Genomic DNA, 111,822 nt, shown 5'->3' with positions numbered 1-111,822 from the left:
CGTCGAAGCTGATTTCGATGACTTCTTCTTCTACGACGTCTTCATCACCGGTGGCGATGACGTAGGCCTGAGCATGCTCGCCATCATGGCCAGTTGCGTCCATAGCGTAAATTGCAGAGCCAGCCCAATTAGCGAAAAGGAAGATCAAGAAGGTGCCGCAAACGCCGCCCACGATCTTAACAAGGGTCATAGTGTTGAACATATCGCGTTCCGTTCATATAGGTTCGTCGCGCGCTTACTACCCGCTTCCCATGATTCATTTCAAGGTGTAACACCGTCCGCAAGCAAGGTTAGCGCAAAACAATTTGGCAACAGGGCAAGAAAATGACCTCTCGCATCGCATTTCAGGGGGAGCCGGGCTCCTATTCCCACCAAGCTTGTGCAGAGGCGCGCCCTGATTACGAGCCGCTTCCCTGCCCGACTTTTGAAGATGCGATGGAGGCTGTGCGCTCCGGCGCGGCTGATCTCGGGATGATCGCCGTCGAGAATTCGACCTACGGTCGTGTGCAAGACGTCTATCACCTGCTGCCTGATTCCGGTCTCCATATCATCGATGAAACCTTCGTCCGCGTGCATGTGAACCTACTCGGGTTGCCCGGCACCAAAATCGAAGACATCAAGGACGTCCGCGCGATGTCCGTTCTTCTCGGACAGGCCCGCGGTTTCGTAAAAGAGCATGGTCTGCGCACCTTCAATTGGTCCGATAACGCCGCCGCTGCGCGGTCGGTGAAGGAAGAGGGCAACGAATCTATCGGTGCTTTCGCTTCTGAGCTGGCTGGCGAGATTTTCGGATTGGACGTCCTCGCCCGTCACATCGAGGATCACAAACTCAACACGACCCGCTTTCTGATTATGTCCCGCGAACCGGACCATAGCCGTCGTGCAGAGAAGATGGTCACTGCCTTCATGTTCCGCGTCCGCAACATTCCCGCTGCGCTATACAAGGCGATGGGTGGCTTTGCGACAAATGGCGTCAACATGACCAAGCTCGAAAGCTACATGGTCGACGGCGTTTTCACTGCAACGCAGTTCTATGCGGATATCGAGGGGCACCCGGACGACCCGAATGTGCGTCTTGCGCTCGACGAATTGCGCTATTTCACCGAGATGGTCGAAATCCTCGGCGTCTATCCGGCTGACCCGCGTCGGAACTGATCAGACTTTAACCGAGTCAGCATACTGATCGCTCACCTGCTGGCAGTATGTCGCGACCCGTTTTTCGAATCGTTTTTGTAACGTGCCTTTGGCGAATTTCACCGACTGGACGAGAATCCGCGCGGTGAGGCTCTTCGGACGCACGTCATATCCAAAGGTCAGGCGCGTTCTACGGGGTGACAGGGGAACGAGCTCCGCAGTCATTTCCATATTCAGACCACCGGACACCGCGAGACCTTTGAGGACGTTCGGCGCATCCATTTCCGTAATCTCGGCCGTCATATCCCGCACTTTACCCCGAAACGGAACTTTGAGGACCCAAGAGGCGCCCACACCGCGCGCCTGAGCGGGCGATTTGCGAGTTAATTCAACGCCACGCCGCATTGCCTGACGTTCAAACGCATCGAAATCCGTGATCTGCGCGAAAACGTACTCAGCCGGAGCTTCAATATCTTTGCGAGTCGAAAACTTCATGCTTGGGCCACTCTTCGGTTCACGTTTCAGTATCTTTTTCGGTTATGCGCGGTGATCTTCAAGCCATTTGCGCATCAGGAAATGCGCAAGGGCGCCTTTTCTCGGCGCAGACACTTCAGGATGCTCGCCTGCAAAAATTTGCATCATTTCTTCTCGACTCACCCACCGCGCCTCTTCGATCTCGGTCGGGTCAATGATGATCTCTCGGGTCAGGGCCTTTGCCCGGAACCCGAGCATGAGAGACGCCGGAAACGGCCATGGCTGAGAGGCGACATACTCGACCTCGCCGACCCTGACGCCAGCCTCTTCGAACACTTCCCTACGGACAGCGGCCTCAAGCGGCTCCCCCGGTTCGACAAACCCCGCAAGGATCGAGAAAAATCCGGTCGGCCATTCCGCGTTCCGCCCGACGAGGACATCATTCCCGTGTGTCACAAGCATAATGACAACCGGATCGGTGCGTGGGAAATGTTGACCTCCGCACGCTCCGCAATCCCGCCGCCAGCCACCCTCTGACATCTGGCTTTGCGCTCCGCAGCGCGCGCAGAAGCCGTGATTCCGGTGCCACTCTAACAGCCCCCGCGCCGTGGCGGCGATCTCAGCCTCAAGCGGGGAAAGCGTCGTCATTACCGCGCGAAGGTCATGGAATGCGTGGTCTGGCAGTCCATCACAGTGCACGGCAGCTGTCGACCAGGATGACAGTGCCTCTGCCTCATCGCCCAACGGCTCCAAAGCACTCACATCATGCGCGAGAACCGGAGCGCCGTCAGGCAAAAGACCCAAAAAGATAGAGTCGTCAGCGATTTCAGGCGGCGCCGAGCCAAACTGCAAATCACCGTGTTCAGAGACAGGAACGCGCCCGCGCCACAGGGGAAGCCAACGCGCGGAAGTGTCCGCCGCGAGGGTCTCTGTCTTGGTACGTAGATGCGCCGCCCTGTTCAGTGTTCCGGCTCCGAGAGCCACCGCTTCGTTTTTCATGGGAGCAGTTAGGCAGAGTTCTCTGCGAAGCCAACAGTGCTTCTCGACCTCTGAGCAACGCGACGCCCCGAGTTGTTGCCAATCTGCGACAAGGTTTCGCGACACGGAACAGCATCGCGCCGCGATCCCAGATATTCTGCGTTTGGAATTGAACTACATGAAAACCTTGTTCATTTTAGCGCCAAATCCATCGCGCGACGTGGACGATACCGCACAAGATACAACGGGGCCCGTTTTGACATCGCTTCACAAATTTTCGGAACAGGCACGTAACAACGAAGCGCACCTACGCGTGTTGGAAACGACGGACCTCCACGTCCACATTTTTCCGTATGACTACTATGCCGACCAACCCGTGAACGCCTTTGGATTGGCGCGCACGGCCTCGCTGATCGAAACAGCACGTTCCGAGGCGCGCAACTCCGTGCTTTATGACAACGGAGACTTCCTTCAAGGCAATCCCATGGGCGACTATATCGCCTATGAACGCGGCATGAGTAATTCGCTCGAACACCCTATGATCACCGCGATGAACACGATCGGCTTTGATGCTGGAACCCTCGGCAACCATGAGTTCAACTATGGCATGGAGTTCCTGCTAAATACCGTCGCTGGTGCGAATTTCCCGATCGTCTGCTCAAATGCGATTGTCGACAAGCAAGAGAACCCTCTCGACGACGCAACGCTCCTGCCCCCCTATGTTCTCATCGATCAAGAGATAATCGACGGAACCGGCGCGACGCAGACGCTCAAGATCGGGTTGATCGGGTTCCTGCCGCCGCAAATTATGATGTGGGACCGTAAAATCCTCGAAGGAAAGGTCGTCGCACGCGACATTATCGAGACTGCCCGCGCCTACGTTCCCGAAATGAAAGCGAAGGGCGCAGACCTCATTATTGCCCTCAACCACTCTGGTATCGGGCCAACAGAACACACCACAGGCATGGAAAACGCGGCGGTCCCGCTTGCGGGCATTGACGGGATCGACGTCGTGCTCACCGGTCACACACATGGTGTGTTCCCCTCGCCGGACTTCGAGGGTCGCGACGGGATCGACGCAGAAAATGGGCTGATTCACGGAAAGCCGGCGACTATGGCAGGGCACTGGGGTTCCCACCTCGGGGTCATTGATCTCCTGCTCGAAAAAGACGGAGAGAGTTGGCGCGTGCAGGAGGCCTCCGTCGAGGCACGCCCTATCAGCCAGACTAACCCTGATCACTCCATCACACCCCTCGTGAAGAGTGTAACCAACGTCCTCGACTCCGTGCGGGACGTCCACGAGGAAACGCTCGCCTATGTACGGCGGCCAGTCGGAAAGACGTCCGCGCCTCTTCATTCCTACTTCGCCTTGGTCGCCGACGATCCCTCTGTGCAGATCGTTGCCAATGCGCAAATTCTGTATGTGCAAGAGATGATGCAGGGCACAGAGCACGAGGGCCTTCCGATCCTTTCCTCTGCGGCTCCGTTCAAATCCGGCGGGCTCGGTGGTCGGCTCCATTACACGGACGTGCCAGCGGGCGATATCGCGATCAAGAACGTCGCCGACCTCTACCTCTATCCGAACACCATCCGCGCACTTCGGATCAACGGCGCGCAACTCAAAGGCTGGCTTGAGCGGTCAGCGGGGCTCTTCAACCAGATTCCGTCGGGCGCGACCGACGCCCTGCTGCTCAATCCGATCTTTCCCTCCTATGATTTCGACGTGGTCGATGGAGTGACCTACCGGATCGATGTGACCCAGCCGTCCCGCTTCGGACGATATGGAGAGCTTTTGGACCCATCCGCTACGCGCATTATCGATCTCTGCCATGACGGCATTCCCGTGACGGACGACATGGAGTTCATCATCGCGACAAACAACTATCGTGCTGGTGGCGGCGGCCAGTTTCCCGGCGCGGACGGGACGACTGTTGTCTTCGAAGGCCCCGATACAAACCGCGACATCCTCGTGCGCTACATCATTGAGCAAGGCACGATCAATCCGACGGCAGACAATAACTGGTCACTTGCACCGATTGGCGACACCACCGTCCTGTTCCAGACAGGACCTGGCGCGAAGAAACACATCTCACAACTCGAAGGTCTCACTCTCGAAGAGGCTGGAGAAACGTCGGACGGGTTCACACTCTATAGGCTTCATCTCTGACCCGGAGCGCACAAGTTTCGCGCAAGTGAGTCGAAGCGGGGCGCCACACTCCTGCATCCTCGCGTCGCACGATTTCAATTTGTTTACCAATTGGGCAAATTTGAATTATGTGCTCAATTTTTGACCGACCACAAAAATCGTATACAACATTGTAAAACGGGCACTCGCGGGGCGCCCTTCTCACGGTCATTCTATCAAAGAACGAAACAGGGGAGCTTCATGTTCAACAAATCCATTACAACTTTCGCCGCCTTCGCACTGACCGCTACCGCGGCCTATGCCGAGACTGCGATGCCGTTCGCCCTCGACTGGAAATTCGAAGGCCCGGCCGCCCCGTATTTTACCGCCGTTGAAAAAGGCTATTTCGCGGATCAAGACCTCGCCGTCGAAATCTCCGCAGGCCAAGGTTCGCTCGACGCGATCCCGAAAGTAGCCACGGGCGCTTTCCCGGTCGGCATGGCTGACATCAACTCTCTGGTGAAATTCCTTGACCAGAACCCGGGCGCACCTGTCATCGGCATGATGATGGTCTACGATGCTCCGGCATTTGCAGTCGTTGGCCGCAAATCGCTTGGCATTGAGGCTCCGAAAGACCTCGAAGGCAAAGTCCTCGGCGCTCCGCCGCCGGATGGCGCATGGGCACAGTTCCCGATCTTCGCCGCCGAGAACGATCTCGACATGGAAGCGATCACCGTCGAGCCGGTCGGCTTCCCGACCCGTGAACCGATGCTCGCAGAAGGCAAAGTCGATGCTGTCACCGGCTTCAACTTCTCGTCTTATCTGAACCTCGTGCGCCTTGGCGTGCCGGAGGACGACATCTCCACCATCATGATGTCCGACTATGGCGTGAACCTCTACGGCAACGCTCTGATCGTGAACTCCGACTTTGCAGCGGAAAACCCTGATGCAGTCAAAGGCTTCGTGTCCGCAGTTCTTTCCGGCTGGAAAGACGCAGTCGCCGACCCGAAAGCCGCTGTGGAATACATGATCAAGTATAACCCGGCTTCTGACCTCGATCTGGAAACCCGTCGCCTTCAGCTCGCCATCGATGGCAACGTCTATACTGACTACGTCGCCGAAAACGGCATGGGGGGCATCGACGAAGAGCGTTTCGTCGGCTCCCTCGAGCAGCTGAAAATGGTCTACGAATTCAACGCAGACCCTGACGCAAGCCTCTACTTCACCGAAGACTACCTGCCGGCCGCTGACGCGCGCATGCTGAAGTAATCGACTGAAAAGATTGCGAGCGGGCGCGGGACCTACACAGGCTCGCGCCCGTTTTCATGCGGGCGAAAGGCGAAGACATGGCAAACCTCATTGATATCAAAGGCGTAACCCACGCCTACAAAACAGAAAACGGACCCTTGCCCGTTCTCGACAACCTCAACATTTCCGTTCCCGAGGGCGACTTCTGTGCTGTCGTCGGCCCGTCGGGCTGCGGAAAATCCACGCTGACGAAACTGGTCGCGGGTCTCATGAAACCTGACGAGGGCGAAGTCTGGCTCCACGGCGAGAAAGTGACCTCTCCCCGCTCGACGGTCGGAATGGCCTTCCAGAACCCTGTCATGCTCGAATGGCGCACGATCCTGCAAAACGTGCTTTTGCCGCTCGAAATTGTCCCGAACAAAATGACGAAGGCCCAGAAAGAAGAGCGCGGTCGCGAACTTCTCGCGCTCGTGGGTCTCGAGGGGTTTGAGGACAAACGCCCGTCCGAGTTGTCCGGCGGGATGCGCCAGCGGGCCTCCTTGTGCCGCGCCATCGTTCACAAGCCTGACGTACTCATCATGGACGAACCGTTCGGCGCGCTCGATGCCTTCACCCGAGAAGACCTCTGGCAGACCATGCACGCCCTTCGTGCAGAAGAACCGTTCACAGGCGTCCTGATCACACACGACCTACGTGAAAGCGTCTATCTCGCCGACGAGGTGATCGTGCTCTCCGGTCGCCCCGCAACCACGCAGCATGTCGAGAACGTGAAACTTGGCGGTCGCACGGACCTCGAAGTCATCTACACGCCCGAAGCCACCGATATCCTGCATCGCCTGCGCCATCAGATCGAAATCGCCCAAGGCCGCGCACCGGATGAGGAGGCCGCGTGATGAAACACTGGAAAAAAATCGCTACGCCAACCATCGCGATCATCATCTTCCTCGCGTTCTGGGAATTCATCGTCTGGGTAAACCAGTGGCCGAACTACAAAATGGCGTCCCCGTCCGACCTTCTTCCGGCCTACACGAAATACTGGAATCTGTTCCTCATATACGGCTGGCAAACGCTCTGGCGCACGGTCGTGGGCCTGTTGGTTGCTGTGATCTTCGGCACGCTTCTCGGGATGGTCATGGGCTTTTCGCGGACGATGCGCGATGCGCTCTATCCGCTGCTTGTCGGCTTCAACGCAATCCCGAAAGCCACTGTTGTTCCGGTGCTCGCCCTGATCCTGATCGGTCAACACAACCTGAATACGGTGTTGATCGCGTTCATGATCTCGTTCTTCCCGATCTCTGTGGCGGTCTCCATCGGTCTCTCGACGCTTGAGCCAGAGTATCGCGACATTTTGCGCTCTCTTGGGGCGTCGAAATGGACGATCTTCTGGAAAATCGCCCTCCCCAAAACGCTTCCGGAGTTCTTCGGTGCACTGAAGGTTGCCGTAACGCTCGCCTTCATCGGGACCAACCTCATGGAGATTGTAGAGCCGCACGGTCGCGGTCTCGGACACCTGTTCGATAGCGGCAAGATCAACGCCGATTATCCGCTGATGTTTGCCGTTCTGATCGCTTTGGCGTTCCTCGGCATCTTTCTCTACTACATCGTCGTTGGGCTTGAGAAAATCTTCGCAGGCTGGGCGGAACGTCCGCAGGGGTAAAGCGCACTCAAAAGTTTCGAGCAGAGTGAAGGGGTGCCCAAGCGGTGCCCCTTCATCTTTTCCGGCACACACCCACCGAAAACACACGGCACTGCGCCCTCTTGCGAATCCGGCATATGACCACTATGTAACGGCTTGAGAGGTTGGCGCGGGCGAGCGCCTCGCCAACCCGGTCAGGTCCGGAAGGAAGCAGCCGTAACGAGCCCCGCTTGGGTCGTTGTCCAGCCTCTCACCTCATCCCCCTTAAATGTCACACTCGAACACTCGGCCCCTTTCGGCCTTGTTCTTATGCCTTTGCGCGGCAATATAGATGAAACTTTCGCAGCGCGTGGCAACATGATCCCGAACCTGACCGACCTGGGCTGGTCCCAGTTTTTCAACGGCCAACTCGATCTCGTAGAGACCGAAACCCTGACCCCCGTTCGCCTTTCCGAAGTGCGCCGCCGCTCTGTCGTGGCGCTGAATGCGAATTTGGACCGGATCGAGATTGCTCTGACGGGCGATCACGTCGCAACTGACATGGCCGTAGGTGATTTCGCGCTGACGGACGGTGAGCGCATCATTCGCGTCTTGGACCGAAAGACCGTCATTTCGCGCAAGGCTGCCGGTCTCGCCGCACAGGCGCAACTCATCGCCGCCAATATCGATACGCTGTTCATCACCACGTCCTGCAATCAGGACTTTAACGAGGCCCGCCTCGAACGCTATCTCGCCATCGCGATTGAGGCCGAGGCCACTCCGGTGATCGTCATCACCAAGGCGGACAAACCCGAGGACATGGCCGCAGAGGCCTATGAGGCCCGCGCGAAAGATCTCTACGACGGGGCCGAAGTCCTCCTGATCAACGCAAAGTCGCCGGACGACATCGCACGGCTCGAAAGCTACTGCGGATTGGGGCAGACCATCGCGCTCGTCGGGTCCTCCGGTGTCGGCAAATCGACCATCGCGCGCGGCCTCACGGGTGAGGACATCGAAGTCGGGGACATTCGTGAGGACGACGCGAAAGGGCGTCACACCACCACGTCCCGCTCCATGCACCGCATGCACGCGGGTGGCTGGCTCATCGACACGCCTGGCATGCGCGAACTCGCTCTGCATGATGCGTCTGAAGGCATCGCGACACTTTTCGAGGACATCACGGACCTCGCCACGATGTGCAAGTTTTCCGACTGTCAGCACCGCTCCGAACCCGGCTGTGCCATCACAGCGGCGATTAAGGCCGGTGATCTCGACGAAGAGCGGTTGGAGCGCTGGCGCAAGCTTATGGAAGAAGACGCACGTAATTCCGAGAGCATCGCAGAGGCGCGGGAACGCGGGCGGAAATTCTCGAAAATGGTGAAATCCGTGAAGAAGGTCAAAAGCGCCAAGCGCGACCAGTAAGACCAGCAAACTCAGAACTGCGAATGAGGTTGCGGGGACAGGCCCCCGCCCTTACTTTAACTCGCAAAGCAGGGGAGCACCTACATGACCGACACCAACACCGGCTACAAGGTTCTGGCGCGCAAATACCGCCCGGAGACTTTCGCCGATCTGATCGGTCAGGACTCCATGGTCCGCACGCTCAAGAACGCCTTTGCTGCCGACCGGATCGCGCAGGCGTTCATCATGACGGGTATTCGCGGGACCGGCAAAACCACGACCGCGCGCATCATCGCCAAAGGCATGAACTGTATCGGACCGGACGGAAACGGCGGACCGACGACCGAACCGTGTGGTGAGTGCGAACACTGCGTCGCCATCACAGAGGGCCGGCACGTCGACGTGATGGAAATGGACGCTGCATCCCGCACGGGTGTGAATGACATCCGCGAGATCATCGATTCCGTCCACTACCGCGCGGCCTCTGCCCGCTACAAAATCTACATCATCGACGAGGTGCACATGCTCTCGACGTCGGCCTTCAACGCGCTGTTGAAGACCCTCGAAGAGCCGCCCGCCCACGTCAAATTCATCTTCGCAACGACCGAAATCCGCAAAGTGCCGGTTACAGTTCTGAGCCGGTGTCAGCGTTTTGACCTCCGCCGGATTGAGCCAGAGGTGATGATGAACCACCTGTCGTCGATTGCAGGGAAAGAAGGCTCTGAGGTTGCTCAGGATGCCCTTGCGCTCATCACACGCGCGGCGGAAGGCTCCGTTCGCGATGCGCTCTCGCTCCTTGATCAGGCGATTTCCCATGGTGCTGGCGAAACGACCGTCGATCAGGTCCGCGCGATGCTCGGCCTTGCAGATCGCGGGCGCGTACTCGACCTGTTTGATATGATCATGGCAGGAAATGCGGCTGGCGCGCTCGAAGAACTCGGCGGACAATACGCCGATGGGGCCGACCCTCTCGCCGTTTTGCGCGACCTTGCGGAAATCACGCATTGGGTCTCCGTTATCAAAATTACACCAGCCGCCGCCGAAGACCCGACCATTGGTCCGGATGAGCGCGCCCGCGGTTTGGACATGTCTGTTCGTTTGCCGATGCGGGTGCTGTCGCGCATGTGGCAGATGCTCTTGAAGGCAATCGAAGAGGTTTCTTCCGCGCCGAACGCCATGATGGCCTCCGAGATGGCGGTCATCCGTTTGACGCATGTCGCCGACCTGCCACTGCCCGAAGATCTCGTGCGCAAGCTCAACGAACAGAACCCGCCGCCGCGTCCGCCGTCCGGACCTGCGGGTGGTGGCGCTCCGGCTGGAAACGGTGAGAGTGTCTCTGCGCAGGGCGGCCAGATGCCCTCCTCGCGCGGTCCGGTTCATGCCCCGACAATGTCCGCTGGAGGTGCAGCCGCGGCCCCCGCCCAAGCACCTGATGTGGCCCTTGCCCGCTTCACGTCATTCGAGAGTCTTGTCGATCTTGTCGGTGAACACCGCGACATGAAGCTCAAGATCGACATGGAAACCCATATGCGCATCGCCGCTTACAAACCGGGTTTCATCGAATTCGAGCCAGCTGGTGACGCGCCTGCGGACCTCGCGCAGCGCCTGCAAAGCCGCCTCCACGCCTTCACCGGCCATCGCTGGGGCGTGACGATTGCGAAGGCGCCCAAGGGCACAACGACAATCCGCGAGGTCAAAGACGCGGCTCAGCGCGCTCTGGAAGAAGAAGCCAAACAGCACCCGATGGTTGCGAAGGTATTCGAACTCTTCCCAGGTGCGAAAATTGCAGAAATCCGGACACCCGAAGCCATCGCCGCTGCCGCAGCAACGGATGCGCTTCAGGAAGTCGAAGATGAATGGGATCCGTTCGAAGAGAACTGATCCATCCCCGAATACACTCTAGGAGACCCACAATGTTCAAAGGCCTCGGTGGTCTCGGCGATATGGCCGGGATGATGAAAAAAGCGCAGCAGATGCAGCAAGACATGGCTGACCTGCAGGAAAAGCTCGAAACGATGACTGTGACCGGTGAGTCCGGCGCGGGCCTCGTGAAAGCGACAGCGACGGCAAAAGGCCAGCTGACTGGCCTCGACATCGATCCGTCGATCTTCCAGCCGTCCGAGAAGGAAGTTGTGGAAGACCTGATCCTCGCCGCGATTAAAGATGCGCAAGCGAAAGCCTCTGAGAAAGCCGAAAGCGAAATGAAGGCTCTGACCGAAGGGCTCGGCCTTCCGGCAGACTTCAAAATGCCGTTCTGAGGCAACGCGTGAGCGGTCGGCAAGAGATAGAAGATCTGATTGATCTCATGGCGCGGTTGCCGGGGCTTGGGCCCCGCTCCGCGCGGCGCGCCGTTCTGCACCTCATCAAAAAACGTGGCCGCCTGATGCATCCACTGGCGACCGCCATGCAACAAGTGGCCGACAATGCGCGTGAATGCGTCCGCTGCGGAAATATCGGCACGGGCGACCTCTGCGATATTTGCGCGGATGATCGTCGGGCGTCCGGCGAGATTTGCGTCGTTGAAGACGTGTCCGATCTCTGGGCCATGGAACGCGCGCAGGTGTTCAAAGGCCGCTACCACGTCTTGGGCGGGACGCTCTCTGCGCTCGACGGGATTGGACCAGAGGATCTGCGTATCCCTGCCTTAGTTCAGCGGGTTCGCGACGAGGATATTCGCGAAGTTATTCTTGCACTCAGTGCGACCGTGGACGGTCAGACGACAGCCCATTACATCTCTGACGAATTGGGCGAGCGCTGCACAGTGAGTTCCCTCGCGCAGGGTGTGCCGGTCGGCGGAGAACTCGATTACCTCGACGACGGGACGATCACCGCAGCACTCACGGCGCGCAAACGTCTATGAATCGAAAACGCCCTCCAACCGGGTGCCGGGGGGCGTTTCCTATCAAGAGTGCTCTGTTTGGCCGTCAGACGACCTTAGACATAGCCGCAAAACTCTTGATAAAGGGTCCAGCCATGCGCGGGTCTTTGATCATAGCGGAGTAATCCCCAACGACGAACTTCAGCTTACCGGTGGTGTAGGCCACGCCGAGCGTCATCATGTTCGGCGGTTTCTTCATCCATGTATCCCAATTGGCGGCTGGCATACGGATATCCCAGTTGAGTTCCTGCCCGTCATAATCGCCGGAGGAGACGGCTTGACCGTTTTCGACCACGAGAACGCCTTTCGGAGTGTCATCTCCGGCGAACCCGTAGGCGATGGTCGAGCTGAACCCGATCTCCGCCAGAGCACCGCTCAATGCAGGATCGGCATTCCACTCTTTCGCGAAACCGGCCATCCATTCTGATGAGAAAAGTTCACTCATTTCTTCTTCCTTTCAAATTCCATGCCCCGTGCAGGACACGGATCAAGAGACTTTGACCTGCAGGCGCTCTTTGCCGTCGGGGTCCATCACGTGGACAGCGCAGGCGAGGCATGGGTCGAAACTATGGATCGTGCGCAAAATCTCGAGCGGCTGATCCGGATTTTCCATGACGTGGTTGTCCTGAAGCGCGGCTTCGTAAGCGCCAGACTGGCCTTTTTCGTCGCGCGGACCGGCGTTCCATGTGGACGGCACCACGGCCTGATAGTTGGCAATCTTGCCATCTTCGATGACGATCCAGTGGCCGAGGCCGCCGCGCGGGGCTTCCATATACCCAACGCCTTGCGCCTTCTTCGGCCAGCTAGACGGTTCCCAAAGCGTCTCGTTGAACGTCTTGGTATCACCCGCTTTGATGTTCGCGATAAGGGCGTCGTACCAACCCTGCATCGCATCCACGATGACCTTGGTTTCAAGCGTCCGCGCCGCGACCCGACCGAGCGTCGAGAACAGCCCCTCAACCGGAAGGTCAAGCGTCCGAAGCGAACTATCGACGAGCTCCTTCGTCTGCTCATGACCCGAGGCATACATCATCAAGACGCGGGACAACGGGCCGACTTCGACAGCATGCCCTTTCCAACGCGGGGATTTGATCCAGCTATAGGCGCCCTCAACATCGAGATGTGTGTAAGGCGGCTGCGGACCTGTGTAGTTCAGGGCCGTTTCACCGTCATAGGGGTGAAGCCCTTTGTCTTTCCCGCCTTCATAGTCATACCAAGAGTGCGCCACGTACTCTTCAATCTGGTCCGGCGCATTCAGGTCGATGTCGTGGATGGTCGAGAGATCACGATCGAGGATCACGCCTGCCGGAACGAGATTAGTCGAAGCATCGCCATACCCTGCGGCGGGGAATTCACCGTAGGACATGAAGTTGCCGAGACCCTCACCTTTGAACGCCCAGTCTTTGTAGAAAGACCCGATGGCCAAAGTATCCGGCACGTAGACATTTTCGACAAAATCGCGTGCCATTTTGATAATATCAGCGACTTTTTGCAGCTTTTCAGCGTTAATTGCGCTATCCGAATTCAGATCAATCGGCGAAGGAACGCCGCCGACGACAAAGTTCGGGTGCGGGTTTTTACCGCCAAAGATCGCGTGCAGCTTGGCAATTTCGCGCTGCCATTTGAGCGCTTCGAGATAGTGCGCGACGGCCATGAGGTTGGCTTCGGGTGGCAGTTTGTAACCCGGATGGCCCCAGTAGCCATTCGCGAAAATCCCGATCTGTCCGGTTTCGACAAAGCCCTTCAATTGTGCCTTAACATCGGCGAAATATCCGGGCGAGGACATCGGATGTTTGGAGATCGACTGCGCCAGTTCCGAAGTTGCTTTCGGATCAGCATCAAGCGCGGAAACCACATCCACCCAATCTAGCGCATGCAGGTGGTAGAAGTGCATCACGTGGTCATGCACAAACTGTGCTGCGATCATCAGGTTCCGAATGATCTGCGCGTTCTGCGGAATTTCATAGTTCAGCGCATTCTCAACAGACCGAATAGAGGCCATGCCGTGCACCAATGTGCAAACCCCGCAAATCCGCTGCGCGAAGGCCCAAGCGTCGCGTGGGTCGCGGCCCTTCAGGATAACTTCGATCCCGCGCACAGAAGTCCCGGAGGAGTAGGCGGAGGCGATTTTGTCGCCGTCCATCTGCGCCTCGATGCGCAAATGCCCTTCGATCCGTGTGATAGGATCGACAACGATACGTTCGCTCATACCTTATCTCCCTCGACTGTCTCTTTTTTCGGAAGGTGTGCTGCAATGATGGCGGCGAGGCTTTCGACTGGAATAGAGTCGCCTGCTTTGACTTTGCCGACTTCGAAATTCATCCGGCAGGATCCGCAGGACACGACGAGCTCTTCGGCACCAGCGGCTTCGATCTCGCCCATTTTCACACGGTAGCCAACGCGTTTGAGTTTGTCGGCAGACGGCAACAGGAAGTTCGCTGCACCGCCGCCGCAGCAGAAGTTATACTGACGGTTGGATTCAGTTTCGTGCAGGTCATATCCGCAGGCCTTGAGAATCTCGCGCGGCTCATCAAACACGCCGCCCCAACGACCAACCTTGCACGGATCATGCAGCGCAATCGGTTTCGGGTGGCTTTTCTTTTCGAGCTTCAGACGACCATCCATCACGGCACGCCCGAAGTATTCGGACACGGTCATCACCTCGAAATTGACAGGACGCCCCATGGCCTCCGCCGCGCCGAAACGTAGCGCCGGATAGGAGTGACCGCATTCCGGCACGATTACGGTTTTCACGCCAAGTGCTTCGATGGCTTCGGTGCTGTGCTTGGTCAGCTTTTTCTTGGTCGCGTCATACCCAGACAACGACCCGAAGTTCGCCCCCTCATATGCGTCTGTCGCGAGAGTGTAGTCCACGCCCATATGATGCAGAGTCTCAATGGCCCCACCCGTCGCGTCTGCGAAGAGGTGAATATCGAGGCCGGACGTCATAAGAAGAACATCCGCGCCCTTCTTATTCAGCGGGATCTCGAAACCGAGCTTCTGTTGAATGTCCTGAATGCGGAACATGAACAGGTCTTCGTCGGCCCCAAAGATCGTGCCATCGGCCTCCTGACCATCCCGCATGTAACGCAATTCGGCAGGAGCCAGACCCGCCGCCGCCATCGCGGAGCGGTTCAGCGACACAAGATCGCCGATGTTGATCGCGGACGGGCAAACCATATTGCAGCGCCCGCACATTGTGCAGCTGTCATAGACAAGCTCCACCTGGTTCCGCAGGTCTTCCACTGTGATATCCGGTGTGAATGGCTTGAGCAGCCAGCTCAGCGGGCTCAGTTCGCGTTTGTAGACCTTCTTCAGCAGATCGAGTTTGTGGATCGGCGTGTATTTCGGGTCTTCGGTTCCGATGAAGAACTGGCAAGCCTGCGCACACGCGCCGCAGTGGAGGCATGCATCAAGCTGCACCGCGACGTTATTGTCGATGCCTTTGAGGAAGACCTCCTTGGCGCGTTCGACACGTTCCTCGTCAGTCATTTCAGGGGCAGGGTCGGCCAATTCGCCGATACTCGCCGCCATGCCGTAGAACATGGCAAAGGCTTCCTCGCGTTCTTGTTTGGTGATGACTTCGGTCATGCTTCAACCCCCCGACGCCAGAATTTCACTCCCAGAATATAGCGGGACGGGAGCACGGTTATGACATGGAACAATTTCGAGAACGGGAACCACACGAGCAGCAGCGCGACGGACAGGAAGTGCAGCGCGAGCAGTGTTTCGTAGGGCAGGACCCCGATGTGGGTGAAGGTCGCGAAGCCTGTCGCAAACGGCAGGATCGTGACGATCACGCTCGAATAATCGTTAAAGTTAGAGATGTAGCGCAGCATCGGGTTCGTCATCCGGCGCACGAGCAGGATCACGAGAATGCCGAGCGAAACGGCGGCAACCGGAAGGACGACGGAGTTCGGAAGTGCGGGCCAGCCAAAGCCGACGAGACCTTTGAAGAACATCACATGGACCTGGAAGAAGAACACCGTCAACACGAAGCCAACGTGCCAAATCCAGCCAAGCAAGTATTGGAAGCCAACGCGCTTTGCGAAGACTTTCGGGAGCAAGAAGCGCGAGAACATCGTTTTCACGCCAGCGCCAGCCAGACCCTTTTTACGGTCCTTCGAAAGAGGTCTTGAGCGCAGCATCAAAAGCAGCCCCAAGGTGCGCCAGAGCATCCCGATGACAAAGATCACAGCAGCCCACTGTAGCGCAGGGCCACGCGCGAATTCGAGCAATGTCATTGGCTCTCCTCCTCGGCTTTTGTTGGGGTGAACGCTTTCGCGGGTGCGGCTTTGATTTTCTTCTGCTGGCTGCGGGCGGCTGCACCAGCCGCAGCGCCAACGCCGACGCCGACAGCACCGGCCAAAGCAACGGTTCCGGCATCGAGATGCGTGGCCGTGGACAGCGGGTTGTAGAAGCTACCCGCATCCCAGAAGTTCGGCTCGGAACAGCCGAGGCACCCGTGACCGGCTTCGATTGGGAAACTCGTGCCCTCGTTCCATTTGAGAACAGCGCAGGCGTTGTAGGTCGTCGGGCCTTTGCAACCGAGTTTGTAGAGGCACCAGCCTTTTTTGGCGCCCTCATCATCAAAGCTTTCTGCAAACTGTCCGCGTTCATAGAATGGGCGGCGATAGCAGCGGTCGTGGATATTCTGACCGTAAAAAACTTTGGGCCGGTTCAGGTGATCAAGCTCCGGCAACTCACCGAAGGCGAGGTAATGCGCGAGAACGGATGTCATAACGGCGGGGATCGGCGGACAGCCCGGAACATTGACGATGGGCTTGTCCTTAATCACGTCAGAAACGGCGACCGCATCGGTCGGGTTCGGGTTCGCATAAGGAATGCCACCAAATGCGGAGCAGGTGCCCATACAAACGATCGCGGCCGCGCCCTCGGCGACGTGTTTGAGCGTGTCGATGTTACTCTCACCCGCCGTGGTGGAATAGCCCATGTTGCCGGTCGGCACAGAGCCGTCGACGATCACGAGGTAGTTGCCCCAATTCTCTTCCATCGCGATCTTGCGGGCTTCTTCGGCCTGATGGCCGGAGGCGGCCATGATCGTGTGGTGGTAGTCGAGCGAGATGGTCTCGAAGATCATGCTCTCAATCGACGGCGTATTGGATCGCAAGATCGACTCAGAGCAGCCCGTGCATTCCTGGAAGGAGAGCCAGATGACCGACGGTCGCCGTTGACTTTCTAGGGCGTTCGCAATGTGCGGCACCATGGTTGGCGGCAGGGCGAGCAATGAAGCAGTGGTCGCGCAATATTTGAGGAAGGCCCGCCGCGAGACACCTCGCGCCTGTAGTCGATCCCCTAAGGTTAAATCGGTTTTTGTCATAGGGCCTCCTCCTCGCTGGAAAGTTCCAATCTGGCTTCGAGACGGGTCAGTGCGGCGCGCATGTCGGACGGGTGCGCGACCAGTATTTCGGGAATTCGGGTGACCTCGATGTAACGGGCGAGGGTCATTTCCTCGGAGGCGCGATGGATCACGCGCCAGACACCGGCAAAGCTCGTTTCAATGACCTCAGAAGGTCCGCCCGCGTCGATCTCCGCGTGCACTTCGCCCGTGCCGAGTGCGGCTTCGAATTCTTCGGTTTCCGCCTTGGTCATCGGGATTCCGCTCAGATCAATCGTCGTGGGTTCTCCGGTCTCTGCGAGATGACGCAGGGCATGGCGAATTTCGTTGAGGAGCAGGATGACGTTGCCCGTTTCGGGTTTCGGCATGAAGTCTTTGAGTGTCAGATCGGTCATTGCGCGGCCTCCACACATTCCGCGTTCCAGCGGCTCAGAACGTCGTGCGCCATCTGGATCGCCGTGGGCATGGCGGCCTCAACCGCGGGGCTGAGTTCCAATCCCCATCCAACATGCGCTGGCTCAATCGCGACCAAGGCGCGACGGGCGGGCAAGTCTCCCGTCATCCGCGCCATGTCCAAAAGGTCTGTCAGGCCGACTTCATGCACGGTGAGCTTTCCGGAGCGGACAAAGTCGTCCATCTCTTTGCCTTCAAGGACCCGAACGCTGCCCACCGTCGCATTCAGTCGCGCCGCATCGAACACAATCAAAGCATCTGCTGCGCCAATCTCATCGGCGAGGGTGAAGGAGAGCGTTCCTGCGTCGAGCAGGCTGACGCCTAGCAGTTCGCCGTAGGCTTCTTGAAACCGTTTGATCGCCTGCGGACCCACCGCCTCGTCCGTCAAAAGTGAGTTTCCAACACCCATGACGAGCACGTTCAGATGGCCCAAATGCTTTGCCGTGTCCAAGTTCGCCTCCCAGACTTTCGCAAATATTACATTCTGAGAATATTTTAATCCGAGGTCCGAAAACTTTGCGCTAGGACAAACGTGGTCATGTCTTGCACAAAGAACCCTGAGAACCCAGCCTTAATCGCTCAGAACATTGAAACTAAATAATAAAATAGAGATTCAGATCGACATGGCGCCTCTCGGCCCGCCCAAAAACCGAAAACTCGCCTACCAACCAAACACCAACACCGGAAACCAACTTTCCTAATGCGCATGACGCAAAATCTCATGCGCAAAGCCTATAAATTTAGTCAGAGTCGGCGCTCGGAGGCCGCGGCGGCTCCCGCCCGATGAGGTCCGCAAACAGATGATCGACCTGCGTTTCGCCCTGCTTGACCATGTCCAGCGCGTGCAGCGCATCGAGGATTTGGCGGGCGTCTGCCTCTGTCATCACCTCACGCGCAATCCCGAGATGCACCGTGACCCAATCACCAATCTGAACCTCTGATAAGAACGTCGTATCCACGCAGTGCAGCTCGCCATCCTTTTCACAGGTTGCGGTGTTTATGCCGTCACGCGAGACGACTTTCATTGGATAGGCGAGGCACATCGATCAATCCCCGTGAAGTAGTGACTTGCCTTGCGTCTTACTCCGACGCGCCTTCACCCTCCTTGAGCCGCATCAAAGTGGATAAAAAAGACCCCCGCCCGATTTCTCCGGCAGGGGTCTCAAATTGCGGTCCTGATGGAACGAGAGAGGATCAATCCTCGTCTTCGTCGTCCCCGTTATCAGGCAGGTTGAAGAAGCTGTCCGCATCCGGAACGCTCTCGTCTTTTTCTTCTTCGTCATCCGAACCGGAGAGGGAGAAGGCTTCGAGACCGGAGATCGCCGTCGGGATTTTCGGCTCTGCTTCGGCAGCCAGAGAATCCTCGGTGGAGAGGAGCTTGCGGCGCTCGTCGTCGGTCATGCCGGCTTCGCGGTTCTTCGCGGCTTTTTGAACGGCTGCGTCGAGTTCGGACTGCTTACACAGGCCGAGAGCAACCGGATCGATCGGCTGCATGTTTGCGATGTTCCAGTGCGTGCGCTCGCGGATCGACTGGATCGTCGGCTTCGTGGTGCCCACGAGTTTCGCGATCTGGCCGTCGGTCAGCTCCGGGTGGAACTTCACGAGCCACAGGATCGAGTTCGGACGATCCTGACGCTTGGACAGCGGAGTGTAACGCGGGCCGCGACGCTTTTCTTCGCCGGTCGCAGCAGCGTTGAATTTGAGTTTCAGACGGTGAAGCGGGTTGTCCTCACCAGCTTTGATCTCATCTGCCGTCAGCTGGTTGTTCGCAATGGGGTCAAACCCGCGCACACCGCCAGCAACATCACCGTCAGCGATGCCTTGAACTTCAAGCTCGTGCAGGCCGCAGAAATCGGCGATCTGTTTGAAGCTCAACGTGGTGTTATCAACCAGCCAGACGGCGGTGGCTTTTGCCATGATCGGTTTTGCCATGGGTCACACTCCTTAAAATTCGGCTCTTCCCCGGATACAACTTCTCCGTCGCCTGAAAGGGCTATCCCCGTCTGGGAATGGTTCTCGTTGTCGGGGAACTTGAGGGTTGTATAGTGCCGAAAAGCAAAAGAGGGAAGAGAAAATGCGTAAACGGATCGTGACTGCTTTGACGTGCGCCATGTCCATTTCGACCAGCGCTGCTTGGGCAGATGGCGAGCCGGCGGGCGATTTTGACTACTATGTCCTCGCTCTCTCATGGTCCCCGACGTGGTGTGCGCTAGAAGGTGACGCACGCAATTCTCCGCAATGTGACCGCCCTCTCGGCTGGGTGCTCCACGGCCTGTGGCCGCAGTATGAAACCGGCTGGCCCGCCTATTGCCATACCTCTCAGACGGACCCGTCAAAGCGCCAAACCGCTGCGATGGAAGACATTATGGGGACAGATGGCGCCGCGTGGTATCAGTGGAAGAAACACGGTCGGTGCTCGGGACTTCCTGCGCAGGAATACCTCGACACCGCGCGAGACGCATATGACTCCGTTACACGTCCGCTGGTCTTTCGGAACCTGACACAGGATGTGAAGCTGCCGGCCTCCATCGTCGAAGAGGCATTTCTCAAAGAAAATGAGGGGCTTGATCCAGACGAGATCACTGTCACCTGCAAGGACTATCGCATTCAGGAAGTGCGCATCTGCCTGACGCGCGACTTGGAGCCGCGTGAATGCGGAGCGGACGTGATCAGAGATTGCACGCTAGACGACGCCCTTTTTGAGGCGATTGATCCCTAAGACCTTAGACCTTCAAGACGATCTTCCCGATATGCGCGTTGGTCTCCAGATAGGCATGCGCTTTGGCCGCATCCTCCAAGGCAAACTCACTATCCATGATCGGGCCGACTTGACCGGATTCGATGAGGGGCCAGACGCGCGCCAGAAGGGCCTCCGCAATCTTGGCCTTCGACGCGTCCGATTGCGGTCGGAGCGTCGAACCCGTCACCGTCAGGCGTCGCATCATGATCTGCGCGAAATTCAGCTCAGCCTTGGAGCCTTGCAGGAACGCGATGTTCACGAGACGACCCTCCATCGCCAAAGCACGAATGTTGCGCGGGATGTAATCGCCACCAACCATATCGAGAATGAGATTCGCGCCACCCTCGCCTTTAAGGACTTCCACAAAATCCTCTTCGCGATAATTGATCGCGCGTTCTGCCCCGAGCTTCAGACAGGCGTCGCACTTCTCCGCGCTGCCTGCAGTCGCAAACACGCGGGCGCCGAACGAGCGCGCCAACTGAATGGCAGTCGTGCCGATACCCGAGGAACCACCGTGAACAAGAAAACGCTCACCGGCCTCAAGACCGCCACGATCAAACACATTGGTCCATACAGTGAAGAACGTTTCCGGCAGACAGGCAGCCTCTTTTAGCGACAACCCCATCGGAATCGGCAAAGCATGAGCCGCAGGCGTCGCGACATATTCCGCATAGCCACCACCCGGCAGCAAAGCACAGACCTCATCACCGACAACCCAGTCAGACACAGCGGCACCAACAGCAACCACTTCACCGGACGCTTCCAGCCCCGGTAAATCGGACGCATCTGGCGGCGGATTGTAGAGACCAGCACGCTGTAGCGCGTCGGGTCGGTTCACACCCGCATAAGCTACTTTGATCACGATCTCATCGGCTTTGGGTTGCGGCACAGGGCGCGTGCAGGGTTTCAGAACTTCCGGACCGCCGGGCGTCGAAATCTCAATCGCGCGCATCTCTGTTGGGAGGCTCATGATGTTGTCTCTTCGGACTGCGTTCCCGGCACATCGTCACGGAGCGCGCCCGCGGGCGCTTTCACCATCGAAAGAACCGCATTTGGCAAGGCAAACATCGCGGAGAGCGCCTTGTTCTCGCGCACCGTCGCTTTGGCTTTTTCGATCTGCATAACATCGTCAATCCGGCGATCAAGGAACGCTTTGGTGTCAACAAAGCCTTCGCTATCGTCACCGAGCCAGAACAGAACCGTGGACGCAAACACGCCGGAGAGCGTCGCGCGTTTTGTGTACCAGTTTACATCATCAGATGTGTCTCCGAGCGCCGTCCATATCGCGTCTGCCGTTTCCCAAACGAGGCGCGTGCCCTCAGCAGCCGTGTGCGGCAGAGAGAAAAGCGACATGCCGCGACGGACCACTTCGCGATCCACGCTCTGCAAACGAAGCCAGACAGCATAGGCGATCCGGTCCCGAAACCGCATCTCGGAAAGGTCTGTCTCGGAAAGGGTTTTGACCATCTCGCGATCGCCGCGCTTGTGATAGGCAGCCGCCAGATCGAGCGACCCACGCGGCGCGGCAACTCGCGCCAAACCTTCGGAAACATCCGAATCAGCGACAGCCGCCTTGAAAGTTTCAGGCCCCCAACCGTCGAAAACCACGTGAATCAGGGCGGCATCGAGCAGCTTTTCGAGCGTCGGATCAGGATAAGCGGTGGTTGGCATCTCTTTGTCCTCTTTCGGGTCTCGGGGCATAGTAGACAAGGTAGCTTGGCTTTGCTATATGGCCACTTCCTGCAATCTCTTGCAAATCTAACTTAGGAAGGTGGTGACACCACATGCAGGTTAGCGTTCGTGATAACAACGTCGATCAGGCACTCCGTGCTCTGAAGAAAAAACTTCAACGTGAAGGCGTTTTCCGTGAAATGAAGCTCAAGCAACATTTCGAGAAGCCGTCCGTGAAGAAAGCGCGCGAGAAGGCCGAGGCCGTCCGTCGTGCTCGCAAGCTGGCTCGTAAAAAAGCTCAGCGCGAAGGTATGCTCTAAGAGCGACGTTTCGAGCGGTCCCTCACGGGACAAAGAAAATACAACCCCCGGAAGCTCAGGCCTCCGGGGGTTTGTTTTTGGAATTCAGATTTTATTTGGTGCGTGGAGTTATCCCTTACGGCGCGGTGTCGCGTCGCCGCCCTTTTGCGGAGGCTTGCCGCCTTTGCGGTGCGGCTTTTTCGCGAATTTCCCACCAGGCTTGCCTGGCTTGTCGTATTTCGCTTTTGGCTTTCCACCCTCTGCACCGTGGCGCGGTTTGCGCGGCTTTGCTGGTGCGTGCGTCGCGTCGTCCCGCTCTTTGCGGGGCTTCTTCTCGTAGGGTTTCTTCTCGTAAGGCTTTTTACCGGCCGGCTTCTTGTCGAACGACGGCTTCTCGCGCTCTTCCAGATATTCCGCCGACGACGTATTGCCGCGCGGCTTGTCAAAATTCCGCTTACCCTTCGGACCGGATTTCTGCGGACGACCCGCAGGGCTACGGCGCTCTTTGGAGAATGCCGGTGCGCCCTCAAGCGCGGTCACTGTGATGTCGTCCTCAAGAACACCGCCGTTGCCGATCCGGTCAATGAACCCGCCGGCTGCAGACTCCTGCAATTCCACGAAGGTCTCCGTGTCCTCCATGCGAATCTTACCGATCTGGGCCTTTTCCAACCCGCCAGCACGGCACAGCAGCGGCAAAAGCCAGCGCGGTTCCGCATTCTGCTGACGCCCGACGGACAGGGACACCCATTTCGACGGACCGAACGCAGCACGCGGATCTTGTGGGCGCTGAGCGGTGTGGGCGTTCAGTTCCTCGGGGGCGGAAAGGCCCGCACGGTACAGACGCAGACAGGCAGCAGCGATTTGCTCCGCACTGTAGGTTTCGAGCATCTTGGCCGCGAACGCCTTTTCACCGTCGGTGATTTCTTCCTGCCACGCCGGGTCGTCCATCAGACGTTTTTCGTCGAGCTCCAGAATGTCTTCAGCCGTCGGTGCATAGGTCCATTCTGCTTCAATCTTCGCCCAGCGCAGAAGGCGCATCGCCTTTTTCGAGATGTTGTCCGGCGCGATAAGCGCGGAAATCCCTTTGCGACCTGCACGACCCGTCCGGCCGGATCGGTGCAACAGACCTTCGGTGTTGGTCGGCAGATCCGCGTGGATCACGAGGTCAAGTTTGGGCAGGTCGATCCCGCGCGCAGCGACGTCGGTCGCAACGCAGACACGCGCACGACCATCACGAAGCGCTTGGAGCGCGTGGGAGCGTTCGTCCTGAGACAGCTCACCGGAGAGGCTGACGACAGAGAAGCCGCGGTTGGAGAAACGCGCGGTCAGACGTGCAACAGCGGCACGGGTGTTCGCAAACACGATCGCGGTTTCCGCATCGTGGTAGCGCAGCATGTTGATGATCGCGTGCTCGGAGTCACGCGGCGCGCACTGGATCACCTGATAGGAGATGTCGGTGTGCTGAGCCTTTTCGGAAATCGTGGAAATCCGGACGGCGTCGCGCTGATAGGTTTGAGCAATCTGCGCGATAGATTTCGACACCGTCGCAGAGAAGAGCAGCGTGCGGCGCTCTTCCGGTGCTTCGCCGAGCATGAATTCGAGATCTTCGCGGAAGCCGAGATCGAGCATCTCGTCCGCTTCATCGAGAACAATCGCACGGATCGCGGTCAGATCGAGAGCCCCACGCGTGATGTGGTCGCGCAGACGACCGGGCGTCCCGACAACGATATGCGCACCGCGTTCGAGGGCACGGCGTTCGTTGCGGGCATCCATCCCGCCAATACAGGTCGCGATGCGCGCGCCTGCTTTGCCGTAGAGCCAGCCCAACTCGCGAGCGACCTGCATCGCGAGTTCCCGCGTCGGCGCAATGACGAGCGACAGCGGTGCCTCGGCCCGGTCGAAATGCTCTGCCTCACCCAACAGTGTCGGCGCGATCGCGAGGCCGAAGCCCACGGTCTTGCCGGACCCTGTCTGCGCAGACACGAGCAAATCCGCGTCCACGAGTTCGGGCGCGGTGACAGCGGTCTGCACATCGGTCAGAGTTTCATATCCACGCTCGGCGAGCGCGTCGGAGAGGGGCTTTAGCATCACGGGAATCCAATCAGGGGGCGCCAACGGGCGCTCAAGTTGCCCCCTTTAACGGGTTTGATGCGTTATGTCTAATGAAAGCGGAAAGAGTCAGAATCTGTGACAATCGCGAGACGATTAAGCGCTTTCGACGGCTTTTAGCGCCTCATATTCCTCATCCGTGAACACACGCGCTTTGGAGAGGAAGCATTTTCCGCGGCCTGTATCGAGGGAGAAGCCGGCCCCGTGGCCTTTGCCTGCGTCGAGGATCATCTGGCTGTTTCGCCAGATCTCGAACAGGGATTCGGAAATGTAGACCGGCGCGCCTTCGATCTCGCCCAGCTTCACGTCACGTGAGCCGATCATGTAGTCGCCATCTTTGAAACACATCGGAGAGGAGCCATCACAGCAGCCGCCCGATTGAACAAAAATGACCGGACCATGATCGGCGACGATCTCGGCCAAGAGCTCTTTTGCTGCTTCGGTGGCGATCACGCGGTCGATGGTCATGGTCCGGCCTTTCGATAAGGGCTGCGGGATCTGTGACTGCAGAAGAGGGGGAGGAGGCACAGATCCCGCAGGGGGACAAGGAGGACTTAGAAGAAGCCCAACTTGTTCGGGTTGTAGCTCATCAAGATGTTCTTGGTCTGCTGGTAGTGGTCCAGCATCATCTTGTGAGTTTCGCGACCGATACCGGACTGCTTGTAACCGCCAAAGGCAGCGTGAGCCGGGTAAGCGTGGTAGTTGTTCACCCACACACGGCCTGCTTCGATGGCGCGACCAAAGCGGTAGCAGCGGTTTGCGTCACGGGACCAGACACCGGCGCCGAGGCCGTACATGGTGTCGTTTGCGATCTCGAGAGCTTCGGCTTCGTCTTTGAAGGTCGTGACGGACACAACCGGGCCAAAGATTTCTTCCTGGAAGACGCGCATCTTGTTGTGACCTTTGAGGATGGTCGGCTTGATGTAGAAGCCGTTCTCAAGGTCGCCGCCGAGATGCTCTTCGTCACCGCCGGTGAGCACTTCTGCGCCTTCGTCACGACCGATCTGCAGGTAGGACATGATTTTGTCATGCTGTTCCTGAGAAGCCTGAGCGCCAACCATGGTTGCCATGTCACGCGGGTCGCCACGAACGATGGCTTCAACGCGGGCAATCGCACGCTTGATGAACTCATCGTAGATGTCTTCCTGGATCAGAGCACGCGACGGGCAGGTGCAAACCTCACCTTGGTTGAAGGCGAAGAGCACGAAGCCTTCGACTGCTTTGTCGAGGAATGCATCGTCTTCAGCCATCACGTCGGAGAAGAAGATGTTCGGGGACTTGCCGCCGAGCTCGAGCGTCACCGGAATGAGGTTCTCGGTGGCGTATTGCATGATCATGCGGCCGGTTTGGGTCGAGCCGGTGAATGCGATTTTCGCGATGCGCGAGGACCGTGCGAGCGGCGCGCCCACTTCGGCACCGTAGCCGTTCACGATGTTCAGAACACCTGCGGGCAGAAGGTCTGCGATGTGCTCCATCATCACCATGATTGCAGCAGGGGTCTGCTCGGCCGGTTTCAGGACAACACAGTTACCTGCAGCCAGAGCCGGTGCGAGTTTCCAAGCCGCCATGAGAACGGAGAAGTTCCACGGAATGATCTGGCCCACAACGCCGAGCGGCTCGTGGAAGTGGTAAGCAACGGTGTCCGCATCGATTTCGGACATGGTGCCTTCTTGACCACGCAGAACGCCTGCGAAGTAGCGGAAGTGGTCGGAGGACAGCGGAATGTCAGCAGCCATCGTTTCACGGATCGGCTTACCGTTGTCCCAGGTCTCTGCGGTTGCGATGTGCTCGAGGTTCTCGTCGATGCGGTCTGCGATTTTCAGCAGGATGTTGGAGCGCTCGGCAGCAGAGGTTGCACCCCAAGCCGCTTTCGCAGCGTGTGCAGCGTCCAGTGCGAGTTCGATGTCGGCAGCGTCGGAACGGGCGACTTCGCAAACTTTCTCACCGGTGATCGGCGTGATGTTGTCAAAGTAGCGGCCGTTTACCGGCGGGGTCGGTTTGCCGCCAATAAAGTTGTCGTAGCGCTGCTTGAATGGCGAGGCGTATTTCGCCTGTGCGTCAGCTTGAACGTTCATGTATTTCCTCCTCGGTTGGCCTGACGCTCCTCGACGTCAGTGTATGCAAAGAGGATGAACGTTGTTCCCTGCCTGCGTCACCCCCGAGAACAAACGCCGCACCGCGGCAATGTCTCAGGGGTGAGACAGATGTGTCTCAGTTTTCTCCGTACTCCCCGATTCCGAGGCGTTTCATACGGCGATAGAGGGTTGCGCGACCAATTCCGAGCTCTCTGGCAGCCGCAGACATGTTGCCGCCAGCCCGTGCAATCGCCCGCTTGAGGGCCGCACGCTCCGCACGTTCGAGAGCCGATTCTGTCGAGTCGCGGCCAAGGATGTCGGAGGCCGGCATCGGGTCAAAGGACACAGTCGGCCCAAGCCCGTAGGCACGGCGCGCAGCACGGGTTGCCCCGATCACCAGATCGTCCTGATCCACCGCCAAAAGCACCGCGCCCTCCGGGCGATCTTCGGGCGCTGTGATGATGCGTGCCTTCGGAAAAGCCGCGCGGAAAGTATCAATCTCGATCTGTTTCGCGGTCTGCGCCACGACACCCTGAATCAGGCGCGCGTAGGCCTCAGTCTGATCTGCGCGGCAGGACGAGACATCGAGCGCCGCAATCAACTTGCCATCCGGCCCGAAAATCGGCGCATCCATACAGGACATGAGCGTATTGCGTGGCAAGAAGTGCTCGTCGCGATGAATGGTGACCTGACGTTCTTCCGCGAGACAGGTTCCAATGCCGTTGGTGCCCTCTTGCTCCTCGGACCAAACCGCACCGCTACAGAGACCCCAGCTCTGGAATGTATCCGTGTCGGCATCTTTCGAGCGCTGGTCGAGAACGACACCGTCGCGGTCGGTCATCAAGACCGAACACCCGGTGTTTCCGACCATCTGGAACAGTTGATCGAGTTTCGGCGATGCGAGTTCCATGAACGAGCCAAGCCGTTCGCGGCGGGCGCGAATTTCCACGTCGGAAAAGCGCCGCACCGAATGTGATTTAAACGGGTCGAGCCCATGTTTTTTGAGCGAACGTCTCCAGCTCGCTGTAAGGCGAGTTCCTACTGTCCCCGATTCGACAGCTGAAATGACGTGATCTGCGTGTGTTATGCGTGACATGTTTGCCGCCTCCTCCCAAAGTCGGACCAGAAAAACCTAGCACAGCATCGGTCGGCACCCAAACTACGACCTTTGTCGCAATGCGCAATGCGTTAGACGGGCAGAGCCGTGGTTTTGAAGACGGTGCGCATCGCAAACGACGATTGCATCGTCTGAACTCCAGGCAACCTCACGAGCTGGCGATGCAGCTCCGCAAAGTGGTCCGTGTCCGCCGCGACGACCTTGAGAATATAGTCAGCTTTCCCCGCCATGAGATGACATTCGAGCACGTCCGGCACCTTCCGCACGGCCTTCTCGAAGGCCGCGAGAATTTCATCAGCCTGACTGGTCAGCGTGACTTCAACGAAAACCGTCGAACGACGATCGAGTGTGCGCGGGTCGAGCAGCGCAACATAATCGCGGATCACACCCTCGGTTTCGAGCCGCTGAACACGTCGATGGCACGCGGAACTCGACACATTAGCTTCTTGCGCAAGATCAGCGTTCGAAATCCGACCGCGCCGCTGCAAAATCCGTAAAATGCGGCGATCTGTTTCGTCCAATTTGATTTCCACGCTCAGTTCTCCCGTAAAAGTCCCCGATGGCGCACTCTTCTTTCAATTCTCAAAAATGTCCAGAAACCGCGACGGAAAGAAATGCCCTGTGCGTTCAATGATTGTGTGTCCCTCGTGGCTCCGGCCACAAAGATGGCTCGTTGCGCCTGCAGCGAGCCATCTTTTTTGGGTGTCACGCCTCTTTCTTCAGAGCGTCTCGAATTTCCAGCAGAACCTCCAGTTCTGTCGGCCCTTTGGGTTCTTCTGGCGCAGGCGCTGCCTCTTCCTCCGCAATCGCGGCATCTTTGACCTTGTTCACAAACTTCACAAGCATGAAGACAACGGCAGCGATGATCAGGAAGTTGATCACAGCCATGAGGAACGATCCGTAGGCGAAGATGGAGGCCCCTGCTTCCCGCGCCGCCTCAAGCGAGGTGCCACGCGCGACGTCTCCAGAAATCACGATAAAGCGGTTCGTGAAATCGAGACCACCCGTGAAAATCCCGATGATCGGATTGATTAGGTCCGCAACCATCGACTTTACAATGGCCGTAAAGGCCGCGCCGACGATGATCCCGACCGCCATGTCCATGACGTTGCCCTTGGCGATAAACGCCTTGAATTCTTTTAACATATCCAAAATCCCAGTTTTGTCCGATTGCGCCTCGAAAGACGGAGGCTCTCCACCTGCACACAGCCTACGGCATCGATGCACATACCTGAGTGTTTTTTTCTATCGGAAAATCCATACCTGTAAGGGGAATTCTCGAAATATTGCCGCAGGAAACCCGATGCCGAATGAACTCTCCCACCCGTTCAATGAACTCTCTCACCCGATCACTGAACGCTGGCCCGCACAGGACCCGCAGAAGTTACAGCTTTACTCGTTCCCGACACCGAACGGCGTAAAAGTCTCGGTCGCACTCGAAGAGATGGGTTTGGACTACGAGGCCCACCTCGTGACCCTCGCCGATGCAGACGTGAAAAGCCCCGAATTCCTTGCGCTCAACCCGAACAACAAAATCCCCGCGATCATCGACCCCAACGGCCCTGATGGCCAGCAGATCGAATTGTTCGAGTCCGGTGCGATCCTGATCTATCTGGCTGAAAAAACGGGTACGTTTCTCTCTAAAGACCCGAAAACCCGCTACGAGACGATCCAGTGGCTCATGTTTCAGATGGGCGGTCTTGGGCCGATGTTCGGCCAGCTTGGCTTCTTCTACGCCTTTGCCGGTGCAAAGATGGAGGACCCGACCGCACGCGATCGCTATATCGCGGAAGCAAAGCGCCTTCTGAACGTCCTAGAACAACGCCTTGAGGGGCGCGACTGGATCATGGGCGACTACTCGATCGCCGACATGGCGATTGCTCCGTGGCTGAATGGGCTCGCTTTCTACAAGGCCCTTGAGGTCACAGGCTATCATGACCTCAAGAATGTGCCTGCATACGTCGAACGCTTTTATGCCCGTCCGGCCGTTGCAAAGGCGAAAAACATTCCGCCGCGGCCGGAATAAGCACGTTACAACGCGTTGAAGAGGCCAAGCGCCTCTTCAAGCTCCACCTCTTCATAGCCAAAGTGGGATTTCACGACGGCTTCGAATTGCTCGAACTTCTCGACCGCCATTCTGTAGTGCTCTTCCGTCGGGTCTTGGACCAGATCGACTGCTGCCGAATAGAGATGCTCGATCAGCGCATGGATCACCTTGTGCTCTGCACGTAGCTTTGTAACCACCGCATTGATCCCCGCATGCCCCCCCGCTTCGACCCGCACAAAAGTGTCGTATTCTTCGATGTTATGGTGGCCGTTGATAATCTGACAGCTTCGCCCGCAGAGGTTGCCAAACGCCCGAAAGTTGCGTGTCATCGCCATCTCATCAAGCGCCTCACGCAAGGCACCTGGCTCTGCCCCACCCGTCTCAATCTGTGTGAGCAACCGCCGTGTCATCGCCAACTCGGACAGGTGCATCTTGTGAATCTCGGCGAGCATACGCCCCTGACGCCGATCCATATCTGTCGCGTCTTCAAGCTTCGGTGCTTTCGGCCGCTCCGCCTCATGAAGCGCCCCCAGAGCCTCCGTCACAGACTGCCACGGACCGAGACCACTCATGCCGGCAATTCCCCTTTAAGAACGTAGGCAAGGATTTGAACAACCTGCTCCGGCGTTTCCGTCACCGCGAGCGCCGCCGCATCGACCTCTTTCAACGCATGCTGATGATCCGCGCCATGCATCACAATGAGGGCTTTACCCAATGCCGCCGCATAGCCCGCATCAAACGCCGCGTTCCACTGTTTGTATTTCTCGCCAAACCGCACGACGACAACATCCGCCGCCTCAATCGCGGTGCGCGTGCGGATCGCATTCAACTTGGCACCCTTGTGGTCATGCCAGAACTTGTTGTCCTCCGCGCCCATGATCGTGACGCCACAGTCATCAGACGCCGCATGATCCGTCACGGGCGACGAAAATTCGACATCAAGCCCCTTAGCCCCCTCAACGATCTGATCGCGCCAATCAGTGTGGATTTCTCCGGACAGGTAAACTTTCATATCAATCTCCTTCAGACGTGAAAAAGGAGGCGCACGGCCCCCTTCTTCTTGGTTCAAATACTCAAATAGTGCGCTCAGCCACGCAGAACACCGCCGGTGGCCTTTTCGACCTTGGCAATGATTTTCTGCGACAACTCTTCAAGGTCTTTCTCCTTGAGCGTCTTGTCAGTCGGCTGGATGCGCACGGTGATCGCGAGAGATTTCTTGTCTTCGCCGAGCGACCCGCCGATGAATTCGTCGAACACACGCACGTCTTCGATGAGCGCTTTATCCGCCCCACCAGCCGCGTTCACGAGATCAAGCGCCTTGACGTCTTTATCGACGACGAACGCAAAGTCACGTTCGACCGCCTGAAGGTCATTGGTGAAGAACGCAGAGCGCGCGATCTTTTGCGACTTCGGCATCGGCGCTTCTTCGAGATAGACGGTAAAGGCGACAGCCGTCCCCTTCACGCCCAGAGCTTTGAGCACCTTCGGGTGAAGCTCACCGAATTCTGCGAGCACCTTCTTCGGACCAAGGCAGATTTTGCCCGAACGGCCCGGATGGAACCACGGCGAGCAATCGCGCAGGATTTGCGCCTTCGCTGGTGCGCCGATGGCAGCCAGAACAGCCTCTGCATCCGCCTTCGCGTCATAGAGGTCCACCGCGCGGCGTTCGCCGTGCACGTCTTTCGCACCCGTTGCACCAACGCGCAGACCGGAGATTTGCGCGCGCTGCTCACCCGGCTCACCGCCAAAGAACGCAGGACCACACTCAAAAAGCGACAAATCAGCGAAACCGCGCGCCTGGTTGCGCGTGGCAGCGGCCAGCAGGCCCGGAAGCAAGTCAGGGCGCATGTGGCTCATCTCGGACGAAATCGGGTTCTCCAACTGCGTCGCGAGGGACCCGCCACCGAACAGCTCAGCCGAGGCCTTATCAATAAAGCTGTAGGTCACGCATTCGTTGTAACCGAGACCTGCCGCCTGATGACGCGCAGCGGATTCGCGCACCTGCATCGGGGTCAGGATTTGCTTGGCCACACCGGACGGACGCGCCATCGGTTTCGGCTCGAGGTGCGTAAGGCTCTCAACGCGGGCAACTTCTTCCACGAGGTCAGCTTCGCCAAGAACGTCCGGACGCCAGCTCGGCACCTGCGCCATGTCACCGTCCATCACAAAGCCAAGGCTTTCGAGGATCGCAACCTGACGCTCGGCCGGAATGGTCATGCCGACGAGGCTCTGCACGCGGTCGGTGTCGAGGTGATAGGCGCGGGACACATCCGGCACTTCGCCAGCAACGACGGCCTCGGACGCTTCACCGCCGCAAAGCTCGAGGATCATCGCGGTCGCATCGTCGAGGGCCTGCATGTTGTAGGCCGGATCAATGCCGCGCTCGTTGCGGTAGCGGGCGTCAGAATTGATCTTCAGCGCGCGGCCACCTTTGGCGATGTCGAGCACGTTCCAGACAGCGGCCTCAACGAACACATCCACGGTGTCGTCAGAACAGCCGGTTTCCTCGCCACCCATGATGCCGCCGATGCTCTCGACCTTGCCGCCGGAGAAGATGCACATCGCGCCTTCGGGCATGTTGTAGACCTTCTCGTCAAGCGCGAGCAGCTCTTCGCCACCTTTCGCGCGGTCGATCACCAGACCGCCCTCGACCGTCGCCGCGTCGAACACGTGCAGCGGACGGTTGCGGTCGTAGGTGAAGAAGTTGGTCACATCGACGAGGATCGAAATCGGGCGCAGACCGATGGCGGTGAGACGATCCTGCAGCCATTTCGGCGAGGGGCCGTTCTTCACGCCTTTGATCAGACGGCCAGCGAAGACATAGCAGCCGTCTTTCGCCTCTTCGGTGATCTCGACAGAAATCGGGTTCGGGAACTTGGCGTCGACCGTTTCGACTTTGAGCGGTTTCAGCGTCCCGAGACCCCGCGCCGCGAGGTCGCGGGCGATGCCGTGGACACCAAGCGCGTCGGGACGGTTCGGCGTGATTGCAATCTCGATGACCGGATCAACCTTCGCCGGATCGTGCTTCGCGAGCCAGTCGGCGAACTCCATGCCGATCTCACCGTCTTCCAGCTCGATAATACCGTTGTGCTCGTCGGACAGCTCCAGCTCACGCTCGGAGGCCATCATGCCGTGGCTCTCAACGCCGCGGATCTTGCCGACGGAAATGGTGATATCGAGGCCCGGAATATACATGCCGGGTTTCGCGAGCACGGCGGTGATGCCCGCCCGCGCATTCGGCGCGCCGCAGACGATCTGGGTCATGCCCTCGTCGGTCTCGACCTGACACACCCGAAGCTTGTCGGCATCGGGGTGTTTCTCGGCCTCTTTGACCTTGACGAGTTTGAAACCCTTAAGCTTGTCAGCCGGGTTCTCAACGCCCTCGACCTCAAGCCCGAGATCGGTCAGCGCGTAAAGGATGTCATCGAGGCTCGCCTCGGTTTCCAGATGCTCTTTGAGCCAGGAGAGTGTGAATTTCATGTGTCTATCTCCTGCTTATCCGTGAATCCCGCCAGCCAGCGTTGGCGTGCCCAGAGCGCTAAAGCCGTAGTGACGCAGCCAGCGCAGGTCGCTGTCAAAGAAGGCGCGGAGGTCGGGGATGCCGTATTTCAGCATTGCGAGACGGTCGATCCCCATGCCGAAGGCAAAGCCTTGCCATTCTTTCGGGTCGATGCCGCCGGCGGTCAGGACTTTGGGGTGCATCATGCCGGAACCGAGAACTTCCAGCCAATCGTCGCCCTCGCCCACGGTCACGGTGCCGTTTTCCCATTTGCACTGCACATCCACCTCGGCGGACGGTTCCGTGAAGGGAAAGTGGGAGGCGCGGAAGCGGGTTTTGACCTTGGTGCCGAAGAAGGCGGTGTAGAACTCTTCGAGGACCCATTTGAGGTTCGCCATGGAGATGTCCTTGTCGATGGCCATGCCTTCGACTTGGTGGAACATTGGCGTGTGGGTCTGGTCGTAGTCGGAGCGATATACGCGGCCCGGCGCGATGATGCGGATCGGCGCGCCCTGTTTGAGCATGGACCGGATCTGCACCGGCGAGGTGTGGGTGCGCAGGACGTGCGGCGCACGCTCGTCACCTTCGGCTCGGGCCATGTAGAACGTGTCGTGTTCTTGGCGGGCCGGGTGGTTCGGCGCGATGTTGAGCGCGTCGAAGTTGTGGAAATCGTCTTCGATCTGCGGGCCTTCTGCGACGGCAAAGCCCAGATCGGCGAAGATCGCGTAAATCTCTTCGGAAACGCGGGAGATCGGGTGAATGGTGCCCTGCGGACGCTGACGACCCGGCAGGGTCACGTCGAGCCACTCTTCCGCCAGACGCGCATCCAGAGCGGCGTCTTCGAGCGCGATCTTTTTGGCGGCCAGCGCAGAGTTGATCTCGTCTTTCAGAGCGTTGAGTTTCGGTCCCATGACCTGACGCTCTTCCGGGCTCATCTTGCCCAGTTCGCGCATCTTGAGCGCCACTTCGCCCTTTTTGCCCACGGCCTGAAGACGGATGTCTTCGAGCGTGGCTTCATCACCCGCCGCGAGAATGGCGGTGAGGTATTTGTTCTTCAGATCGTCCATCCCGATCCCTCTTGTTTCTAGCCTGTCGGCGTTTCCCCCGCTTGGTAACACGAGAGGCCCAAAAGACAAGAAGCCGCGAGACCCCTATGAGGTCCGCGGCTTCAAAAATGCATGTTCTCTAGCAGTAAGAGAGCTTACGCGAGCGCGGCCTTCGCCTTTTCGACGATGGCACCAAATGCGTCCGGCTCGTGGATGGCGAGATCGGCGAGAACCTTACGGTCCACTTCGATGCCAGCCAGGGACAGGCCGTTGATGAATTTGGAGTATGTCAGCGCTTCGTCGTGCGAACGGACAGCAGCGTTAATACGCTGGATCCAGAGTGCGCGGAAGTTGCGCTTGCGCTGTTTACGGTCACGCGTAGCGTACTGGTTGGCCTTGTCGACGGCCTGAGTAGCGGTGCGGAAGTTCCGGGAACGGGCGCCGTAGTAACCTTTAGCGGCCTTCAGAACTTTCTTGTGACGGGCGTGGGTAACGGTACCACCTTTGGTGCGGGACATGTGTCTCTCTCCCTAATTAGCGGTTGTAGGGCATGTAGGACTTCACGATCTTCGCATCAGGTGCGGAGAGCGTGGTCGTGCCACGTGCGTCACGGATAAATTTCGTGGTGCGTTTGATCATGCCGTGGCGTTTGCCGGCCTGACCTGCTTTGACCTTGCCAGAGGCGGTCATTTTAAAGCGCTTTTTGGCGCTCGACTTCGTCTTCATCTTAGGCATTTCCATCTCCTTTGTTTCGATGGTTTATCGCGCGACTCGGCATGCCATACCGCCGGAAGCGCCCCATGAGCGCGCTCCATTACGCGCAAAACCTAAGTTTGACAAGTGTCGGGCGGGGGAATCTTTAAAAAATACGCCCCAAAACGCGAACAAGCGCGAGCGGTACGTCAGAGAGGCGATATCCGTCCGGATGCAGGACATACGCCGACGTCACAAGCACCCCTCCGACCACAAACATCCCCGCAGCAAAGCGCGGGAACTGGTCTTCGGAATAGGCCCGAACAGCAGACGGGAGCGCGAGTAAGATCAGCACGCTCCCGAGAACCAATATGAAATCGGTGTACATCACCAGTACCTGAATCGCCGAGGTTCCGGCAATTATTCAGGGTCGGTGTTGAAGATCAAGCGTTCCTCACAGGGCGCAACGCGCAAGATGTTCGTAGAACCGGCCTGATTGAACGGAATACCGGCGGTCACGACGATCTTGTCCTCTTCAGTCGCAAAACCGGAGGTACGCGCAGCACGGGCCGCATTGACCACGGCCATTTTGAAGCGCTCCACTTCACCGGTCATGACGCAGTGCATACCCCAGTATAGGCAGAGCTTGCGCGCGGTGTTGCGGCGCGAGGTCATGGCGATGATCGGAACATGCGGGCGTTCACGCGCGGTGAGCGCAGCGGTCGTGCCGGATTCGGAGTAACACACGATCGCCTTCACGTCGGTCGTTTCAGCGATTTCGCGCGCTGCGGACACGATAGCGTCGGCCACGGTTTGCTTTGCGATCCCTGCGCGCGATGCATCGAGAACGTCGCGATAGACCTGATCGCTCTCCACTTCGACCGCGACGTTATTCATCGTGGTCACAGCTTCGATGGGGTAGTTACCAGCCGCAGATTCAGCGGACAGCATGATCGCGTCAGCGCCTTCATAGATGGCGGTCGCAACGTCGGAGACCTCTGCGCGGGTCGGCATCGGGCTTTCGATCATGGACTCGAGCATCTGCGTCGCAACGATCACCGGCTTTGCGGCGTTACGACACTTGCGCGTCAGACGTTTCTGAATCGGCGGAACGGCCTGCACCGGCAGCTCGACACCGAGGTCGCCACGGGCCACCATGATCCCGTCGGACACAGCAAGAATGTCGTCGAAGCTTTCGACCGCAGACGGCTTTTCAATCTTTGCCAGAACGCTCGCACGGCCTTTTGCCAATTCCTTCGCCTTCAGCACATCTTCCGGACGCTGAACGAACGACAGCGCGAGCCAGTCAACACCCAGTTCACAGACGAATTCGAGGTCTTTGAGGTCTTTCGGAGAAAGTGCGTCGAGCGGCAGAACCACGTCAGGCACGTTCACACCTTTACGGTCGGAAATCGTTCCGCCGACGGTGACGACACAGTTGGCGTAGTCTTCGCCGCAGTCTTCGACCTTGAGGCGGATTTTACCGTCGTTGACGAGCAGGTTTGCGCCGGGCTTGAGCGCTGCGAAAATTTCCGGGTGTGGAAGTTGAACGCGTTCACCATCGCCAAGCTTGTCGTCCAGATCGAGGCGGAATTTGTCGCCCTCTTCCAGATCATGCGCACCGGACCCGAATTTGCCCACACGCAACTTCGGCCCCTGAAGGTCGGCGAGAATTGCAATCGGGCGACCGAGATCGGTTTCAATCTTTCGGATCATCGCATGGCGGACGCGGATTTCGTCGTGCTCACCATGGCTCATGTTCAGGCGGAATACGTCTGCGCCAGCTTCAACAAGCGCGCGGACAGTATCATAATCATTAGATGCGGGGCCCAGTGTGGCCACGATTTTCACATTCCGAAGGCGTCTCATACAGCCTTACTTCCTTTCGGTCGTTAAATTTTCGCGGTGGGCCACCCTCTCTATGGCGCAATATGCCTCACGCCGCAACTGGCCCTTTGACAAGAAAGCGCGTAATTGGGGGATGACACGCAAAGGTGACGCAAAAATGAACATTGCTCCTTTTCAAACAATTGGCAGCGCACGGCCCGGACGCTGGCTCATCACATGCGATCACGCGACCAATCGCGTGCCGCCGGAGATCGGCCCTGATCTCGGCATCGCGCCAGAAGATATGAACCGCCATATCGCCTATGATGTCGGAGCCCTCGGCGTGAGCCGCGCTCTGTCGCGCCACCTCGACAGCCCGATGATCCATACGGATTTCTCACGCCTCGTCATTGACCCGAACCGCGGCGAACAAGACCCGACCCTCGTGATGAAGCTCTACGATGGCACGATTATTCCGGCCAACCGTCACGCCGATGACGCAGAGGCCGAGCGTCGCCTCGACCTGTTCCATCGCCCCTATCACCAAGCCTACGAAGCCCTCTGCGCCCGGCGAGATGATACTGTCATTTGCTCTGTCCACAGCTTTACACCACAGTTACGCGGACGGCCGCGCAGGCCGTGGCAGATTGGCATCCTGTCGGCTTATGACAAACGCCTGACAGCCCCCCTCATCGACGCCCTAAAGCTCTCCGACACATTGCAGCACGAGGCCGAAAAACTCGGCGAGCGGCTCTGCATCGGCGACAATGAACCTTACGACGGACACTTGCCGGGCGATGCGATCGACACGCACGCACTCCGGCACGGACGTCTCAACGTCCTGATCGAACTCCGCTCCGACCTGATTGAAACGCCCGACCAACAAGAGCACTGGGCCGCTCTTCTCGCGCCCATCCTCACACAAACCCTCGACGCCACAGGACTTTGACATGCCCCGCATCGCGCTCGAATTCTCTGACGGATTGCAAGACACCCATGACATGCAGGCGATCTGCGACGCGCTGTTTGAGGCGCTGATCCAGGATCCGGAAATCTCGCCTGCGGCACTCAAGGTCCACGCCGCCCCCGTGCCCTATTGGCGGATCGGGACCGAACCCCAGACGTTCGCGCATGTGACCTTTTATCTCTATGCTGGCCGCGACGATGAGACCAAAGCGCGGCTCACGGAGATTGTGCTGACCACAATGAACACCCATATGCCGACCGTAGGGTCGCTCTCGGTCGATGCCCGGGACATGAACCCCGCCGCCTATACCAAACGCGTGAGAGGATAAGAGATGCACAAGATCGACCCGCAAACCATGATCGAGCTCGAAGCAGCCGCGTTTCGCACGCTGCGCGAACATCTCATGGAAAAGCGCACGGATGTGCAGAATATCGACATGATGAACCTCACCGGGTTCTGCCGCAACTGCCTCTCCCGCTGGGTGCAAGAAGCCGCAAACGAGCGCGGCATCGAGATGAGCAAGGAAGAGGCACGCGAACTCTTCTACGGTATGCCCTACGATGAGTGGAAAGCGCAGAGCCAGACCGAGGCGAGCCCCGAGAAACAGGTCGCCTTCGAGAAAGCCTTTGCCGAGAATGTCGGCAAAAAGGAGTGATCACCCACTCTCGCGGCTTTCCGAATAGGGCTTGAGGTCTGCGCCTCTCGCATCGGAGAGGAAAGCCGCGAAGGACTTCAGCGCGGGGATATTCTCACTGAAGGCGCGTAGGGTCACGAGGAGCGGAAGCGCGATCAGCATTCCGACGACGGACCACAGCCACGCCCAGAACATCACGGCCACAAAAACGACCACTGTGTTGATCCGCAGATTGCGCCCGACGAGCCACGGCGTCACGATCTGACCTTCAATTGACGTGAGCGTGAAATACACAGCGGCAACGATAGTCGCCGTTCCGAGATCGAGAGAGACGATCCCGACAGCAAAGGCAATCGCAACACCCACCATCGCGCCCACATACGGTACGTAGTTGAACAGAAAGCCGATGACCGCGAAGAGAAGCGGGCTCGGCATTCCAAAGGCCCACATCGCAATCCCGATACTGATGCCGAGACCGAGATTGATCAGAGTGATCGTGAGAAGGTAGCGCGACAGCCGCCGCTCCGTTTCGAAAATGATCCGCACCACGCGCGCCTTTTCGACACGCGTCGGCGCGACCTGAACGCTCTTTTCGAGGAACAAATCCCCCGAGGCGAGCAGGAAAAACAGCAGGATCATGGTGAAGACGAATTGTGCCAAGACCGCAGGCGTCGAGGCAACGACCTGCATGATGTAGCTCTGCGGCGTGTTCTCCTGAACGACCACTTGGCTTTTTGAGGCATCGGGGGCAGTGGCGCCGGTCGACACTGCGGGTTGCTGACGCGGATCTGTGGCTACCGGCCCACCGTCCATCACCTTATCGATCCCGTCATTGATTTTCGAAATCGTATCCGTGACGGGCTTTAGCTCTGACAGACGGAGTTCAACTTTGCGAAGAATCTGAGGCGCGTCCGATATCCATTCGCTCGCAGGCACCGCAACGGAGGCCGTCACAGTTAAAACCCCGAGCATGAGTGAAAACACGAGCGCGAACGCCGAGAGGGATGTCGGTATCCCGATCCTCTCCAACGAACGACGCAGCGGTGAAAAGACGAGTGCGAGAAGAACGGCCAAGACGACCGGCATGAAGAAAGCCCGTGCATAGGACAGGCCCGCAACGATCAGCGCGAGGAATATTCCCCACATCGGCATTCTTAGAGGATGGGAATGTCGGGGAGACGGCTCAACGTCCGGAGTCTTCTCCACCTCGCGCATTGTCATGATTGCCCCTCTCCGGTTTGACTAAGCAAACGCGGAAAGGGGCGAAATGTTCCGATTAGAGCGCGGTCTTCGGCATTTCTGCGATGTAAATCTCGCGCAGACGCTTGGCCACCGGACCCGGTTTGCCGTCACCGATTGCAACGCCGTCGATCTCGACGACCGGCTGGCTAAAGCCCGTAGCGGAGGTCACAAACGCTTCGTCGGCCTCTTGGGCCTCTGCGATGGTGAACGGACGCTCTTCGACTTTCATCTGGGCTTCTGCCGCAAACTTCAGGATCGCAGCGCGGGTGATGCCATGCAGGATGTCATTGGAAAGCTGACGCGTGATGATCACACCGTCTTTGACGATGTAGGCGTTGTTCGCGGAGCCCTCGGTCACAAAACCATCTTCAACGAGCCATGCATCAGCAGCGCCCGCTTTCTTCGCCTGCATCTTGGCAAAGGACGGATAGAGAAGCTGGGTGGTCTTGATGTCGCGACGCCCCCAGCGCAGGTCCTCCTGAGAGATAACCTTGATCCCGTTGTCGAGGTTCGCACCTTCGGTCAGTTTCTTCGCAAAGGTAAAGAGAACGATGCCGCCTTTGACCTCTTCCGGATCCGGCCAAACAAAGTCACGATCCGGACCAGCTCCGCGCGTGATCTGGAGGTAGATGCCGCCCTCTTCGAGATCGTTTTTCTCGATGAGTTGGTGATGGATTTCGAGCAGCTCTTCCATGGTCACAGGAGACACCATCTGAAGTTCGTCGAGGGAGCGTTGCAGACGGGCGGTGTGGCCTTGGAAATCGATGAGTTTGCCGCCGAGGACAGAGGTCACTTCGTAAACCGCATCCGCCATCAGGAAGCCACGGTCAAAAATCGAAACTTTGGCCTCGGTTTCCGGCAGGTATTCGCCATTTACATAGACGGTGCGAGTCATCTTGATCTCCTTAGTGACTTCAGCCCCAGAGGGCGCGCGCAGGGGGATGGACCCCGTCTGCGTCGAATTTCAGCGGTTCGTCACGGTCTTCGGCCAAAAGCAAAGGTCCGTCAAGGTCCACAACACGTGCGCCTTGCGCCACGATTGTGGCAGGGGCCATCGCGAGAGAGGTCCCAACCATACAGCCGACCATGATGCCATACCCTTCTGCCCGCGCCGCTTTGCGCAATTCGAGCGCTTCGGTAAGGCCTCCGGTCTTATCGAGCTTGATGTTGATCACATCATATTTGCCCACAAGATCGGGAAGACTTGCACGGTCGTGACAGGATTCGTCGGCGCAGACCGGAAGGGGTCTCTCAATCTCCGCCAACATGTCATCCTGCCCCGCCGGCAAGGGTTGCTCCACAAGCTGCACGCCAAGCCGCACCAAATGCGGCGCGAGGTCTGCGTAGACCTCTGCGGACCAACCCTCATTCGCATCCACGATAATTTTCGATTGCGGCGCGCCGCGACGGACGGCTTCTAGCCGCGCCATATCGTCGGGGGTGCCCAGTTTGATTTTGAGAAGCGGACGATGCGCGTGTTTCGCAGCCGATGCCTGCATCTCCTCGGGCGACGCCAAGGAGAGCGTGTAGGCCGTGATCATCGGGATCGGCGCGGGGAGATCAAGCATCTCCCAAACACGTTTTCCGGCTTTCTTCGCCTCAATATCCCAAAGCGCACAATCCACCGCATTGCGCGCCGCACCCGGCGCAAGCGCATCCTGCAACTCCGCCCGCGTGATGCCAGCGGGCAGAGCTTCAATCTCAGCCGTCACACTTTCGAGGCTCTCTCCGTAGCGGGCATATGGGACGCATTCGCCCCAGCCCTGGTAGTCGCCATCCGAAACTCGGACAGTGACGACCTTTGCCTCAGTGCGCGATCCACGGGAAATGGTGAACACTTCCGCGAGGCGAAAGCTCTCTTGTGTGACGCTCAGTTTCATCAGGTCCTCCGTCGCCGTCTGTATTACAGCTCGGCGAGCGCATCAGCCAGACGATCCGCACCCTGACGGAACGGGTCGACAGCAGGAAGGCCCATTTCGGCCTCTACTTTGCCGAGGTAGGCAATCGCCTCGTCCTCGGACATGTGCTGCGTGTTCACGGAGATGCCGACGACCTGACAATCCGGGTTTGCGACCTTTGCGAGGGTCAGAGCGGTGTCACGGAGCGCTTCGAGGCTCGGCAGGCTGTAGCCCGGAAGGCCGCGCATGTGCTCACGGGTCGGCTCGTGGCAGAGAATCAGCGCATCAGGCTGACCACCATGCACGAGGGCCATTGTCACACCGGAATAAGACACGTGGAACAGGCTGCCCTGACCTTCGATCAGATCCCAGTGATCCGGATCGTTGTCCGGCGTGAGGTATTCGATGGAGCCGGCCATAAAGTCGGCGACAACTGCATCGAGCGGCACACCGTCACCAGTGATCAGAATACCGGTCTGGCCCGTGGCGCGGAACGTGGATTTCATCCCTTTGGCGCGCATGGATTTGTCCATCGCGAGCGCGGTGTACATTTTCCCGACCGAGCAATCGGTGCCAACCGCGAGACAGCGCTTGCCGGTCCGTTTCACACCGTTCGCGATGGGATATTTGACGGAAGGAACGCGCACGTCGTGCAGCTGGCGACCGCACGCTTTGGCGACGGCAGCAAGGTCTTCCTCGTCGCGCAGCAGATTGTGCAAGCCAGAGGCGAGGTCAAACCCCTCTTCGAGCGCTTCAACCAGAACCTTCTTCCAAGCCGGAGAAATGATGCCGCCGCGGTTGGCAACGCCGATGACGAGGGTCTTCGCACCCGCTTCTTTGGCCGCTTTGAGGTCCATGTCGGGCAGCTTCATGTCGGCCTTACAGCCTTCCATGCGGTATTGGCCCAGTGCATATTCGGGGCGCCAATCCTTGATGCCTTGCGCCACTTTGGCGGCGAGTTGGTCAGGGGCGTCTCCGAGGAAGAGCAGGTACGGTGTCTCGATCATGGCAGCATTCCATCTGTCAGAAGGGATAATTTCCCACAGTCTGATCGAGATTCGCCGCAAGGTGCTCCGCATTTCATGTCACAGATACTGACGTGATGGCAATTTCTCCCGATTTATGGCGTATTATCGGGAGAAAAATTCACATGATGCGAATTTAATCAGTTTGAAAACTCTTCAAACCTTAATTTCACGGGACACTAAGCCCTACGATCGCGCACAACCCATCTCGGAGATCGCCTTCAGAAGAGTCGTCCCCCACGCAAACGCGACCCCGCGACACAGGACGCCTCGTCCTCGGTCCCTGTGCACTCTTTCTGCAAGCGCGAAACAAGTATTGCATTAGACTGCGCAAGATTATATCGGTTACGAACAAAAATTCGTAACATCCTTATCAGGAGGAGTCTGGATGTCCTTCCGCCTTCAACCCGCCCCCGTAGACCGCCCGAACCGTTGCCAACTGTTCGGCCCCGGCTCGAACACCAAACTTTTTCCGAAAATGGCGGCATCCGCGGCGGATGTGATCAACCTCGACCTCGAGGACTCGGTCGCCCCTTCTGACAAAGACGCAGCGCGCGCGAATATCATCGAAGCGATCAACACCATCGACTGGGGTAAAAAGACGCTAGCGGTGCGGATCAACTCGCTCGATACGCCGTATTGGTATCGCGATGTTGTCGACCTTCTGGAGCAGGCCGGTGAGCGCCTCGATCAGATCATGATCCCGAAAGTGGGCTGTGCGGAGGACATCTATGCTGTCGACGCTCTGGTCACCGCAATCGAAGCCGCGAAGGGCCGCACCAAGAAAGTCGATTTCGAAGTCATCATCGAATCGGCTGCTGGCATTGCCCACGTGGAAGAGATCGCCAAAAGCTCCCCGCGCCTCGTCGCAATGAGCCTCGGCGCAGCCGATTTCGCGGCCTCCATGGGGATGCAAACGACGGGCATCGGCGGCACACAGGAAAACTACTACATGCTGCATGGCGACACCCGTCACTATTCCGATCCGTGGCACTGGGCGCAGGCCGCAATTGTGGCCGCCTGCCGCACGCACGGAATTCTGCCAGTCGACGGACCTTTCGGCGATTTTTCCGATGATGAAGGCTACCGCGCGCAGGCCCGTCGCTCTGCGACACTCGGCATGGTCGGCAAGTGGGCGATCCACCCGAAACAGATTGCTCTCGCAAACGAAGTCTTTACTCCGTCCGAGGAAGCCGTGACCGAAGCACGCGAGATTCTCGCGGCTATGGAGCAGGCAAAAGCGAATGGAGAAGGCGCAACTGTTTACAAAGGTCGCCTCGTCGACATAGCATCCATCAAACAAGCGGAAGTGATCGTGGCTCAGGCCGAGCTGATCGCGTCCAACAGCTGATTTGCCTCCGGTTGGAAGGGAGGAGCCAACCGTTGAGGTAATTGCGCCCCGGATTTATTTCCGGGGCGCTTCTTATTTAAGTCAGCTCCAAGTCAGGCATCTCGGAGAGGCAGGCCCTGTCACAGGCGCTGAATTTCTCAGCCGCGGGACGCGCGCGAACTGTGTCAGGGCTGCACTTTAACGCTCTCGCATTGCATTTGCCGTTCCATGCATCCATATACGGGTCCAAGACCAGTGCCGGAGACATTCATGACCCACTATCTCGAATTCGAAAAACCGCTCGCGGAGATCGAAGGCAAAGCCGAAGAGCTTCGGGCGCTCGCGCGCTCAAGCGAGGAAATGGATGTCGAGAAAGAGGCAGCCGCCCTCGACAAGAAAGCAGCTGACATTCTTAAGGACCTCTACAAAGGTCTGACGCCGTGGCGCAAATGTCAGGTGGCGCGTCACCCTGAGCGCCCTCACTGCAAAGACTACATTGAGGCGCTGTTCACCGAATACACCCCGCTCGCAGGCGACCGTAACTTTGCGGACGACCATGCTGTGATGGGGGGTCTGGCACGTTTCAATGGCCAGCCCGTCGTCGTGATCGGTCAGGAAAAAGGCCATGACACGACCTCGCGTATCGCACGCAACTTCGGCATGGCGCGTCCTGAAGGCTACCGCAAGGCCATCCGTCTCATGGATATCGCGGACCGTTTCGGTCTGCCAGTGATCGCACTCGTCGACACGCCGGGCGCATATCCGGGCAAAGGTGCCGAAGAACGCGGACAGTCTGAGGCCATCGCGCGCTCCACCGAGAAATGTCTGAACCTGAAGGTTCCGATGATCTCTGTCATCATTGGTGAAGGTGGCTCTGGCGGCGCCGTCGCGTTCGCCTCTGCCAATAAGATCGCGATGCTTGAACATTCGGTCTACTCTGTTATCTCGCCGGAAGGCTGTGCCTCGATCCTTTGGAAAGACGCAGAGAAAATGCGCGAAGCCGCAGAAGCGCTTCGCCTCACTGCTCAGGACCTGCATAAACTCGGTGTGATCGATCAGATCATCCCGGAACCGCTCGGAGGCGCCCAACGCGATGCTGACGCTGCGATCACCGCTGTCGGGAAAGCCATTCAGGCGATGCTCACCCCCCTGCTCAAGCAAGAGCCGGCACAAGTTCTACAGGACCGTCGCAAGAAGTTCCTCGACATGGGGTCCAAAGGTCTCGCGGCCTGATCCCTATCCGCAGCACATTCAATGCAAAAGGCCACGCATCATCAGCGTGGCCTTTCTCATTTCTAGGGGTGTGAACTAGGTCAGTCCTTTGCGGGTAACTCAAACCCGGCCTCAAGCATCAGCTTATCGGACGCAGTTTCGACGGCCTCTTCAAGCTCTGCCATCATCGGCTTGATCTCTTTGCCCGCCTTGATGCGCGGGAGGAATTCCACGACCGCCAAACCCGGCTTGCGGTAGACCCCGTGGCGCGGCCAAAAGACGCCAACATTGGTCGCTGCAGGCACAATATCCTGTCCCGTTTGCTCATAGAGAACACCGGAACCGATCTTATAAGGAAGGCTAGCTCCCGGCGCGACGCGCGTGCCTTGCGGGAAAATGATCAACTGGCCGGGCAACGAGGCGCCAGAGCGAACATCCTCGACCATTTTCTTGATCGCCATACCGCGTTTGCCACGATCCACAGCCACGCAGCCAATGCGTTTCGCGTAGTAACCAACGATTGGGGCCCAGATGAGCTGCTTCTTCATGATGAACTTCGGCCGCGGAACCGCAGACACGATCAGGATAATGTCGAAAAAGCTCTGATGCTTCGCCCCGATCAGAACCTCATCGACCGGCACCTCACCACGGATTTCGGACTTTAGCCCAGCAATCCATTTCGCGGAAAAACGCACCCACTGACAATAGGTCCAACATGCGGTGTAGGCATACTTGCGGCTCATGATGACGAAGGGCGTGAACACAATCGCCAGCACCATCATCGCCAGATACATCTGGATCACAAAAATCAGCGAGAGGGCCCACTGAATTGGATAGGGTCTCACATCAACCTCCGCAGTGTTTTACCGGCCGCGATACGCGTCGCGATGAAGGCCACAAGAGCGGCCAGAACAGGGATTGTCAAAGGCCAGATCCAGTCGAAACCGACAAACCCCAGACCGGTGAGAAAGCCTCCTTCGTCCTGCACTTCGGGCAAGAGCGCAATCGCGATCATCCCGAGGGATGTTCCGATCAAAGCCCCTGAAAAGCCGCGTAGCGTGAAGCGACGCACAAACGCACCGGCAACAAAACTGTCTGTTGCACCTACGAGCCGCAAAGTCGCGATGACGCGGCCGTTCGCGGCCAACGCAGCATTTGCGGCGAGTGTGATCATACCAGCCGTCACTCCTGTGATCAAAATGAGCGAGATGACAGACAGCACGCCGAGACGCTCAGCTGCGCGCAGCAGAGGCCTGCGCCAGCGGGTGTGGTCATCAAGCACGGCCGCAGGCACTTCCCCCGCCAGCCGGAGGCGCAGACCCTCACTATCGTAGCCCTCTTCGGTCTCGCGCACGTCGATCAGAACCGGCAGAGGGAGAGTGTCGAGCGGCAGGGACGGACCAAACCAAGGCTCAAGAAGCGCACGCTCTTCTTCGACGGTTAAGACGCGCGCCTCTGCGACACCGGGCGTCGTTTCAAGGACGGAGAGCGCCGCAATCACCTGCGCGTCGACCTGCCCCTGCGGCGCTGAAATACGAACGGTCGACCCGCGCGCCAACTCGTTCCCCCAGCGCTCGGCCAAGCGGCCCGTCGCGAGCGACAACGCGAGTGCAAACACTGCCAGAAATGCCATCGCGGCGGATGTGATCAGAGTCAGTTGAGCCGTGACGCCCGACGGCGGAACGACGCTATCGGATCTTCGGTCGGAGATGATGGCCCACGAGAGCGACAGCAGCTTCATAGATCTGCCCCCGCCTGCTGAATTGTTCCGTTCGCGATGCGCAGAACACGCGCTTGCACCTGCGATTTCGCCTGTCGGATCAAATGCAGATCATGTGTCGCGATGACGACCGTTTTGCCCATTTTGTTCAGTTCGATCAGGAGCTGGAGCAGACGCAAAGACATGTCCCAATCCACGTTACCGGTAGGCTCATCCGCGAGAATGATCTCCGGCGACATGATCACCGCACGCGCCAACGCGGCGCGCTGACGTTCGCCCCCGGAGAGTTCAGGCGGCAATGCGTTCGCCCGTTCGGCAAGACCGACCCAATGAAGAAGATCATCAAGATCCTGCGGTTGTTGCCGCCGCCCTGATACGCTCACTGGCAAGGCCACGTTTTCCGCCACACTCAGGTGATCAAGAAACTGACAATCCTGATGCACGACACCGATGCGGCGACGGAGATTGGCAACATCATCGCGCTCCATCCCGCGCGCATCCTGATCGAAAATCGAGACGCGGCCTTCGGTTGGCTGAAGCTCGCGATAGCAGAGTTTCAGAAAGGTTGTTTTGCCAGCTCCGGAAGGGCCTGTGAGAAAGTGAAACGATCCCGGAGAAAGAGTCAAAGACATGCCGGACAACAATTTTCGTCCGCCATATCCATAGCCTGAATTATGAAATTCAATCACGCGCAGCCCCATTTTGTCGCGACAGTTTTGCCTCAGAGATCAAAAGCTTTCAATCCGATCGTCGCAAAAACATGGACAATCTGTTCAGGACCGTTAAGAATTGCGGAAAACACCATGATTATCATGGACTTCATTTGTTTGCGGGGGACCGAATGCGCCTGATTTGCCCGAATTGTGGTGCTCAATACGAGGTAGACGCACGCGTCATCCCAGCCAAGGGGCGCGATGTTCAATGTTCGAACTGTGGTCAGACATGGTTTCAGAACGCGCCCGAGGCGGAACTGCCGAAAGAGCCTCTCGCTAGCAGCGCGGAACCTGAGAAATATTCGGAAGAGGCAGCTGTTGCTGCGATCTCCGACCCTGAGCCCGTGCCAGAAGCGGCGCCGGAAGAAGACCCGATCCTCCCGCCCGAATACATTCCTGACGAAACACCCGTCGAGGAGCCTGAGCCGGAGGTAACTTTCGCGGAGGGCTACTTTGACGCACCGGCGGAGGAGCCCGCCGCAGAATTCGAAAGTGTGCCGGAGGTCGATGATAGCTTTGAAGGCACGACGTCGCTGGACGACGACTTCGAAGACTTCGACGACGACGAAGCCACCTTTGAGCCGAACGCACCGCGCCCGCAACTTGATGATAGTGTGCGCGACATTCTGCGTGCTGAAGTCGAGTTTGACCAATCCCTGCGGGAGACGGAAGAAGATGCTTCCGCTGACCTCCCTGATGCCACATCCGACGAAGACACAAGCTCTGTCAAATCGAGCCTTCGTGACCGGATGGCCCGGCTGAGAGGTGTGGACCCGACCGAACCGTCTGAGCCAGTCGAACCTGAACCTGGGGCGCCAACACCTGTGAAGCCACGACGCGCCAAGAGCCGTGATGTTTTCCCGGATATTGAAGAAATCAACTCTTCGCTCAGCTCGTCTTCGGATCGTTATGAAGACGGAAGGGTCACGCTTGATGATGAGACTGACGCTGCCGAAGGCCGTTCGGGTTTCCGCAGAGCCTACTCTGTTGTGATCCTCATCGTTGTCCTGCTCGTCGCGCTATATGCGTTTGCTCCGATGCTTGCGGATAAAGTTCCTGCCCTGACACCGGTCCTCTCGGCCTATGTCGGGGTCGCGAATGAATTCAGAGCTTGGCTTGATCAGCTCCTGACGGGAGCGAGTGTGCGTCTGAATGCGTTCCTTATCGAACTCAACGCAGACTAATTCGTAGCACTCAGAACTGATCTAGCAGGCGGTTGAGATAATCGCGCTCTTCGCGATCCCGTGTCTGGTCCTCCGCACGACGCTCGATTTCATCGAGTAATTCCTCTGCACGACGTGTGGCGTCATTGCCCCCGTAAAGCGGATCGTCAGAGCCATACTGCGCGGAGTCGCCAGAGTTGCGGCCGAGCGGATCACGCTGATTACCATCACTAGACTGCTGCCCGCCCGTTGTCCCATCCTGTTCACCGTTCTGCTCATTCTGAGCTTGCTGGCGCTGCCCGAGACGGCGCATGCCTTCTCTCAGGGCTTCCATGGCCTCCGCCTGACTGTCGAGCGCGCCTGACAGATCGCCTTCTTCCAACGCGTCCGCAGCATCGTCCATCGCGCGGTCGGCACGTTCAAGCGCACCGCCGACGCCTTCTTCATCGCCATCCTCATTCCCGCCGGGAATTTCGTTGCGCCGCTGTCCAAGTAGATTTCGAAGGGCTTCTTGACGCTCAGAGAGGGACTGAGCGTAACCTGTTTCACCCTGACCCTGCTGTTGTTGACCTTCGCCTTGCTCGCCCAGCCCTTCAGATTGGCCCTGTTGCTCCTGCCCCTGGTCAAACTGGTCCTGCAAATCAGAGAAGGTGTCATCGTTGAGCTGCTGCTGATCTCGGAGCATATCCTGAAGACCCTGCATTCCCTCGCCGCCCTGACCCTGTCCGGGATTCTGGGTCACGCGCAGGTTCTCGAGCAACTGGGCCAGCATATCCATAAGCTGCTGTGCTTCGGCCATGCGGCCCTCTTCCATCAACTCCTGAATCCGATCCATGAGCTGTTGGATTTGATCGCCAGTAATTTCTTGGTTTTGCTGATCAGGCGTGTCGGTGCCGTCGTCTTGAGGACCGTTTTGCTCCGCAAGCTGCTGGATATAATCGCGCGTAGCCTCACGCAGTTCCTGCATAAGTTCCTGAATTTCCTCGGGCGTCGCGCCATCCCGCATCGCTTGGGAGAGCCGCTCCTGCGCCCGTTGCAACCGTGCGAGCGCCTCTTTGAGTTCACCGTCCTCCAGTTCGAGCGCAATATCCCACAGCTCCGCTGAGATTTCCTCGACCTGCGTATCCGTCAGCGCTCCCTCGCGGCCCTCAATTTCTCCGATCACACCACGCAGGCGACGGTAGGTCTGCATATCGCCAAAAACCTGTGCGGGATCGACCGAAACAGCCCTCAAGACCTGCGCAGTACGCGTCGCATTTTCGCGGTTCCACAAAAGCTCGCGCCGTTGATCCACGATCGCCGCCGCCAGCGGGTCGAAGAAGCGACGCGTTGGCAGAATTGCTTGCGCGACGGACGGGACACTTTCCTGTCCGGCTGCGTCCCACGCGGAAAGAGATAGGGATACGGGCAACCCCGCAAACGGATGCAGCGCTAAGTTCTCTGCGATTCGCCCCTCAAGCTCGGTCCGGTCCCCAGTTTGCGGCAGGCTCACGGGAATTTCGATTGCGGGGCGATCTTCTGGATCGATGACATACCCGTAGCGCCGCTCCATCGCCGCCGGATCACGCTTGATTGTAAGTACGGCTCGTGTGACGCCGAAGTCATCGGTCACGCGAAAGGACTGCCGTGCTTCTCCCGAAGGCGCACGTGTCATACCCTCGACCAGTTCCGCGACCGGAGCCCGATCCGGCTGTAGCGCGACTTGCCAAAGCCGCCCTGTTGGGCCGTCAATCTCGATCTCCCCCGCCTGCTGCACGGCAAAGTCCATCGCCGCGACATCGTCGCCGGACACTGTCTCTTTAAGTTCCAGAACGCCGTCTTCGCCATAGAAACGCAGCGTGACATCGGACCCCTTCGGCACGTCGAAATCGCGCTCCAGATCGCCGAGATACAGTGTTGGCTTTTCAGAGTAGGTGGGCGGGCGTATCCAGCCCTCCCAAATCGGGCCTGATGCCAATTCATCGGCGCGCCCACCGATATCCGCCAAACTTTGTGTCCGGTCGAGAGATCCGAATACGAGCCCCATTCCGAGAACCGTCAGAGAAATTAAACGCAGCGCATAGGGGTCTCGGTCCGACAGCCGCGCAAAAGGGGCGACAAACGAAATTCCCGCAAGCCTCGCAATCATTTGCGTCCGATGAGCGTCCCAGATTCGTTCAGAAGCCGGGTCACCGGCACCCGCCAATGGCTGATCGCTCAAGGCCTGCAGCGGTCGGCCCGGAAGAATTTCATCGACACGGCGTGTCACCTCGGGGCGGGTCGGCAAATGAAGCCGGCGGAAGCCGGTCCAGAGAGCTATGAGAAACAGAAGGGCAAAGACACCGAGCGCGAGGCGCAACCCCAAGAGCGGCAGATGATCCTGAACGCCCAAAAGCGACAAACCACCTGCAACGCATATGAGTGAGAAAAGCGGCCAGAATGCAAAGGCAGCGCGCTCGAAGACAAACCCGAGCCACGTCAGCCCGAGAGATCGCCGGACCCGTCGGGCCAGCTTCTCATCAAGTCGGTCATAGAGATTTTTGTCAAAACCCATGTTGCGCGCCCGGCTTGTTTGCACGGGCCGCAAGCGGGCCGCGCGTCAGATCCACTCAGGGATGCTATCGCGGTTTATCATCTCTTCAAAGGACGGTCTGGCCCGGATGACAGCGAATTGATCATCTTTCACCAGAACTTCGGGAATGAGCGGACGGGAGTTATACTCCGACGCCATCACCGCGCCGTAGGCCCCCGCAGAACGGAATGCCACAAGATCGCCTTCGCCCAACTCCGGCATATCGCGCCCTTTTGCGAAGGTGTCACCCGTCTCACAAACCGGCCCGACGATGTCCATTTTGGTCTGCTCGACACCTGCCTCGGCCTCGACAACCGGAATGATGTCGTGGTGCGCGTCATACATCGACGGGCGCACGAGATCGTTCATCGCTGCGTCCACGATCAGGAAATCACGGCCCTCGCCGTGCTTGAGATAGATCACCGAAGACACGAGAATACCCGCGTTGCCAGAGATCAGGCGGCCCGGCTCGATCTCGATCTCACATCCGAGATGGCCAACAGTGCGCTTGACCATCTCGCCGTATTCCACAGGAAGCGGAGGCGCTTCGTTCGAACGCTCGTACGGAATGCCGAGACCACCACCCAAATCGAGGCGACGGATGTTATGCCCGTCGGCGCGGAGCGTCTCGGTCAGTTCCGCAACCTTTGTGAAAGCAAGTTCAAACGGCTCCAGCTGCGTCAACTGGGATCCGATGTGCACGTCGATGCCGACCACGTCTATACCGGCCATTTCACCGGCGCGCTTGTAAACGTCGCGGCAGGTCGCGATGGGAATACCAAACTTGTTCTCTGACTTGCCCGTCGCGATCTTTGCGTGGGTTTTTGCATCCACATCCGGGTTCACGCGCAGCGCAATCGGCGCCTTGACCCCGAGAGACACGGCCACTTCGTTGAGCGCTTCAAGCTCTGGTTCGCTCTCCACGTTGAACTGACGGATGCCGCCCTCAAGCGCCACGCGCATTTCATCGCGTGTTTTGCCAACCCCGGAAAAGACGATGCGATCACCGGGAACACCCGCCGCCTTTGCGCGCAGGTATTCACCAATGGAGACCACATCCATACCGGCACCGAGTTCGCCCATGAGCTTGATCACAGCCATGTTCGAGTTCGACTTCATCGCGAAACAGACAAGATGGTCCATCCCGTCGAGCGCCTCATCAAAAAGTTTGAAGTGACGCGTGAGTGTCGCGGTCGAATATGCGTAGAACGGTGTGCCGACAGCGGAGGCGATCTCCGTCACAGGGACATCTTCAGCGTGGAGAACGCCGTTACGATAGAGGAAGTGATCCATGATGTTTTCTCGGGCCTATCCGCAGGGTGACACAGAGCGTCAGTTGAGCGGGAAATGAATGCTGATATCGGTGTCTGTGTAACCACCGCTTGCCGAATTCACGCCGATCGTCGTGGAGACATTCACGTCTGGCGATCTTGGCTCACCATCAGCGCCGCAGGCCGACAGAAACACGGAAACGAGCAAAGCGGTGATGGCGGGTTTCATCCGAGGACCTCTTTCCAACGAGCGATCTGGGCACGCACCTGAACGGGTGCCGTGCCACCATAGCTTGTCCGAGAAGCCACCGAGTTTTCAACCGTCAAGACGTCGAAAACCCCGTCTGTGATCGCATCGTGAACGGTTTTCATGTCTTCGAGCGACAATTCCGGAAGGTCACAGCCCTTTTTCTCTGCCATCGCGACGAGCGCACCCGTCACATGGTGCGCGTCGCGGAACGGCAGACCGGCCTCACGCACGAGCCAGTCGGCGAGGTCGGTCGCTGTCGAGAAACCCGAGGCAGCAGCCGCACGCAGATTGTCGATGTTGCCGGACATGTCGGAAACCATGCCTGTCATTGCGGCGAGGGCAATCATCAGGTTGTCCGCAGCATCAAAGACCTGCTCTTTGTCTTCTTGCATGTCTTTGGAATAGGCAAGCGGCAGCCCCTTCATCACCATCATCAGTGCGACATTGGCGCCGAAAATCCGGCCGACTTTCGCGCGGATCAACTCGGCGGCGTCCGGGTTCTTCTTCTGCGGCATGATGGACGAGCCGGTGGAGAAGCGGTCGGACAGGGTCACAAAGCGGAACTGCGCGGAGGACCAGATCACCAGCTCTTCGGCAAAGCGGGAGAGGTGCATCGCACAAATCGAGGAACACGACAGGAATTCGAGAGCGAAATCACGATCAGCAACCGCGTCGAGCGAGTTCGCGGTCGGACGATCAAAGCCCAGCGCCTCAGCGGTCATGTGACGATCAATCGGGAAACCGGTGCCGGCGAGAGCAGCAGATCCCAGCGGGCTTTCATTCATGCGCGCGCGTGCATCTTTGAAACGGGACATGTCACGGCCAAACATTTCCACATAGGCCATCATGTGGTGGCCCCACGTAACGGGCTGCGCGGTTTGGAGGTGGGTGAAACCGGGCATCACCCAATCGGCACCCTCTTCCGCTTGCGCGATCAGTGCGCGGATCAGCGCGTCGAGACCGGAGATTGCGGCGTCATACTGCTCGCGGGTCCAGAGTTTGAAGTCCGTAGCGACTTGGTCATTGCGGGAACGCGCAGTATGCAGGCGACCAGCGGCCTCACCGATGATCTCTTTGAGGCGAGACTCAACGTTCATGTGAATGTCTTCGAGCGCCGTCGAAAAGGCAAACTCGCCGCCCTCGATCTCTGACAATACCGTGAGAAGGCCTTCACGAATGGCTTCCGCGTCGGTATCGGTAATGATGCCCTGTTTCGCGAGCATCGCGGCGTGGGCGCGCGAACCTGCGATGTCTTGGGAGGCTAGCCGTTTGTCGAAATCGATGGAGGCATTGATGGCTTCCATGATGGCGTCAGGCCCGGCGGCGAAACGCCCGCCCCACATCGCGTTGGATTTCTTATCGGTCATGGACACGTCCCGCATGCTGAAAATTCTGAGTTCTGCCCTCCTTTATACGGCCCTGAGCCTCACTGCAATTCCCGCGGCGGCACAGGACCTGATTGCCCTCAATGCTCTGCGCGAGGGCGATCTGCGGAAGCTCAACTTTCACGACACCCCGCAGGAGGTCAGCCAGCTGTCCTTCGCTGATCTCGACGGCAATGTCGAAACGCTCGCCGATTACGAGGGCAAGCTCGTCATACTGAACTTCTGGGCGACCTGGTGTTTCCCCTGCCGCGAAGAAATGCCAGCGTTCGACCAACTCTCTGCGGCCTATGCCGATCAGGATTTTGTCGTCCTCCCCATCGCGTCTGGCCACAACCCTGTTCCGGCGATCAAGAAATTCTACGCGAACGCAGGTATTGAACATCTGCCGATCAGGATCGAACCAACAGGCAAACTCGCCGCAGAAATGGGTGTTCGGGCTTTCCCAGGATCGTTCATAATCTCGCCCAACGGAAAAGAAATCGCCTCCCTCGTCGGAGATGCTGAGTGGTTCTCAGACTCTGCGCAAGCGATCGTCGAGGAGCTTCTTGGTAGCTACACTGAGACTGACGGCTAGAGCAGGTCCTCATCCAATGCGACACCGCTATAGGATCGCGGCATCGCGCTCTCTACAAGTGCCTTGATTTCCTCCGCGAGGTGCATGATCCGATCCAGATTCGCATCAATCTCGACATGAAACGCGTCCAATTGTGTGATCACCGGAGTCAATGCAGACGATCTCCCCCCAAGGCGCCCTGCCTCCACACGGCAAAGAACGCGGATTGAATCCAGTCCGGTCACAAGTTGACGCAGGTCCTTCGCGGAGCGGGCGAGCCGCTCTATATCGCTACAAACACCCATTAAAACGCGCCCGGAATCGAGCGAATACCCTTCGAGCAGCCGCGCGAGGCCCTCAACCTCCGTTTGAAAACCATCCCGTTCCGAATCTTCTGTGAGTGAGGCGAGAGCAACCTCTTTCACTTCCCGCTGCAAACGGGACGCCGCCATCATGAAGAGTCCGTCATAAACGCGCGTCATGACAGACGAGGACATGCTTTCGAACCCGTCTCTGGAGCGCAAACCGCCAAGATGTGTCGTAACTTCGTCAGACATGAGCCGATAATTCTGCGAGATCGCCGAAATCGGCCCGCCAGCTGGTTCTAGTCGGGACGCAACAATCCGCATGTTTGAAGGGATTCCGCGGATCTTCTCAAATGAGGTCACGAGATCTTTTTGTTCTGCCTCGAGCGTGCCCAGCGTCGGAAGCAACTCATTCATACTCTTGAGTCTTCTGTCCTCCGAGCGCGCGAGGTGTCGATCACGACTCGCAACCTCTTCGCTCAGAGCAAATGAACTAAAGGCGCTGTAACTTGGGAACCCAAGATATCGGAGCGCTTTGCGAATCGCTGACGCACTTTCCTCAGGCGTCAAACCTTCTTCGGTCTCTCTGCCGAGTATTGATGCATAGAGCGCCTGAACCTGTCCGAACATTTCGGAGCTCGGTTTGAGCCGAACAGACAAAAAGCCCCCGGGGATGGGCGAAACCACCGCGTAGACCCAATAGTATTTGCCATCCTTGGCTCGATTCTTGACATAGGCGCCGGTTGGAAGACCCTTTTTGATCCGCTCCCAGAGAATATAAAAGACGCCTTTCGGCATGTCGGGATGGCGGATGATCTTGTGCGGCGCCCCAACCAGTTCTTCCCATGAAAACCCGGATATTCGGCGAAATACCTCATTTCCGGATGCGATCACGCCGCGCGTGTCTGTTCGGGAAAAAAAGAGTTCCGAGAACTCGAACGGCACTTCTTGCGTGCTGACCGAAAAATTCCCGCCGCGAGGATGTATAGACATGTGCAAGCCCAGTTGGTGATGCTGACCACACAAAGCCAGAGCTTTATTTCAATTGAGTTAATCCTGACGCCACCGGAACCGGAACCGGAACCGAAACCGGAACGGTGAACGCGGTTAGAGTGTGCCAGAAAGCGATTTCTGATTTCTTCAAATTTTCTATTTTACCTTCCGTTATGACTAGCTGGTCGACAGTGCGCCTGAAAACACAGCGAAGGCGTGGAAGAAATGGAAGCAGAAGTAAATCTGAGCGGCGCGGGCGACCCGCTATCTGCAGCAGTGGCGGAGAGAGATAGCCAGACACTGGATATGGTACGGGAAGCCATCCGCAAGAAAGAGGTGATGCTGGCCTATCAACCAATCGTGCAATCGCGACGCCCGGAGCGGCCCGTTTTTTACGAGGGCCTCATTCGCGTGCTGGACAAGACCGGCCGGATCATCCCTGCACGTGAATTCATAGAAGTCGCGGAAACTTCTGACATTGGTCGGGAACTAGATTGCCTTGCGCTTGAGTTGGGGCTGGCGGCTTTGGCTGAGCACAAGGATTTGCGCCTCGCGCTCAATATGTCCGCACGATCAATCGGCTATCGTCGCTGGAGAAAGACCTTGGAACAGGGTCTTTCGGCTGATGTAACGGTGCCTGAACGTCTCATCCTAGAGATCACGGAAAGCTCCGCGATGATCATGCCGGACATCGTGTCGGTGTTCATGGCGGATCTGCAGTCTCTGGGGATTTCTTTCGCACTCGACGACTTCGGCGCTGGATATACCGCCTTCCGACACTTCAAAGACTTCTACTTCGACATGATGAAAATTGACGGCTCCTACACCCGCGGGATCTCACGGAACGCCGACAATCAGGTTCTCACACGTGCGCTCGTCTCGGTCGCGAAGCATTTCGACATGTATACCGTCGCTGAATTCGTCGAGACAAAAGAGGATGCGCTATATCTGAGCTCCATTGGCGTCGATTGCCTTCAGGGACACTATTTTGGCGCGGCCACCGTGTCTCCTCCATGGCAACAAAAAGTGCTTCAAAGGAAAATGAGCTCACATTAGTCAAACCCTTTGATTTTTGGATTAAACCTTGCATATGCTGCGAGTGCAGCATATTGAATTGCTCGGGGAGGTGCGCAACTTTGTTGCAAAATCCTCATGGTTTGGGCAATCTCCCCGCCAACTCATAGGGAGAGAGACTATCATCATGACCAACGTTGTTATCGCATCCGCCGCACGGACCGCAGTGGGCAGCTTTTCCGGTTCTTTCGCAAATACTCCAGCACATGCTCTCGGCGCCACGGTGCTTGAAGCTCTGGTTGCACGTGCAGGGATCGAGAAGGGCGAAGTGTCCGAAACCATTCTCGGCCAGGTGCTGACAGCCGGTCAGGGGCAGAACCCCGCACGTCAAGCACACATCAACGCAGGTCTTCCGCAAGAGTCCGCAGCTTGGAGCATCAACCAGGTGTGTGGTTCCGGCCTTCGCACGGTTGCGCTCGCAGCGCAGCACATCATGCTCGGCGACGCGGACATCGTGTGTGCTGGCGGTCAGGAAAACATGTCCCTTTCCCCCCATGTCGCAAACCTGCGTTCCGGTCACAAAATGGGCGACATGAAGTTCATCGACTCGATGATCAAGGATGGTCTCTGGGATGCCTTCAACGGCTATCACATGGGCACCACCGCGGAGAACGTTGCCGAGAAGTGGCAGATTTCCCGCGAGATGCAGGACGAATTTGCGCTGGCTTCCCAAAACAAAGCTGAAGCCGCGCAGAAGGCTGGCAAGTTCGCGGACGAAATCGTGCCGTTCACTGTGAAAACCCGCAAAGGCGAAATCATCGTCGATCAGGACGAATACATCCGTCACGGCGCCACGATTGAGAACATGCAGAAACTGCGCCCAGCGTTTGACCGCGAAGGCACCGTCACCGCAGGAAACGCATCCGGCATCAACGACGGCGCAGCTGGCGTCCTGCTGATGTCCGCTGACAACGCCGCGAAACGTGGCATTCAGCCGCTCGCTCGCATCGCCTCCTATGCGACCGCTGGTCTCGACCCGGCGATCATGGGTGTTGGCCCGATCCACGCATCCAAGAAAGCGCTCGAGAAAGCCGGCTGGTCCGCAGCAGACCTTGACCTCGTCGAAGCCAACGAAGCTTTCGCGGCTCAGGCCTGCGCCGTTAACAAGGATATGGGTTGGGATCCGGCCATCGTGAACGTCAACGGCGGCGCAATCGCAATCGGTCACCCGATCGGTGCATCCGGCGCACGTATCCTCAACACCCTTCTTTTCGAAATGCAGCGTCGCGATGCGAAAAAAGGCCTCGCCACACTCTGCATCGGTGGCGGCATGGGCGTTGCGCTCTGTGTCGAGCGCGACTGAGCAAAAATCAGGTATTGAATGGAAAAGGGCGCCTCCGGCGCCCTTTTTTGTGCAGGCACACCCGCCATAAAAATTTATTGAAAAATCACTTGATTGCGAGCGCGGGACGTCCTGTGATGTAGGTCCAATGGTCGGCATCTCGATGAAAGTTTTTCTGCATCCGCAAAGTAATATTGTTGCGATATGAAAATAAACTGGATAACAAGATTGCCAAGGGAATAACGGATAAGGAGGAGTATCATGTCCAGAGTTGCACTTGTGACCGGTGGTTCGCGCGGGATTGGCGCAGCAATTTCCAAGATGTTGAAAGAACAGGGCTATACCGTTGCCGCGTCGTACGCGGGCAATGACGAAGCCGCTGCGAAATTCACCGAAGAAACCGGCATCAAAACCTACAAATGGAATGTCGCTGATTACGACGCCTCCAAAGCTGGCATCGAACAAGTTGAGGCCGACCTCGGCCCGATCGACGTGGTTGTCGCCAACGCCGGCATCACCCGCGACGCTCCGTTCCACAAAATGACGCCTGAGCAATGGCATCAGGTGATCGACACCAACCTCACCGGCGTGTTCAACACTGTTCACCCGATCTGGCCCGGCATGCGCGAACGCAAGTTCGGCCGTATCATCGTGATCTCCTCGATCAACGGTCAAAAAGGTCAGTTCGCTCAGGTGAACTACGCGGCGACCAAAGCTGGCGATCTGGGCATCGTGAAATCGCTCGCTCAAGAAGGCGCGCGCGCTGGCATCACCGCCAACGCAATTTGCCCGGGCTACATTGCGACGGAAATGGTGATGGCTGTTCCGGAAAAAGTGCGCGAATCGATCATCGGTCAGATCCCTGCGGGCCGTCTCGGCGAACCGGAAGAGATCGCGCGCTGCGTGGCATTCCTTGCCTCCGATGATGCTGGTTTCATCAACGGCTCAACGATCTCTGCAAACGGTGCGCAGTTCTTCGTTTAAAGCCTGACAAATTCGCAAAGCATGGGCCGCACTTTTTGCGGCCCTTTTTCATTGCGCGGCTCGCCTTCGAAACGCTACATCGCGCCATGACCCGTCAGACCGCTACCCTAATCGGCTTTATCGCAGTTCTTAGCTGGGCGCTTCTCGCGCTCTTTACCGTCGGTAGCGCTCCCGTGCCGCCGCTACAGCTCAACGCGATTTGTTTCGCGATCGCGGCTGTGATCGGGTTCGCGTGGATTTGGCGCAAGAAAGCGTGGCACGAGTTGCGGAGTGTTTCTGCCGGTGTCTATGCATTCGGATCACTTGGCATTTTCGGATTTCACTTCTTGTTTTTCTCCGCTCTGCGCCATGCTCCAGCGGCCGAAGCCTCGTTGATCAACTATCTCTGGCCCCTGCTCATCGTGCTGTTTTCCGGCCTTTTACCTGGGGAGCGACTGCGCCCACTCCACATCCTCGGCGCTCTCATGGGCTTCGCTGGTGCCGCGCTGGTTATTGCGGGCAGTGCGAGTTTCACGTCGTCCGCCTTCGTCGGTTACGCCTACGCCCTGAGTGCCGCCTTCGCATGGTCGAGCTACTCGGTTCTCTCACGTCGTCTCGGACACGTTACGACCGCCTCCGTGGCGGTGTTTTGTCTCCTCGCGAGCCTCCTCGCGACGGTAACGCATGTCATGTTTGAAGCGACCAAATGGCCCGCTACGTCAATCGGCTGGATCTCCGTGCTCGCCCTCGGACTCGGGCCCGTCGGTGGCGCATTCTATCTATGGGATATCGGGGTGAAACGCGGGGATATTCAGCTTCTTGGAACCGCGTCCTATGCCGCTCCGCTTCTGTCCACTTTGGCGCTCATTTTGGCGGGTATTTCAGAGCTTCGCCTAACGCTCGTTCTGGCGGCTGCATTGATTACAGCCGGGGCTGGTCTGGCCGCTGTCGCGAGCCGCCAAACCAGATAATGTTCCACGTCAGGTGGTCGTAAGACGCGCGATCTCCTCCTTCAGACGGAGCTTCTGCTTCTTCATATCTGCGATCCGAAGATCATCGACACTCGGCGAACGCTGAGCTTTTTCGACGGCTTCGGAGAGGGACTCGTGCTTTTTCTTCAGTTCCTGGACATGGGACGTCAAATTCATGGCATTTCCTCTCGTTTGTGGCAGCTTTTGTAAAAGCTGTGTGACAACTGCACCATATAATTTGAGTCGTGTCACGGCTTTGTTTTGGAATAAAATGACGCACTTAGATCCGCGCGCGAAATATTGCCAAAGATCAGGTCGGCCAATCCAAAGATGAGCCGTTCCGCAGGATATTCGAAACTTCTTTACAATAGCTTTCGCCGTCCCGCTCGTGACGCTCCCCTTCGTGCATAATCAGGGGCGCGCAGAGACGAAAAATGGCACGCCCGCCCTTCCGTGCGCGCAGGATCACGAGCTCCGCATCACGACCAATCCGCGGCTGAATCGGGCGCACCATGAGGGACCCAAGACGCCCCTCGCAGGCCGCGAGCATCTCGGGCAAGCGGTCCACCTTTTGAATCATGGTCAGGTAGCCCTTTGGCCGAAGCCGACGCGCGGCAACATCGAACCAGGTCTCCAGCGGCGTGTCGCCCCCGAGCGCGGTCTCGCGCCCTGCATCTGTCGCAGCAGTAGAGCGGTGGCGTTCGTAGTAAGGCGGGTTCGCGATCACGTGGTCGAAGTGCGTTTCTTTGATCTCGGGTGGCAAGGCACGCAAGTCCGCTTCAACCACCACCATTGGCGCCCCATTTTCCAACGCTGATTTGCGGGCGAGGTCTGCGTAGAACGGTTGGAGTTCCACGCCCGTGATCTTGAGATCTGGAACGCGCGAGTTAAGACAGAGCGAGGCCGTTCCAGCCCCGCATCCGAGTTCAAGAACGGATTGCCTGGGACGGGCCTCCACAGAGGCCGCAAGCAGCACAGGATCAACACCCGCCCGATAGCCTTTTTTCGGCTGGAACACATGCACGCGGCCACCCAGAAAGGCGTCCCTGCTCAACTCGCTTTGCGTCACAAATTCTCCAGTTCGAACTCGTTATCCAACAGGATGCGCCGTGCCTGTGCCAAGTCGTCATCCGGCACCATCAGACGGCGGGGCAAAATGCCGATGCTTCCCTCTAGGACGCTCATATGGACGTCCATTTCAAAGCAGTCTATATCCTCTGCGGAAAGAAGCGCTTTGGCATAGACGATCTGGGTCGGGTCTGTCGTTCGCAAAAGAAGTTTCATACGCAGGATTAAAGGACAGACCACAGGGTTTGTCGAGCCGAGGAGGTCCTATGGGACTGGAGAAATCCATCGTTAAGCCGCATGAGAGATTGGCCCATGCGTTGGCACCTGAACTTGACGCTGTGAACACGCTCATTCGCGAGCGTATGTCCTCTGAACATGCACCGCGTATTCCTGAAGTGACCGCACACCTGATCGAGGCCGGCGGCAAACGCCTGCGCCCGATGCTGACCCTCGCCGCTGCAAAGGCCTGCGGGTACGAAGGCCCCTACCACATCCACCTCGCTGCAACGGTTGAGTTCATCCACACAGCGACGCTCCTGCACGACGACGTGGTGGATGAGAGCGCTCAGCGACGCGGACGCCCGACCGCGAACCTGCTGTGGGACAACAAATCCTCCGTTCTCGTTGGCGACTATCTTTTTGCGCGCGCGTTCCAGTTGATGACGGATGCAGACAACCTGCGTGTCCTGCGCATTCTGTCGAACGCATCTGCGACCATCGCGGAAGGCGAAGTGCTTCAGCTCACGGCGGCGCAGGATCTGCGGACGGATGAAGGCATCTACCTTCAGGTTGTCCGCGGCAAAACGGCGGCGCTCTTCTCCGCTGCGACTGAAGTGGGCGGTGTGTTGGCTGGGTCTTCCGAGGATGTCGTGAAAGCACTCTTCGACTATGGCGACGCACTCGGCATCTCTTTCCAGATCGTTGACGACCTTTTGGACTACTGGGGCTCTGAGCAGACCGGCAAGAACGTCGGGGATGACTTCCGCGAGCGGAAACTCACCCTCCCGCTGATCAAAGCAGTCGCAAAGGCCGACGATGAAGAGCGCGCTTTCTGGGTCCGGACTATCGAGAAGGGCAAACAGGAAGACGGCGATCTAGAGCACGCCATTTCGCTTTTGAACAAGCACGGCGCCCTCGAAGAAACCCGTGAGGTTGCCCTTGAATGGGCAGACAAGGCGAAAGCAGCCCTCGCGACCCTCCCGTCGGGAGAGATCGTCGAGATGCTGTCTGATATTGCCGACTACGTGGTCGCGCGTCTGCGCTAATCACGCCCGGGCAGCGTGCTCGCTGCCCTCACCCACCACCATGGATTGCCGTCTGCCAACTGCGCGGCCGCGGCATTTGCGGTGAGGCGGTCTGAGAAGAGTGCGAAACAGGTCGCGCCGGAACCGGACATCCGCACCAATTGCGCCCCCGGCAACAGAGCAAGCGCCGCCAGAACCGCTGCCACCTCGGGCGCGGTCTTCACCGCCGGCTCCTGCAAATCGTTTCGCTGCGTTCCGAGCCAGTCGATGAAAGCCAGGGTATCAGGCCACTGCGGCAGCGCCTCCGCCATAGGAGCGTTGTCCTTACGTGCCAATCCCTTGAACACCTCGGGTGTGGACACTTCCACACGCGGGTTCACCAACACCATGTGCAGCGCAGGCATCGGGATCGGGCTCAGCTCCTCCCCAACGCCACGCATCCGGACAGGCGCGCCCTTCAGACAAACCGGAACATCGGCGCCAAGAGCGAGCACACGCGCCGGATCGAAGCGAACCTCTCCCAAACGCGCCGCAGCCCTCAAGGTGGCCGCAGCATCCGCAGAGCCGCCACCAATGCCGGAGGACGGCGGCAACCGCTTGTCGAGCGTGAGATCCATCCCGACACCAGTCATCGAAGCGGCCTTCATCACTAGGTTACTGCCATCCGTCGGCACACCTTCCGCAAATGGTCCGGTAACAGTGAGACTGCTTTCCTCAGCGGGCGACGCGATGATCTGATCCCCGATGTCCACGAAGGTCACGAGGCTATCGAGGAGGTGATATCCGTCTGCGCGTTGTCCAGTGATGTGCAGTGTCAGGTTGATCTTGGCAGGGGCGAAAACCTTAACCGTCATTTACGTCCCTCGTCGGCTCTTCACCTTCTTCTATGAGCACGCGATCCAACCCGATTTCGAGCTTGCGGCGAATGCGATTGGCCTCGTCTTCTTCCGGCTCAAAAGAGAGGGCGCGTTGCCACTGAAACTGGGCTTCGCGCTCGCGCCCGACCGCCCAATACACGTCCCCGAGGTGGTCGTTGACGATGGGATCGACGGGCATCAATTCCACGGCGCGTTCCATTGGTTCGACAGCTTCCTCATAGCGCTGGAGACGGTACAGCCCCCAAGCGAGGCTATCTATGATATATCCATCCATCGGGCGGGCTTCGGCGGCCTCACGGATCATTTCCATCGCTTCATCGAGATTGATTTTCAACTCGAGGAAAGAATACCCGAGATAGTTGAGCACTCGGGGTTGCCCTGGCTCAAGCTCAAGCGCCTTCCGCAGATCGGCCTCCGACTTCTCCCACTCATCAAGACGCTCATAGGCCGTCCCGCGCGTGAAATAGAGCGGCCAGAGAGCCGCTGGCGCGGGTTGATAGCGGTCGATCACGACGCTGTAGGCCTCTACGGCCTCCTCATACCGTTCTTGGCGGCGCATGGCATCGCCGAGCGCTGTGAAGGCATCATCCAGCTCAGGATGCGATTTGGTGAGCTGACGAAGGACTTCCAATTCAGCGTCTTCTTTCCCAGCAGCGCGCAGAGAGGCAGCGCGGCCTAGCGTGGCTTGCGTATACGCAGGATCGTCGGTCGCGATCATGTCGAAGGCCTCGGTGGCCAGGTCGAAATTGCCGAGACGCTGCAGAAGGAAGGCGACGTTCAGGTGGTAATCAGCCACATCCGACCGGAGCGCCTGCGCAATCCGCGCGTAAAGAAGCGTATAGGCATCGTCGAGCCCGCCCTCTAGCGCCGTTGCCACCGCAAAGAACACATCCGCCATTCCGTCACGGGCAGACCCGATCACGGAAAATGGAAGCGTCTCTCCGGCCTCCAATGCCGTTCGAATGGCCGTCAGTTCAGGATCAATGCTGACATCGCCGAACATTTCCTGAAAATACGCCAAGGCCACGTCATTGCGCTCTAGCTGGCTCAGGGCCTCAACTTTGGCGATCACGGCCGACCGTGTCGGAGGCGTGTCCGGTGCGGAGAGAATATCAACGGTGCTCTCGAAATCCCCAACCATCGCGAGCGCGAGGGCCTTGTTATACGGCCCGAAAAACTCAAAACCCTGCCCGCTGCTCGAGTTGTCGTCGAAAAGTTCGAGCGCGCGTGACATATCCCCCAAACCGACATACGCCCACGCGAGCATGAGGCCATCCACAACACTGCTGATGCTCTGGCCGCCTTCAATGGCTTCGATCAGCCCCTCGTAATCCTCGTTCTGTGCGAGCAGGGTCAGGGTGGCCATTGCCGCGATCTGATTTCCCGGCTCGATCTGCTCGAGGATCATGGCGTAGCCGCGCGTATCGTCAAACTCGCCGAGCGAGATTTTTGCAGACACGAGAGATTCCAGCAGAGCGGGGTTTTTCGTATCCGTCGCCACGGCACGCGCGGCATAATCAGCGAGTTCGGAAAAATTGCGCTCAATCATCGCCTGCCGCGCAGCAAGGTAGGAACCGGCATCGGCATGCGCCACGTTGGGGGCTATGACACCGCTTCCGACGAGCAGCCCCACGGCTGTGAGGGTGGTTATCAAGCGGCTTGCGCGATCTGGCACCTGAGCACTCCATAGCGAGGATAGTTTCAGAGAGCCTATCGCCCAAAACAGTGGGCTGCAACGCAAACGGGGACCCGACAGGCCCCCGTTTCTGATCTAAAAAACACGTTGCCGTGAAAGGCTTACATATTCGGGTAGTTCGGCCCGTCGCCGCCCTGCGGGACGGTCCATGTGATGTTCTGGCTGGCTTCCTTGATGTCGCAGGTTTTGCAGTGGACACAGTTCTGGAAGTTCACCACGAATTTGGGCTCTTCGCCCTCCTCGGTGAGGTATTCGTAGACACCAGCCGGGCAGTAACGCTGGGACGGGCCTGCGAACTCTTTGAAGTCCACATCGATCGCGACCTGCGGGTCCTTCAGTTTGAGGTGGCAGGGCTGGCTCTCTTCGTGGTTCGTCGCAGCAAAGGACACGTTGGTCAGGCGGTCAAACGAGATCACGCCATCCGGTTTCGGATAGTCGATCGGCTTGAACTTCGACGCCTTGCCGGTGGATTGCGCATCTGTCTTGCCGTGCTTCACGGTGCCAAACAGCGACGCGCCAAACAGGTTGTTAGTCCACATGTCGAACCCGCCGAGCGCAAGGGATGCGGTAAGGCCGTATTTCGACCAGAGCGGTTTGACGTTGCGCACGCGCTTGAGGTCTTTGCCGACCGCGCCGTCGCGCAGCTCGGTTTCGTAGCTCTCGAGCGTATCGCCCGCACGGCCCTCTTTGATCGCCGCCACGACGTGTTCTGCCGCCGCTTTGCCGGACAGCATCGCGTTGTGGTTGCCCTTGATCCGCGGCACGTTCACGAGGCCGACAGAACAGCCGAGAAGTGCGCCACCCGGGAATGCCGCTTTCGGCATCGACTGGTAGCCGCCCTCGGAGATCGCACGGGCGCCGTAGGCCACGCGCTTGCCACCTTCGAGCAGGCTCTTCACCATCGGGTGCTGTTTGAAGCGCTGGAATTCCATGTAGGGGAAGAGATACGGGTTTTCGTAGTTCAGGTGCACCACGAAGCCCATGTAAAGCTGGTTGCCCTCGGCGTGATAGATGAATCCACCGCCACCTGCGTTCGACCCGAGCGGCCAGCCCATGGAGTGCCACACCTTGCCTTCGCGGTGCTTTTCCGGGTCGATTTCCCAGATCTCTTTCATGCCGAGACCGAATTTCTGCGCGTCACGCCCTGCTTGCAGGTCGTATTTCGCGATAATCTCTTTCGCCAGAGACCCGCGCACGCCTTCGGAAATCAGCACGTATTTGCCGTGCAGTTCCATGCCCGGCTCGGTGTTCTCACCGATGGAGCCGTCTGCTTCGAGGCCGAATACACCGGCTACAACGCCTTTGACCTCACCGTTCTCGCCATAGACGAGCTCGGAACAGGCCATGCCCGGGAAAATCTCTACGCCCAGTTCTTCAGCTTGCTCTGCCATCCAGCGACACACATTGCCCATGGACACAATGTATTTTCCGTGGTTCGACATCAGCGGCGGCAGCGGGAAGTTCGGGATGCGGATTGAGCCGGCTTCACCCAGGATGTGGAACTGGTCTTCCTTCACCTCGGTGGTGATCGGAGCGCCCTTTTCTTTCCAATCCGGGATCAGTGCGTCAATCCCGACAGGATCCAGAACCGCGCCGGACAGAATATGGGCGCCAACTTCGGACCCCTTTTCCAGAACGACGACGTTCAAGTCCTCGTCCAGTTGTTTCAGCCGGATTGCCGCAGACAGGCCCGCAGGACCCGCCCCAACAATCACAACATCATATTCCATCGTCTCGCGCTCGATACTCGACATAAAATTTCTCCATGGCTCAGACGCTTTCCGAGGGCTTCGTAACCTCTAAGCGTGGGCTTGGTCAATTTGCGATGGAGCCTTTCTTTGCGCCTTGCGCATTTTGCGGTGCAGAAAAATTCGCAAAACGACAAAAATCACACCAACAAGGGCAATCGAGGCATATCCATCCACTGCATAGTGCCATCCGGTATAGACCGAAAGGAACAGAATCGTTGCCGCAAATGCGATGCCAACGGGAGCAAAGATGATCGAGCGTTCTGAAACGTAGATCGCCCAGATTGTCGCGATTGCGACGTGCATAGACGGGAACGCTGAAATCCCGGAACCGCCGAGCTGCAACCCTCCATCCACCGAATATTCGCGCCAAAGCGCCTGCTGAACGCGGTCCACCGATGTCCCCGGAAACGTCAACTCCCGCAGCGAGGCAAGCATCGGGGCGAAATCGGAGCGGCCTGTGACGAGTTCGAAATAGATCGGCCCCGCAGCGGAAAAGGCCACCGCGAGAATATCCCCGATCAAAACCCAAGAAATGGCATATAGCCAAAGATACCGCGCCTTACGGACCTCATCCTGATCACTGAGCGCGAGCAAGACAGGAAAAGAAAAGGCAAACGCGCCCCAGAGCCCGGAATACGTAAACGCCGCCCCGTCCGTATCAATCCACGCGCTCAGGCTATGCGCCAACACCCACGGGTCATGCCCGCCATGAAGCGCGCGGTCCCACTCGGCGAGCATCGGGTCCGCCCAAAAGGGCACGAGGCTCGGGATCAGGGCCTTGAAGAGCGTGTAGCCGGAGACCAGCGCGATGGTGGCCACGAACGCCACACAGGCTTCGGACAAGCGCTTCGGATGCTTCCAGCCAAAATATGCGAAAAAGGGCAGTGTGTAGATCACCCACGGCCCGGCACCCATGTATCGAATTGTCGCCAGCGCAAATCCGACGATCCCGGGCAAATGAGCTGTCGTCCCACGGATCAGCGTCGTCGCGAAGATCGCGATCGTAAAGAAGACGAAGGAAAATCGGGCGAACCCCAGCACAGCCAAGCCCCTTTGGCAGTTGGAAGGTATGTTGGACGCCTTTTTACCTGACTGTCCATTACGGCACAATTTAGACTTCGCGGAATGCACTCAGCAGCCAATGGAAACAAAAAGGCGCTGAAAGCCGCCGAAAATCCCGGTCCTGCGCGCTCTGCCCCCTTGAAAACCCACCGCAACTCAGGTCAGGTAGTCCGACATAAATGAAGCAACCCGAAGCACGCAGAGATCACGCAGGTCTTTGTAGTGCTTTTTTCGTGCAGATGAGTGCCACATGGAAAAGATCCTGATGACCCGTTCGGGTCACACCGAAGCAAACGCAGAGTTGAAAAACCTCAAATCCGTGGAACGTCCTGCGATCATTCAGGCGATCGCCGAAGCACGTGAACTGGGCGACCTTTCCGAGAACGCCGAATACCATTCCGCCCGCGAAAAGCAGAGCTTTATCGAAGGCCGCATCAAAGAGCTCGAAGGCATCCTGTCCCTTGCGGAAGTCGTGGATCCGAGCTCTCTGTCTGGCCCTGTGAAGTTCTCCGCAACGGTGACCATCGTCGATGAAGACACCGACGAAGAAAAAACCTATCAGATCGTTGGCGAATATGAGGCCGACATCGAGCGTGGTCTACTTAACATCAAATCCCCTCTCGCCCGCGCCCTGATCGGCAAGGACGAGGGCGATAGCGTCGAAGTGCGCACTCCTGGCGGTGAAAAAAGCTACGAAATCCTGAAGATCGCGTATATCTGATTAAGAGAACGCGGTCTTGGAGGCCATGGCGGTGCAAGAAACCCCGAGGAAGGTCGAGTTAGGCGTCTACCAGCGCCCCGATCAAGAGCCGAAAATCACAATGACCGAAGTGATTGCAGCATTGCTATCACTTCTTTGGCTCGCCTTGTCCGCCGGTTTCTTCATGATTGTCGGCAAGGGGTCGAACGACTTCGACTCCATCCGCTTCGTGATGATGCTGATCGCGATCTTTATGCCCGTCTCAATGATTTGGGTCGGCGCACTTGCTGTGCGGGCGGCCCGCACCATGCGGGAAGAAAGCTACCGCCTTCACACCGCGATTTCCGCCATGCGCCAATCCTACCTCTCGCAACAGGCGGGTAGCACGCCAAACGCGGCATTGGAGAAAAAGCTCGAAGATATCGCAGCCGCACAGCGGAGAACCGAAAGCGCGCTCGCGATGTTCACAGCCGTCCGCCCAGGTCAGACGCCACCGGAAGACAAGCTTGCGATCCCCGCCCCGGAATTGGTTGAGAACCAGGCCTCGCTCGAACTCGGCACACCGTCCGAGAGCCTCGCGCCGCCGCTCTCCGTTGCTGACTTCATCAAAGCCATGAACTTCCCCGAGACCGCCGAGGACAAAGAAGGCTTCCGTGCACTCCGTCGTGCTCTGTCGGATCGCAAGGTGAGCCAACTCATTCACGCCGCCCAAGATGTTCTGACCCTTCTGTCCCAAGACGGGATTTATATGGACGATCTCCATCCTGATCGAGCCAAACCCGATGTCTGGAGACGTTTTGCGAAAGGGGAACGCGGTGCGACCGTCGCCCCTCTTGGCGGTGTAAAGGATCGTGCGTCGCTCGCACTCGCATCAGCCCGTATGCGCCAGGACGCGATTTTCCGCGACGCCGTCCACCATTTCCTCCGTAAGTTCGACAAAACCTTCGCGGAGTTCGAAACCACCGCCACGGATGAAGAAATCGCAGCTCTGACAGATACACGCACCGCGCGCGGCTTTATGCTTTTGGGGCGTGTGACGGGCACGTTCGAATAAGCAAAGCGCCGTTGCGCACCGCTTATCGATTTTCGAAGCCCCCTTTCTCACAAAACACGGTTGGCCGAACAGCGTGCCGACAGTAGGGTTGCCAGAATTTTTCAATCGGTCGAGTTTTCCCATGTCCGCATCTCCTGCCACTCAGCAATTTATGAAAGGCGCCAAAGACGGCCTGCCTTTCCATCTGGTGATCTGGCCTTTCGCGGCCATCTTCGGCGCGATCGCAACCAAAGCTGGGCTCAACGTCGCGGAAGTCATGGGCTTTTCGCTTTTGGTAATCGCCGGTTCCGCGCAGCTCACCGCCGTTCAACTGCTCTCCGACAATGCGCCGACCCTGATTGTCATCATCACGTCGCTGACCGTGAACCTGCGGATGGGGATGTATTCGGCGGCGATCACCCCGCATCTGGGGAAAACACCGCTGCTGACGCGCGCATTCGCCGCCTACATGCTCTATGATCAGCCTTATGCGCTTTCCTCGATCAAATTCGAGAAAGATCCCGACATGACCCTCTCCGAGAAGCTGGGGTATTTCTTTGGTGTCGCGATCCCGATTGCCGTCGCGTGGTATATCCTGACGCTTGTCGGAGCATTGTTGGCAGATCAAATTCCGCCCGATCTCGGCGTCGACTTTGCAGTTCCTGTTACGTTTCTTGCGGTCGTTTCGCCAATGCTGAAGACCCTCGCGCATATCGCGTCGGCGTTCACCTCTGTGGTTCTCGTGCTTTTGCTCGGCTTCATGCCTTACGGAACAGGCCTTTTGATCGCCGCTGCATGTGCGCTCGTTGTCGGGGCGCAGGTCGAGATCTGGATGGAAAAGAGAAAGGCGATGCAATGACGGACGCGAGCACCTTCGAAATCTGGCTCATCATCTTTGCGATGGCGGCCGGCACATTTCTGATCCGCTTTTCTTTCCTAGGCATGGTCGGCGACCGCCCGCTGCCCGCATGGGTTTTGCGCCTGTTGCGCTATACACCCGTTGCGGTCCTACCTGCAGTGGTCGCCCCCATGCTACTGGGCGTGAAGGCAGACGCAGACCCGCTGCGCCTCTTTTGCGCGGCTGTGACGCTCGTCATCGGGATCTGGACGAAGAACGTGCTCTGGGCGATCCTCACAGGGCTCGGCCTGTTTTTCACCCTCGGCGCATTCCTCGGTTAACTGGAATTCGGGAGCAAGAGCGGCGGCGCCAAAACGAGCTGCCCATTCTCATCCGGACTGTCATCGTAGAACTTGGTCTCTGTGACACCGGGAAATTCACCGAACCATTTCATCAGCGCCTTCGGGGACATGCTCAAAGGAGCATCCTCGAAACCCGGAATGTCTCTGAGAATCTTGCCAACACTCTGCGCACATTGGGTTTTCGGAACCGCACCGTAGGCCTGAATCTTGGCCAAAGCGAGTGTCGCGATCTCCGGACTCACGGTGATGGTTTGCTCAACCACGTGCCACGTGACCCGCGCGTGATAGTCTTTGTAGAACTCGACCGCCGCATCCGACATACCGAAATGCACATCGTTCCGTTCGGGAAGATGGGGGTGATAGAAGGTGCCCGCCGGATCAAAGATCGCGCGTTGCTCGGGCGCATTCACCATAAGAGACGAGTGCCCGCCAAAGCCAGACTTGTTGTTGATCACCGTAAAAAGGGTGAGTTCATAGGGCGCACCATGCACGTAACGCGCACGGGAAACTTGCTCATCAGGAGCCCAAATCGGCTCAGCCGCGCCACAAGCAGTCAAAAAAACAAGGCACATGAGCCAGACGGCTCGACGCAAAAAGGACAAGGTCTGGCTCCGGTGTTGTATCAGCTATTGAATACGGCGAGGAAAATCAGAACGAAGATGGAAATACCGGCGCCCCAAGTCGACCATTTGATAAAGCCTTCAAAGGTCTTCTCCTGCACAGAGATATCCATCTCACCATGTTTGTGTTCAGCCATTGTGCGTCTCCCACTCTCTTTTGAGGTTCTTTGAAACCTGAATTAGACGATTCAGGAGGGCCTGTCACCCTTCTGAATCGTCAGGATTTCCAAGTTCTCGCTCCAAATCCGCAACGAGACGGAACCCGATGCGCGCGGGCGGCGCTGACTCCGTCGGTTTCGGAAGCGCGCGCAGCATGACGTTAAGTTGAGTCACATGCTGGACGAGTTGAGTTTTGATCCCGTTTTCGTCCAATCCGTAAAACGTGACGATATCCGGATCGAAGAATCCGAGCCCCTCAATCCGCATCACGCCCGTATCCGACCCCGCAAACCCCATCGCGATTTCGTGCTCGCTATCAAGCTGCTCTTCGAAGTTCTGGATATAGAGGATGAGCCGTTCATACGCCCATTCCGCAGGGCTCTTTTCCTCGACCGGTTTGCTCGCGACGGATTTTGGGAGCGGCTTTTGCTCTGCGGTGCAGGCATCCGGATCGGCATGGACGACACGAGCTTGCGGCATCGCAGAGCTCTCGTGCACTTCTGCGGTTGTATGGATGTCGTCACGATCTGCCATGTCCTATCCTCCCGTTTGCCACAGGATAGCACCGTCCTCTCTGACCGTGCCTTTCACGAGGCCTCTCCGTTCAAGATAGCGGCAGTGCGCCATCGCCTCAATCATTGCGAGATTGTATTCGGCGCCCCTGATGGTCCGTAGAAACAATACCTCAAAGCAGTCACAGGCCGTCGCGGGAGTTTTCAGATGCTCCAGCAGACGCTCCAAGGCATTCTCATGGTTCTCGATCATGTGCTTAAGGCGCGCAGGCAGGCCCGTAAACGGCAGTTTGTGTCCGGATAGAACGAGTTGCTTGGCAGCGTGAGGTTGGAACTTTCGACAAGACTGAATCCAGTCCCCGACGGTATTCGCGGCAGGTTCGGTTGGAGTGACGCCGATATTCGGTGAAATTCCCCCGAGCAACTGATCGCCACCAATCACCAGCTTGCCATCTCGGCTCCAGAAGGTCGCGTGTTCAGGCGCGTGGCCGCCTCCGGTCCTGACGTCCCAATGGCGCCCGCCGATTTCAACCAGGTCGCCATCTTCGACGCGCGTGTAACCGAGCGGGATCGGATAAACCTCATCCGCCGTATTGAAGGGGCGATCGGCAACGTATTTCGCATAGATCTCCGGCGCCATGCCGCAGGACCGCCAGAAGGCCCGCATTTCGGACGTCGAGGTTTCCTGCACATCGAGCTGCAACATCCGCGCCATGAGGTAGGCGGTACGCGTCGTGACGAGTTCGGCACCGTGCTCCGTCATGAACCATCCCGCGAGGCCGATATGGTCGAGGTGGTGATGAGTCACGATCACGCGTTTGACGGGCTTGCCACCCATTGGACCCTTCATCAGACCCAGCCAAAGCGCGCGGGTATCCGCCGTATCAACACCCGTATCGACAATGGTCCAACCGTCACCCTCATCGAAGAGATAGACGTTCACATGCCCCAAAGGGATGAGCAGAGGCATCCTTGACCAAAGCACACCCTCTGTGATCTCGACCACGCCCCCCAGTTGTGGTGGATCAAAAGGGGAGCGGATCGGTTCAAGCATTAGAAGGCGAGGTCCTCGGGGGAGATTGCATAAATATCTGCCGCTCCGAGACGCGCTTGGGTCAACAGGGCGGCGTATTCGGGCAGCATACGGTTGATGTAGAAAGCTGCAAGGCGCGATCGCGGGCCATCGCCACCCTCAGCCATTGCAGCCTTGAGGTGATAGTATCCGCCGAGAACCCGCGCGAAGGCCCGCAAATACGGAACCGCGCCCGCGAACCGGTCGTTCATCGGTAGTGCGATCATTGCTTCGACACCTTCGCGGAGCGTTTCTGCCGCACTCCAGACCGCTTTGGCGCGGTTCGGTAGGGTCGCACGCGCCTGTTCTGCGAAGCTCTCGATTTCATCCAGCAGGGCAAAGGCGGCGTCGCCGTCGTCCATCAACTTACGACCGACAAAGTCCATCGCCTGAATACCGTTCGTACCTTCATAGATCGAGGTAATCCGCGCATCGCGGGCATATTGGGCCGCGCCGGTTTCTTCGATGTAGCCCATTCCGCCATGCACCTGAACGCCGGTCTGCGCCACCTCATGGCCGATATCCGTCGAAAAGGCCTTCGCCACCGGAATGAGGAAATTGCCACGTGCGAGTTGGTCGGGATTGCTCCGCCCGAGATCGAGCGCGACCCCGCACGCCAGAGCAATCGAACGCGCGACAAACGTATCGGCTTTCATCGTTGCGACCATGCGGCGGACGTCGGCATGATCAATGATCCCCGCGCCCTCGCGACCGATCGGGGAGCGCCCCTGCACGCGATCTTCGGCATAGGCGAGCGCCTTTTGCGTCGCGGCCTCGGCGATGCCGACCCCTTGGACTCCGACCCCGAGACGGGCGTTGTTCATCATGGTGAACATACACTTCATGCCCTGATGTTCTTCCCCCACGAGCCAGCCGGTCGCTCCGTCATAGTCCATGACACAGGTCGGCGAGCCGTGGATGCCGAGCTTATGCTCGAGGCTCACGACTTTGAGCGCGTTGGCATCCCCGACGCCACCATCGGCGGTCGGGAGGAATTTGGGCACCATAAAGAGCGAGATACCCTTCGTCCCCGGCACACCATCCGGCAGACGCGCCAGAACGAGATGGCACACGTTCTCACAAAAATCGTTGTCGCCCCATGTGATGAAAATCTTCTGACCCGTAATGGCGTAGGTGCCGTCCTCATTGCGTTCCGCTTTGGTCCGGAGCGCACCGACATCTGACCCCGCGCCGCTTTCTGTGAGGTTCATTGTCCCGCACCATTCGCCGGAAATCAGCTTGGGAATATAGAGCGCTTTCATCTCATCGGAGGCATGATGTTCAAGCGCTTCAATCTGGCCCTGCGTCATCAAGGGCTGCAAGGAGAGCGAGAGACACGCGCCAGACATCATCTCGTTGACCGCAGTCGCCACGGACAGAGGCAGTCCCATCCCGCCGTTCTCCTCGGAGGCCAGCATTCCGATCCAGCCCCCCTCGGCAACCTGCTCCATCGCCTGCGCAAAACCGGGGGAGGTGACGACAACTCCGTCTTTCAACACCGCCGGATTGAGATCACCACCACGATCCAGCGGCGCGATGGCATCGGTTGTCAGCTTTCCGGCCTCTTCGAGGATTGCATAGGCCGTCTCCGCATCCAGATCGGGAAATGTCCCGCTTTCAAGCACTGCATCAAACCCGACGACATGCTGAAAAATAAACTGAAAATCCGATACCGGTGCGCGATAGGTCATAATGTTTCCTCCAAGACGCAAACCAATTTGCGTAAAAGCGGCCGGAGCCGCTTCTTTTCCTTAGAGTACCCAAGGGGTGGTAGTCACCCAAGACCAAACGCTACGTCACGCGTGTCCTGCATCACCGGACAAAAGCGCCGGACTGACGCCGAGTGACTGCAAAGCCGCACTCCATTTCAGGTCGTCGGGGGTGTCGAAAACGATTTCCGGCACTGCGTCACAGCTCAGCCAACCGTTTTCCGCAATCTCGTCTTCGAGCTGCCCCGGGCCCCAGCCGGCATAGCCCAAGCACAGGATGCTGTCCCGCGGACCGGTGCCGGTTGCGAGATCACGGAGAATCTCCCGCGAGGCAGTCATAGAAAACTCCGGCGCAACGTGCATGGAGGCGTGATCGGCAACATATTCGGTCGAATGCAGCACGAAACCACGCCCGACCTCGACCGGCCCGCCGAAATGAACAGGCAGCGGACGAATGCCCGGCGTCGGGTGAATTTCGAGCTGATCAAACACGTCTTTCACCGCGATTTCAGCCGAAACTTTGTTGACCATCAAACCCATGGCACCATCCTCGGAATGGGCGCACATGAAGACCAAAGCATTGCTAAATCGTGGATCGCCGATGCCCGGCATCGCGATCAAAAGTTTTCCGGTGAGATCAGAGGACTGTGTTTCCATACTCTTCACCTGACCCGAAGCCTGCGCGGGGCGCAAGACTTCGTCGCGAAAAATCGCGGAGTTATCGCAACACAAACCTGCGATCACGCATCTCTCTTGTAAATGTGAGTTCTTACGGCGCGCCCGAGCACCTATATCGGAATCATGAACAAAGTTGCGTCTCTCCTCTCCGCGTGCCTTCTCGCCGCCAATCCTGCCCTCGGGCAGGATGTCTCGGACATGGCACATGTCGAGATTTTGACAGGTTGGCAGATGGAGAATGGTAACCGCATGGCCGCGATCCGAATCTCGCTCGAACCCGGCTGGCATACGTATTACCGCGCACCTGGTGAGTCCGGCATCCCGCCGCAGATCGACCTCACCGGGTCCAACAACATTGCCTCCATGCGCCTACATTGGCCTTCGCCGGAACTGCATGTGAGCAACGGGATGTGGTATCTGGGATATGAGGATGAGCTGCTGTTGCCCATCGAACTCAGCCCCCTCGGCGGAGGCGATTTCCGCCTGAACGGCGTGATGGAATTCGGCGTCTGTGACGATGTCTGTGTTCCCATGTCGGTTCAACTGGGGGCCGATTTCAACGCCTCGCAGACGCCCTCCTACACTCAGGAAATCCGCGCCGCGCTCGCCGATCAGCCCGCTCTTATCGAGAACGCGACCTGCGATGCCGTGCCACTTCAGGACGGGATGCGCCTGACAGCCTCCCTCAAAGTTCCCGAGCTTTCAGGTGATGAAGTTGCCGTCGTCGAACATCCGGACAAGTCGATTTGGGTCTCTCAGGCGATGCTTTCTCGCGCCGGCGGCACGTTGGAGATCGAAAGCGATCTTGTTCCCCCGTCTGCACAACCCTTCATGCTAGAGCGGTCCGCGCTCACCATCACGGTTGTCGGTGGCGGGAAGGCCTATCAAGCCAACGGGTGCAAAGGCAGCTAGGCCTGCGCGCGTGACGTCCGCCGCAAGGCGACCGCGACGTAGATGGCAAAGAACACCACAGCCAATCCGAGCAGGAACACCCCGATCGCGGCACCGACGCCCGCGGGCGCAATCAATGCAGGGATCAAGTTCGGCAGGATGCTGGACCCGAGGGTGAGCACAAACCAAACCACAGAAAATGCAGACGCGCCGATCAGTGTTTTACCGACGGTTCCGGTGCGTTTCGGATGTCGAATACCGCGCCGGAACGCAGCGATCTGCCGTCCGACGTCGAGTTGCATCGCGAGAATTGCGGGGACGAGCATGAGAACGATCACCATGCCGAAGCCCAGTCCATAGGACAGCGTGATAACGGTCGGCTTTAGAAACTGCGCGTCGCGAGAGCTTTCGTAGAGCAGAGGCGCAAGACCAAGCACAGTCGTCATCGTGGTGAGCATGACGGGCCGCAGACGGTCGGTGGCCGCGTCGATTACAGCCGGGATCAATCCGCGCTCTTTCGCGTATTCATCGACGGTCGAGACGAGCACAATAGAGTCGTTGATGATGATCCCGCTCATCCCGATGAGGCCAACGACCGAGAACATCGACAACGGAACCTCCCAGATGGCGTGTCCATGGATGGCACCAATTAGGCCAAACGGAATGACGGACATAACGACAACGGGTCGCGTCCAACTCGAGAAAATCCATGAGAGCGTCAGATAAATCCCGACCAAAACCGCCATGAGTCCGAACATTGCATCCGAGAGGAAACGGTTTTCTTGCTCGGACAGGCCGGAAATCCGGTGCGTGACGCCGAATTCCTGATCAATCTCCGGAAGAATGACCTCCGTGATTTCGGCCTGAATTTCGGTGGCCCGCACTGGATTGTCCTCGCTCAGATCGCCGCTCACGGAGAGGATGCGCAACCCGTTCTCGCGTCGAACCGTTGAGAAGCCGGCCCGACGCTCAACCGTCACGATATCGGACAGCGGGACGTAATCCCCCGTGCTCGTCCGCATACGGGTTTGGTTGAGGAAATCGGCGGTCAGTTCGCTCTCAGGAAGTTCGACCTGAATCGTCGCCGTCCGTGTGCCCGACGGGAAACTAGCGGCCTCGATCCCGCCGAGGCGGTGGGATAGAACTGTGCCCAAGGTCTCAATCGAAAAGCCGAGCGCCTCACCCTGCGGAGTCAATTGCAGGATCAGTTCTTCTTTGTCATAGGAGAGGTTATCCTCGAGCGCGGATACCTCCGGATATCGCGCGAGGCGCGTTTTCAGGCCTTCTGCTGCGGCTTTGAGTGTCTCGGAATCGGCGCCGTAGAGATCAACGTCAATCGCGTCGCCACCCGGACCAAAATGCATCCGGCGGAAGGATACAGTCTCGGCAAGCGGATGATTGACCACCTCTTGCTGGAGATCGGCAACGAAGGCGTAGGAAGAATAGGGGCGCAAATCCGCGTCAATCAGTTCGATCGTGATACCGCCCAATTGATAGTCTTCTTTGGTGCTGGTTCCGGCGAGGCCACGACCCGTGTTCGACCCTATCTGCGCGATGGCATAGGCCACAGGATTGGTGCCGTATTCCTCTTCATACCGGTCTGCTACGGCCTCGGTCGCACGCTGCAATTCCTGCATCATCGCGACCGTGTCACTCCGCACAGCAGACGGTGCCATCGCGAAGTTTCCGGAAATCACGGGTTGCTCTGGCGAGTTGAAGAAGCGCCACTGCACATCACCGCTGATGAGCAAGGATACCTGCCACGACAGCAGCAGGATCGCACCTGCGACGACCGGATAGCGCAGCTTCACCGCGAAAGCCACAAGCGGACGGAACAAGCGCTCGCGGAAGACGCGGAACCCTTTGTCGACCTGACGCGAGGGCCAGTCGTACCAATGCGTGCGGCTGTGCGCCGCGAGCGAATGGCTCAGGTGGTTCGGCAGAATGATGAAGCATTCCATGAGCGAGGCGATCAGAACGACAATCACGGTGAACGGAATGTCGGCGATCATGTCCCCGAACCGGCCGGAAATTGCTGTCAGGCCGAAAAAGGCGATGACGGTGGTCACAGTGGAGGAGAACACCGGCGCAAACATGCGCTTCGCCGCGTTCTCCGATGCCTCAACCGCTCGCTCGCCAAGGCGCCGGACACGGAAATCGGCGTGTTCCCCGACCACAATCGCATCGTCCACCACGATCCCGAGCGTGATGATCAATGCAAAGAGCGAGATCATGTTGAGCGTGATGCCCGCCGCATACATAAGCGCGATCGCAGACAACATCGCGACGGGGATACCGGCCGCGACCCAAATCGCCGTCCGAGCATTCAAGAAAAGAAAGAGCAACGCCAATACGAGGCCCAAACCCATCAAGCCGTTGCTGATCAGGAGATCAAGACGCGCCTTGATCGACTCTGAGCGCGTCCGGAAGAGATCGAGCGTGACACCCTCCGGCAGGGTCAATTGCATGTCCGCAGTGACCTCTTCGACCGTGGCCTGAATGCCGATTGCGTCGCCCTGATCAGAGCGCGCGACTTGCACCGTGACGGCAGGGTTATCGCGCACGAAGAACGCCTCATCCCTATCAACACCGTTCACACGCAGTGTTGCGATATCACCGATGGTGAGTTGAGACCCGTCGTCGTTGGTGCGGAGCACGATCCCCGCAACATCCGCTGCATCCCGTTTCTCGACACCCGTCCGAATACGCGACCCCGAACCGAGGTTTCCGGCCGGGTTTGTATCTGTTTCCGCAGCAATGGCCGCAGCGATGTCCGCCATTGAGATATCATGCTCAATAAGGCTCAGAGTGGGGACTTCGACAATCGTTTCAGCAGCGGCGACGCCAGTGATCGAAGTCCGTGTAACCCCCTGCGCAAACAGTCGGGCAACAAGTTCATCCGCGAAACGTGCCAACTGATCGAGGCCGACAGGCCCCGTAATCGCCACGCTTGTGACGGAGTCTGTCCACCCGCCCCACTGAACGACAGCATCTTCCGCGTCGTCGGGAAGCTCTGTCACGGTGTCGATGGCCGCGTTGACGTCATCTGCCGCGCGCTGAATATCCCAGCCCGGCTCAAATTCCAACGTGATGGACCCGCGCCCTTCGATGGACGTCGCGCTACTTTCCAACACGCCCTCAACCGCGAGCAGTGTCGGCTCGAGCACCTGAACAATCGCGTTATCAACTTCCTCCGGGCCCGCGCCATCCCACGCGACCGAGACCCGCACGGAATCCACGACCACATCAGGGAAAAACTGCGCCCGCATCCGAGGCAGGGCCGTGAGACCGGCGGCCAACATGAGCACAAGCACGAGATTGGCTGCCGTGCGATGGCGCGTGAAGTAGGAGAGAATGCCGCGCGCTTTTTCGAGACCAGCCGCCATGGTTAACTGCCCATCCGCTGTTCAAGACGCGCAACGAGATCGGCGGGCACCTGCTCGGCGCTCAATTGTTCGATAATGCGATTGCGGGAGTCTTCGCCCATTTGCGAATTGCCGCGCACGAAAGCCAAGAGTTGTTCACGGCGTTCATCTGTGAGCGTCACCACATCCGGCGCCCCCGATGAGGCCGCAGAGTCCGGTCCATTGTTCACTTTGACCCGAATGCCCGCACCGAGGAGCGGCGTCCGCTCGGATACGACCTGTCGGCCAGAGACACCTTGGGCCGCGATGATCACATCGTCACCTTGTCGTCTGAGCACTCGCACCGCAATCTCTTCGAGGCGGCTCTGATCCGTCACGGCAAGCACTGTGTTGTTTCCGGCCACAGCCGTTGCGGGGACCAGAGCGACCTGCTGCAATTCCGGCTCTTCGAGCTGCACCGTTACGAAGTCACCCGGTCTAAACCCCGAGGCTTTGTCGAGCTTTGCATAAAGCGTGCGGCCACTTTGCCCTTCAGCCACAGCCGCGCTCTCACGCACGACAACACCGCGTGTCACGAGGTCGAGTCCAGCCACATTCAGGGACACGGAAACTTCCATTTCAGGGAGGCGATCATTTTCCGTCACGAGGCGTGCATATTGCTCGGTGGAAATCCGGAAGGCGGCTTCAAGATCACCGGGCGCAATCAGGGTCGCGAATTGCTCGTTCGTGCTGAGCAATGTGCCCAGCGCGCCCGAGACCTCGCTCAAAACCCCGTCAAAAGCCGCCGTGACCGTCATGTCTTCGAGCGTCCGACGCGTCTCATCTAGGTTGATCTCCGCGCGAAGCACGGCAGTGCGCGCGTTCTCAACGGCGGATTCCTGATCCGCGAGCGACTGACGCTTTGAGAGCACCGATTGCGCGGCTGCGGCTTCCGCAAGTTGCGCGTCTTCGACAGCGCTCACACTTCCAAACCCGCGCTCTACGAGGCTTTCCTGCCGTTGCAGCGCGGTTTGACGCAGCGCGAGTTGGGCGCGCGCCTGAGCCAAGTCATCGGACGCAATGTCAGAGGCGCGCTCCGCATCCCGAAGATCCGCCTGCGCTTCCAAAAGATCGGCCTCGGCCACACGAACGGCGGCCTCCGCATCAGCCGTGTCGATCTGGAGAATGACATCCCCCGCGCGAACGGCGCCACCTTCCTCGAAATTTGGATTAAGCGCGATGATCCGCCCAGCGTCCGGTGCGCGGAGCTCAAGGCTCTGACGCGCCTGCAACTGACCATAGCTCGTGAGCACCGGCGTGACTGTTTCCGGCACGATCTCGACCACATTCACCGCAAACTGACGTTCGCGTGCCTGCGCCGGCATCGACTCTGCGGCCATACGCGCCTTGGTCGCCGACGTGATCTTGAGCCCAGCACCTGCGAGGAGGGCAAGCGTCGTGCACACGAGGAACAATCCGATTAAGGAACGGCGGAGAAATCTCATTCGGGGTCTGACCTCTTGGGGGTGCGCCACGGGTGGCTTTGGCCTCGATTGGGTTTATCGTCACACAGTGTCACAGGACGCAGAGCCGCGTGACGTGCATCAGAATATAGACTTTAACGGCAGACTTTCCGGAATCCGTCGCGGTAAATTGTCTTTTCACGCAAATTTGTCACTTCCGCCGCTTGTGCTCTTCGAGGCGGGGGAAAATCTGGACGAAATTGCAGGGCTTGTGCCGGTAATCGAGCTGGAATTTCAAAATCTCGTTCCATGCATCTTTGCACGCGCCCGTCGATCCGGGCAGCGCGAAAAGATAGGTTCCGCCCGCAACACCACCCGTCGCGCGGGATTGGACCGCAGAAGTTCCAATTTTTTGCATGGATACAATGGTAAAAACCGTTCCGAAGGCGTCGATCTCTTTCTCATAGACGTCACGATGTGCCTCGACCGTCACATCACGGCCTGTGAGACCGGTTCCGCCCGTCGAGATCACGACATCCACGTCCGCGTCATCAATCCACGCTTGCAACGTGTCGCGGATCAGATCGCGATCATCGGTCACGATTTTGCGGTCGGCAACGGAATGCCCTGCCTCCTCAATCATTTTGACGAGCGTATCGCCGGAGCGGTCATCTTCGAAACTGCGTGTATCTGAGACAGTGAGCACGGCAATCCGGACCGGGATGAATTCCAGACTTTCATCAATACGACTCATGGACGCCTCCTCATTTTTGTGACTGCAGCTTCGCTCGGATTTCGAGCAGATCGGCCCACGCCTCACGCTTCGCAATGGGGTTTCGCAGCAAATAGGCCGGATGCGTCATCGGCATCGCGGGTTTGCCGAGCACCGTCTGCCACTTCCCGCGCAACCGCGTGATCCCCGCCCGCCCCAAGAGCGCAGTGCAGGCCCAGTTCCCCATCAGCACGACGACGTCCGGATCGGCGAGTTCGATGTGACGGATCAGGAACGGTTTGAGCATCGCGATTTCTTCGCGTGTCGGATCGCGGTTTTCGGGCGGACGCCATGGGATCGGGTTCGTGATGTAAAGCGCATTCTCCGCGTCGGGCGACGCGCGGTCCAAGCCGATAGCAGCGAACATCTTGTCGAGAAGCTGACCCGACCGACCAACAAACGGCTTGCCTTGCATATCCTCATCGCGTCCCGGGGCTTCGCCGACAATCATGACCCGCGCAGCCGGAAGGCCATCTGAGAACACGAGGTTCCGCGCACCGAGTTTCAGATCGCAAAGATCAAACCCCTCGAGCGCCTCACGCAAGGCCTCTAGCGACCCTGCCGATTTCGCCAGTTTCGTCGCGATATCCGCCGGATCGGGCTCTGCCGCGGCAGCAGGGGCCAACGTCGCGGGTGTCGCTCGCGATTGCGCCGTCTGGCTCTGAGGTAAAGGCCGTTGATCCAACAAGTCATATCTGTTCACAGGGGATTCAGAGATTGCCTCGGCTGCGCCAAGCTCAATCTGCCACTCCAACAGAGCGTGTGCATCCCAATAGTCGATCTGAGTCTCCATGCCGCCACGCTACAGGGGCGGCGCGCGGAGGTAAATCACTCCTGTAAATGCAACAGTGACGCACATGGCGCATTGCCCGCTCCGCGCCCCTTTCTTATAAGCGGAACAAACGGCGCGACAGGAGGCGACATGGCATTCCGACAAAAACACCTTCTTGGGATCGAGCCGCTTCATCCCGAGGAAATCAAGACCGTGCTCGACGTGGCGGACACCTACGTCGATTTGAATCGTCAATCGAACAAGCATTCGGACGCGCTCAAAGGTCTCACGCAGATCAACATGTTCTTCGAGAACTCGACGCGCACGCAGGCCTCCTTCGAGTTGGCGGGCAAGCGCCTCGGCGCGGATGTGATGAACATGGCGATGCAGGCGAGTTCGATCAAAAAGGGGGAGACGCTGATCGACACAGCGCTGACGCTCAATGCGATGCATCCTGATCTGCTCGTGGTCCGGCACCCGCATTCCGGCGCTGTCGATCTCTTGGCGCAGAAGGTGAATTGTGCCGTCTTGAATGCTGGTGACGGCAAGCATGAGCACCCGACGCAGGCGCTGCTCGATGCGCTAACGATCCGCCGCGCGAAGGGTCGGCTTCACCGTCTCAACATCGCGATCTGTGGCGACATCACCCATAGCCGCGTGGCGCGCTCAAACCTCATCCTGCTGGGCAAAATGGAAAACCGCGTGCGCCTCGTCGGTCCGCCGACTCTCGTGCCGCAGCAGTTCCGTGAGTTCGGCTGCGAGATTTATGACGACATGGCCGAGGGCCTCAAAGACGTGGATGTCGTTATGATGCTTCGTCTGCAGAAAGAGCGTATGGATGGCGGCTTTATCCCCTCGGAGCGCGAGTATTTCTACCGCTATGGTCTCGATGCTGACAAACTGGCCCATGCAAAACCCGACGCCATCGTCATGCACCCCGGCCCGATGAACCGTGGCGTTGAGATCGACGGAACGATTGCCGATGACATCAACCGCTCTGTCATTCAGGAACAGGTCGAAATGGGTGTCGCCGTGCGCATGGCCGCGATGGACCTGCTTGCCCGCAACCTAAAAGCCGAACGTGAGGCGAACAACGGAGTGATGGTGTGACCACGCCGCTCGATATTCCCAAATCAGGCCGTCATGTCTGGGTCTTCACCTATGGTGGGCCTCTGAGCACGCTCGAAGCCATGTCTGCGGAGGACGTGGCCGAGGCGCTCGGTCTAGAGACCGCTCCGGATGAAGAAAGTTACGAGTGCTTCGACATCTCGACGCTCGGGGAATACAGCTTTGCCTATTATCTCGCCGAGGCGAGCGGTTTCGACCTCGATGACAGCGCAGAGATACTCAACGCCCTGCATGGTCCGGCGCTCCTGCTCTACTCGCGCGGGCTTACACCGCAAGACAACCCGATGGCCCCGAAAGCGCCGTTCAAACTGATCGACCGCTTCGGCACGCCTGTTGAACTTCCGCCCGTCACAGGGATTGAAACCGCGAGCGCGGATGGCGTGCTGCCGCAAGGTGCGCCCCCGACCTCGTCCGCGCGCATGTCCGGCATGGTCGCGACCGTCGTCCTGATCTTCCTCGCGATTTTCGTGGCCGCTTTCGTTTGGGTGGGCGGATGACCGAGGGCTGGGCGGATATCCTCATGCCCAATGAACGGGTTCTTTGGCAGGCGCAGCCCGACAGCCGGATCGAATGGCGCGGCCCGCAAGTGCCGTTCGCCCTCTTCGGCATGATGTTCGCCGGTTTCGCCCTGTTCTGGACCGTCAAGGCCATGATGAGCAACGGGTTCTGGGTCTACGGTATCTTCCAGATTGTAACCGGCCTCGGCATCGCGCTCGCTCCGCTGTTCATCGGCCCGTTCATCGCCAAACGGACCTGGTATTCACTCACCAACCGCCGCGCGTTCTTTGCGTCCGACCTGCCGTTCGGGGGAAAGTCCCTGACAGCCCTCGAATTGTATCCGAACACCCCCGTCGAATTCGACGGTCAGGAACCCGGCACGCTGTCGTTCGGCGCCCGCGCCGAGGCCCTCGTGGGAGATCGCTTTGACAGCACCCCGCGCTTCTTTCGTATTCCCAATGCCCGCCATGTGTTCGGGCTGGTTCTCGACATCCAGAAAGGCAAAGTATGACCATTTTCACGAATGCTCGCCTGATTGACCCGGAAACTCAGACCGACGAGATTGGCTGGCTGCGCGTCGAGGGACCAACCATCGCCGAGCGCGGAACAGGCACGCCGCCAATGGGCGAAAGCATCGATTGCGGGGGCAAATGCCTCGCGCCGGGGATTGTTGATCTTGGCGTAAAGGTTTCGGAGCCGGGGGAACGTCACAAAGAAAGCTTCGCCTCTGCTGGCCGCGCCGCCGCAGCGGGCGGGGTCACGACGATCGTCACGCGACCGGACACGATCAACGCGATTGATACGCCAGAGGTGCTCGAATTCGTGCGTCGCCGCGCGGCGACCGATGCGATTGTGAAGGTGAAACACATGTCCGCCCTCACAAAGGGCCGCGACGGGCGCGAGATGGTGGAAATCGGCTTCATGCTCGACGCAGGGGCCGCGGCCTTCACCGACTGCGACCACGTCGTCACAGATACTAAGGTCCTCCAACGCGCCCTCACTTACGCCAAATCTTGCGGTGCACTCGTGATCGGCCATCCGCAGGAACCGACGCTTTCCAAGGGCGCGGCTGCAACGTCCGGTAAATTCGCGGCGCTGCGCGGCCTTCCGTCTGTCTCTCCGATGGCGGAGCGGATGGGACTCGACCGTGATCTTGCGCTCGTCGAGATGACCGGCGTGCGCTACCACTTTGACCAAGTCACCACGGCCCGCGCCCTTCCCGCCCTTGAGCGCGGCAAGGCCAATGGGTTTGATATCACCGCCGGTGTGTCCATCCACCACCTCACGCTCAATGAGCTCGACGTGGGCGACTACCGGACGTTCTTTAAGGTCAAACCGCCACTTCGCGCGGAAGAAGATCGCCTTGCGATGGTGGATGCCGTGGCCTCCGGTCTGATCGACATCATCTGCTCCATGCACACCCCGCAGGACGAAGAGAGCAAGCGTCTCCCGTTCGAAGAAGCGGCCTCTGGCGCCGTCGCGCTCGAAACGATGCTGCCCGCCGCGCTTCGCCTCTATCACGCGGGGCAACTGACGCTGCCAGAACTGTTCCGCGCGATGGCGCTTAATCCGGCAAAACGTCTCGGCCTCAACAGTGGTCGCCTGTCTGACGGCGCGCCTGCAGACCTCGTGCTCTTCGATCCGGATGCGCCATTTGTGTTGGACCGTTTTGCGCTTCGCTCGAAATCGAAGAACACACCCTTTGACGGCGCGCGGATGCAGGGCAAGATCAAAGGCACGTGGGTCGATGGCCTGCGCGTGTATGAGGGCTAAGCCATGACGATGATCTTCCTGCTCGTGACCGCGATTGTCGCCTATCTGCTCGGGTCGATCCCGTTCGGGATCGTGATGGCGCGTCTCTTTGGCCTCGGCGATTTGAGGCAGATCGGGTCCGGCAATATCGGCGCAACCAATGTGCTCCGCACAGGCAACAAGCTCGCGGCCTTTCTGACCCTGCTCGGCGATAGCGGCAAAGGCGCAGCGGCGGTTCTCATTGCGCGCGCCGTGTTTGGCGAACCTGCTGCTGGCGTTGCCGCGCTCTTTGCGATGCTCGGGCATCTCTATCCGATCTTCCTGAAATTCGAGGGAGGCAAGGGCGTCGCGACGTTCCTCGGCACGCTGTTGGCCCTGTCGTGGCCCGTCGGCCTCACGGCCTGTGCGACGTGGCTTCTCGTGGCGGTGATCACGCGGTATTCGAGCCTCTCGGCGCTCGTCGCGGCGCTTCTGGCACCCGTTTACACGGCCATTTTTTACCACCTGCACGGGGCGTTTCTGGTCGTGATCCTGACTGCGCTGATCTTTTTCAAACACCGCGAAAACATCGCCCGCCTGCGAGAAGGCACCGAGAGCAAGATCGGGCAGAAGGGTTAATCGCGTTTTCTCTTGCCTCACGGCCCCGGATCGAGAAATCTGGGGCTGAATTTTAGATGAGGCTTAGATGAAATTTCTCGACGCGGTTAAAATCTGTTTTTCCAAATACGTCACCTTCTCCGGCCGCGCGCGGCGGGCGGAATATTGGTGGTGGGTGCTCTTTACGACTGTTGCCGGAGCGGTCCTCGCCGTCATTGACACTGCACTTTTCGGCTTTGAGCAAAACTATGACCCGCTGAACAGCATCTTTTCGCTCGCGACATTTCTCCCGTCGATCAGCGTCTGGGTCCGTCGCCTTCACGACGTGAATCGTTCGGGTTGGTGGGCATGGCTCATCCTCATCCCGCTCATCGGCTGGATCATTCTCCTCTACTGGGCAGTCAAAGGCGGAACAGAAGGCCCGAACCGTTTCGGCCCCGACCCGATCACTGGAGAGGGAGGCGCAGAGGCCTATAGCCCTTCGGCCATCCCGTCCGTGAAACGCGATTGATCCAAAGGAAAAGGGGCCATACGGCCCCTTTTTTAGTAGGAATATTCTCCGAACACCTTGCTCGCGTCTCCGTTCCAGTCGGTATTGAACCGCTGGATCAACTCGTCTGCGGGTGACATACCTGTTTCTAGGCTGTCTTTGAGCGCATTGAGGAAGTGGGTTTCGTCGGGGATCATGCCGCCCGCACCAACGCGACCGCGCGCCTTGAGGCCCATTTCCGCGATCTCAACACAGCTCTTCGCGAGATCAAGCATTTTGACCCCATCCACCTCGGCGTGAAGTGCATCGACCGAAGCCGCGACGCGGAGTTCTTCGCGGAACTCTGGCGTCCAGCCTTTGGTCAGGTCAGCCGCTGCATCCAGTGCGGATTGGTCATACATCAGGCCAACCCAGAAGGCAGGCAGCGCACAGAGGCGACGCCACGGGCCGCCATCCGCGCCGCGCATTTCCATGTATTTCTTGATCCGCGCTTCTGGGAAGAGCGTCGTAAGGTGGTCCGCCCAATCAGAGAGCGTCGGCTTCTCACCCGGCAGGGCCGGAAGTTCGCCTTTGAGGAAGTCGCGGAAGGACTGGCCTAGCGCGTTGATATATTTACCGTCGCGGTAGACGAAATACATCGGCACATCGAGCGCGTATTCGACATAGCGCTCAAAGCCCATGCCATCCTCGAACACGAAGGGCAGCATACCGGTGCGGGACGCGTCGAGGTGACGCCAGATGCGCGAACGCCAGCTTTTGTGCCCGTTCAACTTGCCCTCTTTGAACGGAGAGTTCGCAAAAAGTGCCGTCGCAACCGGTTGAAGCGCCAGAGCGGTGCGGAATTTCTGCACCATGTCGGCCTCAGACGCGAAATCGAGGTTCACCTGCACAGTGCAGGTGCGGCGCATCATGTCTTTGCCGGTCTCGCCCACGGTGCTCATGTAGGCGTCCATCAGCTTGTAACGGCCTTTTGGCATCAGCGGCATGTCTTCGTGGGTCCACGTCGGCGCCATACCGAGGCCGATGAACCGCGCGCCGACTTCGTCCGCGATGGTGTGCACCTCTTTGAGGTGTTCGTTCACCTCGTCGCAGGTCTGGTGGATGTTGTCCAACGGCGCGCCGGAAAGTTCGAGCTGCCCGCCCGGCTCTAGAGAAATGTTCGCGCCATTGAGTTCAAGCCCGATCAGGAATTCCCCCTCGAAAATCGGGTTCCAACCATAGCGGTCCTGCAGCCCTTCGAGAATGGCCTTGATGGAGTGCTCACCTTGATACGGAAGCGGCATCTGGCGCTCTTCGCAATAGCCGAACTTCTCGTGCTCGGTGCCGATTTTCCATTGGTCCTTCGGTTTACAGCCAGACTCGAAATAGCTCACGAGGTCGTCATAGCTCTCGATCGGGCCGCCGCCGGATTGGGGAATGGACATACGGGAGTGCTCCGGAAGTTAAAATTTCGTTCGGTAGAGTTGGTCTAACCGGTCGGGGAAGTCAATGCGCGCGGCTTTCGCCTCGGTGCAGAACTGGTGTGCGTTTGCGCCAAATCACAACTGGCTTATCGGGCGCTGTTTTGATCTCTCGGAGCATCTTTTCCGTCTCCAAACCATCGAGCCCGACAAAGACATCAAACAGGGCCTCGGCCCCATGGGCGTTCAGCGGAATGACCAAATTGGGTTGCCCTGCGGCCTCCAGTTGCCAATGCGCATGGCCGTTTTCGCCCGGGATCAGGATTACGGCGCGCAGTTCGGAAATCTCGATCTGACCGCCCGTGAGGGGAGAGAAAAAGGATACGACACCCTCATCGACTTCGACAGCGCCAAACCCGCCGCCGCCGCGATTGAACCGCGCGCGCTGGACAGCGGCGAAGGCGAAGATGACGGAAATAGCTGTGGTCGTCCAAGCGATGTAACGCAGCACACCAAACGTGGAGGACGCCCACCACGCAAGATGCGCGGTGATAACGACGGCCACGATCACCTCGCGCCAGCGCCAAAGCATCGCCCGCACTTCGGGTCTCACGACCAGTCTCCGAGATGTTGCTGCCACACGGTCATTGCGGCGACAGCGGCCGTGTCGGCGCGGAGAATACGTGGACCGAGAGAAACTGCGTGAGCGAACGGCAAGGCATGAAGACGTTTGCGCTCCGTCTCAGAGAACCCACCCTCCGGACCGATCAGAATTGCCCATTTGCCGCCCTTCACGTCGCCGAGCGCCTCTGCGGCACCGACAAGCGTCTCGTCGCAGAACATGATCTGCCGGTCTTCGTCCCAATCGGCGAGGAGGCGGTCGAGCTTCGCCAAATCGGCCACTTCGGGCACGTAGGTCCCGCCACATTGCTCGGCGGCCTCAACGGCGTGGGCTTGTAAACGATCCTGCCGGATGCGCTCCGAGTTGGTGAAATCTGTCGAAACCGGACAAATCCGCATCGCGCCCATCTCAGCGGCTTTCTCGACGATGAAATCGGTGCGCGCCTTTTTGATCGGGGCGAAGAGGAGCCAGAGATCAGGGGGCATCTGCAGATCACGGGTCTTCTCGCGGCAGGTCAACTCACCACCGCGTTTGCCGGCCTGCGTGACCTCGGCCAGAAACTCACCATCGCGGGAGTTAAAGAGCGCGATGAACGCACCCTCACCCTGACGCATCACACCAAAAAGGTAATGCGCCTGATCCCGTTCCAGAGGAATGGATTGCCCCACAGCCAGTGGGTGATCTACATAGAGCCTGATTTTCGCTTCAACCATGGATCCTACATATGACCGATAAGCGCGTGACGCCAGAGCAGACAGAGCCTGAAAAGTCGGGGCAAGTCGCAGACGCCGTCAAAGGGAACTGGGTCGATCACCGTGCGCCTGCATGGACCCGCCCCTACCTGCGCTTGTCGCGTGCGGATCGTCCGGTTGGCACATGGCTCCTTCTGATCCCGTGCTGGTGGGGGGCGCTGCTTGCCTCTGCCGAGGCGGGCGCGCTGTCTTTGAAAGCGGTCTGGATCATCATCGGCTGCGCCATGGGGGCATGGCTCATGCGCGGTGCTGGCTGCACATGGAATGACATCACCGACCGAGATTTCGACGACAAGGTTGAGCGCACCAAAAGCCGCCCGATCCCGTCCGGTCAGGTTACGGTCAAACAGGCCGCGACATGGATGGTCCTCCAGAGCCTGATTGCCTTCGTGATCCTGCTGACCTTTGGCAAGCTCGCGATCATTCTCGGTGTTGCATCCCTCCTGCCTGTCGCTATCTACCCGTTCGCGAAACGGTTTACGTGGTGGCCGCAGGTGTTTCTCGGGATTGCATTCAACTGGGGCGCACTCCTCGCCTATGCCGCCGTTGCAGGCACGCTGACAACTGCTCCGGTCTTTCTCTATCTCGCTGGGATCGCGTGGACGATCTTCTACGACACGATCTATGCCCATCAGGACAAGGAGGACGATGCGCTCATCGGCGTGAAATCGACCGCGCGCCGCTTTGGGGACGAAACCCCACGCTGGCTCAAACGCTTCCTCGTCATCACCGTTATCCTCATGGCCGCCGGCATTATCGAGGCGCTCGCGGACAGGTCCGTGCTCGCCCTTGTGGTCGCACTTGGCGCGCCATGGGCGATGGGGCTTCACATGACGTGGCAGATGACAAAGCTCGACACCGAGGATCCGGACGGGTGCCTCCGCCTGTTCCGTGCCAATCGAGACACCGGATTGCTCGCTGCGCTATTTCTTGCCATCGCGATCTTCCTTTGATTGCGGCTTTGCCGAGAACCCCCTAAGACAGTTCGCAAATTCATGGCACAGGTCCCTCTGCTCATATGAAGATGACGAAATTTCTTCCCGTTTTCGCAGCCATTCTCGCAGGTGCGGTTCTCAGCCTGGCTGGTGCGGCGATTGGCGCTCGTGTGATTGAAAGCACGTCAACGCGAGCAGTCACGAACCAGCTCAAACTTCGCGGCTACGAATTCGTATCGGTCGAAGGCGACGGCCTTCAGATCGTGCTGACCGGCACGGCGCCGGACGAACAAACGCAATTGGCGGCCCAGCGTGCGGCAGGCCATGTTGTCGACCCTGCACGGGTGATCAACGTGATGAGCGTGGTGCAGCAGGATGAAATCCCTGCACCGAAATTCTCGATCGAAATCCTCCGCAACGACAGCGGCATTTCCCTGATCGGCCTGGTCCCCTCCGCGTGGGAACGCGACACTTTCGTAAGAAACCTGCAAAGAGCGGCAGGAAGCAGCTCCGTCGCTGACCTCATGGAACAGGCCGACTATCCGGCTCCCGAAACGTGGGGTGACGCGATGGATTTTGGCGTGACAGCCATTGCGCTCTTGCCGCGGTCTAAAATCTCGCTCGCAGCAGACGAGATCACAGTAACTGCCCTCGCGGACAGCGCCGCGCAAAAGGCGCGTTTCGAGCGCGACCTAGAGCGTGATATCCCCGCGGACGTACCCGTCACCCTCGCCATCACGGCCCCTCGCCCGGTGATCACCCCCTTCACAGCGCGTGTGGTCATCGACGAAGACGGCCCGCGTTTCGACGCCTGCGTCGCGGAAACCGAGACGGGACACGCGCGCCTTCTGGCCGCCGCAAAAGCCATCGGTATCGAGAACCCGACCTGCACGATTGGTTTGGGCTCGCCCTCCGCGCAATGGGCCGCCGCGGTCGAGACAGGGATGCGTGCGCTTCAAGAGCTCGGACAAGGTGCGATCAGCTTTACAGACGGTGAGGTAAACCTCGTCGCTGCGGAAGGCACCTCTGAGGCTGTGTTCGACGAGGTGGTCGCCGAACTGGAGGCCGATCTTCCGCCGAACTTTACTCTGCGCGGCACACTGCCCGAGACCGAAGTCGCAGCGGACGAGGAAGCCATTCCCGAATTCATCGCGATCCGGTCCCCGGAGGGACAGACCCAATTGCGCGGACATATCGCGGATGAACGGAGCAAGCTTGCGACGGAGGCTCTTGCCCGTGCGTCGTTTGGGGCACATACGGTCTACTCCGCCATGCGTGTCGACCCTGAGCTACCAAACGGATGGGCCGCGCGCGCCGTGGCCGCGATTGAGGCGCTTGCGTATCTCAACCATGGCGCCGCCACGATGACGGAAGACAGCATGTTGATCCGTGGCGAGACCTATGATCCCGATTCCAAAGCAAGTATTGCGAGTATGCTGTCTGACAAGCTGGGCGCGACTGCGGAATACACGATTGATGTGACCTACGTGGAACGCATCATTCCGGAGGTTATCATCCCGACCGCTGAGGAATGTGTGGCCAGTGCAAACGCGATCCTTGCGGAGTCCAAGATCACGTTCGATCCGGGATCGACCGATCTGAACAGCGCGGCCAATGCGACGCTTGATGAGATCGCGGATGCACTCAAGGATTGCGAAGATATCGAGATGGAAATCGGCGCGCACAGCGACAGCCAAGGGCGCGAGAGCACCAACCTCTCGCTCTCCAACCAACGCGCCAACTCGGTCCTCGACGGCCTGTTGATGCGCCGCGTGGCGGGCGTCGACTTCACGGCCCGCGGCTATGGTGAGAGCCAGCCGATTGCCTCGAACGAGACCGAGGAAGGCCGCGAAGCAAACCGCCGGATTGAATTCAAACTGGTTGAAGACGAAGAAGAAATCGTGGCACCTGAAGATGCCGAAGCAGCAACCGACGATGCGGAACCCGTGACAGAAGACACGGAAGAAGTCGTCGAAGAGCCCGCAGAAGATGGGGAAACGCAATGAACAGAACTGAATTGATCATCGCGACGGCGGTCGTCCTTTTCATCGCGTTCCTGATGGGATGGTTCGCGCATTGGCTGATCCACCGTTTTGTCCGTGTGGGTCAGGGCGAGATGAGCGATCTCGACAATATGGCGCAGCAATTGCATGAGGCCGAAGAGCTTCGCGATCAGGCAATTGAGTATTATCAGCAGCGCGAAGCAGAGCTGACCAATCAGGCGAACCAGACCGAAGCAGAGCTGCGTGCGGCGATGGACGGGTTGCGTGAAGCGCGTCAGGAAGCCGAAGAATTGCGCGCCTATATCGAACGCGCGAACGCAGACTAAGCCTTCGTTTTTGACTGTCGGCAAAGTGTCGGACTTTTGTCGGACACCTGTCGGACTTTTTGTCGGGCACAGCGGTGCTGGTGCCCTCCGCCGCCGAACCTAATCGCGGCGGCGAAGGGTCATTTCAGAGATAAATTACTCGATCATATCCACGCGGGTGGCGTGGCGGCCGCCTTCGAATTCGGCGGTCAGGAATGCTTCCACGATGCTGAGAGCGAGACCTTCGCCAACAACACGCGCGCCAATGGAGAGAATGTTCGCATCGTTGTGCTGACGGATCATAGCGGCGGAGAAAGTGTCGGAGCAAACGCCACAACGGACGCCCGGAACTTTGTTCGCGGCCATCATGATGCCTTGGCCCGTGCCGCAGAGGATGATCCCGAGGGCGCAGTCACCGGAGGCCACGCGTTCGGCTGCAGCTTTTCCATGGACAGGGTAATGGGTGCTTTCCGGCGTGGTCGGGCCGATATCGACGGCTTCAAAGCCCATCTCGGTGATGTGTTTTGCAATCGCCTGACGCAGGTCGATGGCGGCGTGGTCGCTCGAGAGCACGATACGTGTTTTGGCAGACATTAGGGTATCTCGTGTTGGTGTCAGGTGTGGTGGCTTACCACCGGTTCAAAGCGTCTTCATCGGCGTCTTTCGCCGCGACCCAATCCGCGCCGTCACGTGTGACTTCCTTCTTCCAGAAGGGCGCGCGGGATTTCAGGTAATCCATGAGAAATTCGGCGGCAGCGAAGGCCTCTGCCCGATGACGTGCCGCGGTGGCGACCATCATGATCTGATCGCCGGGCTTGAGGGCGCCGTAGCGGTGGATGACGAGGCAGTCCGTGAGGGACCAACGCGTCGCGGCCTCCTCTGCAATCTTCTTAATCGCGGCTTCGCACATGCCGGGGTAGTGCTCAATCTCCATGTATTCGAGCGTGCCAGTGTCATCACGCACGAGGCCCGTAAAGCTCACGGTCGCGCCGGTGTTCGGCGCTTTACCAAAGCCACCCAAGACCTGCGCGAGATCGAAATCGTCTGATTGAACGGAGATCTTCATCTCAGCCGCCCGTCATCGGCGGGAAGAACGCAACTTCGCGCACGCCGTCCAGAGGGGCGTCGAAGTCCATGAGTTCTTGGTCGAGCGCCACGCGCAGGGATTTCAGGTCGGAAAAGGCGAGGTCGTAGCGTTCCTCGCGGGCTTTCAGTTCATCAACCAGCGCCTGAACGGTCGCGGCCTCCGTTTCGACCGTCTCACGCGGGAGGCCGATCCGTTCGCGGACCCAAGCGAAATAGAGGACCTCAATCTTCATGGTGATCCCTCAGATAGGGCATGGCTTTGGAGAGGTAATCCCAACCCGTAATCACCGTGAGCGCACCTGCGACCCAGAAGATCAGAAGCCCGAGCGTGAACAACGGTGCAGCGCCCGTCGCGCCGTAGCCGAACAGAATCGCGATGGAGGTCATCTGTGCGGTCGTCTTCCACTTGGCGAGTTTTGTCACCTTGAGCGTGCCTGCCGTATCGCCGAGGAATTCGCGCAGGCCGGACACAAAGGTCTCGCGCAGCAGGATAAACGCCGCGGGAATCACGATCAGCGCGTTGGTGCCGTGGAGCATCGTCAGCACCGCAATCGCGGTCACAACCATCGCCTTATCCGCGATCGGATCGAGCATCGCGCCGAATTTCGACATCTGGTCCCATTTGCGGGCGAGGTAGCCGTCGATGAAATCGGTCAGCGACGCCGCGATGAACAGGATCAGCGCAACCCAATCCGCGAACGGGCGCGGAAGGATGAGAAACACGAGCGCAACACCCGGCGCGCAAAGCAACCGGAAGATGGTCAGGATATTAGGCAGGTTCCAAGTCATACCCACCTCTTACCCTGTCATCCATTCTCATGGAAGAAGTCGTAGATGGTCTGCGCGACTTTCTCGGAAATTCCCTCGACGGCCTTGAGATCGGCCACGTTGGCGCCGGAGACGGCCTTGGACGACCCGAAATGGGCGAGAAGCGCGCGTTTGCGGCTCGCCCCGATGCCCGGAACTTCGTCGAGTTTTGTGATCCCCATCGCTTTGGAGCGCTTGGCGCGGTGCGTGCCGATGGCGAACCGGTGCGCCTCATCCCGCAGACGTTGGATGAAATAGAGCACCGGATCGTTGCGGCGCAGCGCCATGGGACGCGCGCCTTTGCGGTGGAACTCTTCCTTGCCCTGATCGCGGTCGATGCCCTTGGCTACGCCGATCATGGGGACATCTGTGACTTCGAACTGGCTCATGATCTCATGCACGGCAGAGACCTGCCCTGCGCCGCCGTCAATGAGCAGCAAATCGGGCCAAAGACCCTTGGAGCGGTCGGGGTCCTCTTTGACGAGACGTTTAAACCGCCGCGTGAGCACCTCTTTCATCATGCCGAAGTCATCGCCCGGCGTGATTTCATCGCCGCGAATGTCGTATTTGCGATACTGGTTCTTCATGAACCCTTCGGGACCGGCAACGATCATCGCACCGACGGCATGGGCGCCCTGAATGTGGGAGTTGTCGTAGACCTCGATCCGTTCCGGCACGCGCGGCAGGTCGAACGCCTCCTTGAGACCTTCGAGCAATTTGGCCTGCGTCGCGCTCTCCGACATTTTGCGTCCGAGGCTTTCCCGCGCGTTGCGGGTGGCGGACGCGACGAGCTCGACCTTTTCCCCGCGCTGCGGGACGATGATCTCGACCTTCTTTCCGGCTTTCTCGGAGAGGGCCTCCGCCATCAATTCCCGCTCCTCGATGTCGTGGGAGAGGATCAATTGCCGTGGCGGTTCGCGGTTCTCATAGAACTGGCCGATAAAGCCGCTAAGCACCTCTTCGGCCTCCGCGCCCGTCGTGCGGGGGTAGAAATCTTTGTTCCCCCAGTTCTGATGCGCGCGAATAAAGAAGACCTGCACACAGGCCTGCCCGTTCTCCATGTGGAGGCCGATGACATCGCCCTCGCCCACCGTGCGCGGGTTGATCCCCTGCGCGGTCTGCACCTGTGTCAGCGCGCGGATACGGTCGCGGAGCGCGGCGGCTTTTTCGAACTCCATCTCGTCCGAAGCTTCCTGCATTTCGAGCGCGAGCCGTTCCTGCAGGTTGGAGTGTTGGCCTTTCAGAAACCGCTCCGCCTCATCCACGAGTGCGGCATAGTCCGCCTTCGAGATGTGGCCGACGCAAGGCGCGGTGCAGCGTTTGATTTGGTATTGGAGACAGGGGCGCGTGCGGCTCGCAAAATCGGCATCCGAACAGTTGCGGAGCAGGAACACTTTTTGAAGCTGGTTCAGTGTCCGGTTCACCGAGCTCGCCGACGCAAACGGGCCGAAGTAGGCACCTTTGCGTTTGCGTGCGCCGCGGTGTTTGGTGATCTGCGGAAACTCGTGATCGTGGGTTACGAGGATATTCGGAAAACTTTTGTCGTCGCGCAGGAGCACGTTGTAGCGCGGCTTCAGCTGCTTGATCAGGTTCTGCTCGAGCAGAAGCGCCTCAGTTTCCGTGCGCGTCGTCAGGAACATCATCTGGGAGGTTTCGGAAATCATCTTCGCGATGCGAGGCGTATGACCCGAAACACGCGCATAGTTGGAGACGCGGTTTTTGAGGTTCTTCGCCTTGCCGACGTAGAGGACATTATGCTCCGGATCGAGCATCCGATAGACGCCCGGAGAGCCGTCAAGCTGCTTCACATAGGCCTCAATCACCCGATGGCCACGGGGCACATCGGATGCAGGTGCAGCATTTTCGGAGTGATCGTTGAGATCCGTCATCGTCTACCTTCTGATTCCCCTTGGGCCTGCAATCTTAGCCAACTCAGGGCAAGAGAAAACTCATCCACTGAATTTGTGGATAACTTTAAGGATAAGTTTTCGTGAACCTGTTAGTTGCCCTATTTTCGTGGCGGATTACCGTATTGCCTAAAAATGGGGCGAAAAAATAACTACTTGATTTTAAATAGTATTTTTTTGACCATCCGCCAAATCATTGAATTTATTTACATTTTAGTAACAATGATAAAGCGCCTCTCAGCCCCGTGCACAACTTTCGCCAAAACTGCCCTAGCGTCACTCCTGCACGTTGATATCTGCGGTCTCCCACGCGAGGTGCTGACCACCATCCACGCAGAGCATTTGACCCGTCACAGAGGGCGCAGACGCGAGGTACAGGAGGGCCGCACAGACATCCGCAGGATCTGCGCCTCGCTGCAGCAGTGTGGCCTGTTGCTGCGCGGTAAAATCTTCTTCGGACTGTCGGTCGCCCTGGAGGGTCGGGCCGGGGCCGATGCCGTTTACACGCACAGCCGGCGCCAATGACTGGGCCGCCGTCCGGGTAAACGTCCACAAAGCTGACTTGGCCAAGGTGTAAGACATGAATTGCGGGGTCAGCTTGTGCACCCTCTGATCAATCATGTTCACGACGAGCGCTTGCGCGACCAACCGGTCATCCGGTCCGGAGAGCGGCGCGGGAGCCTGTTTGGCGAAGGCCTGTGTCAGTAGGACGGGCGCGTGCAGGTTGCTCTGCATGTGACGGTGCCAACTCTCGCCCGTGATACTTCCGAGTGCGTCCTCCTCAAAGATCGACGCATTATTGACGAGAAGCGTTAGTCGGCCGTCCAGAGCTTCGGACGCCCGCGCGACCACAGACTCGGTCTCTGCGTCATTCAGCAGGTCAGCTTGGATAACCGCGGCTTTATTGCCCATCGCGCGGATGCGCTCTGCGACCTCCTCGGCCTCGTCCACCGACCCGTTGCAGTGCACGGCCACGTCATAGCCCGCTTCGCCCAATGACAGAGCCATAGCACGACCCAACCGGCGCGCCGCGCCAGTGACCAAAGCCTTTTTCATGAAGCCTCCTCAGCTCAGAACAGCAAGAATGTAGAGGAGATATAGGGCGGAAAGCACAACACCCCAAAGACGGGTGATGTCGATCCGTTTGAGAACGAAAATGCTGAGGAGAAGAGAAGCCGCGAGCATGACCCAAATGTCGAACTGCATCAGTTCGGCATCGACCGGCAACTGACCAACGAGACTCGACACGCCGATGATTCCGAGCAGGTTGAACATGTTCGACCCGATCACGTTGCCGAAGGCCACATCGGCTTGCTTGCGCAGGGCGGCCATAACGGTCGTTGCGAGTTCGGGCAGAGAGGTGCCCAGCGCGACAAGTGTGAGGCCGATCACGGTATCCGAGACGCCAAAGGCCCGCGCGATATTCGTGGAGGACTCGACGAGGATCTCCGCGCCGAGAGGCAAGCCGATGAGACCGAGGGCAAGGAAGAGCATAATCTTCCACCACGGCATCTCCGGATCGGCGCCTTCAATGTCCTCTTCGCCCTCGGCTGCGCTGTCCATCGCGGCGGAGCGGTGGCATCGCGCGCTGTAGACCGCATGGACCAGCATCGCCGCCAGTGCGATCAACAGGATGACACCGGCAATCCAGTCAAAGGTGCCGCGCATCGCGAGCAGAATAAAGAGCACCGTCGCGCCGATCATTTGCAGGAACGAGGCGCGCGTCGAGTTGTCGATGACATGAAGCGTCGAAATCAGTGCAGGAATGCCAAGCACCAAGAGGATGTTGGCCGTGTTGGAGCCGATCACGTTGCCGAGCGCGAGACCCGGCACACCTTCGTGAATGGCGGAGACAGAGATCAGCAGTTCCGGCGCGGAGGTGCCGAAAGCGACGATTGTCAGAGAGACGATCAGGGCCGGCACACCGAGACGTAGGGACAGGTTCACCGCGCCACGAACGAGCACATCACCTGCAACGAGCAGCAGCAGAAGCCCCGCGATGGCATAGACGAAATCCATTAGGGTTTCCCCTTTTTACATGGGCACGGCCCCTTACCGATACGATAGCGCCCGCATTTGGGGCATTTCATATCGTGTAGTTTCTGCTGGCCTGGAAAACGCCACCGCCCGAAGAGCGCGAGCACCATCATAAAGGCCAGAAATATGAAGATGACTTTGAACAGCATGTCTTCAGAGCCCGAACCGAGCCCAGAGCGCCTGCTCTTCGACATGACCTGTCAGTCCGGTCGCCAATTCCGCGCCGAACCGTTTGAAGAGGGACTTCTTCGGCCCGTAGACCGAGAAACGCACCTTATCACCGTAGATGTCTTTCATCGTGGGGACCAGATGGCCGATCTCGTCGGCCAGACCGAGGTCGACACCGGTCGCACCCGTCCAGAACGCGCCATCGAACAGCTCGATGTCCTGCGTAAGACGATCTCCGCGCGATGCAGTGACATGGTTGATGAAGGATTTGTGGATTTCTTCCTGTAGCCCTTTGATCCGCACCACGTCCTCGGGGTTTTCGGGGCTAAAGGGATCCAGCTGGCTCTTGGATTTGCCGGACGTGTAAACGCGGCGCTGAATGCCGTGCTTGGCGATAAATTCATCAAGACCGAACCCCGCCGAAATCACGCCGATGGAGCCGACAATGGAGCTTTGATCGACGTAAATCTTCTCCGCAGCGCAGGCGAGCCAGTAGCCGCCGGACGCGGCCACGTCTTCGACGAAAGCAAACACCGGAAGGTCTTTTTCCTCAGCGAGGCGCTTGATCCGCGCGGCAATCAAGGAGGACTGAACCGGCGAACCACCCGGTGAATTGATCGAAAGGGCGACCGCGGCGGGCTTTCCCTTTCGAAACGCTTTCTCGATCGTCGGCGCCAGAGACTGGTCGTTCAACGATCCCTGACGGGTCATGATCGCACCGTTGAGGCGGATGACATTGACCCGCGGGGGCGAGTTTCGGAATGGGATGCGCAAGCTCATGCCATGGGATGTAAAGCGCGCACCCCCGACAAACAAGGGCAGCCCCCCTCACCCCAGGGCATTTATTTTCGGGATTATTCCGACTGACAGGACAGGAACGCTTTGGCCATGTCGTCGATCAATGCGCCGTAAAAGCCCGGCCCCGCCTCAAGTCCGACACCGAGGGGATCAATCACGGTAGTGTTGGCCTCCGTCCCGTCGAGAACGGTTTCAACAATGCCCGCATTGAATTGCGGTTCGGCAAAGACGCAGGTCACATCATAGTCCGCGATTGTCTCCTGAATTTCGCGGAGGCGCGCGGGGCTCGGGGAGGTGGCGTCGCTCAGAGAGAGCGCGCCCTCGGCAGTGAGGCCAAAGCGATTTTCAAAATACTGATAGGCGTCGTGGAAGACGATGAATTTGAGGCCAGAGATCGGGGTGAGTTGCTCCGCGATTGCCTCAACGCGGGCCTCCAGTTCGGCCTGAGCTGCCGTCGCGTTCTGTGCGTAGGTCTCGGCGTTTTCCGGATCGAGGGCAGACAGCTCTGCCGCAATCACTCCGAGCCAAGCGTGGCCATTCATCGGGTCGAGCCAGACGTGCCCGTCGAACGCCTCGTCGTGCGCGTGATCATCCTCGTGGTCATCGTGCTCATCATGATCATCATGATCATCGTGATCATCATGGTCGTCATGACCCTCGTCGCGGTGATTGTCATCATGGTCGTCGTGGTCATCCTCGCCGTGATCATGCCCTTCGAAATGCGCGCCTTCGCGGGTCTCGAGGATCAGAGTGCCTTCTGCCAATGCCAGCGGCACCGAAACCGCGTCCGGCGCGACCTTCTCGATCATCTCTTCCAGCCACGGTTCGATCTGCGGCCCCGTCCAGAACACAACATCCGCAGACTGCAACGCACGCGCCTCCGACGGGCGGAGCGAGTATCCGTGAGGCGACGTCCCCTGCGGCATCAGGGCAGACGGTTCACCGAGTTCCCCCATGACCTGTGCCACGAGCGACTGAATCGGCGCCATGTCTGTGACGACGCGCGGCACCTCTGCGAAGGCAACTGACGCCCCAAGCGAAACAGACAGGGAAATGAGGGATGTGCGGAGGAACATAGATGAGCCTTCAATATTGTTATGTTATTACATGATGGGCTTGTTATACGTCATAGTATAACATATCAAGTGCATCTGAGAATTTTCTGCGAGCGAGGCGAGCATGATCCCGAACCCGATCGGATTTGAGAAACACGATCATAGCCATTGCGTGCAGGACGCAGTGGCGGCTGCGGACAAGAAGTGCCGCAATGCGGGCGTGCAACTCACACCGGTTAGAAAGCGCGCGCTCGAAATCCTGCTCGAAGAACACCGCGCCCTCGGGGCGTATGATGTCCTCGCGCGTCTCAACGAGGACGGCTACGGAAGCCAGCCGCCCGTTGCCTATCGTGCCCTAGATTTTCTCACGAAACATGGCTTCGTCCATAAGATCGAGCGCCTGAACGCCTTTGTTGCCTGCGCCCATCCGGGCGAGCGGCACACGCCCGCGTTCCTGATCTGCACGGAATGCCATGTCGTCGCGGAGGCGGAAACGGAACACTCGGATAGCCTCATGGGGCAGATCGCCGAGACGACCGGTTTCCGGATCACACGCGCTGTGCTCGAAGCGGAGGGTATCTGCCCGAACTGTCTCGCGAAGGAAACCGCATGAGTCTGATCACTGTGGAAGACGTCACCGTGCGCCTCGGCGGGCGAATGGTGCTTGATGATGTGTCCTTGACCCTAGAAGAGGGAGAGATCGTCACCATTGTCGGTCCGAACGGGTCAGGAAAATCGACGCTTCTACGTACGCTGATCGGGGCGGTTCCGCCGAACGAGGGCAAGGTGACGCGCAAGCGTGGCCTGAAGATCGGCTATGTCCCCCAGAAATTGCATATCGACCCGACGCTGCCGCTCACGGTGCGCCGGTTTCTGTCGCTCCCCAAATGGGTCGATGACGACGCGGCCCATGCCGCCCTCGAAGAAGCGGGCGCAGGACACCTCTGCAATCACCAGATGACCGACCTCTCCGGTGGGCAATTCCAGCGGGCGCTTCTTGCCCGCGCCCTTCTGACGAAACCCGATCTGCTGATCCTCGATGAGGCGACACAGGGACTCGACCAACCCGGATCTGCGGATTTCTACGGGCAGATTGAAAAACTGCGTCAGGACAGAGGGATGGCCGTCCTGATGGTGTCGCACGAGTTGCACGTCGTTATGGCGACCTCTGATCGAGTGATTTGTCTGAACGGGCATGTGTGCTGTCACGGCGCGCCGGAGCATGTGGCCTCCGCGCCGGAATACCGTGCGCTGTTCGGGTCCGGCACACATGGGGCCTTGGCGCTCTATCGGCACGAACATACCCATGAGCATTGCGATCATGACCACAACCATCCCCACAGCCATGAGGAACATGCATGACCCTTCTGGATGATTTCATGGTGCGCGCCATCCTCGCAGGTCTGGGCGTCGTGGTCGCGGCTGCGCCGCTCGGCTGTTTCGTGGTCTGGCGCCGGATGGCGTATTTTGGCGATGCAACCGCACACGCCGCGATCCTTGGCGTGGCTTTGGCATTGGCCTTCAACATCTCGATATTTGCCGGAGTTCTGGCGATTGCGCTTGTGATGGCGCTCACCGTTTCCTCGCTGTCGGGCAAGGGCTTTGCGATGGATACGTTGCTAGGCGTCATGGCCCACAGTTCACTGGCCTTCGGTCTCGTCGCGGTATCTTTCGTGCCTGGCGTGCGCGTCGATCTGATGGCCTATCTGTTTGGCGACATTCTCGCCGTTGGGCGCGCCGATTTGTTGGTGATCTGGGTCGGGGCCGCTCTTGTGATGGGGTTGCTCTACTGGCGGTGGTCGGCGCTCCTTACGGCGACGCTCAATCCTGACCTCGCGATTGCGTCCGGCCTCTCGCCGCGGAAGGAGCAGATCATCCTCTCGCTCGCCCTCGCGCTCGTCGTGTCCGTCGCGATCAAGGTGGTGGGCACGCTTCTCATCGCAGCGCTTCTACTGATCCCCGCCGCGAGCGCCCGCCCTTTTGCGCGGACGCCGGAGCGGATGGCGGTGATCGCCACGCTCATCGGCATCGCCGCAGTGTGCGGCGGGGTCGAGGGCGCATATGTTTTCGACACGCCAACAGGCCCGACTATCGTCACCGTCGCTGCGCTGATGTTTGTGCTGACGAATTTGGTGCAAACGCTGCGGAAAGGCTGACTCCGAAGGTCAGGTAAGCGCGTCTTTCAGGGATTTTGCGACGGACGGCTGATCGCGCAGATCGAGAGACGTGAGCAGATCGAGCAAATGGTGCTTCATCAGTTCCTCTGCGGCTTTCCCATCGTGACGTGCCATCGCTTTGATCAGCGCATCGTGCGCGTGGCTCTCGCAGAGTGCGGCGCGACGCTGCCAATAGAGAGCGATAATCAAAGAAGAGCGGGAGACGAGCTGCGCAATAAAGTCTGCGACCGTGCTCTGGTCCGCAATGCGCGCCATCTCAATGTGGAACATACCAGACAAGTGGAGGGCGCGGCCGGTGTCGCCCTGTTCAAGCGCTGCGTGCTCTTCGTCGATGTGTCTTTGCAGGATTTCGATGTCTTCAGGCGTCGCGCGTTCTGCGGCGGAGTGCGCGGTCCGAGGCTCGAGCAACGCACGCGCTTCGAACACCTCACGGGCCTCTTTCACGGTCGGCTGCGCGACAAAGGCGCCGCGGTTGCGTTTGAGTTCGACGAGACGGTCATGGGACAGCTGCTGAAGGGCGGCACGGACAACCGTGCGGCTCACGCCATAGATCTCGCCAACCTCATCTTCATTGAGCTTCATTCCTGGAGAGAGGCGGTGTTCGTGAATCGCAACGGCCAAACTCTCTGCGACGCGTGCGCTGCCGCTTTCTTTTTGTTCTGCGAGACCCGACATCACTTTTCCTTCTTCTTCTCTTTCTTTTCTTTTCCTCGCCGCGCGTGATTCTCAAGACTTTGTGAGAAAATTAATTGTCCACAAAGTTGTATACAAAAATAGCGCATAAATAATGCACTCTTATGTACAAACTGCACAAAGGAGAGGCAAATGCAGTTCGATCAACGTCAGGACCGCAAAAAAACTTCTTACTTTTGAAAAATGCAGACAGCGTAATGACAGAAACGTACGAACTCACAGGTGTCCCATGAGCTCCGCACTCGATCTTGAACTGGTCAACCTTACCAAGCGGTACGGTGACACTGTCGCTGTCGACAAAATTAATTATCGTTTTAAAAACGGTACTTACGTCTGTCTTCTGGGGCCTTCGGGCTGCGGTAAATCCACGACTCTCCGGATGATCGCAGGGCACGAGACGGTGTCGGACGGCTCCATTACACTTGACGGGTTCGATATTTCGCATTTGCCGCCCGCAAAGCGTGGCACCGCGATGATGTTCCAGAGTTACGCACTCTTTCCGCACCTGAATGTGCGCGACAATGTGAGTTTCTCCCTCAAAATGAAGGGGATTGATAAGGCAGAGCGTCATAAAGCGGCACAAGAGATGCTCGAACTCGTTCACATGACCGATTTCGCAGATCGCCTGCCTGCACAGCTTTCCGGCGGTCAGCAGCAGCGTGTGGCTCTTGCCCGCGCACTCGTGACGAAGCCGCGCGTGCTTCTCCTCGATGAACCGCTCTCCGCGCTCGACCCGTTCCTCCGCATCAAAGTGCGTGCGGAACTGAAGCGCCTCCAGCGCGAACTGGGCATCACCTTCCTGCACGTGACCCACGGTCAGGACGAGGCCCTCGCCCTCGCCGACGAGATCGTTGTGATGAACAACTCAGTGATCGAACAAGCCGGTGCCGCCCGCGACGTGTGGAATGCACCGAAAACCGAATTCGTGGCGCGCTTTATGGGCGGCCACAACGTCATCTCGCTCGACGGGTCAAAAGTGGCCTTGCGGGCGGATGAGGTTCTCCTCGGCGACGCGGGTCTTTCCGCGACCGTGACCTCTGTCGAATATCAGGGCGCGCATGTCGCCATGACTTCGATGACCGAAGCGGGCGAGGAAGTTCTCGCGCTCGTTCCCGAGAGCACCTTCTTCTCCAATCCTAAGAATCCGGGCGATGCCGTGAGCCTCTCCTGGGACGAGGGGCGGCTACACCGCCTCCAAGCGTAATTCAAACTGACCAACAATAAGGGACTTCGACTATGTCTAAAATGCGTTACAGCCGTCGTGCTGTGCTCAAAGGTGGCGCTGCCGCTGCTGCTGCCTCTGCCCTTCCGGCCCCGATGGTCTGGGCTCAGGAGATCAAGGATATCACCCTGCGCCAGTTCGGCACCGGTGTGTCGAACCTCAACGACGTCGCAACGAAGGTGAAAGAAGATCTCGGCTTCACACTCGAGATGACGGCTCTCGACTCCGACTCCGTGACCCAGCGTGCGGCCACCCAGCCGGACAGCTTCGACATCGCCGACATCGAATACTGGATCTGTAAGAAAGTCTGGCCGACCGGCAACCTTCAGGCCATGGACGTGTCGAAGATCGCCAACTACGACAAAATCGTCGGTATCTTCAAAGACGGCAAACTGACCCCGGAAAGCGTTATCGCTCAGGGCACCGCGCCGCACACCGTTGGCTTCGTCGAAGGCGAAGGCTCCAGCACCTTCGCGACCGAGCAGACCAACTGGATGACCCTCATCCCGACGATCTACAACGCAGACACCCTCGGCATCCGTCCGGACCTCATCGGCCGTCCGATCGAATCCTGGACCGAACTGCTGAACCCGGAGTTCAAAGGCAAAGCCTCCATCCTCGACATCTCCTCCATCGGCATCATGGACATGGCTATGGTTTGCGAAGCCATGGGCGAAATCCAGTATGGCGATAAAGGCAACATGACCCGCGAAGAGATCGACAAGACCTTCGCGATCTTCACCGAAGCCAAGAAGAACGGCCAGTTCCGCGCCTTCTGGAAAACTTTTGACGAATCCGTGAACCTCATGGCTTCCGGCGAAGTCGTGATCCAGTCCATGTGGTCCCCGGCCATCACCGCTGTGAAATCCCGCGGTATTCCGTGTGTCTACCAGCCGCTCAAAGAGGGCTATCGTTCCTGGGGTGGCGGCATCGGCCTCTCCGCGAACCTCTCCGGCATGGAGCTCGACGCAGCCTACGAATACATCAACTGGTACCTCTCCGGTTGGGTTGGCGGCTACCTGATGCGTCAGGGCTACTACTCCGCTGTTCCGGAAACTTCCAAAGACTACATGACCGAGAACGAGTGGGGCTACTGGTTCGAGGGCAAAGAGTCCACCGACGTGATCACCTCGCCGACCGGCGACGTGCTTGCTCAGGCTGGCGAAACCCGCGATGGCGGTTCGTTCTACGACCGCATGGGTTCCGTGGCTTGCTGGAACGCTGTCATGGACGAGAACCAGTACATGGTTCGTAAATGGAACGAGTTCATCGCTGCCTGATGAACCCAAACGCCCGGGCCTTTCCCCCCTTCTTGTAGGCCCGGGCGCCTTTCCTTCTCCACTTTCCGCTCGGACGAGAAGCTATGCTGAAGAACCGCCACATTCAGGGTTGGCTACAGGCCTCCCCGCTGACACTGGTCCTGTTGGGCTTTCTGATCCTGCCGATCATCACAATCGTTGTGGTGAGCTTCTGGCAGGCAACCGAGTTTTCGATCATTCCCGCGTTCTCGTTCGAAAACTACGAGTTCCTCTTCGGCTCTCCCGTCACCTACAAAGTCTTCTTTGCGACGTTCAAATACGCGTTCATCACGTGGGCCATGACGCTCGCGATCGGGTTTACCGTCGCCTACTACCTCGCGTTTCACATCCGGAGCCAAACGCTCCAGATCGCGCTGTTCCTGCTCTGCACCATCCCGTTCTGGACCTCGAACATCATCCGCATGATTTCGTGGATTCCGTTCCTCGGACGCAACGGCATCGCGAACTCCGCGCTGCAATCGTGGGGCATCATCGACCAGCCGCTTGAATGGCTGCTCTACTCAGACTTCTCCGTCATTCTGGCGTTCGTGCACCTCTACACGCTCTTCATGGTCGTGCCGATCTTCAACACCATGACACGGATCGACCACAGCCTGATCGAGGCCGCCCGCGACAACGGTGCAAGTGGCTTCCAGACCCTTGTCCACGTGATCCTGCCGCTGACCAAGCCGGGCATCATGATTGGCACCATCTTCGTACTGACCCTCGTGATGGGTGACTTCATCACCGTGCGGTTTATGTCCGGCTCTCAGAAAGCCAACGTGGGGCGTCTGATCTCCAATGACATCAGCCTGCTGCAATACCCGTCCGCTGCCGCCACCGCCGTTATCCTCCTGATCACTGTGTTGATCGTGATCGGCATCCTCTTGCGCTTCGTCGATATCCGGAAGGAGCTTTGATCATGGAAAAGCGACCCAAGTCCTTTTACGTCCTCACCGGTTTCTTCGCGCTGTTCATCCTCTTTCTCTACGGCCCGACGCTCACCATCGGCATCCTGTCCTTTCAGGGGCCGGGCGGCGGCCTGACCTTCCCGATGCGGGGTGTGTCGCTGAACTGGTTCCACGAGTTGTTCCAAGAGCAAGCTGTTGGTGACATCTGGGGCGCATTCCGGCGCTCTCTGATGCTCGGCCTCATGGTCATGGTGACGACGGTTGTGGTCTCCGTTATGGGCGGTTTTGCGTTCCGCAAACGCTTCTACGGATCCGGCATCCTGTTCTATCTGATCATCGCCTCGCTCGTGATCCCGTCGATCCTGATCTCGCTCGGCGTCGGCCTCATCTTCAACCAGTTCGGGATGAAGATTCACTGGGCGACCTCCGGTTTCGGATCGCAGCTCACATGGACACTGCCCTTCGGTCTCCTGATCATGTTCGCCGTGTTCAACCGTTTCGACAAATCCTTCGAGGAAGCCGCCCGCGACCAAGGGGCCTCTCCGTGGCAGACGGTGCGCCACGTGGTGCTTCCCATCATCGCGCCCTCTCTCATCGGTGTCGGCCTTTTCGGCTTCACACTCTCCTACGACGAATTCGCACGGACGCTTTTGACGGCTGGCTCCTACAACACGCTGCCGCTCGAAATCTTCGGGATGACGACCAACGTGACCACGCCGGTGATCTATGCACTCGGTACGATGACCACGCTGTTCTCGCTCTTGATCATTGGCGCGTTTCTCCTCACCGTCTGGATCATGGGCAAGCGCCGTGCGCGGTTCGGTTCAGACGCTGGCAAAGGTGTCTAACGTGAAAATCGCGTTCCTGAACCCCAACTCGACCGCACAAATGACAGAGAGTGTGGTCGAGACGGCGCGGCACGTCCTGCCAGACGCAGAGATCATCGGATGGACCAACACGAGCGGTCCACCGGCGATTCAGGGCCCAGAAGATGGCGATGCCGCGCTGCCGGGATTGCGGAGCTTTCTCCCCAAGGCTGCAGACGAAGACATCGACGTGCTCGTCATCGCCTGTTTCGATGACACGGGGCTGGAAGAACTGCGCGCGACTGCATCCTGCCCCGTGATCGGGATCGGCCAATCCGCCTATGTCATGGCCCAGTTGAAGGGGCAGAGTTACGGGGTCGTCACCACGATGCCGGACTCCGTGCCCGTCATTGAGGACAATATAACGCGTCTCGGCTTTCAGGCCGGATGCCTCGGGGTCAAACCGTCGGGCATTCCCGTTCTGGAGGTTGAGGAAGGGAGCCCAGAAACGCTCGCTCACCTTTCCGACGAGATTGCAGCGATGACGGACCGCGGCGCGCATGCGATCATTCTCGGGTGTGCAGGCATGTCCGCCCATCACGCGGCGTTGTCAGAGAAGAGCGCTGTGCCGTTGATCGACGGCGTGCGCGCAGCGGCAGCGCTCGCCCAAGCACTCCTTCTATCCTGACCCACAAACAGCATTTATCTCAGGCGGCTCTGCGAACGCATGAGCCGTCGTGAGCGTGTGCATTAACCGCCTAACCACGCAGTGGATTTTCATCGCAACATAAAGTTGACAAAAAAAGTAGGCTTAATTATCCATTGGACATCGCCCGCCAGCGGACGATTCACGCACGACGCATAACCCTCGGCAAGCAAAGGCCTCTCGGCCCAGCCAGTCATGGTTCACCCTGAACAACAACGACCGCCTCACCTCAAAGAGGAGGCCAGAGTGACGAACGATAACGACGAAACACGAGAGGCCAAAATGAACGCACTTACGCCCGCCTTCGCCGGAACCGAACAGCTTCCCCCCGTCAACGCCCGCAGCCTGATCGCGGATGGCAGCACCCGTCTCATCGATCTCGACGGCCAGATTTATACGCTCCGCATTACCCGCGCGGGCAAGCTCATCCTGACCAAATGAAGACGCTCTCGAACAGACCACAGCGCGCCCGCCGCCTTGAAGACGTGGTGGACGCGTTGCGATTTATCTCCTCCCTCGGGACTTACGGCTAAGTCACGCAGTGGATCGCACCTGACGTGTCTTGCGCACGAACGCTGCGAGAAATACCGTCGTCTGCACCAGAACGATGGTGGGGGCTGGCGCGCTGTCGATGAAGAAGCTGAGATAGACCCCGCCGAACATCGTCACGAGATTGACGATCACAGCGACGACCAGCATCGACTTGAGTTCCCTGACCAGAAGAAACGCAATCGCGCCGGGTGAAATCAACAGCGCGACGGCGAGGATCAGACCCGTCGCCGACAGGGTTGAGACAATCGTCAGGGAGAGAGCAGTCAGCAATCCGTAATGGAGCATCTTCACCCGCAAACCGGATGCCTGCGCCTGAATCGGATCGAAAGCGTGGAGCATCAGGTCTTTCCACGAGAGCAACAGTCCGAGTGAGACGACGAGGGCGATGGATCCGGCGAGCCAAAGGTCTTGCGCCCCGACCCCGAGCATATTCCCAAACAGGATATGGTCGAGATGGACGTCAGAGGTGATCGCACTGAACAGAACGATCCCAAGGCCAAACATCCCTGAGAACACCACACCCATCACCGTGTCCTGTTTGACACGGCTGTTGGCGGACAGGTAGCCCGTGGCGAGTGAGGACAGCATTCCGGCGCAGAAGGCTCCGATAATGAGCGGCACCCCGAGGATATAGGCGAGCACAACGCCGGGCAGGATCGCGTGGCTCACCGCGTCGCCCATGAGGGCCCATCCCTTAAGGACCAGAAAGCAGGAGAGCAGCGCGGTCGGCACGGCGATGATGGCCACGATCCAGAAGGCGTTCTGCATAAAGGCGAACTGGAACGGCAGCAGAAGCTCGGCGATCATTGAAGGCCTCCTTCGCGCAGCGCAGCCTTGGCCTTCGCCCGTGCCGCGAGTGTCCCGTGTTTGGGTGCCCAGACGAAGGCGATCAGGAAGATCAGCGTTTGCAGGCACACGATGATGCCGCCGGTCGCCCCGTCGAGGAAGTAGCTGAGATAGGCGCCGACAAAGCTCGTCACCGTGCCGATCGTGCAGGACGTGAGAATAAGGCGAGGAAATCGATCGCAGAGCAGGTAGGCGGTCGCCCCCGGCGTCACGACCATCGCAACGACAAGGAACGCGCCGACTGTTTGCATCGCGGCGACGACCGACGCGGAGAGCAGGACGAAGAAGAGGGCTTTGAGGCGGCTCGGGGAGAGGCCGATGGAGCGCGCATGATTTTCGTCGAAAAAGACAACCATCAGATCTTTCCACTTCGCCAAGAGCAGCACGAGAGAAACGACACCAATAATGACGAGTTGCAGCGTGTCTTCCGGCGCGATGGCGAGGATGTTCCCCATCGTGATGCTTTGCACCGAGATTGACATCGGATTGAGCGAGACCATGAAGAGGCCCAATCCGAAGAAGGACGTGAAGATCAGACCAATGACAACGTCGATCTTGAGGCCAGATCGCTCAGACAGAAAGAGCATCGCGGCCGCGGCCAACCCGCCCGAGAGAAAAGCGCCGAGCGCGAAGGGCAACCCGAGCATATACGCCCCTGCAACGCCCGGCACGACACTATGCGACAGCGCGTCTCCGATGAGAGACCAGCCTTTGAGCATGAGATATGAGGACAGAAAGGCGCAGACCCCACCGACGAGGGCGGATACCCACATGGCGTTCGTCATGTAGCCATAGGTGAACGGCTCAAACAGGACACTCATTCCGGCTGATCCGCCAATTGCGCCTTGCCGCCGTAATGCACGAGGGGGCGTTCGTCATCGGTGTAGATCGTCACCTGCTTCTCGGGATCGCCCCCGTTGCGCCGCATGTCTCCGAGGGTCAGTTGACGCAGGACACCGCCGAAGGTCAGTTCGAGGTTCTCGCGGGTAAAGGTGGTCTCCGTCGGTCCCGACCCGATCACCGTGCCTTTGATAAGCACGGTCCGGTCGCAGAATTCCGGCACTGATCCGAGGTTGTGGGTCGAGACGAGCATCACACGCCCCTCATCCCGCAACTCGCGCAACAGGGTGATGATCTGCGCCTCAGTTTGGACATCGACGCCGGTGAACGGTTCGTCGAGCAGGATCACTTGCCCGTCCTGCGCGAGAGCGCGGGCGAGAAACACGCGCTTCTTTTGGCCTCCAGACAATTCGCCGATCTGGCGTTTGCGATATTCGAGCATGTTGACGCGGGAAAGCGCCGCGTCGACTGCCTCGTGATCTTGTTTCGACGCGCGCCTGAGAAAGCCCATTTTGCC

General features: G+C 58.6%; 120 protein-coding genes and 1 other RNA gene (2 of these 121 running past the window's edge). 48 read left to right on the top strand and 73 right to left on the bottom strand.

Translation table 11 applies throughout. The features are described 5' to 3' along the window. A protein-coding gene (locus LA304_RS12905) for a c-type cytochrome (RefSeq protein WP_224503571.1) crosses the window boundary here: on the bottom strand, positions 1-202 show its start. Its footprint begins 317 nt before the window's first position; 202 of the gene's 519 nt are visible here — the first part of the coding sequence; the start codon lies at positions 200-202; its stop codon lies off the left edge, out of view. Between the two features lie 122 nt (positions 203-324). Between LA304_RS12905 and LA304_RS12900 the strand changes: the two genes are divergently transcribed. Next, complete coding sequence (locus tag LA304_RS12900) at positions 325-1,155, top strand: prephenate dehydratase (protein ID WP_224503570.1); 831 nt, start codon at positions 325-327, stop codon at positions 1,153-1,155. Here LA304_RS12900 and LA304_RS12895 read toward each other — a convergent pair whose 3' ends face one another. After that, on the bottom strand, positions 1,156-1,629 hold the full coding sequence (locus LA304_RS12895) for an SRPBCC family protein (protein WP_224503569.1): 474 nt from the start codon (positions 1,627-1,629) through the stop codon (positions 1,156-1,158). A 42-nt stretch (positions 1,630-1,671) separates the two neighbouring features. After that, positions 1,672-2,607, bottom strand: coding sequence for an NAD(+) diphosphatase (nudC, locus tag LA304_RS12890; protein WP_224503568.1), 936 nt, complete (start codon positions 2,605-2,607; stop codon positions 1,672-1,674). A gap of 157 nt (positions 2,608-2,764) precedes the next feature. On the opposite strand from nudC, the gene LA304_RS12885 reads away from it, so the two are divergent. The 9 genes from LA304_RS12885 to recR all read left to right on the top strand — a co-directional run bounded on the left by LA304_RS12885 (position 2,765) and on the right by recR (position 11,835). Continuing rightward, positions 2,765-4,753: a bifunctional 2',3'-cyclic-nucleotide 2'-phosphodiesterase/3'-nucleotidase gene (locus LA304_RS12885; protein WP_396022191.1), complete on the top strand. Its 1,989-nt coding sequence runs from the start codon at positions 2,765-2,767 to the stop codon at positions 4,751-4,753. Between the two features lie 219 nt (positions 4,754-4,972). Next, the gene (locus tag LA304_RS12880; RefSeq protein ID WP_224503566.1) at positions 4,973-5,980 is read left to right on the top strand and encodes an ABC transporter substrate-binding protein; all 1,008 of its coding nucleotides are present in this window, start codon (positions 4,973-4,975) and stop codon (positions 5,978-5,980) included. Between the two features lie 77 nt (positions 5,981-6,057). Then, positions 6,058-6,852, top strand: a complete 795-nt coding sequence (locus LA304_RS12875) for an ABC transporter ATP-binding protein (protein WP_224503565.1) — start codon at positions 6,058-6,060, stop codon at positions 6,850-6,852. Further along, complete coding sequence (locus LA304_RS12870) at positions 6,852-7,616, top strand: ABC transporter permease (RefSeq protein WP_224503564.1); 765 nt, start codon at positions 6,852-6,854, stop codon at positions 7,614-7,616. Before LA304_RS12875 ends, LA304_RS12870 begins: the two co-directional genes overlap by 1 nt. Before the next feature lie 136 nt (positions 7,617-7,752). Next, positions 7,753-7,851, top strand: an RNA gene (gene ffs / locus LA304_RS12865) — signal recognition particle sRNA small type. Positions 7,852-7,952: 101 nt separating this feature from the next. Then, complete coding sequence (gene rsgA / locus LA304_RS12860) at positions 7,953-8,996, top strand: ribosome small subunit-dependent GTPase A (protein WP_224503563.1); 1,044 nt, start codon at positions 7,953-7,955, stop codon at positions 8,994-8,996. An 84-nt stretch (positions 8,997-9,080) separates the two neighbouring features. Continuing rightward, positions 9,081-10,856 (top strand): DNA polymerase III subunit gamma/tau, encoded by a 1,776-nt coding sequence (locus LA304_RS12855; protein WP_224503562.1) that lies wholly within the window; start codon positions 9,081-9,083, stop codon positions 10,854-10,856. A 32-nt stretch (positions 10,857-10,888) separates the two neighbouring features. Further along, on the top strand, positions 10,889-11,233 hold the full coding sequence (locus tag LA304_RS12850; protein WP_224503561.1) for a YbaB/EbfC family nucleoid-associated protein: 345 nt from the start codon (positions 10,889-10,891) through the stop codon (positions 11,231-11,233). An 8-nt stretch (positions 11,234-11,241) separates the two neighbouring features. Continuing rightward, the gene (gene recR, locus LA304_RS12845) at positions 11,242-11,835 is read left to right on the top strand and encodes a recombination mediator RecR (RefSeq protein ID WP_224503560.1); all 594 of its coding nucleotides are present in this window, start codon (positions 11,242-11,244) and stop codon (positions 11,833-11,835) included. A 64-nt stretch (positions 11,836-11,899) separates the two neighbouring features. Here recR and LA304_RS12840 read toward each other — a convergent pair whose 3' ends face one another. The 9 genes from LA304_RS12840 to LA304_RS12800 all read right to left on the bottom strand — a co-directional run bounded on the left by LA304_RS12840 (position 11,900) and on the right by LA304_RS12800 (position 19,597). Further along, positions 11,900-12,298, bottom strand: coding sequence for an SCP-2 sterol transfer family protein (locus tag LA304_RS12840; protein WP_224503559.1), 399 nt, complete (start codon positions 12,296-12,298; stop codon positions 11,900-11,902). A gap of 42 nt (positions 12,299-12,340) precedes the next feature. Then, a complete protein-coding gene (locus tag LA304_RS12835) occupies positions 12,341-14,062 on the bottom strand; it encodes a nickel-dependent hydrogenase large subunit (RefSeq protein WP_224503558.1) in 1,722 nt (573 codons plus the stop codon). After that, complete coding sequence (locus LA304_RS12830) at positions 14,059-15,444, bottom strand: (Fe-S)-binding protein (protein WP_224503557.1); 1,386 nt, start codon at positions 15,442-15,444, stop codon at positions 14,059-14,061. The genes LA304_RS12835 and LA304_RS12830 overlap by 4 nt, the downstream gene beginning before the upstream one ends. Further along, a complete protein-coding gene (locus LA304_RS12825) occupies positions 15,441-16,097 on the bottom strand; it encodes a nitrate reductase (RefSeq protein WP_224503556.1) in 657 nt (218 codons plus the stop codon). The genes LA304_RS12830 and LA304_RS12825 overlap by 4 nt, the downstream gene beginning before the upstream one ends. Continuing rightward, positions 16,094-17,194, bottom strand: a complete 1,101-nt coding sequence (locus LA304_RS12820) for a hydrogenase small subunit (protein WP_224503555.1) — start codon at positions 17,192-17,194, stop codon at positions 16,094-16,096. The genes LA304_RS12825 and LA304_RS12820 overlap by 4 nt, the downstream gene beginning before the upstream one ends. Continuing rightward, the gene (locus tag LA304_RS12815; RefSeq protein WP_224503554.1) at positions 17,191-17,607 is read right to left on the bottom strand and encodes a hydrogenase expression/formation protein; all 417 of its coding nucleotides are present in this window, start codon (positions 17,605-17,607) and stop codon (positions 17,191-17,193) included. The genes LA304_RS12820 and LA304_RS12815 overlap by 4 nt, the downstream gene beginning before the upstream one ends. Continuing rightward, positions 17,604-18,116, bottom strand: a complete 513-nt coding sequence (locus LA304_RS12810) for a HyaD/HybD family hydrogenase maturation endopeptidase (protein ID WP_224503553.1) — start codon at positions 18,114-18,116, stop codon at positions 17,604-17,606. Before LA304_RS12810 ends, LA304_RS12815 begins: the two co-directional genes overlap by 4 nt. A gap of 289 nt (positions 18,117-18,405) precedes the next feature. After that, entirely contained in the window at positions 18,406-18,708 is a 303-nt protein-coding gene (locus LA304_RS12805) for a HypC/HybG/HupF family hydrogenase formation chaperone (protein ID WP_224503552.1), read from the bottom strand. A 151-nt stretch (positions 18,709-18,859) separates the two neighbouring features. Beyond that, positions 18,860-19,597: a DUF1013 domain-containing protein gene (locus LA304_RS12800; RefSeq protein WP_224503551.1), complete on the bottom strand. Its 738-nt coding sequence runs from the start codon at positions 19,595-19,597 to the stop codon at positions 18,860-18,862. A gap of 178 nt (positions 19,598-19,775) precedes the next feature. On the opposite strand from LA304_RS12800, the gene LA304_RS12795 reads away from it, so the two are divergent. Continuing rightward, positions 19,776-20,384 carry a ribonuclease T2 family protein gene (locus LA304_RS12795; RefSeq protein WP_224503550.1) on the top strand — a complete coding sequence of 203 codons (609 nt, stop codon included), beginning with the start codon at positions 19,776-19,778 and terminating at the stop codon, positions 20,382-20,384. A 4-nt stretch (positions 20,385-20,388) separates the two neighbouring features. On the opposite strand, the gene LA304_RS12790 is transcribed toward LA304_RS12795, so the two are convergent. Next, on the bottom strand, positions 20,389-21,375 hold the full coding sequence (locus tag LA304_RS12790; RefSeq protein ID WP_224503549.1) for an NAD(P)H-quinone oxidoreductase: 987 nt from the start codon (positions 21,373-21,375) through the stop codon (positions 20,389-20,391). Then, positions 21,372-22,076, bottom strand: coding sequence for a COQ9 family protein (locus tag LA304_RS12785; RefSeq protein WP_224503548.1), 705 nt, complete (start codon positions 22,074-22,076; stop codon positions 21,372-21,374). Before LA304_RS12785 ends, LA304_RS12790 begins: the two co-directional genes overlap by 4 nt. A 113-nt stretch (positions 22,077-22,189) precedes the next feature. Between LA304_RS12785 and rpsU the strand changes: the two genes are divergently transcribed. Then, the gene (gene rpsU, locus LA304_RS12780) at positions 22,190-22,396 is read left to right on the top strand and encodes a 30S ribosomal protein S21 (RefSeq protein ID WP_058263026.1); all 207 of its coding nucleotides are present in this window, start codon (positions 22,190-22,192) and stop codon (positions 22,394-22,396) included. A gap of 108 nt (positions 22,397-22,504) precedes the next feature. On the opposite strand, the gene LA304_RS12775 is transcribed toward rpsU, so the two are convergent. The 6 genes from LA304_RS12775 to mscL all read right to left on the bottom strand — a co-directional run bounded on the left by LA304_RS12775 (position 22,505) and on the right by mscL (position 28,822). Then, positions 22,505-24,463: a DEAD/DEAH box helicase gene (locus tag LA304_RS12775; protein ID WP_224503547.1), complete on the bottom strand. Its 1,959-nt coding sequence runs from the start codon at positions 24,461-24,463 to the stop codon at positions 22,505-22,507. A 117-nt stretch (positions 24,464-24,580) separates the two neighbouring features. Continuing rightward, positions 24,581-24,952: a DUF779 domain-containing protein gene (locus tag LA304_RS12770; RefSeq protein WP_224503546.1), complete on the bottom strand. Its 372-nt coding sequence runs from the start codon at positions 24,950-24,952 to the stop codon at positions 24,581-24,583. 86 nt (positions 24,953-25,038) lie between these two features. Then, positions 25,039-26,559 carry an aldehyde dehydrogenase gene (gene adh, locus LA304_RS12765; RefSeq protein WP_224503545.1) on the bottom strand — a complete coding sequence of 507 codons (1,521 nt, stop codon included), beginning with the start codon at positions 26,557-26,559 and terminating at the stop codon, positions 25,039-25,041. Between the two features lie 136 nt (positions 26,560-26,695). Continuing rightward, positions 26,696-27,655 carry a GAF domain-containing protein gene (locus LA304_RS12760; protein WP_224503544.1) on the bottom strand — a complete coding sequence of 320 codons (960 nt, stop codon included), beginning with the start codon at positions 27,653-27,655 and terminating at the stop codon, positions 26,696-26,698. A gap of 92 nt (positions 27,656-27,747) precedes the next feature. Continuing rightward, complete coding sequence (locus LA304_RS12755) at positions 27,748-28,203, bottom strand: Lrp/AsnC family transcriptional regulator (protein WP_224503707.1); 456 nt, start codon at positions 28,201-28,203, stop codon at positions 27,748-27,750. 178 nt (positions 28,204-28,381) lie between these two features. After that, positions 28,382-28,822: a large conductance mechanosensitive channel protein MscL gene (gene mscL, locus LA304_RS12750; RefSeq protein ID WP_224503543.1), complete on the bottom strand. Its 441-nt coding sequence runs from the start codon at positions 28,820-28,822 to the stop codon at positions 28,382-28,384. A 157-nt stretch (positions 28,823-28,979) separates the two neighbouring features. On the opposite strand from mscL, the gene LA304_RS12745 reads away from it, so the two are divergent. After that, on the top strand, positions 28,980-29,702 hold the full coding sequence (locus tag LA304_RS12745; RefSeq protein ID WP_224503542.1) for a glutathione S-transferase N-terminal domain-containing protein: 723 nt from the start codon (positions 28,980-28,982) through the stop codon (positions 29,700-29,702). A 5-nt stretch (positions 29,703-29,707) separates the two neighbouring features. On the opposite strand, the gene LA304_RS12740 is transcribed toward LA304_RS12745, so the two are convergent. The 8 genes from LA304_RS12740 to pyk form a co-directional block, all read right to left on the bottom strand. Continuing rightward, on the bottom strand, positions 29,708-30,295 hold the full coding sequence (locus LA304_RS12740) for a hemerythrin domain-containing protein (RefSeq protein ID WP_224503541.1): 588 nt from the start codon (positions 30,293-30,295) through the stop codon (positions 29,708-29,710). Next, positions 30,292-30,735, bottom strand: coding sequence for a YtoQ family protein (locus LA304_RS12735; protein WP_263491412.1), 444 nt, complete (start codon positions 30,733-30,735; stop codon positions 30,292-30,294). The genes LA304_RS12740 and LA304_RS12735 overlap by 4 nt, the downstream gene beginning before the upstream one ends. A 74-nt stretch (positions 30,736-30,809) precedes the next feature. Beyond that, the gene (gene pheT / locus LA304_RS12730; protein WP_224503540.1) at positions 30,810-33,203 is read right to left on the bottom strand and encodes a phenylalanine--tRNA ligase subunit beta; all 2,394 of its coding nucleotides are present in this window, start codon (positions 33,201-33,203) and stop codon (positions 30,810-30,812) included. Between the two features lie 15 nt (positions 33,204-33,218). Further along, positions 33,219-34,289, bottom strand: a complete 1,071-nt coding sequence (pheS, locus tag LA304_RS12725; protein WP_224503539.1) for a phenylalanine--tRNA ligase subunit alpha — start codon at positions 34,287-34,289, stop codon at positions 33,219-33,221. A gap of 134 nt (positions 34,290-34,423) precedes the next feature. Further along, on the bottom strand, positions 34,424-34,786 hold the full coding sequence (rplT, locus tag LA304_RS12720) for a 50S ribosomal protein L20 (RefSeq protein ID WP_224503538.1): 363 nt from the start codon (positions 34,784-34,786) through the stop codon (positions 34,424-34,426). Between the two features lie 16 nt (positions 34,787-34,802). Then, positions 34,803-35,003 carry a 50S ribosomal protein L35 gene (gene rpmI / locus LA304_RS12715; protein ID WP_224503537.1) on the bottom strand — a complete coding sequence of 67 codons (201 nt, stop codon included), beginning with the start codon at positions 35,001-35,003 and terminating at the stop codon, positions 34,803-34,805. A 124-nt stretch (positions 35,004-35,127) separates the two neighbouring features. Next, positions 35,128-35,349: a hypothetical protein gene (locus LA304_RS12710; protein WP_224503536.1), complete on the bottom strand. Its 222-nt coding sequence runs from the start codon at positions 35,347-35,349 to the stop codon at positions 35,128-35,130. 32 nt (positions 35,350-35,381) lie between these two features. After that, complete coding sequence (pyk, locus tag LA304_RS12705; RefSeq protein WP_224503535.1) at positions 35,382-36,830, bottom strand: pyruvate kinase; 1,449 nt, start codon at positions 36,828-36,830, stop codon at positions 35,382-35,384. Positions 36,831-36,966: 136 nt separating this feature from the next. On the opposite strand from pyk, the gene LA304_RS12700 reads away from it, so the two are divergent. Genes LA304_RS12700 through LA304_RS12690 form a run of 3 tightly spaced genes read left to right on the top strand, consistent with a single transcriptional unit; the run spans position 36,967 to position 38,410 of the window. Next, the gene (locus tag LA304_RS12700) at positions 36,967-37,737 is read left to right on the top strand and encodes an N-formylglutamate amidohydrolase (protein WP_224503534.1); all 771 of its coding nucleotides are present in this window, start codon (positions 36,967-36,969) and stop codon (positions 37,735-37,737) included. A gap of 1 nt (position 37,738) precedes the next feature. Next, entirely contained in the window at positions 37,739-38,083 is a 345-nt protein-coding gene (locus LA304_RS12695; RefSeq protein ID WP_224503533.1) for a 5-carboxymethyl-2-hydroxymuconate Delta-isomerase, read from the top strand. A 12-nt stretch (positions 38,084-38,095) separates the two neighbouring features. Next, the gene (locus LA304_RS12690; RefSeq protein ID WP_224503705.1) at positions 38,096-38,410 is read left to right on the top strand and encodes a DUF1244 domain-containing protein; all 315 of its coding nucleotides are present in this window, start codon (positions 38,096-38,098) and stop codon (positions 38,408-38,410) included. Here the strand turns inward: LA304_RS12690 and LA304_RS12685 are convergent, their stop codons facing one another. The 4 genes from LA304_RS12685 to dgcN all read right to left on the bottom strand — a co-directional run bounded on the left by LA304_RS12685 (position 38,411) and on the right by dgcN (position 42,536). Next, positions 38,411-39,535: an AI-2E family transporter gene (locus tag LA304_RS12685; protein ID WP_224503532.1), complete on the bottom strand. Its 1,125-nt coding sequence runs from the start codon at positions 39,533-39,535 to the stop codon at positions 38,411-38,413. 130 nt (positions 39,536-39,665) lie between these two features. Next, positions 39,666-40,526: a D-amino-acid transaminase gene (locus tag LA304_RS12680; protein ID WP_224503531.1), complete on the bottom strand. Its 861-nt coding sequence runs from the start codon at positions 40,524-40,526 to the stop codon at positions 39,666-39,668. 19 nt (positions 40,527-40,545) lie between these two features. Then, positions 40,546-41,511 carry an N-acetyl-D-Glu racemase DgcA gene (dgcA, locus tag LA304_RS12675; protein WP_224503530.1) on the bottom strand — a complete coding sequence of 322 codons (966 nt, stop codon included), beginning with the start codon at positions 41,509-41,511 and terminating at the stop codon, positions 40,546-40,548. 23 nt (positions 41,512-41,534) lie between these two features. Continuing rightward, complete coding sequence (dgcN, locus tag LA304_RS12670; RefSeq protein WP_224503529.1) at positions 41,535-42,536, bottom strand: N-acetyltransferase DgcN; 1,002 nt, start codon at positions 42,534-42,536, stop codon at positions 41,535-41,537. 406 nt (positions 42,537-42,942) lie between these two features. Between dgcN and LA304_RS12665 the strand changes: the two genes are divergently transcribed. Beyond that, the gene (locus tag LA304_RS12665) at positions 42,943-43,905 is read left to right on the top strand and encodes an L-malyl-CoA/beta-methylmalyl-CoA lyase (protein WP_224503528.1); all 963 of its coding nucleotides are present in this window, start codon (positions 42,943-42,945) and stop codon (positions 43,903-43,905) included. Between the two features lie 249 nt (positions 43,906-44,154). Further along, positions 44,155-45,117 (top strand): acetyl-CoA carboxylase carboxyltransferase subunit alpha, encoded by a 963-nt coding sequence (locus LA304_RS12660; RefSeq protein WP_224503527.1) that lies wholly within the window; start codon positions 44,155-44,157, stop codon positions 45,115-45,117. Between the two features lie 80 nt (positions 45,118-45,197). On the opposite strand, the gene LA304_RS12655 is transcribed toward LA304_RS12660, so the two are convergent. From LA304_RS12655 to LA304_RS12645, 3 genes are read right to left on the bottom strand one after another with little or no spacing between them, the layout of a single operon-like run. Then, positions 45,198-45,890 carry a lysophospholipid acyltransferase family protein gene (locus tag LA304_RS12655; protein ID WP_224503704.1) on the bottom strand — a complete coding sequence of 231 codons (693 nt, stop codon included), beginning with the start codon at positions 45,888-45,890 and terminating at the stop codon, positions 45,198-45,200. 47 nt (positions 45,891-45,937) lie between these two features. Further along, entirely contained in the window at positions 45,938-46,837 is a 900-nt protein-coding gene (locus LA304_RS12650) for a cell division protein FtsX (protein WP_224503526.1), read from the bottom strand. After that, complete coding sequence (locus LA304_RS12645) at positions 46,834-47,505, bottom strand: cell division ATP-binding protein FtsE (RefSeq protein ID WP_224503525.1); 672 nt, start codon at positions 47,503-47,505, stop codon at positions 46,834-46,836. The genes LA304_RS12650 and LA304_RS12645 overlap by 4 nt, the downstream gene beginning before the upstream one ends. A 152-nt stretch (positions 47,506-47,657) precedes the next feature. Here LA304_RS12645 and LA304_RS12640 point away from each other — a divergent pair, with 152 nt between their 5' ends. After that, the gene (locus tag LA304_RS12640) at positions 47,658-48,713 is read left to right on the top strand and encodes a zinc-ribbon domain-containing protein (protein WP_224503524.1); all 1,056 of its coding nucleotides are present in this window, start codon (positions 47,658-47,660) and stop codon (positions 48,711-48,713) included. Positions 48,714-48,723: 10 nt separating this feature from the next. Here the strand turns inward: LA304_RS12640 and LA304_RS12635 are convergent, their stop codons facing one another. The 4 genes from LA304_RS12635 to argH are packed head-to-tail and all read right to left on the bottom strand — an operon-like array spanning position 48,724 to position 54,131. After that, on the bottom strand, positions 48,724-51,225 hold the full coding sequence (locus LA304_RS12635; RefSeq protein WP_224503523.1) for a DUF4175 domain-containing protein: 2,502 nt from the start codon (positions 51,223-51,225) through the stop codon (positions 48,724-48,726). Positions 51,226-51,270: 45 nt separating this feature from the next. Further along, complete coding sequence (gene lysA / locus LA304_RS12630; RefSeq protein WP_224503522.1) at positions 51,271-52,536, bottom strand: diaminopimelate decarboxylase; 1,266 nt, start codon at positions 52,534-52,536, stop codon at positions 51,271-51,273. Between the two features lie 39 nt (positions 52,537-52,575). Beyond that, positions 52,576-52,743 carry a hypothetical protein gene (locus LA304_RS12625; RefSeq protein ID WP_224503521.1) on the bottom strand — a complete coding sequence of 56 codons (168 nt, stop codon included), beginning with the start codon at positions 52,741-52,743 and terminating at the stop codon, positions 52,576-52,578. Continuing rightward, on the bottom strand, positions 52,740-54,131 hold the full coding sequence (gene argH / locus LA304_RS12620; RefSeq protein WP_224503520.1) for an argininosuccinate lyase: 1,392 nt from the start codon (positions 54,129-54,131) through the stop codon (positions 52,740-52,742). The genes LA304_RS12625 and argH overlap by 4 nt, the downstream gene beginning before the upstream one ends. A 13-nt stretch (positions 54,132-54,144) precedes the next feature. Here argH and LA304_RS12615 point away from each other — a divergent pair, with 13 nt between their 5' ends. Next, positions 54,145-54,723, top strand: a complete 579-nt coding sequence (locus LA304_RS12615) for a TlpA disulfide reductase family protein (RefSeq protein ID WP_224503519.1) — start codon at positions 54,145-54,147, stop codon at positions 54,721-54,723. On the opposite strand, the gene LA304_RS12610 is transcribed toward LA304_RS12615, so the two are convergent. Next, complete coding sequence (locus tag LA304_RS12610; protein WP_224503518.1) at positions 54,720-56,033, bottom strand: PAS domain-containing protein; 1,314 nt, start codon at positions 56,031-56,033, stop codon at positions 54,720-54,722. The genes LA304_RS12615 and LA304_RS12610 overlap by 4 nt on opposite strands. 192 nt (positions 56,034-56,225) lie before the next feature. Here LA304_RS12610 and LA304_RS12605 point away from each other — a divergent pair, with 192 nt between their 5' ends. The 4 genes from LA304_RS12605 (at position 56,226) to yddG (ending at position 60,290) form a co-directional block, all read left to right on the top strand. Beyond that, the gene (locus LA304_RS12605; protein ID WP_224503517.1) at positions 56,226-57,056 is read left to right on the top strand and encodes an EAL domain-containing protein; all 831 of its coding nucleotides are present in this window, start codon (positions 56,226-56,228) and stop codon (positions 57,054-57,056) included. 145 nt (positions 57,057-57,201) lie between these two features. Beyond that, the gene (locus tag LA304_RS12600; RefSeq protein ID WP_224503516.1) at positions 57,202-58,377 is read left to right on the top strand and encodes an acetyl-CoA C-acetyltransferase; all 1,176 of its coding nucleotides are present in this window, start codon (positions 57,202-57,204) and stop codon (positions 58,375-58,377) included. A gap of 240 nt (positions 58,378-58,617) precedes the next feature. Continuing rightward, positions 58,618-59,340: an acetoacetyl-CoA reductase gene (gene phbB / locus LA304_RS12595; RefSeq protein ID WP_224503515.1), complete on the top strand. Its 723-nt coding sequence runs from the start codon at positions 58,618-58,620 to the stop codon at positions 59,338-59,340. Positions 59,341-59,426: 86 nt separating this feature from the next. Continuing rightward, complete coding sequence (yddG, locus tag LA304_RS12590) at positions 59,427-60,290, top strand: aromatic amino acid exporter YddG (protein WP_224503514.1); 864 nt, start codon at positions 59,427-59,429, stop codon at positions 60,288-60,290. Positions 60,291-60,299: 9 nt separating this feature from the next. Here yddG and LA304_RS12585 read toward each other — a convergent pair whose 3' ends face one another. The 3 genes from LA304_RS12585 to LA304_RS12575 all read right to left on the bottom strand — a co-directional run bounded on the left by LA304_RS12585 (position 60,300) and on the right by LA304_RS12575 (position 61,574). Further along, the gene (locus tag LA304_RS12585; RefSeq protein ID WP_224503513.1) at positions 60,300-60,467 is read right to left on the bottom strand and encodes a YdcH family protein; all 168 of its coding nucleotides are present in this window, start codon (positions 60,465-60,467) and stop codon (positions 60,300-60,302) included. 133 nt (positions 60,468-60,600) lie between these two features. Next, positions 60,601-61,359, bottom strand: a complete 759-nt coding sequence (locus LA304_RS12580) for a tRNA1(Val) (adenine(37)-N6)-methyltransferase (protein ID WP_224503512.1) — start codon at positions 61,357-61,359, stop codon at positions 60,601-60,603. Then, entirely contained in the window at positions 61,356-61,574 is a 219-nt protein-coding gene (locus LA304_RS12575; protein ID WP_224503511.1) for a putative signal transducing protein, read from the bottom strand. Before LA304_RS12575 ends, LA304_RS12580 begins: the two co-directional genes overlap by 4 nt. Before the next feature lie 50 nt (positions 61,575-61,624). Here LA304_RS12575 and LA304_RS12570 point away from each other — a divergent pair, with 50 nt between their 5' ends. After that, a complete protein-coding gene (locus tag LA304_RS12570) occupies positions 61,625-62,623 on the top strand; it encodes a polyprenyl synthetase family protein (protein WP_224503510.1) in 999 nt (332 codons plus the stop codon). Here LA304_RS12570 and LA304_RS12565 read toward each other — a convergent pair. The 4 genes from LA304_RS12565 to LA304_RS12550 form a co-directional block, all read right to left on the bottom strand. After that, the gene (locus LA304_RS12565) at positions 62,620-63,456 is read right to left on the bottom strand and encodes a 4-(cytidine 5'-diphospho)-2-C-methyl-D-erythritol kinase (RefSeq protein WP_224503509.1); all 837 of its coding nucleotides are present in this window, start codon (positions 63,454-63,456) and stop codon (positions 62,620-62,622) included. The genes LA304_RS12570 and LA304_RS12565 overlap by 4 nt on opposite strands. Then, the gene (locus tag LA304_RS12560; protein WP_224503508.1) at positions 63,446-65,134 is read right to left on the bottom strand and encodes a tetratricopeptide repeat protein; all 1,689 of its coding nucleotides are present in this window, start codon (positions 65,132-65,134) and stop codon (positions 63,446-63,448) included. The genes LA304_RS12565 and LA304_RS12560 overlap by 11 nt, the downstream gene beginning before the upstream one ends. A 143-nt stretch (positions 65,135-65,277) precedes the next feature. Next, entirely contained in the window at positions 65,278-66,930 is a 1,653-nt protein-coding gene (locus tag LA304_RS12555) for an electron transfer flavoprotein-ubiquinone oxidoreductase (RefSeq protein WP_224503507.1), read from the bottom strand. Between the two features lie 45 nt (positions 66,931-66,975). After that, on the bottom strand, positions 66,976-67,968 hold the full coding sequence (locus LA304_RS12550) for a phosphatase PAP2 family protein (protein WP_224503506.1): 993 nt from the start codon (positions 67,966-67,968) through the stop codon (positions 66,976-66,978). Positions 67,969-68,239: 271 nt separating this feature from the next. Between LA304_RS12550 and greA the strand changes: the two genes are divergently transcribed. The 4 genes from greA to LA304_RS12530 all read left to right on the top strand — a co-directional run bounded on the left by greA (position 68,240) and on the right by LA304_RS12530 (position 70,901). After that, a complete protein-coding gene (gene greA / locus LA304_RS12545; RefSeq protein WP_224503505.1) occupies positions 68,240-68,710 on the top strand; it encodes a transcription elongation factor GreA in 471 nt (156 codons plus the stop codon). A 25-nt stretch (positions 68,711-68,735) separates the two neighbouring features. After that, positions 68,736-69,743 carry a hypothetical protein gene (locus LA304_RS12540; RefSeq protein ID WP_224503504.1) on the top strand — a complete coding sequence of 336 codons (1,008 nt, stop codon included), beginning with the start codon at positions 68,736-68,738 and terminating at the stop codon, positions 69,741-69,743. 121 nt (positions 69,744-69,864) lie between these two features. Further along, a complete protein-coding gene (locus LA304_RS12535; protein ID WP_224503503.1) occupies positions 69,865-70,581 on the top strand; it encodes an AzlC family ABC transporter permease in 717 nt (238 codons plus the stop codon). Further along, entirely contained in the window at positions 70,578-70,901 is a 324-nt protein-coding gene (locus LA304_RS12530) for an AzlD domain-containing protein (RefSeq protein ID WP_224503502.1), read from the top strand. Before LA304_RS12535 ends, LA304_RS12530 begins: the two co-directional genes overlap by 4 nt. Here LA304_RS12530 and LA304_RS12525 read toward each other — a convergent pair. From LA304_RS12525 to LA304_RS12500, 6 genes are all read right to left on the bottom strand, one after another. Further along, entirely contained in the window at positions 70,898-71,479 is a 582-nt protein-coding gene (locus LA304_RS12525) for a hypothetical protein (protein WP_224503501.1), read from the bottom strand. The two genes, LA304_RS12530 and LA304_RS12525, sit on opposite strands and share 4 nt — an antisense overlap. Positions 71,480-71,544: 65 nt before the next feature. After that, positions 71,545-71,679: an aa3-type cytochrome c oxidase subunit IV gene (locus LA304_RS12520; RefSeq protein WP_224503500.1), complete on the bottom strand. Its 135-nt coding sequence runs from the start codon at positions 71,677-71,679 to the stop codon at positions 71,545-71,547. Between the two features lie 64 nt (positions 71,680-71,743). Next, complete coding sequence (locus LA304_RS12515) at positions 71,744-72,235, bottom strand: DUF6173 family protein (protein ID WP_224503499.1); 492 nt, start codon at positions 72,233-72,235, stop codon at positions 71,744-71,746. 3 nt (positions 72,236-72,238) lie between these two features. Further along, entirely contained in the window at positions 72,239-73,267 is a 1,029-nt protein-coding gene (locus LA304_RS12510) for an MBL fold metallo-hydrolase (protein WP_224503498.1), read from the bottom strand. Beyond that, the gene (locus tag LA304_RS12505) at positions 73,267-74,976 is read right to left on the bottom strand and encodes an acyl-CoA dehydrogenase (RefSeq protein WP_224503497.1); all 1,710 of its coding nucleotides are present in this window, start codon (positions 74,974-74,976) and stop codon (positions 73,267-73,269) included. Before LA304_RS12505 ends, LA304_RS12510 begins: the two co-directional genes overlap by 1 nt. A 105-nt stretch (positions 74,977-75,081) precedes the next feature. After that, entirely contained in the window at positions 75,082-75,651 is a 570-nt protein-coding gene (locus LA304_RS12500; RefSeq protein ID WP_224503496.1) for a YqgE/AlgH family protein, read from the bottom strand. A 144-nt stretch (positions 75,652-75,795) separates the two neighbouring features. Here LA304_RS12500 and LA304_RS12495 point away from each other — a divergent pair, with 144 nt between their 5' ends. Further along, positions 75,796-76,584, top strand: a complete 789-nt coding sequence (locus LA304_RS12495) for a protein-disulfide reductase DsbD domain-containing protein (RefSeq protein WP_224503495.1) — start codon at positions 75,796-75,798, stop codon at positions 76,582-76,584. Here the strand turns inward: LA304_RS12495 and LA304_RS12490 are convergent. The 4 genes from LA304_RS12490 to LA304_RS12475 form a co-directional block, all read right to left on the bottom strand. Continuing rightward, positions 76,581-79,949, bottom strand: coding sequence for an efflux RND transporter permease subunit (locus tag LA304_RS12490; RefSeq protein WP_224503494.1), 3,369 nt, complete (start codon positions 79,947-79,949; stop codon positions 76,581-76,583). The two genes, LA304_RS12495 and LA304_RS12490, sit on opposite strands and share 4 nt — an antisense overlap. Positions 79,950-79,951: 2 nt before the next feature. After that, positions 79,952-81,412, bottom strand: a complete 1,461-nt coding sequence (locus LA304_RS12485; RefSeq protein ID WP_224503493.1) for an efflux RND transporter periplasmic adaptor subunit — start codon at positions 81,410-81,412, stop codon at positions 79,952-79,954. Between the two features lie 169 nt (positions 81,413-81,581). Further along, positions 81,582-82,124, bottom strand: a complete 543-nt coding sequence (gene moaB, locus LA304_RS12480; RefSeq protein WP_224503492.1) for a molybdenum cofactor biosynthesis protein B — start codon at positions 82,122-82,124, stop codon at positions 81,582-81,584. 10 nt (positions 82,125-82,134) lie between these two features. Continuing rightward, entirely contained in the window at positions 82,135-82,935 is an 801-nt protein-coding gene (locus LA304_RS12475) for a uracil-DNA glycosylase (RefSeq protein ID WP_224503491.1), read from the bottom strand. 129 nt (positions 82,936-83,064) lie between these two features. Here LA304_RS12475 and LA304_RS12470 point away from each other — a divergent pair, with 129 nt between their 5' ends. From LA304_RS12470 to LA304_RS12445, 6 genes are all read left to right on the top strand, one after another. Continuing rightward, positions 83,065-84,024: an aspartate carbamoyltransferase catalytic subunit gene (locus LA304_RS12470; RefSeq protein ID WP_224503490.1), complete on the top strand. Its 960-nt coding sequence runs from the start codon at positions 83,065-83,067 to the stop codon at positions 84,022-84,024. Then, positions 84,021-84,539 carry a hypothetical protein gene (locus LA304_RS12465; protein WP_224503489.1) on the top strand — a complete coding sequence of 173 codons (519 nt, stop codon included), beginning with the start codon at positions 84,021-84,023 and terminating at the stop codon, positions 84,537-84,539. Before LA304_RS12470 ends, LA304_RS12465 begins: the two co-directional genes overlap by 4 nt. Then, positions 84,536-85,051, top strand: coding sequence for a hypothetical protein (locus LA304_RS12460; protein WP_224503488.1), 516 nt, complete (start codon positions 84,536-84,538; stop codon positions 85,049-85,051). The genes LA304_RS12465 and LA304_RS12460 overlap by 4 nt, the downstream gene beginning before the upstream one ends. Beyond that, entirely contained in the window at positions 85,048-86,313 is a 1,266-nt protein-coding gene (gene pyrC, locus LA304_RS12455; RefSeq protein WP_224503487.1) for a dihydroorotase, read from the top strand. The genes LA304_RS12460 and pyrC overlap by 4 nt, the downstream gene beginning before the upstream one ends. Before the next feature lie 3 nt (positions 86,314-86,316). Continuing rightward, on the top strand, positions 86,317-86,910 hold the full coding sequence (gene plsY / locus LA304_RS12450; protein ID WP_224503486.1) for a glycerol-3-phosphate 1-O-acyltransferase PlsY: 594 nt from the start codon (positions 86,317-86,319) through the stop codon (positions 86,908-86,910). A gap of 67 nt (positions 86,911-86,977) precedes the next feature. After that, positions 86,978-87,400, top strand: a complete 423-nt coding sequence (locus LA304_RS12445) for a DUF805 domain-containing protein (RefSeq protein WP_224503485.1) — start codon at positions 86,978-86,980, stop codon at positions 87,398-87,400. A 32-nt stretch (positions 87,401-87,432) separates the two neighbouring features. Here LA304_RS12445 and LA304_RS12440 read toward each other — a convergent pair whose 3' ends face one another. The 3 genes from LA304_RS12440 to LA304_RS12430 form a co-directional block, all read right to left on the bottom strand. After that, positions 87,433-88,803 carry a glutamate--cysteine ligase gene (locus LA304_RS12440; RefSeq protein ID WP_224503484.1) on the bottom strand — a complete coding sequence of 457 codons (1,371 nt, stop codon included), beginning with the start codon at positions 88,801-88,803 and terminating at the stop codon, positions 87,433-87,435. Between the two features lie 61 nt (positions 88,804-88,864). Then, positions 88,865-89,392 carry a hypothetical protein gene (locus tag LA304_RS12435; protein WP_224503483.1) on the bottom strand — a complete coding sequence of 176 codons (528 nt, stop codon included), beginning with the start codon at positions 89,390-89,392 and terminating at the stop codon, positions 88,865-88,867. After that, positions 89,389-90,114: a 16S rRNA (uracil(1498)-N(3))-methyltransferase gene (locus tag LA304_RS12430; protein ID WP_224503482.1), complete on the bottom strand. Its 726-nt coding sequence runs from the start codon at positions 90,112-90,114 to the stop codon at positions 89,389-89,391. Before LA304_RS12430 ends, LA304_RS12435 begins: the two co-directional genes overlap by 4 nt. Positions 90,115-90,125: 11 nt before the next feature. On the opposite strand from LA304_RS12430, the gene ubiA reads away from it, so the two are divergent. The 3 genes from ubiA (at position 90,126) to LA304_RS12415 (ending at position 93,417) form a co-directional block, all read left to right on the top strand. Next, positions 90,126-91,106 carry a 4-hydroxybenzoate octaprenyltransferase gene (ubiA, locus tag LA304_RS12425; RefSeq protein ID WP_224503481.1) on the top strand — a complete coding sequence of 327 codons (981 nt, stop codon included), beginning with the start codon at positions 90,126-90,128 and terminating at the stop codon, positions 91,104-91,106. Positions 91,107-91,177: 71 nt separating this feature from the next. After that, positions 91,178-93,094, top strand: a complete 1,917-nt coding sequence (locus LA304_RS12420) for an OmpA family protein (protein WP_224503480.1) — start codon at positions 91,178-91,180, stop codon at positions 93,092-93,094. After that, on the top strand, positions 93,091-93,417 hold the full coding sequence (locus LA304_RS12415) for a cation:proton antiporter (RefSeq protein WP_224503479.1): 327 nt from the start codon (positions 93,091-93,093) through the stop codon (positions 93,415-93,417). The genes LA304_RS12420 and LA304_RS12415 overlap by 4 nt, the downstream gene beginning before the upstream one ends. Positions 93,418-93,552: 135 nt before the next feature. On the opposite strand, the gene rpiB is transcribed toward LA304_RS12415, so the two are convergent. The 9 genes from rpiB to LA304_RS12370 form a co-directional block, all read right to left on the bottom strand. Then, entirely contained in the window at positions 93,553-93,990 is a 438-nt protein-coding gene (gene rpiB / locus LA304_RS12410; protein ID WP_224503478.1) for a ribose 5-phosphate isomerase B, read from the bottom strand. A 34-nt stretch (positions 93,991-94,024) separates the two neighbouring features. Beyond that, positions 94,025-94,462, bottom strand: coding sequence for a molybdenum cofactor biosynthesis protein MoaE (locus LA304_RS12405; RefSeq protein ID WP_224503477.1), 438 nt, complete (start codon positions 94,460-94,462; stop codon positions 94,025-94,027). 1 nt (position 94,463) lies between these two features. Beyond that, positions 94,464-94,715: a molybdopterin converting factor subunit 1 gene (gene moaD, locus LA304_RS12400; protein WP_224503476.1), complete on the bottom strand. Its 252-nt coding sequence runs from the start codon at positions 94,713-94,715 to the stop codon at positions 94,464-94,466. Next, entirely contained in the window at positions 94,705-95,271 is a 567-nt protein-coding gene (gene pgsA, locus LA304_RS12395; protein ID WP_224503475.1) for a CDP-diacylglycerol--glycerol-3-phosphate 3-phosphatidyltransferase, read from the bottom strand. The genes moaD and pgsA overlap by 11 nt, the downstream gene beginning before the upstream one ends. Before the next feature lie 17 nt (positions 95,272-95,288). Beyond that, positions 95,289-97,178 carry an excinuclease ABC subunit UvrC gene (gene uvrC, locus LA304_RS12390; RefSeq protein ID WP_224503474.1) on the bottom strand — a complete coding sequence of 630 codons (1,890 nt, stop codon included), beginning with the start codon at positions 97,176-97,178 and terminating at the stop codon, positions 95,289-95,291. Positions 97,179-97,472: 294 nt separating this feature from the next. Beyond that, complete coding sequence (locus LA304_RS12385) at positions 97,473-98,252, bottom strand: SDR family oxidoreductase (protein ID WP_224503473.1); 780 nt, start codon at positions 98,250-98,252, stop codon at positions 97,473-97,475. A gap of 9 nt (positions 98,253-98,261) precedes the next feature. After that, a complete protein-coding gene (locus LA304_RS12380) occupies positions 98,262-99,215 on the bottom strand; it encodes a calcium/sodium antiporter (RefSeq protein ID WP_224503472.1) in 954 nt (317 codons plus the stop codon). Between the two features lie 171 nt (positions 99,216-99,386). Further along, a complete protein-coding gene (locus LA304_RS12375; RefSeq protein ID WP_224503471.1) occupies positions 99,387-100,181 on the bottom strand; it encodes a S49 family peptidase in 795 nt (264 codons plus the stop codon). A 74-nt stretch (positions 100,182-100,255) separates the two neighbouring features. Next, positions 100,256-101,275: a zinc ABC transporter substrate-binding protein gene (locus LA304_RS12370; protein WP_224503470.1), complete on the bottom strand. Its 1,020-nt coding sequence runs from the start codon at positions 101,273-101,275 to the stop codon at positions 100,256-100,258. A 103-nt stretch (positions 101,276-101,378) separates the two neighbouring features. Here LA304_RS12370 and LA304_RS12365 point away from each other — a divergent pair, with 103 nt between their 5' ends. From LA304_RS12365 to LA304_RS12355, 3 genes are read left to right on the top strand one after another with little or no spacing between them, the layout of a single operon-like run. Beyond that, positions 101,379-101,867, top strand: a complete 489-nt coding sequence (locus LA304_RS12365) for a Fur family transcriptional regulator (RefSeq protein WP_224503469.1) — start codon at positions 101,379-101,381, stop codon at positions 101,865-101,867. Next, on the top strand, positions 101,864-102,616 hold the full coding sequence (locus tag LA304_RS12360) for a metal ABC transporter ATP-binding protein (protein WP_224503468.1): 753 nt from the start codon (positions 101,864-101,866) through the stop codon (positions 102,614-102,616). Before LA304_RS12365 ends, LA304_RS12360 begins: the two co-directional genes overlap by 4 nt. After that, positions 102,613-103,410, top strand: coding sequence for a metal ABC transporter permease (locus LA304_RS12355; RefSeq protein ID WP_224503467.1), 798 nt, complete (start codon positions 102,613-102,615; stop codon positions 103,408-103,410). The genes LA304_RS12360 and LA304_RS12355 overlap by 4 nt, the downstream gene beginning before the upstream one ends. Before the next feature lie 9 nt (positions 103,411-103,419). Here LA304_RS12355 and LA304_RS12350 read toward each other — a convergent pair whose 3' ends face one another. Then, positions 103,420-104,106, bottom strand: a complete 687-nt coding sequence (locus LA304_RS12350; protein WP_224503466.1) for a GntR family transcriptional regulator — start codon at positions 104,104-104,106, stop codon at positions 103,420-103,422. Between the two features lie 247 nt (positions 104,107-104,353). Here LA304_RS12350 and LA304_RS12345 point away from each other — a divergent pair, with 247 nt between their 5' ends. The 6 genes from LA304_RS12345 (at position 104,354) to hemP (ending at position 109,508) form a co-directional block, all read left to right on the top strand. After that, entirely contained in the window at positions 104,354-105,328 is a 975-nt protein-coding gene (locus LA304_RS12345) for an ABC transporter ATP-binding protein (protein WP_224503465.1), read from the top strand. A gap of 32 nt (positions 105,329-105,360) precedes the next feature. After that, entirely contained in the window at positions 105,361-106,626 is a 1,266-nt protein-coding gene (locus LA304_RS12340; RefSeq protein ID WP_224503464.1) for an ABC transporter substrate-binding protein, read from the top strand. Positions 106,627-106,709: 83 nt separating this feature from the next. After that, positions 106,710-107,564 (top strand): ABC transporter permease, encoded by an 855-nt coding sequence (locus LA304_RS12335; RefSeq protein ID WP_224503463.1) that lies wholly within the window; start codon positions 106,710-106,712, stop codon positions 107,562-107,564. Between the two features lie 2 nt (positions 107,565-107,566). Next, a complete protein-coding gene (locus tag LA304_RS12330) occupies positions 107,567-108,403 on the top strand; it encodes an ABC transporter permease (RefSeq protein ID WP_224503462.1) in 837 nt (278 codons plus the stop codon). 1 nt (position 108,404) lies between these two features. Continuing rightward, positions 108,405-109,049, top strand: coding sequence for an aspartate/glutamate racemase family protein (locus tag LA304_RS12325; RefSeq protein WP_224503461.1), 645 nt, complete (start codon positions 108,405-108,407; stop codon positions 109,047-109,049). A 300-nt stretch (positions 109,050-109,349) separates the two neighbouring features. Next, positions 109,350-109,508 carry a hemin uptake protein HemP gene (gene hemP, locus LA304_RS12320; RefSeq protein WP_224503703.1) on the top strand — a complete coding sequence of 53 codons (159 nt, stop codon included), beginning with the start codon at positions 109,350-109,352 and terminating at the stop codon, positions 109,506-109,508. 93 nt (positions 109,509-109,601) lie between these two features. On the opposite strand, the gene LA304_RS12315 is transcribed toward hemP, so the two are convergent. The 3 genes in view from LA304_RS12315 to LA304_RS12305 are tightly spaced (each overlapping or abutting the next) and all read right to left on the bottom strand, a layout consistent with a single transcriptional unit that may run on beyond the window. Continuing rightward, positions 109,602-110,426, bottom strand: a complete 825-nt coding sequence (locus LA304_RS12315) for a metal ABC transporter permease (protein WP_224503460.1) — start codon at positions 110,424-110,426, stop codon at positions 109,602-109,604. Beyond that, entirely contained in the window at positions 110,423-111,286 is an 864-nt protein-coding gene (locus LA304_RS12310) for a metal ABC transporter permease (RefSeq protein ID WP_224503459.1), read from the bottom strand. The genes LA304_RS12315 and LA304_RS12310 overlap by 4 nt, the downstream gene beginning before the upstream one ends. Then, positions 111,283-111,822, bottom strand: the 3' portion of a protein-coding gene (locus LA304_RS12305) for a manganese/iron ABC transporter ATP-binding protein (protein WP_224503458.1). Its footprint extends 324 nt past the window's final position; the window shows 540 of its 864 coding nt (coding positions 325-864); its start codon lies beyond the right edge, outside the window — the gene reads right to left on this strand; the stop codon is at positions 111,283-111,285. The genes LA304_RS12310 and LA304_RS12305 overlap by 4 nt, the downstream gene beginning before the upstream one ends.

Origin of the sequence: Celeribacter litoreus (genome assembly GCF_020165855.1) — a bacterium.
GTDB classification, from domain to species: domain Bacteria; phylum Pseudomonadota; class Alphaproteobacteria; order Rhodobacterales; family Rhodobacteraceae; genus Celeribacter; species Celeribacter litoreus.
Note: the sequence above shows the minus strand (reverse complement) of the source record. Positions and strands in the feature narration are given on the sequence as shown.

Excerpts from the sequence above, each read along its gene's own strand:
- LA304_RS12900 (WP_224503570.1), top strand. The coding sequence starts at position 325 with ATGACCTCTCGCATCGCATTTCAGGGGGAGCCGGGCTCCTATTCCCAC.
- LA304_RS12895 (WP_224503569.1), bottom strand. The coding sequence starts at position 1,629 with ATGAAGTTTTCGACTCGCAAAGATATTGAAGCTCCGGCTGAGTACGTT.
- nudC (WP_224503568.1), bottom strand. The coding sequence starts at position 2,607 with ATGAAAAACGAAGCGGTGGCTCTCGGAGCCGGAACACTGAACAGGGCG.
- LA304_RS12885 (WP_396022191.1), top strand. The coding sequence starts at position 2,765 with ATGAAAACCTTGTTCATTTTAGCGCCAAATCCATCGCGCGACGTGGAC.
- LA304_RS12880 (WP_224503566.1), top strand. The coding sequence starts at position 4,973 with ATGTTCAACAAATCCATTACAACTTTCGCCGCCTTCGCACTGACCGCT.
- LA304_RS12875 (WP_224503565.1), top strand. The coding sequence starts at position 6,058 with ATGGCAAACCTCATTGATATCAAAGGCGTAACCCACGCCTACAAAACA.
- LA304_RS12870 (WP_224503564.1), top strand. The coding sequence starts at position 6,852 with ATGAAACACTGGAAAAAAATCGCTACGCCAACCATCGCGATCATCATC.
- rsgA (WP_224503563.1), top strand. The coding sequence starts at position 7,953 with ATGATCCCGAACCTGACCGACCTGGGCTGGTCCCAGTTTTTCAACGGC.
- LA304_RS12855 (WP_224503562.1), top strand. The coding sequence starts at position 9,081 with ATGACCGACACCAACACCGGCTACAAGGTTCTGGCGCGCAAATACCGC.
- LA304_RS12850 (WP_224503561.1), top strand. The coding sequence starts at position 10,889 with ATGTTCAAAGGCCTCGGTGGTCTCGGCGATATGGCCGGGATGATGAAA.
- LA304_RS12840 (WP_224503559.1), bottom strand. The coding sequence starts at position 12,298 with ATGAGTGAACTTTTCTCATCAGAATGGATGGCCGGTTTCGCGAAAGAG.
- LA304_RS12835 (WP_224503558.1), bottom strand. The coding sequence starts at position 14,062 with ATGAGCGAACGTATCGTTGTCGATCCTATCACACGGATCGAAGGGCAT.
- LA304_RS12830 (WP_224503557.1), bottom strand. The coding sequence starts at position 15,444 with ATGACCGAAGTCATCACCAAACAAGAACGCGAGGAAGCCTTTGCCATG.
- LA304_RS12825 (WP_224503556.1), bottom strand. The coding sequence starts at position 16,097 with ATGACATTGCTCGAATTCGCGCGTGGCCCTGCGCTACAGTGGGCTGCT.
- LA304_RS12820 (WP_224503555.1), bottom strand. The coding sequence starts at position 17,194 with ATGACAAAAACCGATTTAACCTTAGGGGATCGACTACAGGCGCGAGGT.
- LA304_RS12815 (WP_224503554.1), bottom strand. The coding sequence starts at position 17,607 with ATGACCGATCTGACACTCAAAGACTTCATGCCGAAACCCGAAACGGGC.
- LA304_RS12805 (WP_224503552.1), bottom strand. The coding sequence starts at position 18,708 with ATGTGCCTCGCCTATCCAATGAAAGTCGTCTCGCGTGACGGCATAAAC.
- LA304_RS12800 (WP_224503551.1), bottom strand. The coding sequence starts at position 19,597 with ATGGCAAAACCGATCATGGCAAAAGCCACCGCCGTCTGGCTGGTTGAT.
- LA304_RS12795 (WP_224503550.1), top strand. The coding sequence starts at position 19,776 with ATGTCCATTTCGACCAGCGCTGCTTGGGCAGATGGCGAGCCGGCGGGC.
- LA304_RS12790 (WP_224503549.1), bottom strand. The coding sequence starts at position 21,375 with ATGAGCCTCCCAACAGAGATGCGCGCGATTGAGATTTCGACGCCCGGC.
- LA304_RS12785 (WP_224503548.1), bottom strand. The coding sequence starts at position 22,076 with ATGCCAACCACCGCTTATCCTGATCCGACGCTCGAAAAGCTGCTCGAT.
- rpsU (WP_058263026.1), top strand. The coding sequence starts at position 22,190 with ATGCAGGTTAGCGTTCGTGATAACAACGTCGATCAGGCACTCCGTGCT.
- LA304_RS12775 (WP_224503547.1), bottom strand. The coding sequence starts at position 24,463 with ATGCTAAAGCCCCTCTCCGACGCGCTCGCCGAGCGTGGATATGAAACT.
- LA304_RS12770 (WP_224503546.1), bottom strand. The coding sequence starts at position 24,952 with ATGACCATCGACCGCGTGATCGCCACCGAAGCAGCAAAAGAGCTCTTG.
- adh (WP_224503545.1), bottom strand. The coding sequence starts at position 26,559 with ATGAACGTTCAAGCTGACGCACAGGCGAAATACGCCTCGCCATTCAAG.
- LA304_RS12760 (WP_224503544.1), bottom strand. The coding sequence starts at position 27,655 with ATGTCACGCATAACACACGCAGATCACGTCATTTCAGCTGTCGAATCG.
- mscL (WP_224503543.1), bottom strand. The coding sequence starts at position 28,822 with ATGTTAAAAGAATTCAAGGCGTTTATCGCCAAGGGCAACGTCATGGAC.
- LA304_RS12745 (WP_224503542.1), top strand. The coding sequence starts at position 28,980 with ATGCCGAATGAACTCTCCCACCCGTTCAATGAACTCTCTCACCCGATC.
- LA304_RS12740 (WP_224503541.1), bottom strand. The coding sequence starts at position 30,295 with ATGAGTGGTCTCGGTCCGTGGCAGTCTGTGACGGAGGCTCTGGGGGCG.
- LA304_RS12735 (WP_263491412.1), bottom strand. The coding sequence starts at position 30,735 with ATGAAAGTTTACCTGTCCGGAGAAATCCACACTGATTGGCGCGATCAG.
- pheT (WP_224503540.1), bottom strand. The coding sequence starts at position 33,203 with ATGAAATTCACACTCTCCTGGCTCAAAGAGCATCTGGAAACCGAGGCG.
- pheS (WP_224503539.1), bottom strand. The coding sequence starts at position 34,289 with ATGGACGATCTGAAGAACAAATACCTCACCGCCATTCTCGCGGCGGGT.
- rplT (WP_224503538.1), bottom strand. The coding sequence starts at position 34,786 with ATGTCCCGCACCAAAGGTGGTACCGTTACCCACGCCCGTCACAAGAAA.
- rpmI (WP_224503537.1), bottom strand. The coding sequence starts at position 35,003 with ATGCCTAAGATGAAGACGAAGTCGAGCGCCAAAAAGCGCTTTAAAATG.
- LA304_RS12710 (WP_224503536.1), bottom strand. The coding sequence starts at position 35,349 with ATGTACACCGATTTCATATTGGTTCTCGGGAGCGTGCTGATCTTACTC.
- pyk (WP_224503535.1), bottom strand. The coding sequence starts at position 36,830 with ATGAGACGCCTTCGGAATGTGAAAATCGTGGCCACACTGGGCCCCGCA.
- LA304_RS12700 (WP_224503534.1), top strand. The coding sequence starts at position 36,967 with ATGAACATTGCTCCTTTTCAAACAATTGGCAGCGCACGGCCCGGACGC.
- LA304_RS12695 (WP_224503533.1), top strand. The coding sequence starts at position 37,739 with ATGCCCCGCATCGCGCTCGAATTCTCTGACGGATTGCAAGACACCCAT.
- LA304_RS12685 (WP_224503532.1), bottom strand. The coding sequence starts at position 39,535 with ATGTGGGGAATATTCCTCGCGCTGATCGTTGCGGGCCTGTCCTATGCA.
- LA304_RS12680 (WP_224503531.1), bottom strand. The coding sequence starts at position 40,526 with ATGACTCGCACCGTCTATGTAAATGGCGAATACCTGCCGGAAACCGAG.
- dgcA (WP_224503530.1), bottom strand. The coding sequence starts at position 41,511 with ATGAAACTGAGCGTCACACAAGAGAGCTTTCGCCTCGCGGAAGTGTTC.
- dgcN (WP_224503529.1), bottom strand. The coding sequence starts at position 42,536 with ATGATCGAGACACCGTACCTGCTCTTCCTCGGAGACGCCCCTGACCAA.
- LA304_RS12665 (WP_224503528.1), top strand. The coding sequence starts at position 42,943 with ATGTCCTTCCGCCTTCAACCCGCCCCCGTAGACCGCCCGAACCGTTGC.
- LA304_RS12660 (WP_224503527.1), top strand. The coding sequence starts at position 44,155 with ATGACCCACTATCTCGAATTCGAAAAACCGCTCGCGGAGATCGAAGGC.
- LA304_RS12655 (WP_224503704.1), bottom strand. The coding sequence starts at position 45,890 with ATGTATCTGGCGATGATGGTGCTGGCGATTGTGTTCACGCCCTTCGTC.
- LA304_RS12650 (WP_224503526.1), bottom strand. The coding sequence starts at position 46,837 with ATGAAGCTGCTGTCGCTCTCGTGGGCCATCATCTCCGACCGAAGATCC.
- LA304_RS12640 (WP_224503524.1), top strand. The coding sequence starts at position 47,658 with ATGCGCCTGATTTGCCCGAATTGTGGTGCTCAATACGAGGTAGACGCA.
- LA304_RS12635 (WP_224503523.1), bottom strand. The coding sequence starts at position 51,225 with ATGGGTTTTGACAAAAATCTCTATGACCGACTTGATGAGAAGCTGGCC.
- lysA (WP_224503522.1), bottom strand. The coding sequence starts at position 52,536 with ATGGATCACTTCCTCTATCGTAACGGCGTTCTCCACGCTGAAGATGTC.
- LA304_RS12625 (WP_224503521.1), bottom strand. The coding sequence starts at position 52,743 with ATGAAACCCGCCATCACCGCTTTGCTCGTTTCCGTGTTTCTGTCGGCC.
- argH (WP_224503520.1), bottom strand. The coding sequence starts at position 54,131 with ATGACCGATAAGAAATCCAACGCGATGTGGGGCGGGCGTTTCGCCGCC.
- LA304_RS12615 (WP_224503519.1), top strand. The coding sequence starts at position 54,145 with ATGCTGAAAATTCTGAGTTCTGCCCTCCTTTATACGGCCCTGAGCCTC.
- LA304_RS12605 (WP_224503517.1), top strand. The coding sequence starts at position 56,226 with ATGGAAGCAGAAGTAAATCTGAGCGGCGCGGGCGACCCGCTATCTGCA.
- LA304_RS12600 (WP_224503516.1), top strand. The coding sequence starts at position 57,202 with ATGACCAACGTTGTTATCGCATCCGCCGCACGGACCGCAGTGGGCAGC.
- phbB (WP_224503515.1), top strand. The coding sequence starts at position 58,618 with ATGTCCAGAGTTGCACTTGTGACCGGTGGTTCGCGCGGGATTGGCGCA.
- yddG (WP_224503514.1), top strand. The coding sequence starts at position 59,427 with ATGACCCGTCAGACCGCTACCCTAATCGGCTTTATCGCAGTTCTTAGC.
- LA304_RS12585 (WP_224503513.1), bottom strand. The coding sequence starts at position 60,467 with ATGAATTTGACGTCCCATGTCCAGGAACTGAAGAAAAAGCACGAGTCC.
- LA304_RS12575 (WP_224503511.1), bottom strand. The coding sequence starts at position 61,574 with ATGAAACTTCTTTTGCGAACGACAGACCCGACCCAGATCGTCTATGCC.
- LA304_RS12570 (WP_224503510.1), top strand. The coding sequence starts at position 61,625 with ATGGGACTGGAGAAATCCATCGTTAAGCCGCATGAGAGATTGGCCCAT.
- LA304_RS12565 (WP_224503509.1), bottom strand. The coding sequence starts at position 63,456 with ATGACGGTTAAGGTTTTCGCCCCTGCCAAGATCAACCTGACACTGCAC.
- LA304_RS12555 (WP_224503507.1), bottom strand. The coding sequence starts at position 66,930 with ATGTCGAGTATCGAGCGCGAGACGATGGAATATGATGTTGTGATTGTT.
- greA (WP_224503505.1), top strand. The coding sequence starts at position 68,240 with ATGGAAAAGATCCTGATGACCCGTTCGGGTCACACCGAAGCAAACGCA.
- LA304_RS12540 (WP_224503504.1), top strand. The coding sequence starts at position 68,736 with ATGGCGGTGCAAGAAACCCCGAGGAAGGTCGAGTTAGGCGTCTACCAG.
- LA304_RS12535 (WP_224503503.1), top strand. The coding sequence starts at position 69,865 with ATGTCCGCATCTCCTGCCACTCAGCAATTTATGAAAGGCGCCAAAGAC.
- LA304_RS12530 (WP_224503502.1), top strand. The coding sequence starts at position 70,578 with ATGACGGACGCGAGCACCTTCGAAATCTGGCTCATCATCTTTGCGATG.
- LA304_RS12520 (WP_224503500.1), bottom strand. The coding sequence starts at position 71,679 with ATGGCTGAACACAAACATGGTGAGATGGATATCTCTGTGCAGGAGAAG.
- LA304_RS12515 (WP_224503499.1), bottom strand. The coding sequence starts at position 72,235 with ATGGCAGATCGTGACGACATCCATACAACCGCAGAAGTGCACGAGAGC.
- LA304_RS12510 (WP_224503498.1), bottom strand. The coding sequence starts at position 73,267 with ATGCTTGAACCGATCCGCTCCCCTTTTGATCCACCACAACTGGGGGGC.
- LA304_RS12505 (WP_224503497.1), bottom strand. The coding sequence starts at position 74,976 with ATGACCTATCGCGCACCGGTATCGGATTTTCAGTTTATTTTTCAGCAT.
- LA304_RS12500 (WP_224503496.1), bottom strand. The coding sequence starts at position 75,651 with ATGGAAACACAGTCCTCTGATCTCACCGGAAAACTTTTGATCGCGATG.
- LA304_RS12495 (WP_224503495.1), top strand. The coding sequence starts at position 75,796 with ATGAACAAAGTTGCGTCTCTCCTCTCCGCGTGCCTTCTCGCCGCCAAT.
- LA304_RS12490 (WP_224503494.1), bottom strand. The coding sequence starts at position 79,949 with ATGGCGGCTGGTCTCGAAAAAGCGCGCGGCATTCTCTCCTACTTCACG.
- LA304_RS12485 (WP_224503493.1), bottom strand. The coding sequence starts at position 81,412 with ATGAGATTTCTCCGCCGTTCCTTAATCGGATTGTTCCTCGTGTGCACG.
- moaB (WP_224503492.1), bottom strand. The coding sequence starts at position 82,124 with ATGAGTCGTATTGATGAAAGTCTGGAATTCATCCCGGTCCGGATTGCC.
- LA304_RS12475 (WP_224503491.1), bottom strand. The coding sequence starts at position 82,935 with ATGGAGACTCAGATCGACTATTGGGATGCACACGCTCTGTTGGAGTGG.
- LA304_RS12470 (WP_224503490.1), top strand. The coding sequence starts at position 83,065 with ATGGCATTCCGACAAAAACACCTTCTTGGGATCGAGCCGCTTCATCCC.
- LA304_RS12460 (WP_224503488.1), top strand. The coding sequence starts at position 84,536 with ATGACCGAGGGCTGGGCGGATATCCTCATGCCCAATGAACGGGTTCTT.
- pyrC (WP_224503487.1), top strand. The coding sequence starts at position 85,048 with ATGACCATTTTCACGAATGCTCGCCTGATTGACCCGGAAACTCAGACC.
- plsY (WP_224503486.1), top strand. The coding sequence starts at position 86,317 with ATGACGATGATCTTCCTGCTCGTGACCGCGATTGTCGCCTATCTGCTC.
- LA304_RS12445 (WP_224503485.1), top strand. The coding sequence starts at position 86,978 with ATGAAATTTCTCGACGCGGTTAAAATCTGTTTTTCCAAATACGTCACC.
- LA304_RS12440 (WP_224503484.1), bottom strand. The coding sequence starts at position 88,803 with ATGTCCATTCCCCAATCCGGCGGCGGCCCGATCGAGAGCTATGACGAC.
- LA304_RS12430 (WP_224503482.1), bottom strand. The coding sequence starts at position 90,114 with ATGGTTGAAGCGAAAATCAGGCTCTATGTAGATCACCCACTGGCTGTG.
- ubiA (WP_224503481.1), top strand. The coding sequence starts at position 90,126 with ATGACCGATAAGCGCGTGACGCCAGAGCAGACAGAGCCTGAAAAGTCG.
- LA304_RS12420 (WP_224503480.1), top strand. The coding sequence starts at position 91,178 with ATGACGAAATTTCTTCCCGTTTTCGCAGCCATTCTCGCAGGTGCGGTT.
- LA304_RS12415 (WP_224503479.1), top strand. The coding sequence starts at position 93,091 with ATGAACAGAACTGAATTGATCATCGCGACGGCGGTCGTCCTTTTCATC.
- rpiB (WP_224503478.1), bottom strand. The coding sequence starts at position 93,990 with ATGTCTGCCAAAACACGTATCGTGCTCTCGAGCGACCACGCCGCCATC.
- LA304_RS12405 (WP_224503477.1), bottom strand. The coding sequence starts at position 94,462 with ATGAAGATCTCCGTTCAATCAGACGATTTCGATCTCGCGCAGGTCTTG.
- moaD (WP_224503476.1), bottom strand. The coding sequence starts at position 94,715 with ATGAAGATTGAGGTCCTCTATTTCGCTTGGGTCCGCGAACGGATCGGC.
- pgsA (WP_224503475.1), bottom strand. The coding sequence starts at position 95,271 with ATGACTTGGAACCTGCCTAATATCCTGACCATCTTCCGGTTGCTTTGC.
- uvrC (WP_224503474.1), bottom strand. The coding sequence starts at position 97,178 with ATGACGGATCTCAACGATCACTCCGAAAATGCTGCACCTGCATCCGAT.
- LA304_RS12385 (WP_224503473.1), bottom strand. The coding sequence starts at position 98,252 with ATGAAAAAGGCTTTGGTCACTGGCGCGGCGCGCCGGTTGGGTCGTGCT.
- LA304_RS12380 (WP_224503472.1), bottom strand. The coding sequence starts at position 99,215 with ATGGATTTCGTCTATGCCATCGCGGGGCTTCTGCTGCTGCTCGTTGCA.
- LA304_RS12375 (WP_224503471.1), bottom strand. The coding sequence starts at position 100,181 with ATGAGCTTGCGCATCCCATTCCGAAACTCGCCCCCGCGGGTCAATGTC.
- LA304_RS12370 (WP_224503470.1), bottom strand. The coding sequence starts at position 101,275 with ATGTTCCTCCGCACATCCCTCATTTCCCTGTCTGTTTCGCTTGGGGCG.
- LA304_RS12365 (WP_224503469.1), top strand. The coding sequence starts at position 101,379 with ATGATCCCGAACCCGATCGGATTTGAGAAACACGATCATAGCCATTGC.
- LA304_RS12360 (WP_224503468.1), top strand. The coding sequence starts at position 101,864 with ATGAGTCTGATCACTGTGGAAGACGTCACCGTGCGCCTCGGCGGGCGA.
- LA304_RS12355 (WP_224503467.1), top strand. The coding sequence starts at position 102,613 with ATGACCCTTCTGGATGATTTCATGGTGCGCGCCATCCTCGCAGGTCTG.
- LA304_RS12350 (WP_224503466.1), bottom strand. The coding sequence starts at position 104,106 with ATGTCGGGTCTCGCAGAACAAAAAGAAAGCGGCAGCGCACGCGTCGCA.
- LA304_RS12345 (WP_224503465.1), top strand. The coding sequence starts at position 104,354 with ATGAGCTCCGCACTCGATCTTGAACTGGTCAACCTTACCAAGCGGTAC.
- LA304_RS12340 (WP_224503464.1), top strand. The coding sequence starts at position 105,361 with ATGTCTAAAATGCGTTACAGCCGTCGTGCTGTGCTCAAAGGTGGCGCT.
- LA304_RS12335 (WP_224503463.1), top strand. The coding sequence starts at position 106,710 with ATGCTGAAGAACCGCCACATTCAGGGTTGGCTACAGGCCTCCCCGCTG.
- LA304_RS12330 (WP_224503462.1), top strand. The coding sequence starts at position 107,567 with ATGGAAAAGCGACCCAAGTCCTTTTACGTCCTCACCGGTTTCTTCGCG.
- hemP (WP_224503703.1), top strand. The coding sequence starts at position 109,350 with ATGAACGCACTTACGCCCGCCTTCGCCGGAACCGAACAGCTTCCCCCC.
- LA304_RS12315 (WP_224503460.1), bottom strand. The coding sequence starts at position 110,426 with ATGATCGCCGAGCTTCTGCTGCCGTTCCAGTTCGCCTTTATGCAGAAC.
- LA304_RS12310 (WP_224503459.1), bottom strand. The coding sequence starts at position 111,286 with ATGAGTGTCCTGTTTGAGCCGTTCACCTATGGCTACATGACGAACGCC.